Origin of the sequence: Neptunomonas japonica DSM 18939 (genome assembly GCF_000422765.1) — a bacterium.
GTDB classification, from domain to species: domain Bacteria; phylum Pseudomonadota; class Gammaproteobacteria; order Pseudomonadales; family Balneatricaceae; genus Neptunomonas; species Neptunomonas japonica.
Genome location: NZ_KE383916.1, coordinates 146,624 through 246,299 on the forward strand (window position 1 = coordinate 146,624; position 99,676 = coordinate 246,299).

Consider the following 99,676-nt stretch of genomic DNA (forward strand, 5'->3'; position numbering starts at 1 on the left):
CAGAGCCAGAGCCAGAGCCAGAGCCAGAGCCAGAGCCAGAGCCAGAGCCAGAGCCAGAGCCAGAGCCAGAGCTTAATTGCGTTTTGGTCAATGTTTGTGGTCTTAAACTGGCAATACCTTTTGAAGGAATAGAGGGCGCGTTGACATTGAGTACCGTAACACTGCAGTTGAGTAATCAATACGACTGGGTTCTTGGCAGTTTTGAGCGTTCTTCATTTTCTACCGTGATTGTCGATACCGGGCAATGGTTATTGGAAGATAGATATGATGCAGCTCTATCACGTTATGCTGAGCTTATTGTGTTGGATGGTAAGAATTGGGCTTTGACGTGTGATGAGCTTGTAAAGTCTGTACGTATACCGCACAGTCGTATTAATATGAACAGTAATAAACAAGGTCGCCCTTGGATGCTTGGTACTTATATGGAAGAGCGTTGTGCCGTTGTAGATGTGGCGGCATTAGTGGCGCAGTTTGAGAAAGCAAGCTGACATTGCGATATTAAGTATGCAGTAGGATAGTGTATTGACAGAATCAAGTGTGTGGTTAGTCTCTTTTCTGAGTGTCATGGTTATTATTTTTGCAGGAATAAGTATTTATACTTTTTACAGGCAAAAACAACATGAACGCCAATATAAGGCTTTAGTGACTGTCTTACGTAATGAAATCCGCTCCATTACTGGAAGTTCCATTGGCATGGGAAAACGTTTGGTTGATATAGAGCAAAAGCTTAATATTACGGTAGAAAAGCAACTAGAGCTTGAGAATAGAGACCCTGGTGAGTTGGCTTATAATCAGGCTGCTCGCCTCATGGAAATGGGCGCTGATGTTGATGATCTTGTCAAAGATTGCGGTATCGGCCGCCCGGAAGCAGAATTGATGGCTTTATTACATAAAGAGCTGCATACGCATCAAGGGATTGAGCACGAAAATTAGTTTTTATTTTTAAGCTTATATGCAAAAGCAATGACTTCTGCGATAGCCTTATAGAGCGCTTCTGGTATTTCCTCTCCAATTTCTAGACGTATTAATACTTCTAATAATTCAGGGCTTTGGTGAACATGAATTTCGTGTTCATTTGCCAAGGCTAAAATTTGTTGAGCTATCTCACCTTTCCCTTTAGCGACAATAGTGGGTGCTGTAGCAGTACCACGGTTATATTTTAGCGCAATCGCTGATGCGTTTTTATCTTCATCCTTCATGTTTTAATATCTATTAATTGTTTCTGAATGGGTGCTTTTTGAGGTTGAGGTTTTCCTTGCTTACAGATTAGAGTGGGGACATTAAGGCCTAGCGTACTGAGTTGTTCTCTAAAGTCATTCAATTGACTTTTTATTGACGTTACTGTGTCGTGGTGTGAGCAAGTAAAAGCGGCTGTTAATTCGCTCTGTTCCTGATTAAGGCTGAGTTCTGCATCAATACTTCTGGATGTATCTAAATCAAAGTGTAACCGGACTTTCCAGATTGTTTCCAGTTCTTGGCGGCTGTTTTGCTGGCTCCTATGGCTTATGCGTAACTCAACGTTGTCTAGTGTTTCTTGGTTACGGATAGGAAGGTCTAATTGAAAGAAGCGTTCATTTGATTCTATTCTCTCTTGCCGGCTTTGGAGGCTCGTTAATTGATTAGTCGTTACACGCGCGAGTATTTTGTCGACAGTTGATTGGATAAGCTGTTTTTGTGAGTCAGGTAGTTGCTCTGCGAGTGCCTGAAGCTTTCCTAAAAACTGCTTCATATCTTTTGGAGATGATTGGTTGTTGGCTAGCTTGTTCTCGGTAAAAAGCCCTCCATAGTTAATGTTTTGTTTAATAGTTTGCTGAGCTTCTGCAGTACCGGGGCGTACGCCAAACAGCTGCATTAATGACTGCACCACTTTGTCAATTTGCCCTGCAGCGGCTGAGTTGCTGGCTACAGAGCTGTTTAAAAGCTGTTGTATGCCTGCCCCTAAAGAGATTTGTTGTGGGAGTTGCTCGCGTAAGCTGTTTTGTAGTGATGTTGCTTGTTGAGGCGTTAGTTGTGATGTTGCGGTTCCTGCTTTATCTATCGGAATAGGTTGAGTCCAGCTAATGCTAATTTGGTCCGTATGATTTCGTGATACTTGTATTTGCTGTAATGGAGGTAAGTTGGCAGTGGTTTGTAATGTTACTGTTGCCCCTTTTACGTTGAGTGTCAGTATATTGACAGCTTGTTCTGTCGAGTATTTAGTGGGTGTTGTATTTGGGAGTGCAGGGGGGGGGGATTGTGTGTTTGTCTGCTGAGTTGTAGGTTGCGTATGTTGTGCGGCTGTTTGTGGATTGGTTTGGGCAGAGACATTTTTTCCTTGTATAGGTATAACTTGAACTTGTGCTGCAGGGGCCGCCGTCGTAGCTGCTTTTACTGGTTCTGTTGTGAGTTGCGATGTCTGTGGCGTTGAAGGTTGAGGTGTTGCTGGCTGCGTAGGTTTTGCTTGAGTTGAAACAGCTGGTAGTGGTGTGTTTGCCATTGTAGTAGACGTCGATATGGTCGTAGCTGGTGTTGTCGCTTGAGGAGGTGCTGGTTGTTGCCGCGAAGGTGTTGGGTTTGTTTGAGGTGCTGCTGTCTGTGAAGAGGTTATAGGTAGCCCTTGTGTTTGTGATGTGACCTGGGCATTAATTGTTTGTCCGCGTGGGATGGTGTTAGCGAGTGTCGTTACATCTTTTTCTGAGCGAATAACAGGTATGACCGGTGTCTGGTAAGTTCTGGTAGTCGAGGCTTTATCTGCTAAGGGCAAAGAAGGAGTAGTGGCTACAGGTTTGTCAGCAGTGGTCGTTGTAGCCAGCTTAATAGCTAATTGGCCATCATTAGTACGAGAAATAAGCACCTTGCTACCCGCCGTTATAGGCTGTTGTGCTTTTAGCTCCATTAATACGCTGTTGCTTTCAAGTTTTAGTCTGAACACATTGGGGCTTAATTGATCTTGAGATACTTGCCGCACTGTTGCCTGTAAACTTCCGCCGGCAGGGATGAGCTTTTCAGCACTGCCAGTGCGTGTGTTCCCTGATGAATCCAGCAAGGAAAGCGATTGAGGGGTGATGGTATTCATGAATAAACACTTTTTACAATAAATCTGATCAAGAGCAATGCCCCAGCTGAGTCTAATTTGTATATAATGCCCTGCTTATACATCGGCCAGTAACCTATTTAGTGTAGCGCTATAGTTTTTAAAGCGCAGTTTTTGAGGAAAAGGTGTTGTTAGAACCGCTGTTAAATGTTGTTGATCTGTATTGCGAACGAGATGAACGGGTTCTGTTTGAGGGGCTTTCTTTTGGTCTGGCAGCCGGGGAACTTGTTCAGATTGAAGGTGCTAACGGCAGTGGGAAAACTACTCTCTTAAGAATTCTAAGTGGTTTGTCTGGTGACTATGAGGGTGAAGTTTTTTGGTGTGGTGAATCTGTTGCAAAAGTGAGAGATGACTTTTTCTCTTCCTTGTTATATTTCGGTCACCAGCCAGGCGTGAAAGGTATGCTAACGCCAGTTGAAAACTTGCAATGGTATAGTGCTATACATCCGGCTTTGTTGGCTGAGAAAATTTTCCCTGCATTAGAGATAGTGGGCCTTAAAGGTTACGAAGATGTGCCTTGCCACTCATTGTCTGCTGGACAGAATCGACGTGTTAGCTTAGCACGACTGTATATGAATACTGCCAAGTTATGGATTCTAGATGAGCCTTTTACTGCAATCGATAAAAGTGGAGTTGCAGCTAAAGAGCGTTTGTTAGCTGACCATGTTGCTTCGGGAGGAAGTGTTATTTTAACAACTCATCACGATTTGGCCTCCTGTGGGTCGGTAACAAAGATTAATCTTGACCAATTGATGGGAACTTGATGGCTGAATTGTGTACTAACTCTGCGGAAATATCGTTGGGGAAATTATTTTCTGCCGTGTTGAGAAGAGACTTGTTGCTGTCTTTTCGGCGTAAAAGTGATTTGGTTAACCCGTTGATCTTCTTTGTGATGGTTGCGACTTTGTTTCCTTTAGGTGTTAGTCCTGAGCCGAATTTCTTGGCCGACGTAGCACCTGGAGTGGTGTGGGTGGCTGCCCTTTTAGCAACACTGTTGTCTTTAGATGGTATATTCCGCTCGGATTATGAAGACGGCACTTTAGAACAAGTGATTTTAAGCCCTCAGCCGCTTATGGTGGTTTGTTTAGCAAAGGTAATGGCGCACTGGATGACAACAGGTTTACCACTGGCGTTGATGTCTCCTTTGCTTGGAGTCATGTTGTTTTTGCCTGTCAGTGCCATGTTTGGCATGGTGGTGAGCTTGTTGATTGGCACCTTGGTACTGAGTCTTATTGGCGCGATTGGCGCAGGCTTAACGGTAGGTTTAAAACGCGGTGGTGTGTTGATCTCTTTACTGGTCTTGCCACTGTATATACCCGTACTGATTTTTGGTTCTGGCGCAGTACAAGCTGCTGTTGCAGGGTTGCCTTTAGAAGGGTATTTTGCATTGCTTGGAGCCATGTTGGCTTTAGGCATGGTGTTGGCGCCATTTGCAATTAGTGCATCTGTACGCATTTCAGTTAGTGGTTAAGAGGTAAATGAAATATGGCAGGAAGTAGTTGGTTGCCACGCTGGTTTTATCAATTGGCATCACCTCGGTGGTGTTACGATATTACGGGCAAGTTACTGCCGAGTTTTTTTATAGCAGCTATTTTATTATTAATAGTTGGGGTCGTTTGGGCATTGGCATTTGCGCCGCCGGATTATCAGCAAGGTAATAGCTTTCGCATCATGTATCTGCACGTACCTTCCGCTATTCTTGCGCAGTCATGTTATATGCTGATGGCTATAGCTGGTGTTGTGGGGCTTATTTGGAAGATTAAGGTTGCAGATATGGTGGCATATGCATGCGCACCTATTGGTGCTTCTATTGCTGTCATGGCACTTGCCACTGGTGCTATTTGGGGCAAGCCTACATGGGGTTCATGGTGGGTGTGGGATGCTCGTTTGACGTCTATGCTGATTTTACTTTTCCTCTATATGGGGGTGATGGCGTTGTATGCAGCCATGGATAATGAATCCATGGCGGCAAAAGCCGCTTCTGTTTTATCTTTAGTGGGGCTGGTCAATATTCCTATCATTAAGTATTCCGTGGAGTGGTGGAATACTTTGCATCAGCCCGCGACATTTACGTTAACTGAAAAGCCCGCGATGCCTATTGAGATGTGGTTGCCTCTGTTAGTGATGGTGGTTGGTTTTTATTGCTTTTTTTCTGTGTCTTTAATGCTCAGGTTGCGAAATGAAATTATTCGTCGTGAGCGTCGCTCCGGCTGGGTTCGTGAGTTAGTAGCTTCTAAGTGAGGTCGTAGTGCAGTTCGAAACGATGTCTGAATTTATTACAATGGATGGCCATGGACTTTATGTATGGCTGTCATACGGGATTGGATTGTCGATAATTATCGGCAATCTAGTCTTACCATTATTTAAACGTAAAGAGCTAATAAAAAGTCTGGCTCGACGCCTGCGAAGGGAGAACAATACTCAATGAATCCTAAACGGAAAAAGAGGCTTACCCTCGTTATCTTTCTTGTGGTTGGTGTCAGTATGGCGGTAGGTTTAGCGTTATATGCGTTAAATCAAAATATAAACCTATTTTATTCGCCGCTGCAGATTGTTAATGGAGAAGCACCTCAAGATACACGTATTCGTGCAGGTGGAATGGTTGTTGAAGGCAGTGTAGTGAGAGATCAGAAAAGTTTACATGTGAAGTTTGAAATGACTGATTATGCTAAGACGGTACCGGTTGAATTCACAGGCATTCTTCCTGATTTATTTCGCGAAGGGCAGGGTATTGTTGCGCAAGGGTCATTAGACTCGCAGGGTGTTTTTCAGGCTGTAGAAGTGCTGGCTAAACATGATGAAAACTATATGCCACCTGAAGTGGCTGATGCATTGGAAAAGTCCGGAAAAATGCCGGTACCTCCTAAAGAGGCGTTTAATAAATGATTCCTGAGCTTGGGCAATACTCTCTCATATTGGCATTAAGTCTTTCTGTCCTATTATCAGTAGTGCCACTTGTTGGCGCTTACACTTCTAATAGTCTGTGGATGGGCTTTGCCCGGCCTTTATCAAAGGCACTGTTTTTATTTTTACTGATTAGCATGATGTGCCTTGGTTATGCTTTTTTGACTGATGATTTCTCAGTAGCTTATGTTGCGGGTAACTCCAATTCTGCTTTGCCTGTGTATTACAAGTTTAGTGCTATCTGGGGAGGGCATGAGGGATCTTTACTGCTGTGGGTCTTTATTCTAAGTGCTTGGACCTACGCTGTTGCAGTTAAAAGCTCAGAATTACCTTTGGATATTGTTGCTCGCGTATTGTCAGTCATGGGAATGATTAGCGTTGGCTTTACATCGTTTACCTTGATGACCTCTAGCCCCTTTACTCGCTTGCTGACCAATACTCCGCTTGAAGGAGGAGACCTTAATCCTTTATTGCAGGATATCGGTCTGATTATTCATCCCCCCATGCTTTACATGGGCTATGTGGGTTTCTCTGTGGCTTTTGCTTTTGCTATTGCTGCTCTTATGAGTGGTCGCTTGGATGCAGCATGGGCACGTTGGTCTCGTCCATGGACAAATGTTGCATGGGCATTTCTGACTTTTGGTATTGTGCTAGGTAGCTGGTGGGCTTATTACGAACTTGGTTGGGGCGGCTGGTGGTTTTGGGATCCGGTTGAGAATGCATCCTTTATGCCGTGGCTGGTCGGTACAGCATTGGTTCACAGCTTAGCAGCTACTGAAAAACGTGGTGTGTTTAAGAGCTGGACAGTCCTGCTTGCCATTTTTGCCTTCTCGCTAAGTTTATTAGGTACCTTTTTAGTACGTTCTGGGGTGTTAACATCTGTACATGCATTTGCTTCTGATCCTGAGCGTGGATTTTTTGTATTAGTCCTACTTAGTATAACGGTGGGTGGCTCATTTCTTCTGTATGCGATTAAAGCTGCACATGTCAAAAGCGAATCGTCTTTCGAATTAGTTTCTCGAGAAAGCTTCTTGCTGATTAACAATATTATGTTGGTTATTGTTTGCATGATGGTTTTACTGGGTACTTTATATCCGTTGATTATCGATGCGATGTCTTTGGGTAAAATATCAGTGGGGCCTCCTTACTTTAATGCGCTATTTGTACCATTAGTTGCTGTGATGGTGGTTTTCATGGGTATTGGATCTATTGCTCGTTGGAAAAAGACAGAACCAAATTACTTATTAAAACAGCTTGGTATTCCAGCAGTTGCTGCCATATCGTTAGGGTGCGCTTTTCCGCTGATATACGCAGGTACATTTGAGCTTAAAACGGCATTGGGTATGGTGTTAGCTTTTTGGGTTGTCATCGCAGTCGTGCGTGACCTGTTCAATAAAATCAGAAATAAACGTACTGTTTCAGCAGGCTTTAAAGGTTTGTCTCGTAGTTATATTGCTATGGTATTGGCGCATGCTGGCGTGGCTGTGTCTATTGTCGGTGTGGCGCTAGTCTCTGTTTATAATGAAGAGCGTGACCTTCGGATGGCACCTGGTGATACTTTAGTCTTCGAAAATTTCACTTTTGTCTTCGAAGGCTCGAAAAGCGTTGAAGGTCCGAATTACACCTCAGATATGGGTGTTCTGACTGTGCTAAAAAATGATCAGCAGCATTCTGTTATGTACCCTGAGAAACGTCTTTATACCGCTCGTGGTAATGTGATGACAGAGGCTGATATCGACCCTGGTTTGTTTGGTGATCTCTATGTTGCTATGGGTGAACCTTTAGAAGGTGATGCTTGGGCGATTCGTGTTCAATATAAGCCTTTTGTACGTTGGATTTGGTTAGGTGGTTTGATGATGGCGTTGGGTGGAGTATTAGCGGCAAGTGATCCGCGTTATCGAAAGCAACTAGCTCGTAAACCGACTAAAAATAAGTCGCTTTCCCCTGAAAGCGTAGCAGCATAAGGAACATGAATATGCGTCGTTTAGTCCTTTTTGTTCCATTGTTGATTTTTTTTGTGATGGGTGGATTGTTTTGGAAGGGTTTGCAGCTTGACCCTACTGAGCTTCCATCAGCACTTTTGGATAAACCGGTACCTGTTTTTAGTTTGCCTTCATTGCTGGACAATGACCGTGTGCTCACGCAAAAAGACTTACAGGGTAAACCTGCATTACTTAATGTCTGGGCAACGTGGTGTCCTACATGCAAACAAGAACATGCTCAGTTAAATAAAATAGCACGTGAAGAGGGTGTTGTTATTTACGGTATTAACTACAAGGATGATCGCGGAGCAGCAAAGGAATGGTTGCGTCGTTATAGAGATCCTTATGTATTGAATATATATGATGAGCAAGGAACATTAGGTTTAGATCTGGGTGTTTATGGTGCACCTGAGACTTATGTTTTAGATGCCCAAGGGATTATTCGTTATAAGCATGTGGGTGCAGTAACAGAGAAAGTATGGTTGAAGCTGCGTACTGTAATGCAACAGGTTTCTACAGAGTCTCAGGGGTAGTGATGAGATTAGTTATAGTAGTTTTTACATTGCTGTTCTCAATGGTCGCTAATGCGACTATTGATACGTATGAATTTAAAGATGATGCAACACGCGAACGCTTCCAGCAATTGACCAATGAGTTACGCTGTCCTAAATGTCAGAATCAAAATTTGGCCGGGTCTAACTCTCCTATCGCTTCTGATTTACGTCGAGAAATATATCGGATGGTGGAGGACGGTCAAAATGATGAGCAAATTGTTGATTTTATGGTCGCTCGTTATGGTGAGTTTGTGCTCTATCGACCTCGAGTGACAGGCAATACATGGGTTTTGTGGTATGGACCTTTTGTCTTGCTTGCGATCGGTGCTGTTGTGCTCTTAATACTCACCCGTAAACGCAAAAAAACAGCTGTTATAGATGAAACGCTGAACGAAAAAGACAAAGCACGCTTGGCGACACTGCTGGATAAAGGAAAGTCTAAATGATTCAATTATGGCTAGGTATTGCACTACTCACATTGGTAGCGCTTTCGTTTATTTTTATTCCTTTTATTAAAGCAAAGAAGTCACAACAGAGGGTGGCTGAAGTAGGTCGTAAGCATCAAAATATCGATATATTTCAGGAGCGTTTATCTGAATTAGATGCGGAGCGTGCAACGGGTAATTTGCAAGACCAAGAGTATGATGCTTTAAAATTAGAGCTTGAAAAAAACCTGTTAGAAGATGCCAGTGAAGAAGATTCAACTGTTGTTGATAATCCGATTGGCACAAAGCAATTAATAACCGTTACGCTGATGGCGTTGCTTGTACCTGTAATTGCTTTTGGACTGTACTTTGAATATGGAAGTGCTCGACAGTTGCAGGTGGCTATGGAGCACCCTAAACAGTTTGATTTTGAGAATGGTAAGCAGCCAACAGTTGATGAAGCGATTCAGATGTTGGTGAGTGAACTAAAGGAAAATCCAGAGAATGCTGAAGGATGGTACATCTTAGCGACAACGTATATGAATTTGGGTAAGTTTGAGGAAGGCGTCTCAAGTTTTAAGCGTGTTCTTGACATATTACCCAATGATGCGCCTCAGTATGTTGGTGTGATGGGGCAATATGCTCAAGGGCTGTATTTTGCTAAGGGAGGCAAAATGGATCAGGAAGTTAGGCAGCAGATTCAGCGCACGCTTGACCGAGAACCGTTAGAAGTAACCTCTTTAGGTTTGTTAGGAATCGATGCTTTTGAACAGTCTCGATTAGAAGATGCTATCGCATACTGGCGAAAGGCATTGGCTAATGCAGAGCCAGGGGCTGCAGAGTCTTTAAAAACAGGTATTCAAAGAGCGCTGGAGCAGCTAGCTAAAGAAGGCAAGGCTGTACCTGATATTCCAGAGCTAACCAGTGCTTCAATTCAGCTGAAAGTAGCTATAGATCCACAGTTAAGTGGTGAATTATCAGCAGAGCAGGTTGTTTTTGTATTTGCAAAGCCTGTTGGAGGGCGCATGCCGGTAGCAGCAGTGCGCTTAACGGTAGGCGAATTACCAAAAATGATAACGCTTGATGATAGTTTAGCCATGACGCCGCAAGCAAAGCTGTCGCTGCATCCGAATGTTGAGATAGCAGCACGAATTTCCATGACGGGTCAGCCTGAGGCTGTAGCAGGCGATTTGCAGTCAGCAAATGTTCTGGTTTCTGTTAAAGAGCTATCTGAGCCGGTAAACCTTCTTATTGATCAGATTGTTCAGTAAGGCTGTTCGGTTTATAGTAAGCGTATGATTGAGTTAATGTTTTCTGAGGCAAGTGTTTAAACATGGATATCGGCTTAAAAGAGTGGTTAATAATTGGGGGGCTTCTGCTTATTGGCCTAATTATTTTCGATGGCTGGCGCCGGATGAAAGGACAACGTAACACTTTGAAGATTGATATCGATAGAGGCTTTACTGACTCTGACGATACTGATGTAGCCGAGGGTGCTCATAACCCAGAGTTGCCCAATGGTGGTGCTAGGGCATTGCAAGATGATTATCATGATCAGTCTTACGTTCATGATGGAAAAGCGTTAAACACATCGGAGCGAATTGATCCTGGGTTTGATCATTTGAATGATCGTGTTGAGCTTAAAGCCGAGCCCCAAACAGAAAGCACTTATAAAAAAGCGAATCCTGAGACGGCTTATCAGCAGCCAGAAGGTAATCATTCAAATGCTGTGGCTTCAAATCCGCAGCCTGAGTTTGACTATAACGAATCGCCTAGACAGCTAGCTGAACAGCGTTACTCTCAGTCAGAAGAGTTGCCGGTAGAGCTAGACCCTTTGTTTGATGATATTCCTGAAATATTATCTCCTGTTAGGCAGCAAGTGGCTGAGCAGCGAGATACGACACCAACAGAGCAAAGTAAAAGCGACAATGAGCAGCCGTCCCCTGAAAAGTCAGAATATCTAGATCTTGAACAGCCTATTACAGTATTGATGCGTCAGGCCTCTGAGAAACAGGCTGAAGATGAAGCTCAACAGTCGCAAGAAGAGATGTTCTTCTATCCTGATGAACAGGTACCCAGTAGCGATAAGAATAATAATGGTTCAGAAGCGAACCCGAAACTTAGCCCTGAATTTGATAGTGAATATCAAGAAACTGAACGTGCTCATCATTATGAAGAGCCTAAGGTTTTACATAATAATGGTGCATCGGCGCCTGCGTCAGATCAGCAAGAACTCTCCTCTTCTTTGCATAATGCTAATGCAGACACCATTAATGAACCAGTTATTAGCTCAGAGCTTGATAGTGAATCGATTACAGAACCCACGGCTGGAGATTCTGAACTTAAGCCTGAACAAGACTCTCTGTTTGAAAGTGATCATTTAGAAAGTGCTAGGAGTGAGCGTAAAGCTCTTGAGCAAGCTCCTGAACCTGAAGAGGTGTTAGTCATAACGGTGGTTGGAAAACAGCAGCCTTTAGATGGACAAACACTGCTTCAAGTCGTACTGGCGTGTGGCATGCGCTTTGGTGATATGAGCTTATTTCATCGATTCGAAGAAGGCGTCGACAAGGGCCCTGTGCAGTTTAGTATGGCGAATGCGGTTAACCCAGGAACATTCGATTTAGAGCATATGTCTGAGATGACGACGCCGGGCGTGAGTTTCTTTATGTCGATGAGTGAACCTGAAGATGCTAAGAATGCTTTTGAATGTATGTTGGCAACAGCAGAAACGGTTTCAAAGCATTTAGGTGGTGATCTGCTAGATGAAAACCGTTCAGTGATGCGTCCACAAACCAAAGCGCATTATCGTGAGCGTATTCGCGAATTCGAAATGCATAAGCTTCACCGACGTAACCTTTCTTAAGATATTCTTAATTTAATCTGTTGGTCTTTTGATGGTTCCTGAGTATAAATATACCCAGAACCTCAAAAGGCTTTAGTGCGCTTGTTAATATAATAGAATTTTAAAATACTTTATGTCTGATGAAAAAACATTGTTTCAGGGTGATGCTGCTATGGCCGATATACTAATAGAAATTAAGCAGCTTCGCGCTGAGATTGATCAGCATAATTACCGGTACCATGTACAAGACGAACCTAGTATTCCCGATGCTGAGTACGATCGACTATTTAAGCAATTACAGGGGTTAGAGCAGACTTATCCTGAGCTTATATCTGGTGACTCTCCTACTCAGCGAGTGGGTAGTGCGCCTATCAGCGGTTTTGAAGAAGTTCAGCATGAAATGTCGATGTTATCACTTGATAATGCTTTCTCTGAAGAAGATCTGCGTGACTTTGATCGTCGTGTGCGTGAGCGCTTAGATGGTTTGTTAGAGGTTCCTTATGCCTGTGAGCCTAAACTAGATGGTATCGCTGTTAGTTTGATCTATGAAAAGGGTGAGCTGATCAGAGGCGCGACGCGTGGCGATGGCTCAACCGGTGAGAATATCACACACAATGTTAGAACGATTCCTTCTATTCCGTTAAGGCTTATGGGTGAAGGTATCCCCGAGCGCCTTGAGGTGCGTGGCGAAATTTATATGCCTAAAGCGGGTTTTAATGCGTTGAATAAGCGCGCGTTGGCTAAAGGCGAGAAAGCATTTGTTAATCCTCGAAATGCGGCAGCAGGAAGCTTACGTCAATTGGACGCACGTATTACAGCTACGCGCCCATTAGAAATGTGCTGCTATGGTATTGGCGTCTTTTCTGGCGGTGTAATGCCAGATACTCATGTGGCTTCTATGCAGCAGTTGAACCGTTGGGGTTTCAAGATAAGTCGCTACCTAGAGTTGGTCGAGGGTGCAGAAGGTTGTTTTGAGTACTATCAACGCATGGCTGAGTTGAGAAATAGCCTTCCTTATGAGATAGATGGTTTGGTATTTAAGGTAGATCAATACCAGTTACAAAAACATCTTGGGTTTGTATCAAGGTACCCGCGTTGGGCTATTGCGCATAAGTTTCCTGCACAAGAAGAGATGACTCAAGTTGAGAGTGTTGAGTTTCAAGTAGGACGTACAGGTGCCATCACACCAGTTGCTCGCTTAAAACCAGTTTTTGTTGGTGGTGTTACGGTCAGTAATGCAACGCTACATAATATGGATGAAATTGAACGCTTGGACTTGCATGTTAAGGACTGGGTTGTGATCCATCGTGCAGGTGAAGTGATTCCCAAAGTTGTAAGAGTGGTTGCTGATAAGCGCCCAGCTGATGCGAAAGAGGTTTGTTTTCCGCAGAGTTGCCCTGTTTGTGGTTCAGATATAGAAAAAATTGAAGGTGAAGCGGTTGCGCGTTGTAGTGGTGGCTTGAGTTGCTCTGCGCAACGTAAAGAGGCTTTACGCCATTATGCGTCTCGCAAGGCCATGAATATTGATGGGCTTGGCGAGAAGCTGATTGATGCGCTAGTAGATAAAGACTTATTAAAATCTATTGCAGATATCTATCTATTAAAGCATGCCGATATAGCAGGCCTAGAGAGGATGGGGTCTAAATCAGCAGATAATTTGCTGGTTGCTATCGAAAAGTCTAAATCAACAACATTAGCTCGTTTTATCTATTCGTTAGGTATTCGTGAGGTGGGAGAAGCGACCGCACGAAATTTAACCAGCATTTATGGTGATCTTGATGCTGTAGTTGCCGCTAATGAAGAGCAATTATTGGCTGTGCCTGATGTGGGTGAGATTGTAGCACACCATATCAGAACGTTTTTCCAGCAAACGCACAATCTTGACGTTGTTGCTGTCTTGAGAGAAGCGGGCGTTCATTGGCCTATGCAAGAATCAATACAGCTTGAAAATCAGCCTTTACTTAATAAAGTGTATGTTTTGACAGGTACGCTTGAACTAATGAGTAGAGATGACGCTAAAGCAAAGTTACAGCAGCTAGGCGCTAAAGTGTCTGGAAGTGTTTCGAAAAAAACTGACTGTGTAGTGGCGGGCCCAGGAGCGGGCAGTAAGCTGGCTAAAGCTGAATCTTTAGATGTATTAGTGTTAGACGAAGAAGCGTTTGTGGCGTTATTAGCGTCTTATGGAGTGGTTGCGTCATGATAGTGCCAATAGAGTCTATTTCTACTGAAGCTTTAGAGGGTTTGATAGAAGAGTTTGTTACACGTGATGGTACAGACTATGGCTACGACGAGACGCCCCTTATTTCGCGTGTAGAACAAGTTAAGAAGAAATTGCAGAATAAAGAAATCGTAGTTTTGTTTAATGAAGCTACAGATGAGGTGAACTTGGTGTTGAGTGAGCGTTTGAAAGGCTAAACATTGGAGCATCTGCATTTATTTTTAGAGTAAAGCCATCACCCTGGTTTCTGCTAGCTGCTTAATAATTCACGCCCAGCTCTCAATATGCGAGCCACTGATTAATAAACGTAAAAGGTCTGAACGACACACTATACCGAGGAGTTGGTTGTTCTCATTAAACACTGGCATCGCATTAATTTCATATTCTATGAAGCTAGATGAGATAACAGAGATGTCAGTTTCTGGTGATGCCGCAATTAATTGTTGAGTATAAAAGTTGGCAATGCTTACGGGTGAGTCTTTACCGTGTTCTATTATATCGATATACGAAATGATACCAACAGGATCATCGTCAGCATCAGTCACCATTAAATGACTGACATGTAACTCCTGCATTCTTGCCCATGCTGTTTTGAAGGTTACTTCACGAGCAATAGTATGAACAGGGTAGCTCATTACCTGAGCGGCCTTAAGTTTAGTGGCTTGCGGCTTCTTTTTTTCTGGATTGAGTGCACTGTAAGTATTTGCTGACTGCTCTTGTGGTTTTTTTGCAGATTCTTTGTCTAGGAACTGAGTGAAATTTTCACCATCGGCATGTACTTTTTTTTCTATACCAGCACTGTCGTGAAGGCCCTTGGAGGGCGCAGTGCTTTCAACGCCACGGGTAGGGAAAAGTGATTTTACCGGCGTTTCGATTCGGTTGCCGTGATCAATTACTATTAACGACATAGGTTATTTTCCATAGGTTACTACCCTGTTTATGTTAGCTCATTGTTTGAGTATCGGCTGGTATTGCAGCTCCTTGATAGTAGGCATCTATTTCTTTCCTTTAATGAGTGACTTGATAATAAAACGTGCCGGGTGCAGCGCTTGGCTTATTTCTCGTGGAATAGGAAGCGGTTCAGAGCATATGCTTGAAGCTAGATACTCTGCCATTAGCGGTGCGGTAATTAGCCCTTTTGAGCCGTGGCCTACATTCAAGTAAAGGCCTTTATGCAGCTCAGGAGGAGTGTTCTTAAACCTCCAGTTTTTATCGTCTCCTAATTTAGCGTATTGTTCAATATAAGCTGAAGCGACCGGTGCTGGGCCTGCAATAGGTAAATAATCAGGTGTTGAGCATCGGTAACCGACTCTTCCGCTCCAGTGATTTGGATTAGGAAGCTGGCTAGCAAAAGAGCTGGCTGAATTGGATATCATGGTTAAATTACTTTTATGGTCGGCCTCTCTTATTTGTGGAGACTGGTCGTGTAGGTCAAATGTTGCCCCGAAGGTGTATAGGTTGTTTAAAGGAGGGGATATATAACCTTCACCGCAGATAACCGTTTTCAACTTATCTTGATTGTCGTCAGTTTCGCTAATCGATACTTGCCCGCGGATCTTTTTAATAGGTAGGTGATTGAGTTGTTCAAACTCTTTTGCATGAACCGCTGATGCCATAATGACAATATCGGCAGTATGCTCTTGGTTGTTATGATCGAGCACTATCCAGCGTTGATCCGCTGTTTGTGTGAGTGATATGATCGATGTGGAAAGTGTTAACTTTATGTCAGGATGCTCAGTTAGTTTTTCGCAAAAAGCTTTGGGTTGTACCCATCCGGCTCTTGGGAAAAACAATGCTTGGTGTGCTATAGGTGTGCCGGCAATTTGCGAAGCCTCAGTGGCTGATTTAAGAGAAACTACATCGCTAGAGTAATCTCCACTGCTTGCGATAGCGTTTTGCTTAAGCGCTTCTTTTTCTGACGTGGCGAGTTGTAATACTCCGCATTGTGATGCTATTCGATTATCTAAGCATTGATAAGTGCTTAGCAGTCTTAGAGTATACTCTAAGCCACACAAGTGAAGCTCTCCGCCCAATGTTGGCTTGGTTGGTAGTTTTGCATAAAGCGCTCCTTGACGGTTGCCGGACGCTTCTTGGCAAATATCATCATGGCGATCGATTAACTGGACTTTGATGCCTCTTCGGGCGAGTGCTTCTGCCGTAGTGCAGCCTGCAAGTCCTGCTCCTATAATAATAGCGCTACTTGGTTTCTTAATTTTAGGGAGAGTAAACCAAGGAAGCTTTGTAGGCGCTGTCGCTGTTTTGGGTTTAGCGATTGTTCCTATTAGCATGTCTCTTTTTTTTCCAAATCCCGGTTTTTTCTTAATTTCAAAGCCTTCTTCAATCAGTCCTTTTCTAACAAAACTAGCGGCAGCATACGTGGCTAATGTTCCCTTGTTTTTTGTAAGCCTAGCTACATGAGAAAAGAGTTCTTGGCTCCACATGGCAGGGTTTTTGGCCGGAGAAAAACCGTCGAGATACCAAGCGTCAATCGCTGAGTCGATGCGCTGTAAGCTAGCAGCGGCATCGCCAATACAAAGGGTTAAATAAAAACGGCCTTTATCGAAGGTGAAGCGATGCATACCCTGAATATAAGGAGGATATTGCTCTAGTAATTGCTTCGTATAGTGTTGGAATTGAGGTTGTTGTGCGAGTGCTTTTTTTAAGTCATCGTATGAAAGAGGGTGCAGTTCGGTCGAGATGAAATGTGAGCCATGTAGATGTGATGTCGATAGTTGGTTTAATGTGTCGAGGGTGCAAAGTAAATTTGAGCCCGTTCCAAAACCAGTTTCAGCTATGGTTAGCCCGCTAGCTAGCTCATCTTTGCAGCGTTCTGTTAATTTATTACCATCAATAAATACGTAGCGACTCTCAGCAATACCATCTGCAAGGCTGCAATAATAATCACCGAATGATTCCGAAAGTGGTGCTCCTTCGGACCAGACAAGCCGGGCATGGTGTTGCTTCATGGACGTCTACTCGTTATTTAAAATTGTATTGTAAGGTAAGAAAGAGTGGGGATCGAATATCCTGACATATGAGTGCGAAAATGTGGGGTATTAAGGTGAATATTACCTGACTAGCAGGGAATAATTACCAATAAGTTATCATTGTTTTGTAGTGGGTGCCGCAGCATAGTACAGGCCTATTTGCTGTGCTAAACTTGCCAGCTGGCTTATAAATTAAAAGAAGATTTTTGGCCTTGTGTGGACTAATCTTTAAGGCTGTATAGCTAGTTTGTTTCTTCTTTTGAATATTTTATCTCAAAGAAAGAGTGGTTTGAAAAACAATCGCATCTTGGGTGAATATTAATTAACTGAATTTAATGACATTTGGCTCCTTTTCGAGCTTTTTATTGAAAGGCATTTCGATGAACTTTACTACTCATGATACTCGTATAGCAATTCTTGGTTTAGGTTATGTTGGACTTCCGCTGGCTGCCGAGTTTGGTAAGCATTTGTCAACGTTGGGTTTTGATATTAATAAAGCTCGATTAGAAGAGTTGCAAGGCGGTTTTGATAGTACCTTAGAAGTCAGCAATGAAGAGCTTGAACAAGCATCACTGTTAACATATAGCGCTGAAATTGATGCGCTCAAAAGTTGTAATGTGTTCATTGTGACAGTACCGACTCCAATTAATGAACATAAACAACCTGATCTTACGCCATTATTAAAAGCGAGTGCGGTGATTGGGAAGGCGTTGAAGCAAGGCGATGTTGTCATTTATGAGTCCACTGTGTATCCGGGAGCTACAGAAGAGGAATGTGTGCCTGTTCTAGAGCGTGAGTCCGGCCTTGTGTTTAATAAGGACTTTTACTGTGGATATAGCCCTGAGCGAATTAACCCAGGCGATAAAGAGCACCGTGTTACCAGCATCCTGAAGGTTACTTCTGGCTCAACCCCCGCCGTTGCTGATTTTGTTGACAACCTTTACCGTTCGATCATCACAGCGGGTACTTATAAAGCAAGCTCTATCAAAGTGGCTGAGGCAGCTAAGGTTATTGAAAATACGCAACGTGATGTCAATATTGGTTTGATCAACGAACTAGCAGTAATTTTTAATAAGCTAGATATCGACACTGAAGAGGTCCTTAAAGCAGCTGGGACTAAGTGGAACTTCTTGCCATTTCGTCCGGGTTTGGTAGGCGGTCATTGCATAGGTGTAGATCCCTACTATCTTACTCATAAAGCTCAATCTGTTGGCTATCACCCAGAGATAATTCTGGCAGGACGTCGTTTGAACGATGGTATGGGAGCTTATGTTGTCAGTCAGTTAGTTAAATCTATGTTGAAGAAGAGAATTCAAGTAGATGGTGCTCGTGTACTGGTGTTAGGTCTTACTTTTAAAGAAGACTGTCCTGACCTTAGAAACACGAAAGTGGTTGATATCGTGGGTGAACTTTCCGATTACGGTATTAATGTAGATTGTTATGATCCATGGATTAACGCTGCTGATGCAGAGCATGAATACAATATTACTCCAGTATCAGTACCTGATCAGGGTGCTTATGATGCAGTAATTATTGCAGTAGCTCATAAGCAGTTTAAAGAGATGGGTGCAGAAGGTATTCGTGCATTTGGTAAGCCTGAACATGTACTTTATGATCTTAAATATATTTTACCAGCTGATGCTGCCGATCTTCGTCTTTAAGGAAATAAAATGACTCGTTACGAACAGATTAAAACAGAACTGTTGGCAAGCCCTAAAACGTGGTTAGTAACAGGCGTAGCTGGCTTTATTGGCTCAAATTTATTAGAAACATTGCTGAAATTGAATCAGCGCGTAGTTGGCTTGGATAATTTTGCAACGGGGTTTCAGCATAACCTAGACGAGGTTGAAGCTCAGGTGAGCACTGAGCAATGGTTGGATTTTCAGTTTATCGAAGGTGATATTCGCCAACTGAGAGACTGCCATACTGCCTGTGTGGGTGTGGATTATGTACTTCATCAAGCTGCATTGGGTTCTGTGCCTCGTTCAATTGATGACCCTATCGCGACTAATGAAACGAATATTAGTGGTTTTTTAAATATGCTGGTAGCAGCGCGCGATGCAAAAGTTACAAGCTTTACTTATGCAGCAAGTAGCTCTACTTATGGTGATCATCCTGCCTTACCTAAAGTAGAAGAGAACATAGGTAACCCATTATCTCCATATGCCGTAACAAAATATGTTAATGAGTTGTATGCAGATGTTTTTTCGCGTACTTATGGTTTTAATACAATAGGTCTGCGTTATTTTAATGTTTTTGGTAAACGCCAGAACCCAAATGGTGCTTATGCTGCAGTTATACCTAAATGGGCTGACTCCATGATTAGCGGTGAAGAAATCTTCATTAATGGCGATGGTGAAACGAGTAGGGATTTTTGTTATATCGAAAATGCAGTGCAAGCAAACTTGTTGGCTTCAATGGCTGATGAGAATGTTAAGAATGAAGTGTATAATGTTGCTGTTGGTGATAGAACAACACTTAATGAGTTGTTCGATGAGCTGAAAAATGCACTCGAAAAGAACAATGTTGTCTATCAAGTAGATCGAATTTATCGTGACTTCAGAGTTGGTGATGTAAAGCATTCTCAAGCTGATATAAGCAAGGCGGCAGAAAAGATTGGCTACTCTCCTAAATACCGTATATCAGAAGGGATTGAAACAGCGATGCCTTGGTATATAGCTAATAGATAAATACGATCATTTTTTGTTGAATTATTAGGGTGTTTAGTAAATAAACACCCTTTTATTTTTTGAAAGTTAGTCCCATAAGGTAGGGTCTATTGAATCGTATTTTATCAAGCAAGGTTTCTTTACTACTATCACCACTTGTTTTTAGTGCTGGAGTTGCTGCTGCTCGTTTGTCACCGATTTTAATTGGTATTGCCCTTACTGCTTTTTTGGGTCAGGGCTTATCTGATTTTGTTTCTTTTCTTTTAATATGTAATATTTTAATTTCTTTTTCTTCGCAGGGTGCTCAGTCTTTAATAATTAGTTCTGAAGATAAAGAAAATACTACAGAGTACAGCGGTTTTTCGTTTTTTGTTTTGGTTGTTCTTTATTTGTTATTTGTTATTATGGATTTCCTTTATTTTAATTTGTATTCTTTTTTTGAAAGTATTTTAGTGCTGTGTTACTCATCAGGCTATCTTGGTATTAATTTATACTGTGCAGTTCTTAATAGAAATAAAGAAAATGTTAAAGCTGGTCTTTGCTGGCTGTTTACTGCGGGGGTTGTTTTTTTTGCTTCATTCTTGGTTGTTATTTTCTCTGAGTCTTATTTTGTTTTTTTAACTACATACTCAATGTTATGGTTTTTTTGGTGTCTCTATGTATTAAAAGACGTCGTTGAAATAAAAGTTTACAAAATATTGTCTGTATTGAAAATGAATAAAAAGAGTTTTGGAATGCTGTCAATGTTCGGTTGTATTCCAATGCTGGGGATGTACCTATTAAAGGTGGATTACGATAGTGGTGCTTCGGAATCTCAGATGCTAGGTTTTGCAGTAGGTTTTCAGATGTTCTCAATGTCTTTGTTTTTACCAGGGATTCTAGGTGCTTTGGTTGTGCCACGTTTAGTTGAAGTATTATCGAAGTCAAAAGAAGTAGGTTTTCGCTGGAAAAGCTTACCCTTGCTTTTTTATGTATTGTTAAGTAGTACTCTTGCTGTTCTTGGTAGTGTTTTTTCATTCGATATTTTTTCTTTATATGTAGATGTCCCATTAATTGAACAAGTTGATTTGTTGAGATCATTTTTATGGGTGGCGGTGTTAGGCGCTGTTAATGCTTATTTTATACAAATAGTAATGGCTAAAAGGCAATATGAAAGTTTGTTTATGTCATCTATTTTGTGGTTGCTGGTTATTGTATTTGTTGCATCCGTGTATGCACCTGCTCCAATATATTTATCGTTAGGGAGTGCATATGTTGCATCAACATTTTATCTGCTTATTACCAGCAGGAGAGTAGTATGAAAAAAGTGTATTTCTTGGCTAATGCCTATAGCCCTCATGTAAGGCAATGGCTTTATAAAAATAAAGAAATTAATGTTGATGTTGATGTTCTTACTATAGATGTTGATGGGCCGGTTAAGCCGGAGGCTAACATTAGTTATATAGGGCTCCCAATTTTAAGAAAGTTCAAGTTATTACAATATATCTATGCAGGACTTTATTTGCGCTGTAGTAGGAAGTATATTGGCTTGTTACATGCACATAACACGTCCGGATACGGGTTGACTGCATATTTGTCAGGGCGAGATTACTACCTCACAACCTATGGCAGTGAAATCTATTCTTGCGATCATAAGAGCGCTCTCTATTATAGAGTTATTAAGATGATACTTGATAAAGCATTAAGAGTGTCATCTACAACGCAAAAAATGAAATCTTATCTTATTGAGACGCTAGATATTTTTCCAAACAAAATATTTAATTTTTCACTAGGTGTTAATGAAACCTTTTCAAATTCAACTATTACTGAAAAAAAGCAATTCATCATATTTTCTAATAGGCGTATCGGAGAGTTATATAATACTGATCTTATAATTGATGGGTTTTATGAGTTTGTTAAGAAAGTTCCCGGCGCTAATGCCAAACTTATATTGTTGGAAGGTGATCTCGATCCTAAATATGCTGAAATTATTTACAATAAAGTAGATAGTTATGGATTGGGAGATAGTATTGAGTTTGTTAAAGGCTTTGTTGCTGAAAGTGAACTAGTAGAGTGTTTTAATAGATCCATCTGCTCTATATCTATACCAAAATCTGATCAGTTATCTTCATCGATTTTAGAGTCTATATCCGCAGGTGTCTTGCCAATAGTAAGTCAGCTATCAGCATACGATATTTTGATTTCTTCAGGTGTTGTCTCTGTTGTTGAAAATTCAGTAGTTGATAATTTTGAAGATATTTATTTCAAATTTATTAATAATGAGTTAGATGACTTTAGAGAAAAATTAATGAATTTTTCTAATAATTTAGATCAAGATGTTAAGGGTGATTTGAAAAAATTCTATTCTGAAAATTAAATTATTGATTTCTTGCTTGTACGTGATTGGTAGATTAATTTTTTATCTAAATTGTAATTTTGATAGAATATAACCAATAATATATGGCTGATAGGTTTATAAATGAAACAGGTTTTGCAAGATATGATAAAAGGCGGATCTACTATTGTTGAGTCTCCTACGCCTCAAGCTACTCAAGGCAACCTAGTTATAAATACAACGACTACCTTGATTTCAGCTGGAACTGAGCGAATGTTGGTTGGTTTTGGTAAAGCCAGTTTAGTTGAAAAAGCGAGACAGCAGCCTGATAAAGTCAAAATGGTACTTGAGAAGGTACAAACAGATGGTCTGATGACAACAATAGATGCAGTAAAGTCTAAATTAGCGCAGCCTTTGCCTCTTGGATACTGCAATGTAGGCGTTATTGCTGATCTAGGAAAGAATACTGATGGGTTTAAAGTGGGTGATCGTGTTGTTTCTAATGGCCCGCATTCTGATGTCGTTCGCGTAGGCAAAAACCTTTGCGCAAAGATACCAGATAACGTAACTGATGATGAGGCCGTTTTTACTGTTGTGGCAAGTATTGGGCTTCAGGGCTTGCGACTGGCTGAGCCAACTATAGGTGAGTGTTTTGTTGTAACTGGTGTTGGTTTAATTGGGTTACTGACTGTGCAGTTGTTGAGGGCGCAGGGATGTCGTGTTCTTGCTATTGACTTTGATGATTCAAAGTTAGACCTTGCTCGTGAATTTGGTGCAGAAGTTTGTAATCCTAGCAAAGGTGAAGATCCAATTGCCGCCGGTATGGCCTTTAGTCGTGGTGTAGGTGTTGATGCTGTAATTATTACCGCTTCTACAAAATCGAATGATCCTATTGTTCAAGCAGCACGAATGAGCCGCAAGCGTGGCCGAATAGTGTTAGTTGGTGTGATTGGTTTAGAGTTAAATAGAGCAGACTTTTATGAAAAGGAGCTTAGTTTTCAAGTCTCCTGTTCATATGGACCGGGTCGGTATGATCCTAGCTACGAAGAGGCGGGGCATGACTACCCATTAGCGTTTGTACGCTGGACTGAACAACGTAATTTTGAAGCTATACTAGATATGATGGAAAGTGGGGCTCTTAATGTTAAGGAGCTGATTAGTCATCGATTTAAATTTGAAGATTCTGCTGAAGCTTATGATTTGTTAGTAGCCGATGGCACTGCTTTGGGTATTTTGTTGCAATACACGAGTAGTTTGTCTTCACGGCATGTAACCACCGTTAATCTAACCCCCACTGCTGTATATAAAAAAGAAGGACCTATTGTAGGCTTTGTTGGTGCCGGTAATTATGCATCAAGAGTGTTGATTCCTGCTTTTAAAGCAGCAGGTGCTGAAATGCACAGTATTGCCACATCTGGAGGAGTTAATGGCGTAATACATGGTAGTAAAGCAGGCTTCTCAGAAGCGACCACTGATACTTCATCTATGATAAGCAATAGAAACATTAATACTATAGCTATTGCGACGCGGCATAGCAGCCATGCTAGTTTTGTTGTTGATGCATTGAAAGAAAATAAAAATGTGTTTGTCGAAAAGCCGTTAGCTATAACTCATGAAGAATTGAATCATGTTAAAGAAATATATAACCAAAAGCTGTTAGAAGACAAAGCACCAAGACTAATGGTTGGATTTAATCGTAGATTTTCACCTCAAATACAAAAAATGAAAGCGTTACTCGAGCCGATAAAAGAACCTAAAAGTTTTATTATGACAATGAATGCTGGCCTCATACCTTCAGAACATTGGACTCAGAATAGTTTGATAGGAGGAGGGCGAATTATTGGTGAGGCATGTCATTTCGTTGATTTAATGCGTTTTTTGGCAGGCTCCAAAATTATATCGGTTCAAGCTCGGCGAATGGGGCAGGTTGAAGGTATTGATATAGTAGAGGATAAAGCAGCTATTATATTGGGCTTTGCAGATGGTTCTTTTGGAACTATTCATTATTTGGCCAATGGTTCGGCAAGCTTTCCTAAAGAGCGTATTGAAGTTTTTGCCGCAGGTGGAACTCTACAACTAGATAATTTTAGGAAGCTAAAGGGTTATGGGTGGGAAGGCTTTAAAAAAATGAACTTGTGGAAGCAAGATAAAGGACAGAATGCGTGTGCTGCTGCTTTTTTAGATAGTATTAAAGCAGGCAGTGAAGCCCCAATTGATGCTAATGAGCTGTTTGAAGTAGCCAGGGTAACAATTGATATTGCTGAAAAATTACGTGCGCAATAGTGCTTATTACTAAAGTAAAAACAGCACTTTCTTTAGGTATTATGAACTTTTTACGTTTTTTTGCGTATAAAATTGGAATATCAACTGGGTTGAACCCAGTAAGAAAAATTAGTGCCCGAACGGAGTCGGGTAGTTTTTTTCTTCCATATAAAGGTCAACTACAAAACCTGAAAGTGAATGATCAATGGCTTGGGGCACATACTTTTTTTGGGGAAAAAAATAGCGCACTCAGTATCCCTAATTGGCAACTGAACTGTTTGACTCATAGCTCTGTATGCTATGAGGGTACGCCCTGGTTTCTTATTTCGGATTTTGATAAAAACATAGGTGACATCAAAGGGATATGGGAAGCATCTCGCTTTGACTGGGTTCTGTGTTATGCCCAAAGTGCTGCTAACGGTAATGAAAATGATTTAAACAGTTTGAATCTCTGGTTGAATGATTGGCTATCTGAAAACCCTCCTTACTTAGGGATTAACTGGAAGTGCGGTCAAGAAGCATCGATACGCGTTATGCATTTAGCAATGGCGGCTAAAGTATTAGGGCAATCACAAAGAAGCAGCACTGTACTCGTCTCATTTATTAAAGCGCATCTCAAACGTATATCACCAACTATTATGTACGCGATCGCTCAAGATAATAACCATGGCACTTCAGAAGCCGCCGCGTTATTTATTGGTGGGAGCTGGTTGTCTATTCATGGTGATGTTGATGGCCTCAAGTGGGAAAAACAAGGTCGCAAGTGGCTTGAAAATAGGGCAGAACGACTCATTGATAGTGATGGTAGCTTTAGTCAGTATTCAATGACTTATCATCGCGTAATGTTAGATACATTCTGTATGGCGGAAGTTTGGCGCAAAGAGCTAGCCTTACCAGCGTTCAGTCCACATTTATACTCTAAGTTAAAAGTTGCCACTTTGTGGCTTTTCCAGATGACCCAGAGAGTATCAGGAGATGCTCCAAACTTAGGAGCAAACGACGGCGCTCGGTTGTTACCCCTAACGGCTACTGACTACCGTGATTTTAGGCCTTGTGTTCAACTTTCTTCATGTGTTTTTTTGGGTAAGGCCGCTTACCTTGAAGCCGGTGATTGGGATTTGCCTTTGCAATGGCTGGGTTACTCCAAACCAAGTATAGAGATAGAAGAAGCTACCTCAGTAGACTTAGAAGGTGGCGGCTATGCTTTGTTGAGAAGAAGGAATGCTTTTGCTGTACTTAACTATCCGCACTTTAAATTTAGGCCTAGTCAGTGTGATGCATTACATGTTGATTTTTGGTACTACGGCGAGAATATTCTTCGAGATGGCGGGACTTACAGCTATAACGCAGGTCAAAAATTTATCGATTACTACGGTGGTGTTGAGAGTCATAATACAGTGCAGTTTGATTCCCATCAGCAGATGCCTCGTTTAAGCCGTTTCTTATTGGGTGATTGGCTTAAAACGGAAGCAAAATCAGGATTGGTTGAGAATAAAGAGTGTAGTATGTTTTCAGCATCATACCAGGACGGGTTTGGTTGTGCTCATACACGATACCTCTCCCTGAACGAAAATGATTTTAAAGTGATTGATGCTGTAAGCGGCTTTAAGAGGAGTGCTATTTTACGTTGGCGCTTACAGCCAGAAGAGTGGGAGCTAATAGGTAATACCCTTGTAAGCCCTAAATTTCGTATTCAAATTAGTGCGGATGTCTCTATTACACGATTGGAATTAGTACACGGATTTGAATCTAAGTATTACTATCAGGAATCTGAATTACCTGTTTTGGAAGTTGAAATAGAACAGGCTGGCCATATCACAACGGAAATATTTTTCTAATTATGCGTATTCTTTATTTTCATCAGCATTTTTCCACACCAGAAGGTTCTGTTGGAATTCGTTCCTATGAAATGGCGCGCCGGCTTATTTCTCATGACCATCAAGTTACTATGGTCTGTGGTAGTTACGGCGGAGGCCAAACCGGCTTAGAAGGCCCTTTCATATCGGGTAAGCGTATAGGGACGGTGGATGGGATAGATATCATCGAATTTGATTTAGCTTACTCTAATTCCGATGGCTTAACCGCTCGTGCTACTACCTTTTTGAAATTTGCTCTAAAAAGCATCGCTGTATCTTTAACGCATAACTATGATGTATTGTTTGCTACATCGACTCCTCTCACTGCTGGAATACCGGGGATTTTTGCTCGTTGGTTGCGTAGAAAACCTTTTGTATTTGAGGTGCGCGATCTTTGGCCCGAATTGCCAAGAGAAATGGGTGTCATTACTAACCCTATAGTTTTATCAGCTATGTCTATTTTAGAATGGCTCTCTTATCGGTCTGCTTATCGCTTAATTGGCTTGTCTCCTGGAATTGTGGAGGGTATTCAAAAAAGAGGTGTTAAGGATGAGAACGTTGTATTAATTCCTAATGGCTGTGACTTATCCATTTTTTCTGGAAACATTAAACCATGGCTACCTGAGGAGGTTGAGAAAACCGACTTAATGGCTGTTTTTGCGGGTACTCATGGTGTGGCTAATGGTTTAGACGCTGCACTTGATGCTGCTGTGGAGCTAAAAAAACGTGGCCGTCAAGATATTAAGATAGTTTTAATAGGGCAAGGAAAGTTAAAGTCCAAGTTACAACAGCGAGCAGATATCGAGCTACTTGATAATGTGCTTTTCTACCCCCCAGTAAATAAGAAAAAGCTTTCTGAGTTGATGGCAGCAGCCGATATAGGCCTACAGTTACTGGCAAATGTACCCGCATTTTATTTTGGTACATCACCCAACAAGTTTTTTGACTATATATCGGCAGGTTTACCTGTATTGAATAATTACCCTGGTTGGCTAGCTGATATGATTGTTGATAATGGCATTGGCTATTCAGTTCCACCAGAAAGTGCATCTGCTTTTGCTGATGCACTTGAGCATGCTGCAGATAATCGTGCTTTATTACCTACGATGGGGCTAAAGGCTCAGGTCTTGGCAAAAAAAGATTTTGATCGTCAGGCTTTAGCTGACCAATGGGTTGCTTGGGTTGAAGGAGCTAAGAGGTGAAAAGGTGCTTCGATTTTTGTATAGGTTTACTTGTTTTGCTCGCATTGTTACCTGTATTTTTTTTCGTATCGATACTGATTTATTACAAATTAGGGTCGCCTATTATCTTTATCCAAGAACGGCCTGGTTTACGAAAAAAAGTTTTCAAAATGATGAAGTTTAGAACGATGCTCAATAGCCTTGATCAGAACGGGGTTATATTACCCGATGAGCAGCGCATGACTACGTTTGGTAGTTTTTTACGCTCATCAAGCCTTGATGAACTGCCTGGGCTGATAAATGTGTTGAAAGGTGATATGAGCTTGGTCGGACCACGACCTCTACTAGTAGAATATTTACCTCTTTATACAAAGGATCAAGCTCGCCGGCATGATGTCAGACCTGGTATTACTGGTTGGGCGCAAGTTAATGGTCGTAATGCTATTAGTTGGGAGGATAAGTTTGCTTTAGATATTTTTTATGTGGATAACCGTTCTATTTGGTTTGATGTGAAAATTTTATTTATGACGGTTAAAAAAGTAGTTTATCGCGACGGAATTAGTGCTGCTGGTGAAGTTACCATGTCTAAGTTTACTGGTAAAAAGCCATGAGTCGCTTAGCTGTGCTTGGTGCTAGCGGTCATGGAAAAGTGATTGCAGATATTGCAGGGCAAACGGGTTGGAAAGTTATTGATTTTTTCGACGATGCTTGGCCAAGCCTAAGGCGCAATAGCCATTGGGAAGTTGTTGGTAATACCTCTCAGCTTATCTCCGTTTTAGATCAATACGACGGTGTGTTCGTAGCCATTGGTAATAATAGTATTCGACTGATTAAACTCATCGAGTTAGAGCAAGCAAATGCTCAAATTGTTTCGATTGTTCACCCTGCTGCTATTGTGAGTGTATACAGTCATATTGGTAAAGGCTCTGTCATTATGCCTGGAGCAATTATTAATGTAGATGTTTCTGTTGGAGATGGTTGTATTATAAATACGGGTGCTACTGTAGATCATGATTGTATGCTGGGTCGCGGTGTTCACTTAAGCCCAGGTGTACATTTATCAGGAAATGTTACGGTTTCTGATAATACTTGGATTGGGGTTGGTGCGTGTGTACGTCAATTAACATCTATCGGGACTAATGCCATTGTGGGTGCTGGTGCTGTTGTTGTTAGAGATGTTGATAGCGATAAAACTGTAGTAGGCAATCCTGCAAGAATTTTGAATCGGAAATAGAATATGCTAAATACCCCTTTTTCTCCTTGGCCGAGCTTTACTGAAGAAGAAGCTCAGGCAGCTCAACGCGTATTGCTTTCCAATAAAGTTAACTATTGGACTGGGCAGGAGGGGAGGTTTTTTGAAGAAGAGTTTGCCGATTTTTCTGAATGTTCTCATGCAATAGCAGTGGCTAATGGTACGCTTGCATTAGATTTAGCTTTAAAGGGGGTTGGCCTTTCTGCGGGTGATGAGGTCATTGTTACAAGTCGAACTTTTATTGCTTCAGCCTCTTCAATCGTAACAGCAGGCTGTGTGCCAATATTTGCTGATGTGGATAGCGACAGTCAAAATATTACGGGCGCTTCTATCGAGGCGGTTATAACACCGAAAACACGCGCTATCGTTTGTGTTCACTTGGCTGGCTGGCCATGTGATATGGGCCCGATAATGACGTTGGCTGCTAAATATAATCTCAAAGTTATTGAGGATTGCGCGCAGGCTCACGGCGCGAAATATAAAGGGCGTTCAGTTGGTTCTATTGGTGATATTGGTTGCTGGTCATTTTGCCAAGATAAAATAATGACTACGGGCGGAGAAGGGGGCATGGTGACAACAAATGACCGTGACCTTTGGTTATCGATGTGGGCTTATAAGGATCATGGAAAGTCTTGGCAAGCTGTTTATGAAAAACAGCATGAGCCGGGCTTTCGTTGGCTACATGACAGTTTTGGGACTAACTGGCGCTTAACTGAAATGCAGTCTGTTATAGGAAGAATACAGCTTAAGCGGATGCCTGTTTGGTTAGCCAGTAGAACAAATAATGCTCATGCGATACTTGATAGTGCACATGAGTGTTCTGCATTACGAGTACCCCAAATAGAAGAGGGATGCGTACATGCATGGTATAAATGTTATGTGTTTATTCGGCCTGAACTATTAAAAGAAGGTTGGAGTCGCGATCGAATAATTGAAAAAATTATAGCTCAAGGTGTCCCTTGCTTTTCTGGTTCTTGCTCTGAAGTATATTTAGAAGAGGCATTTGATGGTACCGATTGGCGCCCTGAACCTCGTTTACCAGTAGCACAACAGCTAGGAGAAACAAGTTTAATGTTTTTGGTTCATCCTACATTGACGAAAGTTGAAATTGATAAAACATGTACTGTTTTACAACAAATAATGTCTGAGGCAACAGCCTGATATGCTGTCATCGATTCTGTACCTCTCTCGTAACCTGAAGCGTTTACTGTTTGTATTGTTTGATATCTTCGCATTAGTAGTGTGTTGCTGGTTAAGCTTTGTATTACGTTATGAAGATTGGACTGCTAATGGATTCGTGCATTGGCCGTCTTATTTTATTGCACCGTTAGTGGCAATTCCCATTTTTGTCCGTATGGGGCTTTATCGGGCTGTCATCCGTTATATTGGTTACAAGGCACTTTGGACGGCAGTTAAAGCTATTACTATTGCGATATTGGTGTGGGCTGTATGTACTCATTTTCTTGGCTTACAACTCATTGTGCCTAGATCAGTAATCCTCATTTTTTGGTTTATTTCTATTGTTGTAATTGGTGGCTCTAGAATAGCGGCTAGGTGGGTAATTTTGCATCAATTCCCTGGAGGAGAACAGAAAGCTAAATCGCAATCGGAACGAGTGATTATTTATGGTGCAGGTGCGGCAGGACGACAGATGGCAACTGCCTTGTATCATTCAAAAGAGTTTTCCGCCGTGGCTTTTGCTGATGATGATGAACATCTGAAAGGCGGCGATATCCATGGCATTCGAGTCTATTTGCCGAGCGATATTGATGATGTAATTGAAAAATTTGATGTTAATGCTATTTTGCTTGCACTGCCTTCTGCTTCAAGGCTGCGTAGAAGAGAAATAGTAGATTCACTTGTTAGTTTTAACCTGCGTGTGCTTACTTTACCTGGCCTTTCGGATATAGCGGGTGGGAAAATCAGTGTTAATGATGTTCAAGAAGTCGATATTGCTGACCTATTAGGAAGGGACGAAGTGAAGCCAGATCAAGCCTTGTTAGATGCTTGTATCACTAATCAGAGCGTAATGGTTACTGGAGCGGGAGGGTCAATCGGTTCTGAGTTATGTCGGCAGATTTTACAACAAAAACCATCTTGTTTAGTGCTTTTCGAACTGTCTGAGTTTGCTTTATATAGTATTGAACATGAGTTGCGTACTTTGGCTGGTGACTCCATTAAGCTTGTCCCTATTCTGGGTAGTGTCTTAGATAAAACTTACTTAGAAAGGGTTCTTAAGCAGTTCCAAGTAGCAACGGTATACCATGCAGCAGCTTATAAACATGTTCCACTAGTCGAGAGTAATATTTTAGCGGGTGTACGTAATAACCTCTTTGGTACCTACTTTACTGCAGAGGCTGCCATAAATTGCAGTGTTAAAAATTTCGTTTTGATCTCTACCGATAAAGCGGTTCGACCCGCTAATGTAATGGGTGCCAGTAAACGTTTTGCTGAGTTGGTGCTTCAAGCTTTAAGTGAAAGAGAAGAGGGTAATTCACCTATTCGTTTTGCCATGGTGCGTTTTGGTAATGTGCTGGGTTCTTCTGGTTCAGTGATACCGCTTTTTAAGAGACAGATTCAAAGTGGTGGACCTGTTACCGTAACGCATCCAGAAATAACTCGCTATTTTATGACAATTCCTGAAGCAGCCTCTTTAGTTATACAAGCTGGATTTATGGGAGCTTCGGGTGATGTGTTTGTTCTGGATATGGGTGAACCGGTAAAGATTAGGAACTTAGCAAAGCAGATGATAAACCTAACAGGTTTATCGGTAAGAGATGATAGTACTCCTGATGGCGATATAGAAATTGTGTATAGCGGCTTACGAGATGGTGAAAAGCTATATGAAGAGTTGTTGATCGGCGATGATGTACAGGAAACTGATCATCCAATGATTATGCGAGCAGAGGAGGTTATGCTGACTTGGAATACATTGAAACCAGTATTAGACAGTATGCTGGAATCGCTTGATGAGTACGAATATGAAAAGATTAGGCAGCTGTTGTTAGATACGGTTAATGGTTATGCCCCTCAACATGAAATTAGAGACTTAATGTTTTTAAAAGGTCGAGAGAATAAGCCAGCACTTCATCACAATTAAAAGACTTTGCATGCCTGCATGCAAAGTCTTTTCGCCATATCAAATTAGTTGTTAGCAAATAACGGACTCTCTTTAATTGTTTGTGCTAGTCGCTGGGTTGCTTCATTTATTCGGGTTGCGGTAAACATTGTCACCTCAGTTTCCGGCAGAGGTGGTAGCTCTGCTTCTATTGCCACTAGATCCTCCTCCAGCGTATGGCGTGGAATAATTCCAATGCCTATACCGGCGCGCACTGCTGCTAAAACACCTGCACGACTTTGGCTAGTAAAGGCAATTCTATAAGGCCTTGATGATTGCTCAAGTGCCTTTCTGGCATAATTTCTGTGATAGCAACCCTCATCAAAGACAGCCAGTGGCAAGATAGTCTGCTGATGGACATTGTGGTCCTTAGCGCGGACCCAAACTAGATCGTCGCGACGCAAGCGTATGCCGCCGCCAGAGTTTACGGGCATCTCTACTAGTGCAATATCAATTTCCCCCTGTTCCAGCATATCCGTCAGGTAGTTTGGCCTATGGTCGCAAAAAACCTCTAGCTGAGCTTCTGGATAACTGAGAATAAAGGCTTTAAGAAGTGGCGTTAGCGTTCGGCTTGCATACTGATCATGAGTGCCTAAGCGAACTTGTCCTGCTATATCAATATTCTGAAATGAACCGACAATCTGGTCATGGAGGTTAAGCAGTTGTTGGGCATGAGATTTTAGCTGTATGCCTGTGGCAGTCAGCCTCACTCCGTGTTGCCCTCTCTCCATGAGCGGGTTGGTAACTAGCTCTTCTAGCCGGTTGAGCTGCATGCTGATTGTTGAGGGTGCCTTGTGCAACCGGTTTGCGGCTGTTGTTAGATTCAGTGTTTCAGCAACGACCATAAAAGTACGTAACAGGCTAATGGGTAGGTCTCTCATATTCTCAAACCAGAATTCATAAATATTGAATGTGACTATCAATATTTATCGATTTACCGAATAAAGGCAAGCGCTTAGGATGGCTCGAACCGGTTTTAGACGGGTATTTATAATTTCTGAGTAGTGATTCAATAGTTACGGAGAGTATTTGATGCGCATGATTACCACTTTTGGAATGAACCAGATCATCAGTCATGGTTTTGGTGTGTTTCTGTTCGCTGCGTTGGTACCCATGATGCGAGAGTCTTTAGATATAAGTCATTGGCATTTGGCAGCGATTGGCGCGTTGACTCAATTATCTTATTTAGGTGGGGCTATGCTGTTGGGGTTAATAGGGCATCGTATAGATTCTGGTCGATTAGTGCTGATGAGTGGTTCTGTAACTAGTTCGCTGTTGCTCGTTATGGCTGTGTTAGATGATCCGATAGGTATTTTATTGGTGCTGACTTGTATGGCGGCCAGTGCTGCGATCAGTTGGGGAGCTATTGTTGAGTTAATTACCCGTTTTGCACGTCCAGCACTTTGCTCTACTTGTTTATCCAGTGCTTCGAGCGGTACTGCTTGGGGCTACGGTTTGAACGGTTTATTTATTTTGCTGGTGGTACCATTTTTGGGATGGCGTAGTGGCTGGTTGCTAGCGGGGATGTTGGGAGTTGTTAGTATTATTCTAACTTTCCTGTTGCTGAAAAGTCTTAAAGCACGTGCTGTTACACATTCGCAAGGTAAAGCTGCTGCTTTATCTTCTCGTGAGTTGTTTCGTGTCATCGTACAGGAGCGAGTAGCATTCTTTGCTTGCCTAATCTGCTTCATGGTCGGCTTTGCTACGATGCCGTTTTCTACTTGGCTAAATGTCTATTTGGCGGAATTGATGCTCCCTCCTGCTCTGGGGGGCTATACATGGACGGTGGCTGGGATTACTGGTATGGCTGCAGGTTTTCTCTCAGGCAAGCTTGCTGATAGCAAAGGGCATGGAGTTGCGCTATTTGTTGTTTTTACGGGGTTTGCTATGGGGGTTTTAGGATTTGCTTACAATCCAGCCTATTTTGCGGTCTTTGCCGGCTTTGGTTACGGTCTTATGTATTTCCCTATGTGGGGAATTATCGCTGGTTGGGTTAATCAGCATTACTCATCTACGGCAACAATGCAGATAAACGGTATTGGTATGGTTGCTTTTGGCTTAGGTGGTACGTTAGGGAACCTGATAGCTGGGCTAGTGCAGGAATTAAGCGGTAGCTTACAGGGAGTTTATTGGGTAATTACAATTGATGCTTTGCTCTTAGTGTTGTTAGCTATATATATTTGCCGGAGTGAACGGCAAGTAGAAAAACACTATGTGAATAGCTTACTTTGGTAAAGGACTTGTGGGAGTTAGAAATATTCTGAAATAACAAAGAGTTGTAGGTGTAGCGGCATCAGGGAGCAATTCTTTAAAGATAGTGAAGACAATTAAACCCTAAGGTGCTGAATAATATAGGTGATTTTTAGCTAGCGAATAGAAGTCGAGTGGAGGTAGTAACTTGTTGCTTTTATAAGTAAAAATGGTGGGCCTTGCAGGACTTGAACCTGCGACCGTTCGATTATGAGTCGAGCGCTCTAACCAACTGAGCTAAAGGCCCATTTTTACTTTTGTGGGTAACTCATGGGTAATGATTCTAACCAATTGAGTTGTAGGCCCTAAAAGAGACGCCAATAATACAGATTCTGTATCATTGGCGCAATAGCTTGATATGCAAAGAGAAAACTATTCGTCCAAGAAGCTGCGCAAGTGGTCTGAGCGGCTAGGGTGGCGTAGTTTTCTCAACGCTTTTGCTTCAATCTGACGGATACGTTCGCGTGTAACATCAAACTGCTTACCCACTTCTTCAAGTGTATGATCAGTGTTCATGTCGATACCAAAGCGCATTCTAAGTACTTTAGCTTCGCGAGCAGTTAGGCCAGCCAGTACTTCGCGTGTTGATTCTCGTAGGCCTTCGCCAGTTGCTGAATCAACAGGTGATGTATGGTTGCCATCTTCGATAAAGTCTCCAAGGCTAGAGTCCTCATCATCACCGATGGGTGTTTCCATCGAGATAGGTTCTTTAGCAATTTTAAGAACTTTTCTGATTTTATCTTCTGGCATCTCCATGCGTTCAGCTAATTCTTCAGGTAATGGTTCGCGCCCCATTTCCTGTAGCATTTGGCGAGAGATGCGGTTCAGTTTATTGATCGTTTCGATCATATGAACTGGAATACGAATAGTACGTGCTTGGTCGGCGATGGAGCGGGTGATAGCCTGTCGAATCCACCAAGTAGCATAAGTAGAGAACTTATAACCACGACGGTATTCGAATTTATCAACGGCTTTCATCAAACCGATGTTACCTTCCTGAATAAGATCGAGGAACTGTAAACCGCGGTTGGTGTATTTTTTTGCAATAGATATAACCAGACGTAAGTTGGCTTCAACCATCTCTTTTTTAGCACGTCGAGCGTGAGCTTCGCCGATAGAGAGGCGGCGGTTGACATCTTTTATATCTGACAAAGAGATCTGTGCTTCATCTTCGAGCTGGATCAGCTTGCGCTGAGCACGCTGAAGATCGGGTAGATTGATCTTCATTGCTCTTGAATAGTCTGCACCTGATGCAATCATCTTTTCAAGCCAAGCGGTATCTGTTTCGTTGCCTGGGAACTCTTTGATAAAGAAAATTCTTGGCATTTTGCAGCGTTGGACACAGATACGCATGATGGTGCGTTCTTGCTGTCGAGTACGTGCGATGAAATCTCTTACGCGTACAACGAGTGTTTCATAAAAGCGTGGTGATAGTTTTATCGGCGCAAAAGAAACAGCAAGCTCATCCATCGCAGTACTAAATGCTTTGCTATCCCGGCCATGTTGTTCAACGGCCCCGTAGACGGCAAGCAAATTTTCTTTAATGAGAGTGAAACGAACACGTGCTTCTTCAGGATCTGGACCGCGATCGCCTTCTTCTTCATCGTCGTCATCATCGCTTTCGTCTTCTTCTGTTTCAGCATCGTCACCAAGCTCTTCCTGTAGAGCGGCGGCTTCAGCAGCTTGCGCTGCGATGACGCTATCAGGGTCGATGTAACCGCTGAATATGTCACTGAGACGACCTTCTTCTTGAAGTACCGAATTATAAGCTTCAAGGATGATCTCTACAGAACCTGGGAAAAAGGCTAAAGCAGACATGACTTCTCGAATGCCTTCTTCTATACGCTTAGCGATGACGATTTCGCCTTCGCGCGTCAGAAGTTCAACAGTACCCATTTCGCGCATATACATGCGGACAGGGTCAGTTGTGCGTCCAGCGTCAGATTCAACTAAGGCAGCAACCGCTTCTTCGTCAGTATCTACTGAAGAATCGCCTTCTTTCATCAATAGCGTTTCGGCGTCAGGGGCTACTTCAGACACAGGTATCCCCATGTCGTTGATCATGCGGATTATATCTTCAACCTGATCGGGATCGGCGATATCCTCAGGCAGGTGATCATTCACCTCAGTATATGTGAGATAGCCTTGTTCTTTACCGCGAGCTATCAGTTCTTTGAGACGAGATTGCTGCTGAGAGATGCCAGTCATAGATGTCCTACGATGATGCGATTTTGAACTACAAAAAATGTGAGCGCGACATTATAACGTTGAGCTCTTGTCAAAGCCAGCTTAAACCTATGATACGTGCTTAACAGGTTTAACCTTAGTCTATTTTTAGAATGTTGGGGTGAAATTAGAAAAAACAACCGCTTATTTTATAGATGTTAATGATCTTAAGCGTTCTTTCTCATTAGGCGTGAGTGAGGATAAGGGTTTTTTCTGTAGTTCTTCGAGTTCGCAGTCTTGTTGTCTTGATAGTAGTCTCGTCCATGCTTCGTTAAAAAGAAGGTTAGGGTCGCCATTTAAAACAGGATCTAGATGAGATATTTCACTGAGCTGTAGTAGGTGATTGTTCAGCGTTGAGTCGTCACGCCAGTCTATAAGTAGGGGCCCTAGTGATGTTGTGTTGGTTTTTTTAAGGTAATCGATTAATAGGCAAAGTAAGTCAATATGAGGTTCGTTTAAATCTGCAAGCTGCTTTGAATCATGCACTTTAGTAGCCAGTTTTGGGTAGTGTAATAGTAGCGAAATAATATGGCTGCATAGGCTGGCTGTGTCTAGTTTGGGGCTTGTAAATGAGCGTTTTTTCGTTGGTGAAAAAGGAGGCGTTTGTGTGCTTTTAGAGGTTACTGCACTAGGCTCTGGTGTGCTTTGTGTTAAATTGATGGTGCTATTAATTTGTTCAAGACTCAGGCCTGTTACTTTGCAAATGCGGTCGAGCATCATTTGTTGCAGTAGGCTTGTTTGCATTTTATGAATGAGCGGCAGTGCTTTGTTGCTAAATCTCGCTTGCCCATCCATGGTTGTCATGTCTGTGTCTTCTGCCAAAGAGCGAAAGAAAAACTCTGAAAGAGGTAGCGCTTCGTCGAGATGCTTTTCAAACCCTTCTTTCGATTCGCTACGGACCAATGTGTCTGGATCTTCACCTTCAGGAAGAAATAGAAAGCGAGCTTCTTGACCGTCTTTAATGACAGGGAGTGTTGTTTCAAGGGCGCGTTCAGCCGCTTTTCTACCTGCGTTGTCGCCATCAAAGCAAAATATGATTTCAGGTACAGTTTTGAATAAGCGTTCAAGATGCTGAGTTGTTGTGGCTGTGCCGAGAGTAGCAACGGCGTATGTTATGCCAAATTGCGAAAGACTAATAACATCCATATACCCTTCAACAATAATGATGCGCTCTAACTTTTGAGAAAGCTTACGTGCTTCGTAAAGGCCATAAAGCTCGCGACTTTTGTGAAAAGTATCAGTCTCAGGGGAGTTTAAGTATTTGGGTTTGTCGTCGCCAAGTACTCGTCCACCGAAGGCGATCACGCGGCCGCGCATATCGCGAATAGGAAAGATGATTCTTTCCCTGAAGCGGTCGTAAAGACTATCTTTTTCTTCATGCCTAATGAGCATGCCGCTTTTCTCAAGCAGTTCTAAATTGGTGGGAGTGCTACCAATTTTTTTAAGAAGATTGTCCCAGCCAGGAGGGGCATAGCCAACACCAAACATTTTCGCAATCTGACCCGTTAATCCTCTGGATTTGAGGTAGGTAACGGCTTGGTCGCGATGAGTGTTTGATTTAAGTTGTTCTTGGTAAAAAATGGCAGCTTCATCAAGAATGTTGTATTGCGCTTTATATTCGTTGCGCTGTTGCTCTTGGTGTTCGTCTCTAGGTACGTCAACGCCGACAAGTTTGGCAACTTCTTCTACAGCTTGTGGGAATTCAAGGCGTTCATATTCCATAAGGAATCCGATAGCATTACCGCCTGCGCCACAACCAAAGCAGTAATAAAATTGCTTATCAGGGCTTACTGAAAAAGAGGGGGACTTTTCTTGGTGAAACGGGCAGAGTCCGGAGTAGTTTTTACCGGATTTTTTAAGTTTTACACGGCCGTCTATCAGGTCAACAATGTTGACGCGAGCAAGAAGGTCATCAATAAAGTTTTGCGGTATACGTCCGGCCATCTTCTACTCAATCATGGGGATTGAAGAGAATCTTAACGTGCTAGACGCTCTTTTACGAGTTTCGAAACCATACCCATGTCGGCACGGCCTTGTACTTTTGGCTTTAACTCAGCCATTAGTTTGCCCATATCTTGAGCTCCGCTCGCACCAGTGGCAGCGATAGCTTCGTCTAGGGCGGTGCTTATTTCTTCATCAGTTAGCGATTGCGGCAAGTAGGTTTTAATCACCTCCAGTTCTTGTCGCTCGATATCCGCCAGGTCAGTGCGGTTCGCCTTGTCATATTGTGAGATTGAATCACGTCGCTGTTTAGACATTTTGTCCAATACGGCAATAATTCTTGCATCGTCCAACTCAATACGCTCATCGACTTCGATGCGTTTGATTTCTGCCAAAATTAAGCGAATGGTACCCAGCAGTGCTTTTTCTTTTGCACGCATTGCTGCTTTCATTGCTTCAGTAATCTGTTTCTTGAGTACTGGCATTATGGCCTGGCCTGTGTTGGATAATGGTTAAATCTCGAAAAGATGCTGCGTCTTAGTACATGCGTACGCGACGTGAAATATCACGGGATACTTTCTTAGCATGACGCTTAACAGCTGCTGCTGCTTTACGCTTACGAACAGATGTTGGTTTTTCGTAGAATTCACGCTTACGTACTTCAGCTAGAACACCAGCTTTTTCGCAAGAACGTTTGAAACGACGAAGTGCAACGTCAAATGGCTCGTTATCTTTTACTTTTACTGCAGGCATGTTTATTTAACCTAAATCTATTGATATAAACCCACTCAAGAGGATGTTCTCAAATGAGGCGCTAAATTTTAAGGCCAAGCGTATTAATTGTCAAAGTGATATTCGTGTAATTGTGCGATAGATAAGTGATAATGCAGTTGTTCTTAGGTATTTAATTGAGTGATAAGTAAAGATGATAGTGTTGGGAATTGAAACCTCTTGTGATGAGACGGGTGTGGCTCTTTATGATCATGAGAAAGGCTTGCTGGCAGATACTCTCTATAGCCAAGTAGCGATGCATTCTGAGTACGGTGGTGTTGTACCTGAGTTGGCGTCGCGAGACCATATTCGCAAACTATTACCATTGGTAACTGAAACACTAAAGTTGGCAAATTTAAAAGCAGCTGATATAGGCGCTGTTGCCTATACGGCAGGTCCTGGATTAGTTGGTGCGTTGATGGTAGGAGCGGCTACCGGTCGATCCATGGCGATGGGGTGGGGAGTGCCGGCTATTGGTGTGCACCATATGGAAGGGCATCTACTTGCCCCTATGCTGGAAGATAACCCGCCGACCTTCCCATTTGTCGCGCTTTTAGTCAGTGGGGGGCATACACAGCTCGTTAAAGTTGAAGGCATTGGTCAGTACCAGTTGCTTGGTGAGTCGTTAGATGATGCCGCCGGTGAAGCTTTTGATAAAGCGGCTAAAATGCTGGGTTTAGATTATCCGGGTGGACCATTAATTGCTAAGCTTGCTCAAAAAGGAGATCGTACTCGGTTGCGCTTTCCTCGCCCAATGACAGATAGGCCAGGGTTGGATTTTAGCTTTTCCGGTTTAAAAACATTTACGATGAACACCATTCGTGATCATAAAGTTGATGGGCTGTTATCTGATGTGGATAAAGCTGATATCGCAGCTGCATTTGAAGAAGCCACTGTGGATACTTTAGCTATTAAGTGCCGCCGCGCTTTGCAGCAGACAGGATTGAAGCAGCTTATTATTGCTGGTGGTGTCAGTGCTAATCAACGCTTGCGCGACGGCCTGGAAAAAATGGTTAAAAAGGAAAAGTCCCAACTCTTTTATGCGCGACAGGAGTTTTGTACCGATAACGGCGCTATGATTGCCTACGCTGGTTGCCAGCGTTTGCTTGCAGGGCAATCTAGTGACTTGATGATTGAAGCTAAGCCACGTTGGGCAATGGATCTTTTGGAATCGTGTCGTTAGTTTAATACGAATTGAATATTTGATAAATCAGGTGGTAGTTGCGTGGATATTGTTTATATCAGGTCCTTACAGGTGGAAACGGTCATTGGTATTTATGACTGGGAGAGGGAAATTCGCCAAGCTGTCGTATTGGATTTGGAGATGGGTACTGATATTCGGCAAGCAGCACTCACTGAAGATATTGAAAGTACACTAAATTATAAAAGTGTTTGTGATCGTTTGATCGAGTTTATAAGCAGCAGTGAATTTCTGTTGGTTGAGACGATGGCAGAAGAAATTGCGGCACTTGTAATGCAAGAGTTTAACGTACCTTGGATTAAACTCAGTTTAGGTAAACCAACGGCTATTCCTGAAGCAGCCAGTGTCGGTGTTATCATCGAAAGAGGAGCGCCTCTTTGATTTCTCGTGTGTATTTAAGTATTGGCAGCAATATTGAGCGCTATCACCATGTGGCGGCGGGTTTGGATAAACTGGAGATGCTTTTCTCTCCGTTAATTATCTCTTCTGTTTATGAAAGTGAAGCAGTAGGTTTTAACGGGAATCCATTTTTAAACTTGGTAGTTGGCTTAGATACCGAGTTGAGCGTGGGTGCTCTATTACACGTGCTTAAAGGCATTGAAGATGATAATGGGCGTGTGCGTGGTGGGCCTAAGTTTGCTCCTCGTACATTGGATGTAGATATTTTAACCTTCGGCACTCAAATAGGTGTTGTTGATAAGGTTCAGTTGCCCCGAGATGAAATTCTCACCAATGCATTTGTTTTGTGGCCTTTATCTGAAGTCGCGCCGCTAGAGCTTCACCCGGTTGTTAATAAGTCTTATCAGGCTCTCTGGAGTGAGTATGATAAAAAGCAACAGAAGTTATGGGCTATTGATTTTCAATGGAAAGAGCAGTTGATTTCAGTTGTGAATCAGTCCTGACACATTTCTAATTGCAGGCGCTTTAACTCACTTCCTAGAGCAGCTCCTTTATAGCCTTTCTTGATCAGTTCTTGAGGATTAATACCTTTTAACTTAGTCAGGAGGGCTTCCAGCTTTTCAGTTTCTAATTTCTCTTGATATAGCGCTAGGCTTAGTAACTGGCATGCCTCTAATATTGGACTAATACGCTCAGGGCGGCGAAGTAAATCAAGTGCTTGAATGAGAGAGAGTTTCTGTTCTGCGTTTGATACTTTCCATTGATGCAGAGCTATGATGGCTTTACGTACATGGGCTGCTAAATCCCTATAATGGTTCGGTGTTTTTAGTTGTTGGCAAAAGTTGCGTAACTCACTTTCTGGATCGGTTTCATTCATAAAACACAGTGAAGACAATGACGCAAAGCGGACCGCTTTGCTTGTGCTCTTGGAAAATGATTTTTGCAAAGAAGCGGCTTCTTGTGAGCCAATGAGCAGAGCGAAGCGTGGAAAGAGAGTATTGAGTGCGTGGGTATCATGGAGTACTTGGAAAAAAATGAGCGGGGATGTTTCGCCAAGAGCGCGCTCCATTTCTTGCCAGACTCGTTCCCGAGTTAAGTGCTCTAATTCGTCACTGGCTGATATATCTTGCATTAACCCTAATGTTTCAGAGGCGAGAGTAAAGCCCAGGTGAGCATAGCGTGCTGCGAAGCGAGCAACTCGCAAAACACGAAGAGGGTCTTCGCTAAAGGCCGGAGATACATGGCGTAAAATTTTGGAGGTTAAATCTTTTTGGCCACCGTACGGGTCAAATATCTGTCCATCATCCGACTGCGCCATGGCATTAATGGTTAGGTCGCGGCGCGAAAGATCTTCTTCTAAAGTTACATCGGGGCTAGCGTGATATTGAAACCCGCTATAGCCTTTACCGCTCTTGCGTTCGGTGCGGGCCAGGGCGTACTCTTCGCCGCTTGTTGGGTGGATAAAAACAGGAAAGTCACTGCCGACAGGCTTGTATTTGTGCTCTATCATCTCTTGAGGGGTGGCGCCGACAACAACCCAGTCTTTATCATAAACTGGGTAGTTAAGAAGCTTGTCTCTAACGGCGCCGCCTACAAGGTATATTTTCATAGTGAGCCTGTTATGCTTCTATTTTATCAGGATGGGATGCGGACCAAGCTTCAAATCCTCCATCAAGGCTGCTAACTTGCTCAAAGCCTTGTTTCGCTAAGTAATCTGCTGCTGATTGGCTGCTAATGCCGTGATAGCAACAAACAATCAATGGTGTTTCAAACTCAGCAGCCATCATAAATTCATGCAGGTTGTCATTAGATAGGTTAAAAGCGCCAGGAATATGACCTTGTTGGAAGCTTTGTGCATCTCTAATGTCAGCAATAACAGCGCCTTTATCTAGCCATTCAATGGCTTGTGCAGAACTAATACAAATATACTGACTCATGATAATTATCCGGTTCTAAAAAGTGTTTTTTTGTAAGCTGGGTGTTTCAAAGTAAGCTAAGTCATCTAATCGAAATGCCGTTAGCTTTTCGCCCCAAATGCAGCCTGTATCCAATGCATAAGTATTAGCCGTACCGGTTTTTCCTTGTAATGCCGCCCAGTGCCCAAAAACAATAGGCTGCTTGGCCGTTTTTCTATTATCGTGCTTGTACCATGGAAGGAAGCCATTCGGTTGGGTTTCCAAGCCGCCCTTTGACGCAAACTCAAGTTCATTTTGCGAAGTGCAAAAGCGCATACGTGTGAAGTAATTAGTGATCAGGCGAAGACGATCCCAACCGCCGAGTTGATTGCTCCATACTTTGGGGCTGTTGCCGTACATGTGCTCAAAAAACATTGTTGCTTGGGGCGACTTCAGAATGCTTTCTACTTCATTGGCTAGTTGTTGTGCTTTTGAAATAGACCAGCGAGGCGGAATACCCGCATGTACCATTGTAAAGTTAAGGCTTGTATCTGAATGTAATAATGGTTGTTGCTGTAACCAGTGCATTAGCTCGTTGCGGTCTGGAGCATTCAGAACTGCGTCAAGCGTATCACTCTTTTTTTTCTTTATCGCACCGTTATGAATAGCAAGTAGGTGAAGGTCATGATTGCCAAGAACGCTAACGGCTTGGCTGCCTAGATGTTTAATGAAACGTAACGTTTCTAATGATTTAGGGCCTCTGTTTACTAGGTCACCACATATCCAAAGCGTGTCATTCTTATTGAAGCTGATGACTTCTAAAAGGTTTTGTAGTTCATCGAAACAGCCTTGAATATCACCGATAGCATAAGTCGCCATGCATTACCTTTTATTAATCCAGAGACCTTCAGTGTAGGGCGTTTGGCTGTGCTAGTGTGAATGCTGGGATGGGAGCATTGAAACGCTCTCCCTCAGACGTTTCCATCGTGTAGTGGCCAAACATACTGCCAACCCGCGTGGCTAAAACAGTGCCGCTAGTATATTGATAGCTACCGTTAGGTTGGATTAGTGGCTGTTCTCCTACAACACCTTCGCCTTCAATTTCTTGTACATGCTCATTGCCGTCAGTAACAACCCAGCGGCGGCTTAGTAGCTGCACTGCTTGGCTGTATTCATTGGTAATGGTTATATTGTAAGAGAACACAAAGCGATGTGATTCTGGATCCGATTGCTGAGGAAGAAAGCGGGTCTCAATATCTATCTTTATTTGTGTGCTGGGGTCAAGTTGATCCATATAAGCTCTGTTATCTCTATTGTGGCGTCAAAAAATCAGCAATGGTAATAAAGTCCTTTAACGATAAACGTTCTGGACGTAGCGAAGGATCGATATTAAGTGATTCTAGTTGCTCTGTGCTGATGATCTCTTTTACGTTATTACGCAGTGTTTTACGACGGTGAGCGAAAGAGGTTTTGACAATCTGTTTTAGTAAAACAGGGTCTTTTGCTACAAAAGGAAGCGTCTTATGAGGGGTTAGTCGCACAATAGCAGAGTCTACTTTAGGGACCGGGTTAAACGCTTCTGGTGGAACAATAAATAAAGGTTCAACATCGCAATAATACTGCGCCATAATGCCTAGACGCCCGTAATTATTTTCACCTGTTTTTGCGGCTAGTCGGTCAACAACTTCCTTTTGTAACATGAAGTGCATATCTAAAATGTCGCCAGAGTGGCTTAATAAATGAAAGATTAGCTGTGTAGAAATATTGTAAGGTAAGTTGCCAACAATTCTTAGCGGGCGGCCATCCTCGCATAAGCTTTTGAAATCAAACTTCATTGCGTCAGCTTCGAAAATTTGGAATTTATCTTCGTATCTAAAAAACTTAGTGCGCAAGATAGGTGGCAAGTCTCTATCTAGTTCAATAGCATCGAGTGCTCCAGCTTCTGCTAGGATTTCTTCTGTTAAAGCACCAAGACCCGGACCAATTTCAACCATGTGGTCGCTAGGGTGGGGGGCTATTGATCGAATGATTTGCCTAATAATCCCTTGATCTTGTAGAAAGTTTTGACCAAAGCGTTTTCGGGCTTTATGCATAGCGGGTTGTTTATTGCTCATGAAGACTCTTTGACTTGTTGCGTGACATCTCGCCCGCATAATGAATAGCTAGCGTTAAGCTGCCAGTATCTGCTTTACCTGTTCCTGCAAGATCTAAGGCTGTTCCATGATCAACAGAGGTTCTTATAATAGGCATGCCAAGTGTAATGTTGACGGCATTGCCAAAACCTTTGTATTTCAGTACGGGTAGGCCTTGATCGTGATACATAGCCAGCACAGTATCGCATTGGTCTAAATATTTAGATGTGAATAGTGTGTCGGCCGGTAGAGGTCCTTGTAGCTGGTAACCTTTACTACGTAATTCTTCGAGAACAGGTTCAATGGTATCGATCTCTTCTCTTCCCATGTGGCCGTTTTCACCAGCATGCGGGTTGAGGCCTGATACGATTATTCTGGGGTTTTCAATACCAAATGTGTGCACCAGATCGTGCTGTAATACTTCAATTATATCGCGCAGTAAGGGCTGCGTCACAGCTGTTGCAACTTGGCTAAGAGGGATGTGAGTGGTGACCAAAGCAACTCTCAATCCTTCTGTTGCAAGCATCATGACTACTTTTTTGGTATCAGTAAGCTCTTCTAAGAACTCAGTATGACCTGAAAAAGCGATGCCCGCATCGTTAATGATTCCTTTATGGACAGGTGCTGTCACCATGGCATCGAATTGGCCATTCATGCAGCCGTTCACAGCAAGTGTTAATGTTTCAAGAACATATGTGGCGTTTTCGCTGTCTAGCTCACCCGGCGTAGCGGTTCTGCTTAATTCAACAGGCAATAATTTAATTGTTCTTGCTTGCGTTGGTGATGGGTCATCTTCTGCATTAAACTTTTCGATTACGATGGGTAAATCTAATTGGCGAGCGCGAGCATAGAGTAGTTCGGGATCGCAAATAGCAATCAGTTCATCAGAATGCGAGTTCTGTGCTATCTGAATGATTAGATCTGGGCCAATACCTGCCGGTTCCCCGGCAGTAATAGCGAGTCGTTTGCAGAGTGTCATTATTGTTTAATCTCAACATAAGCTGCTGAACGCATTTCGCGAATCCAGTTACCTAGCTCTTCCGTAAATTTGCGTTTACTAATGGTTGCTTTGGCTTGAGATTCTAATAATTTCTCGCCCATATCTTGAGTGCGTCGATCTTGGACCTCAAGAATATGCCAGCCAAAACGAGATTCAAAAGGAGCGCTAACTTCATCGATAGAGGTGCGAGCCATCACTTGCTCAAACTCAGGTACCATTTGCCCAGGGGTCGCCCAATTAAGGTCTCCACCTTCTGAGCCACTGGCAGGGTCATCGCTCAGTTCTTTAGCTAAAACAGAGAAAGATTCACCGTCTTGAATACGAGTGTAGAGTCGCTGAATTAGTTTTTGTGTTTGTGCCGGTGTGCGGATTTCACTAGGTTTTAATAAAATGTGACGAACTTTGGTTTGGTTCACAAGCTGAACCTTGCCTCCGCGTTTATCTCTGAGTTGAGTGATGTAAAAGCCACTAGGCGCCTTGACCGGAGCACTTATATCACCAGGCTTCATGTCGGTAACAACAGCCGCTAGTTTTTCAGGTAGCTCTGTACTTTTTCTCCAGCCTAAGTCGCCACCATTGAGTGCGTTAGGAGCACTAGAGGCGGCGATAGCCATTTCTGCAAAATCGGCATTGCCCATCAATGTTTGATGGATTGAGTTGGCTTTTGCCTCAGCTGCTTGGATTTGCTCTGCAGATGCCTGCTCTGGGATGCCGATTAAAATGATGCTGAGCAGTAACTCTGTTTGATTGGCAGTGGCTGCATCAGATTTTAGGAAGTTCTTTATTTCTAGATCTGAGACGCGGATGCGGCGGCTAACATTGCTTTGTTGAACTTGTGCGATGAGCATTTCTCGACGAATCTGCTCACGTGCTGCAGTATAGTCCTGGCCTTCAGCAAGTAGTGCCTCTCTAAATTGAACCAGTGTCATGCCATTACGACTGGCAATATTGTTGATAGCATCATTAAGCTGTCGATCGGTAATTTTGATGCCTTGCTTTTTTGCCAGTTGCAGCATGAGGTTGTCAAGCACTAGGCGGTCAAGTACTTGTGGTCCTAGTATGTTGTCAGGAGGGATTCGCTGATTTCTTGCTGTTAATTGATCACGTATAATCTGAATTCGTTGTGTGAATTCAGACTCTAGAACAATGTCATCATTGACGATTGCAACAACGCTATCCAATTTGACAGGGGTTGCGTGTAAGTGGCTGGTCAGTATTATAGAGGCCAGTGTTACAAGGCTGAAATTACATATTTTCATAAAGTTAGAATTGATCATTTGTCTCTTCGCGTTGTTCAAAACCAGTTATTTTTTCGATGAAATCGGAGTCGCCGCTGCTGCCAAAACTCCCCAATCCTTTAAGGACGAACTGTAAATATAAAGCAGTGTCTTTTTCATCATTATCTTTTAACCATTGCCGTGTAATCACCCTTGTTTTCCAGCAACAGCTTTCATACTCCAAGCCGAAAGCGATATCTATACTATCACTTGTCATCCAATCATATTGCCAAACACCTAGGGTTGACCAGTTTTTACTGATAGGCCATAAAAAAGAGGCAGTGCTTTGTTCTCGAACATCTTCAGAAAAACGGTAGCTGAGGCTGATGAGTCGATCAACATCTTCTTGATACCTAGCTGCCAAGTTGTTTTCTGTATTGCGGATGTCTTCATGATTGAAGTTGGCATTAAATGTAACATTCATACGCTGGTTAGGCCGCCAGTTTACGCTGGTAGCAATATCTGAATATTTTGAAGTGCTGTCAGTTGGCGTTGTGCTGTCGAGCGATACTATACGGTCTTCGAAATAAATGGCTTGCCCAATACTGGCGCTTACTGCTTCGCGACCTTTCTGGTCTAAGAGTCGAGAGGTTAGACCAAGAGACAGTTGCTTTGTATCGCCGATACGGTCGTAACCACTGAAGCGGTTATTTCTAAAAAGTGAAGCATAGTCAAACCGGTATGTTGTGGTATCAAAATCAGGAATGGCGGACTGGTCGTGTTCTGGTACATATAAAGCGAAAAGACGGGGCTCTAATGTTTGCTGATAGCTATTGTTAAATAATTTGAAATCCCGCTCAAAAAATAGGCCTGAATCGATGCTTAGAATAGGAACACTAAGAGACGGTGAGTCGTTTAACCCATTCACTTGGTTGTTAAGAGAGTATTGAGAAAACCAAAGTTTTACCCCGGGTTTAATAAATCCGCTTGCATTGCGAAAAACAGCAGTGAGTTCTGGCTCTATGTGTAAGCGGGTGCCAGTAACTCGGTCACTTCCTGTTAATCCTGTTAAGTCTCTATCAAACTGTGTGAGCTGTCCGAGGTAGCTAGCTGTTAACCATTTTTGATCAAGAGTGGGTGTTCCAGATACTTGTATCTGTGGAAGGCGGCGATATGGACTAATGTTATCATCAATAGTTTGGTAGCTTTGCAATAACAGCTCTGTTTGCCATTGGTTTCCAGAGTAAGTGAGTGCGCCGCTGCGATTTAAATGCACTTCTTCTGAAACACTTAGCTTGGTACCTAAGTCGTCAAAATAGTCATTGTCACTAACGTGGAGATAATTTATATCACTTCTCCAGTTTTCGGCAGGAGTGCCTGTATGGCGTATACCTAGTAACCATCTGTTCTTATTGCTTAAGTTGTCGTCTGCTAAATAGGAGGTGTTGAGAATATTTTTTGAATAAGTATTTATATACCTGAATTCATTTTCTAGCAGTAGTCCGCGCTTTTCAAAGAAGCGAGGAGTAAGTGTGTCGTCCATATTTTCTGCTATGTTGAAATAGTAAGGAGTGTCAATATTTAGACCTTCGGATTCCGTATAGCGAATTGATGGATATAAAAAACCGGATTGTCGTCTGTCATCGATAGGAAATCGAAAATAAGGTACATATAACACGGGCACGCCAGACAAGCGTAAAGTTGCGCTCTCTGCCCAGCCAAAGCCTTTTTCTTGGTCAATTTTTATTTTTTTAGCAGAAACCTCCCAAGTGTCAGATGTCGGTGGGCATTGCGTGTAAGTGCCTTCTTTAATGCTGATGGTTTTGTCTTCATTGCGGGATATTTGTGCGACTGAACCGCGAATGCTGTTTTTGTATAATACGTACTGAGCATCGTCTAATGTTGTTATTTTAGTTGATGTGTTGGATTGAGCGCTCTTGCCCGTAAATAATAATCCTGGCTCTCTGTATGTGGCTCCACCAGTTAGGTTGATGAGCCCTGTTTCCCTATTGATAGTTGCCGAGTTGCTAAAGAGGCTTCGAGAACCTTGAACAATCTTTACGCTACCAGAGAGTGCGGTGCCTTGGCCTAGTTCAGTGTGAGCCTCTAATGCGTTAGCAATAATAGGTTTGAGGTTGAAGGGGACTCCATCATCCTCAGGTAATGCTGGTTCAATATAGCGACCGCTACAATGGCTAGGCGCATCTTCGGTATTTAAGTAAGGGTACCAACCCAGATGAGCGTACGATGTATCTGGTTGTAAAGGTCTCTTTGGGGCTTTGGTGTGATTTTCTTGAGAGTTTGTTGGCGTATTGCTTTCTTTTGCCTCGGTTTGAGGTTTCGGCTGGGCTGCTGTTAAGGCGACAGGTATTGTTTGAATCGGCACAGCTCTTTTAGTGTCAGTCTTTGGATACGATGTTGCTGGCTTACTTTTTGTGGTCGCTAATTGGTTGGGGTAAGTCGCTGGAGTGTTTGTCTTTTTCGGAATGAAAGTTTGTAGTGTTTTGTTGGGTGATGCTTGTTTGGCTTCCTGGGTAAGGGTGCTTGAACAATCCCAACTGCCATTTACTTGGTTGCAGTTCCAGTTGTCTTGATTTGCTAGCGTGGGCTGGTGCTGTGCTAACAGCGCCGTTGTTATAGCAATACTGAGCTTGTGCGAAGTGTGTTTAAAAAAAGACATTCCAGAAATTCCATTAACGGATAAACGGCCAGTATATTTAGCGATAGACTCTTTATTCATTTGTGTAACTGGCAAAGTCTGGAATAATAAACATTCAAACGATGATGTACCAGAGGAATCAGCACAATGGGCCAACGGTTATCTGCTTTATTAGAGTGGATTGAAGAATTAAGGGCTTCTTTCGAAGTGGATATCGATGACGGTTGGGAGTTGCAGCCTGTTTCAGGTGATGCGAGCTTTAGGCGGTATTTTCGAGTTAGCTCTAATGGTAATTCGTGGATTGCTGTCGATGCGCCACCTGAGCATGAGAATAGCAAAGCTTTTGTAGAGATTGCTGATGCCTGGCGCAAACAGGGTGTTCATGTTCCTAAAGTTATTAGTGTTGATTTGATGCAAGGGTTCATGCTGCTTAGTGATTTTGGTGATCGTTTATATTTACCTGCCTTAGTTGATGGAGGCGCTGAGAAGTTGTATCGATGCGCTATTGATGAATTATTCAAGATTCAGCAATGTGAAAAGGGCTCACTTCCTCATTATGATAAGGCTATGTTGCAGCGAGAAATGTCTCTGTTTTGCGAGTGGTTTTTAGAGGGCTTGCTTGAAGTTGACTTGACTCCTTTGGATAGAGGTGGTCTCCGGTCGTCATTTGAATCTTTAGAGCGAAGTGCTTTGGAGCAGCCGCTTGTTTGTGTGCATCGTGATTTCCACTCGCGTAACTTGATGATTACATCTGTAGACGCTCCGGGGGTAATTGATTTTCAAGATGCTGTTAAAGGTCCAATAACTTATGATCTTGTATCGTTGTTTCGTGATTGCTATATAAGTTGGCCCGATGATGATGTCTATAAGTGGGTTGAGCAGTTCCGTCTAGGACTTATTTCAAAAGGGTTGTTGTCTGATGATGTTTCTACAGCTTCTTTTGAGCGCTGGTTTGATTTGATGGGAATGCAGAGGCATTTAAAGGCTATAGGGATTTTTGCGCGTTTAAGTATTCGTGATGATAAACATGGTTATTTGCAAGATATACCGAGAACTCTAAAATATATAGTGGGTGTTTGTGGCAAGTATTCAGAGCTAAATTCTTTTAAAGAATTGATCGACTTGAAAATAGCGCCTGCTATGCGCAGTGAACGCCGCTTTGATGACGCACCTCTATGAAGGCAATGATATTGGCGGCGGGTCTTGGAACTAGATTGCGTCCTTTGACTCTAGAAACTCCTAAGCCTTTGGTGTTGGTTAATGGTAAGGCGTTAATTGAATATCATATAGAGAACCTCTCAAGGGCTGGCTTTAAAGATATTGTAATTAATCATGCTTGGTTGGGTGAGAAAATAGAAACTGCATTAGGTGATGGTACTCGATGGGGAGTAAATATTTCTTATTCTGCTGAGGGGGAGCCGCTAGAAACGGGAGGAGGGGTTTTGAAGGTGTTAGATCGTCTGTCAGATGATGGTGAAGCATTTGTTGTTATCAATGGGGATATCTTGTCTGATTTTGATTTTTCTTTGTTGCAGCAATTAACACCTGATGTTGCTCACTTGATATTAGTGGATAACCCAGAGCACAATTCAGAAGGAGACTTTTCATGTATGCCAGATGGCTCGCTTAGTATGCAAGGTGATAAGCAGACTTTTTCAGGCATAAGTGTATTAACACCTAGGCTCTTTGTTGGTTGTGGTGAGGGTGCTTTTTCTTTGGGGCCATTGTTAAAATCCGCAATAGCTAAAGGAAATGTTAGTGGGTCGGTTTATCATGGTGCTTGGATTGATGTTGGTACGCATGAGCGTTTAGAGCAAGCTGAAAATCATATGAAAGAGAGCAGATGAAATGGCATTTGACCCGCAGTCAGTAGGACAAAACTTTGGCGCATCAATTTTAAAATATCGTAACGGAATAATAATCGGCGCTGTAGTGGGGTTGTTAAGTGGAGGCTTTTGGGGACTTGTTTTTGGTGGTGTTGTTGGTGGTGTGTTAAGTAAGTCTATTGTTAAAGCGTTAACTGGGGGCGCTTCTCCTCAAACGGCATTCTTTAGAGCAACATTTGCTGTAATGGGGAAAGTGGCTAAGGCCGATGGCCGTGTTACAGAGGAAGAAATACAGTTTGCGCGTGACGTCATGGCGCGAATGAACTTGCCTGAAGAGCGCCGGCGTGAGGCTATGGAGTACTTTTCCGAAGGGAAGGATGCTGCATTTGATATTGCGGATGTGTTAAAGCCGTTGTCTCGTGTTATTCAATCACAGGCTTCTGTGAAAATCATGTTTGTTGAAATTCAGCTACAAGTTGCGATGGCTGATGGGCAAATGGAACCCTCTGAGCTGGCTGTGGTGCAAGAGGTTTGTACGCTTTTACGTATGTCTGGTGCAGAAATGGCTGCTCTTATGTCTAGAATGCAGGCCCAACAAGCTTTTCAGCAGCAAAGCTATCAGCAGCATCAGCATTTTCAGCAAGCGTCTGAGCAGGGTTTATTAAAAGAAGCTTATGGTGTGCTAGGTGTTAAAGACAGTGATTCTGAAGCTGATATTAAAAAGGCTTATCGTCGATTAATGAGTCAGCATCACCCTGATAAGTTAGTGGCAAAAGGTTTGCCGCCGGAAATGATGCAGCTTGCCAAAGAAAAGACTCAGGAGATTCAGGCTGCATATGATCGTGTTAAAACGGCGCGCAAAAACTGATTCTAAATAGGGTTCTGTTTTGGAGCGCGAGTGGCGCCTGGTTGTTGGTTGATACTAGGGGCTGGTTTTGGATGGGTGTTAATGATTTGTTCTTCAGCTTTGATAATGTAGGTTGTTAGAAGGCCGCGAGTATAGCGAAGCAGCCATTCCTGTCCTGATAGCTGGTTGGCTATTTGTGGAAGGCGGCTTTGGTGGTAATTGTTTAAATTGCTTTTGCGTGCTGTTTCGATTCGTAATCTAGAGGCTTTTTTGTAGAGTTTTGTTGTGTGTCCTGGGGCAGCACTATAAATGTCTAAACTGATGGTTTTTAGTTCAGGTATTAAGTCCAGAAGTGTTGGGGCGCTAACGTCTTGAGATTGTTGTGCGTTAATAATGAGTAATTTTATATCAGTTTGATCTTGTAGATTGGTTGCAAGTGCTGTTGCCCAGGTTGCTCCTGTACCGACGCCAATTATCACAAAGCGCTTAATTCCTTTTTGTTGTAAGGCTTGGATGGCTGCTGTACCGCGCTGCATAATAAGTTTATGGTTTTCAGGAGTGGGGCTGGTTTTAGACGTTGTTTCTTGGTTGTCTGGTGTTTTGCCTTCTGAAGAAGGTGTTTGTGGGCTTGCTTCGTTAATTTCTGGCTTATCCCTTATGATTTTTAGTGATGGTAGTGTTCTTATTGGGTTTGCGTTAATAATTGTTTGTGGGAGAGAGAGGGCGAGGGTTGACCATCCATAGTTACTTAAGCCTATTCTAAGTGGGTTGGTAATAATTGGCCAGTTTGGGTGTGTTCTATCATCGGGGAATATAATAGCGCCACCATGTATTGGGGCCGTACTGCTTTCTTTATAAAAAGTATCAAACTCATTTTCACCAGAGCCTAGTTGAATGATTTCGGAGTCTGCATCTTGTTGTGTCTGAGACAGGTCGTCTAGGAGTGACGCTAGAGGGTTTGGCTCGCTTCTCAGGGTTGTGCTTATTTGTTTTTGCTGTGTTGTACTTGAATCGTTGGTTGTTTCTTTTGATAGTACTGGTTTGGGGTCTTCTTGTGCCCATGATAGTTGGCTGTAGCTAATAACTAACCATAAGGTCGAAATAAAAATATAATAAATTTTGTATGTTTTTGTTTTCATATGCTGATTATCGGGAAAAATAACTATCCTGCAAGTCTGGCGCTGTTTATATGATGCTGCTTGGGTACAATGGTGCTTCTTAAATACTGTGATGGAAAGTGAATATTATGTCCGATTTTAAAATAGCCCCTTCAATCTTATCTGCAGACTTTGCTCGTTTGGGTGAAGAAGTTGAGAATGTTTTGAAAGCTGGTGCTGATATCGTTCATTTTGATGTGATGGATAACCATTACGTTCCAAACTTAACGATTGGTCCTATGGTATGCAAAGCTTTAAGAAATCACGGTATAACAGCGCCTATCGATGTGCACTTGATGGTCAAGCCGGTTGATCGAATGATTGCTGATTTTATTGCTGCAGGGGCTACTTACATAACATTTCATCCAGAGGCGTCTGAGCATATTGATCGATCTTTGCAGATGATTCGTGATGGTGGGTGTAAGTCGGGACTGGTGTTTAACCCAGCGACTCCTTTGCATTATCTGGATTATGTGATGGATAAAGTGGATATGATTTTGCTGATGTCGGTTAACCCAGGTTTTGGTGGGCAGTCCTTTATTCCAGGCACGCTGGATAAGCTTAGAGATGTTCGGAAATTAATTGATGAAAGCGGTCAAAATATTCGTCTAGAAGTGGACGGAGGGGTTGGCGTAGCTAATATCGCAGAAATAGCGGCAGCGGGCGCTGATACCTTTGTGGCAGGTTCTGCTATTTTTAATACTGATAATTACGCAGAAACCATCGCTGCAATGCGTGCAGAGCTGGTTAAAGCTGGTGGTCTTAATTGCTAGTAAAGAGTCTATTTGGTGGAGAGCTTCCTCGGCTGGTGATGTTTGACTTGGATGGGACGCTAGTTGATAGCGTTCCGGATCTGACATCGGCCATTAATAGTGCGTTAAGCAGCCTTGGTCTTTCCACTGTAGAAGAGGCTCAAGTGCGCTTGTGGGTTGGTAATGGAGCTCAGAAACTTGTTGAGCGGGCGTTAAGGTATGTTGTGCCAGAATGGTCTGATACTACGTACGATCAAGCTTTTTTGCGTTTTATGACTAGCTACGAAGGTTGTCTTGCTGAGAAAAGCTGCTTGTATTCAGGTGTTCGAGAAGCATTAAGCGGTTTTAAAGAGCTAGGTGTGCCAATGGTTATAGTGACTAATAAGCCTGTCGCTTTCGTTGGGCCGTTATTGGCCGGCTTAGGAATTGATGCATTTTTTTCTTTAGTACTGGGTGGTGATTCACTTAGTGCGAAAAAACCGGACCCGCTGCCTTTGAATGCAGTCTTAAGTGAATACAAAATTCGCCCAGAGCAGGCATTGATGGTTGGAGATTCTGTGAGTGATTTTTTGGCGGCAGAGTCTGCGGGGTGTCCTGTTGTTTTGGTTTCGTATGGCTATAACCATGGAAAGGATGTTGTTGAAATAGGTGCTGACAGAGTTGTTTCGAATTTGATTGAGCTTTTTGAATGAGTTTGTTTTAAAATTTATCTACAGGCCATGTTTTAAAGGGTATAATTTGTTTTTTTTGTTTTAAATTAAAAAAATAAAAGAAGGTGAGAGGTGAGTTCTTGAGAATTTAGTGGGGTTAAATGATTTAATCCACTGATGTTATTCGTAATGTTAGGAGATTATGCTAAATTTAGTTGTATTAAAGCGCGTAGGTTAATGATTGCGTTTCTAATTTAGATGTGAGGAGAGCTGTAGATGCTTATTTTTCCAGGGAAAATATCAAAAAATTTTTTGGTGTTGATTGCGGCGTCATTCGTAGGAATGATGTCAGGTTGTGCTAGTAATAACTCATACCCCCCCGTTTCTGAAGAATCGCGATATGAGCAGCCCGACTATAACTATGTTATTGGTGCGGGAGATGAGGTTCAAATTTTTGTTTGGGGTAATACTGAACTTTCGACAACTGTTCCTGTTCGTCCGGACGGTAAGATTACAACTCGTTTAGTTGAAGACTTAGAAGCAAGCGGTAAGACATCGACTGAGCTTGCTAGGGAGATTGAAACTATATATTCAGAGTATATTAAGAACCCTGTCGTTACTGTCATCGTCGATGACTTTATCTCCATACCTACTCAGCAAATTAGAGTTGTTGGGGAAGGTGCTAAGCCTCTTAAAATTCCTTATAGCAAGCATATGACGCTTCTTGATCTTATGATTGAGGTTGGTGGGTTAACTGAATTTGCCGATGGTGATAAGGCTGTCTTGGTTAGAAGCTTTGAAGGTGAGCAGAGCACTTATGGTTTAAGGCTTGATAGCCTTCTGAAGGATGGAGATATAACCGCTAACTTGGCATTGAAGCCGGGCGATATAGTGATTATCCCTGAAGCGTGGTTCTAGTTTTAATAATTACTTGGCGTGCTATAACTTATGCGTGACATTTTAAATCAGCTTTCTGAATATATTTGGGGTGTCTGGCGTTTTCGCTGGATTGGACTTCTTGTTATCTGGCTTGTGGCTATCAGTGGGTGGGTGTTTGTTTCACTCACCCCCGAAAAGTATTTGGCCACGGCAAGAGTAAATGTAGATACAAATACCATACTTAGGCCTTTACTTCGAGGCTTGGCTATTCAGCCTGATGTTGATCAGCGTATAGCGCTTATGAGTCGGACACTGTTGAGTCGTCCGAATCTTGAAAAGCTTATGCGTATGGCTGATATGGACCTATATATAAGAAATGAATCTGACAAGGATAAATTACTCGATGAAATTTTGGGTTCAATAACGCTTGCTGGCGATAGGCGAAATGCATCCTTGTATTCGATTTCTTTTAAGCATGAAAACCGTGATACGGCGAAAAAAGTAGTTCAGTCGTTGATTACTGTTTTTGTTGAGAGTGCCTTAGGTGATAAGCGTAAGGATAGCACTGGAGCGCAAGAATTCTTGGATCGCCAAATTGCTGATTATGAACAGCGCCTTGTCGATGCGGAGAAGCGCTTAGCAGACTTTAAACAGCGTAATGTTGGAATACTCCCTGGAGAGACGGGTGGTTATTACAAGCGCTTAGAGGGTGAAACGAATAAGTTGGAAATAGCTCAGTTGCAGCTTCGGGAGTTGGGGACACGTCGTGGTGAACTGAAGCGTCAGATTGAAGGTGAAGAGCCTGTTTTCTTATCAAGTCAAATTGAAAACTCGCCTGAAATTAGAGCTTTAGAAGGCCGTATTTTGGCATTAGAAGGCTCTCTAGATGGGCTGTTGTTGAAATATACAAAGAAACATCCTGATGTTCAGCAGACAAACGATATGATTGCTGTTTTGAAATCGCAAAAGAGATCTGAAGAAGCAAAGGTTAAGGCGTCGCTGCCTGATCAGTTTTCAGGCTTGCTAGACAGTCCTGTTTATCAGCAAATGCGAAGTATGTTGGCCGAGACGGAAGCTTCTGAAGCTGAGCTTACAACACGTGTTGAGGAATATCAGAAACGAGTGAAAGAGCTTGCTCAAAAGGTTGATAATATTCCGTTAATCGAAGGAGAGCTCCAACAGCTAGACCGCGATTACGATGTTATTTCAAAACAACATAAAACTTTATTGAGTCGAAGAGAGTCTGCATTGATCTCGGAAAATGTTGGTCAACAAGCAAATGACGTTAAATTTCGTGTGATTGACCCTCCGTTTGTTCCGCAGCGTCCTAATGAGCCTAACAAAACATTAATGAATGCAGCAGTGTTAGTGTTAGCGCTCGGTGGTGGCTTGGGTATGGCTTTGTTGATATCTCTATTTCGTCCAGTTATTAGTAATCGAGCTACGTTGGCTCAGGTTACTGGTCTCCCAGTGTTAGGGACAGTGAGGATGCTTGACTCTCCTGTGTTGAAGAGGAAGGCGCTCAGGAATAACCTTGCTTTCTTTTCTCTGGTTGCCTGTTTGTTTGTAGTTTATATAGGTATTTCTGTATTTCATGGGATGGATTTTCTTGTGGCTGGAGTTGATGGTTATCTAAGGATGGTATTTGTATGAGTATTATAGAAAGAGCTATACAAAAGCTAGATCCGAAGGCAAGCGTTGAAACACGTAATACTCCTCTAAAGGAGACGTCGGTAGCTGCAACTGTAGAAAAGAAATTAGCTCCAAATGAAGAACAGAAACAGTATAAGGGCGTCGCAGATGCAAAGGTTACTCCAGCCTTAGCTGATAGCATTATTCACATACCTTTGGCGCGTTTAAGTGCACTGGGAATGGTGACCCCTAATGCGCCAAGGACCCCTATTGCAGAAGAGTATCGTGCGATTAAGCGCCCGCTTCTTCTTAATATTGAAGGAGAAGGGGCTGCTCAAGTGGAGCATGCTAACCTAGTGATGGTGGCTAGTGCTCTTTCTGGGGAAGGAAAAACGTTCTCTGCTATTAACTTAGCAATGAGTATCGCAATGGAGCAGGATAAGTCGGTTCTTTTCGTTGATGCTGATGTCTCTAAAGCGGCTGCAGGTGAGTTGCTGGGTGTTCCTGATGAGGCGCCTGGTTTGATTGATCTTTTGGAAAATAAGGGTATTAAGTTTAAAGACGTGGTTCTGAAATCTAATATTCCTAATTTGCGCATCTTACCCGCGGGTAATTTGCACCAGCGCTCAACAGAGTTGTTAGCTAGTGAGAATATGCGTTCATTGATGCTCGAAATATCACGACGCTACTCTGATCGAGTCATTGTATTTGATTCTCCTCCGTTATTATTAACAACAGAAGCGCGTGTTCTATCCAACTTCATGGGACAAATCGCTTTTATTGTGGCTGCTGAACAAACCTCTCAAGAGGCGGTTGTTGAGGCTTTGCAACATCTTAGCAGCGATAGCATTGTTGGTATGGTGCTAAATAAGTCTCAGCGTCAAACCGCTGGAGGTTATGGGTACGGTTATGGGTATGGCTATGGTGGAAGGCAAGGTGAAAACCAAACTGTTGCGGTGAAATAAAGGATTGTTGAATAATGTCTCGCAAACTGAATAACGTATTGGCGCTCGGTGCGCTGCTTGGTGGAGCTGTTTCGGTTAGCGTTAGTGCTGCTGACTGGACATCAACAAAATCAGTAACCTTAAGTGAAATTTATACCGATAATGCTGATCTTTCGCATGATCAGCAGCGAAGTGAGCTGATAACCACCATAACGCCCAATCTTTCTCTCCAGGGAAAAGGTGGGCGAGCTAACCTTACGTTAAATGCTTCTTTGGAAGTTAATAATAGTAGCGGTGCTTCGAGTTCATTTAATCCGCGTTTAGGTGCAGATGGGGATGTCGAAATATTAGAAGACTTTTTGTTTGTGGATGCATCGGCAAATATTACACAAAATACTGTTGATGCTTTTCGCCCCAGTGGTACGGATCGACTGAGTGATACCGACAACACCACTAATACATATAATTACCAAATAAGCCCGCATTTTACGCAACGCTACAAAGGGGTTGCTGAGCTTACAGGTCGTTACACACATAACTACCAGTTAAACAGTGATAATGATGTTGGTGATAGTAGTAGTCAGGCTTTTGTCTTAAGTCTAAACAATGGAACTGATTTTAAACAGCTAACATGGGGTGGATCCCTTAACTATAAAGATTCAGGTGGTGACTCAAGTAGTGAGTTGTTATCAACGGATGCGAATTTAGGTTATAAATTTAATCGTTCTTGGCAAGTTCGTGGGTCTGCCGGGTTTGAGTGGAACGAATTTGATACTCAGAGAAGTGATAACGACGGGGTTCGTTGGGATATGTCTGCTATCTGGACGCCGAGTAGCCGTACTTCTTTGAATATAGGTTATGGCGATCGATTTTTTGGTAGTACGCCCACTTTAGATTTTACTCATCGTAGCCGCAGGAGCCTTTTTTCTGCAAGCTATTCTCGAGAACTTACAGACTCGGCATCGCTGTTGAGTGAGCAGAGTGCTTTTAATACTACTAACGCTGCTGGGCAAGCAATTGATCCGATTACTGGAGATCCGTTACCCCTTACCAATTCGACATTTAATATTGCTGATGGTGTTTTTGTTAATGAGAAATTTCAATTGTCTTATACATTAACAGGCAAACGTAGTTCGTTGACGGTTGGTGCTAGTCATTCTATTCAGAAGTTTGAAAGTGGCCGTACTGATGAAACGTTGGAGAAGTATAGTGCTTCAGCAAGTCGGCGCCTGTCGAGTGTTTTGGATATGGATTTAGGTTATGTTTTGAGTCGGCAGCAGCGTGACGGTGATGAAGACGCGATTACATCTGAATATAGTGCTGGAGTGGCCCGTAAGCTAGGGAAGGATAGTCGCTTGAAATTAACCTATCGTTTTATTGATAGGGAATCAGACGACCTTACTAATGATTACCAAGAAAACCGTCTGCAGTTATCTTTTACTACAAGTTTATAGCACCTCGAAATAAATGTGATGAGTTTGCTTGTCGTGCATTCATTGTGAAGCGGCTTGAATAAGCCGCTTTTGTTGTACCAGTTAAGTTAAAAGTTAACCCTAAGGCTAATGTTATGAGTGAAGTAAATGTCTGAAACGGTTGGGTCAATTGTAAATGCGATGACAGTTGATGTAGAAGATTATTTTCAAGTATCAGCTTTTGAAAAAAATATTTCACGTGATGACTGGGCTAGTCATGCTAGCAGAGTAGAAGAAAACACAGATCGAATTTTGACCTTGTTTGCTTCGCACAATGTTAAAGCGACTTTTTTTACGTTGGGTTGGTTAGCAGAGCGCTATCCTGCAATGATTCACCGCATTGTCGAGCAAGGCCATGAGCTAGCAAGCCATGGGTGGGATCACCAGCGTGCTACAAGCCAAACTAAGAGCGAGTTTCGTCAAGATATAAACCGTGCCAAGTCTATGTTGGAAGATGTTTCTGGGCATGTGATAAAGGGCTATAGAGCGCCGAGTTACTCCATATGTGAAAAAAACCTTTGGGCATTAGATATTCTTGCTGATGAAGGGCATTTATACAGCTCTAGTATTGTTCCAATAAAGCATGACCACTACGGTATGCCTGATGCATCACGGTTTGCTTTTGAAGCAGCGCAAGGTCGGTTGCTTGAAATCCCTGTCACTACCGTTCCAGTTTTTAACAGAAATATTAATTGCGGTGGCGGGGGATGGTTTCGCTTGTTTCCATATATGTTTACACGCTGGGCACTGAAGCAAGTTAATCAAGATGAAAATATGCCTTGTAACTTTTATTTTCATCCATGGGAAATTGATCCTTATCAGCCTAAAATTGATGGGCTCTCCTTTAAAACAAAATTCAGACATTATCTTAATTTAAACAAGATGCATGGCCGATTGGAGGACCTGTTACAGGACTTTCGTTGGGGTCGTATGGATGAAATTTTTTTGGATCATACTAAGCTTCGCTAATTGATAAGTATGATCTTTATAAATTCTTAAATTATATATGCGGAATGTCTAAACGCTTTCCGCAAAAAAGTAACGGAGTACCTATGAGTCTCGAGGTCTTGGCATTACAAAGCAAAGACATTGCAAAATGGGATGCATATGTTGAAAAAAGTGATCAGTCGACCTTTTTTCATCGGGCTGGCTGGAAAGAGGTCCTTGAAAAAGCATTTGGGCATAACACACACTTTCTATTTGCAGAAAGAGATGGCGTTGTCGAGGGAATTTTACCTCTAGCCCATGTTAAAAGTATGTTGTTTGGTAATAATTTAGTATCACTGCCTTTTTGTGTTTACGGGGGATTGGTTGCTGATAGCGACGAAGTAGCTAGTCGTTTAGTTGATGCAGCATCGAGTCTTGCAGATGATTTAAAAGTAGATGCACTAGAGTTACGAAATACGAGCCCTTCGGGACAAGATTGGCCGAGTAAAGCGCTTTACTATACGTTTCGCAAAGAGATTACAGGGGATAACGAAGCGAATATGCTGAGTATTCCTAGAAAGCGTCGAGCTATGATCCGTCAAGGTATTAAGGCGGGGTTATCAAGTGAGGCTGATGGTGGTTGGGAACGTGTTTATAATACTTATGCTGAAAGTGTTCGAAATCTAGGGACCCCTGTGTTTTCAGCAAAATACTTTCGTGTTCTTCGAGAGGTTTTTAAAGAGGACTGCAGAGTACTCATGATTACTCATGACGGCGAAGATGTTGCCGGCTTAATGAGCTTTTATTTTAAAGATCAAGTTTTACCTTATTATGCAGGCAGCTACGACTCAGCTAAGACTCATAAAGCGCATGACTTTATGTATTGGGAGTTAATGCGGCGTGCAAGTGACGAGGGTGTAAGGCTATTTGATTTTGGGCGGAGCAAAGAAGGAACGGGCCCTTTTCTATTTAAAAAAGGATGGGGCTTTGAGCCGGAGCTGTTGCACTATGAGTATTACCTTGTAAAGGCGACTTCTATTCCAGAAGTAAATCCGAATAACCCTAAGTATAAATTGTTCATTGATGCATGGAAAAAACTGCCTGTACCGATAGCAAATAAGCTCGGTCCTTTATTGTCAAGGAGCTTAGGTTAATGAAACCTGCGCTATTACTTTTATGTCACCGAATTCCGTATCCACCTAATAAAGGGGATAAAATTCGTGCATTTCATCTATTAAAGTTTTTAGCCAGTCACTATAGAGTCTACTTGGGTGCTTTTGTTGATGACCCAATGGATTGGCAATACGTCAAAGATGTCGAAGCTATTTGTGAAGACTGCAAATTTTTAGAATTAAATCCATTACGCGCAAAGCTTAAGTGCATGAAAGGTTTCATTACAGGTGAGGCGCTATCAGTGCCCTATTACCAAAGTAATGAATTGCAGAAATGGGTACGTTCTGTAGTCGCTGATCATGATATTACAAAGGCTATGGCAGTATCCTCAGTAATGGCGCAGTTTTTGAATGATCCCAAACTGAATTTAGATAAGAAAATAATTGATATTGTCGATATAGATTCAGATAAATGGTTACAGTACTCCAGTATGAAGTCCTGGCCTTTGAGTTGGGTGTATCGCAGAGAAGCTAAGACTTTATTGCAGTATGAAAAAGCTGCAGTGGAAAACTTTGATGCTAGCTTATTCGTATCGTCTCCTGAAGCCGAAATGTTTAAGAAAAAAATGCCAAGTGATGCTCATAAAGTTGGTTATTACAATAATGGTGTAGATAGCGAATACTTCTCTCCGTCTGATGATTACCCCCTTCCATATGAGCAAGATTCACTTCCAATCGTTTTTACAGGGGCGATGGATTATTGGCCCAATATTGATGCTGTTTGTTGGTTTGTAAGCGATGTGTTACCAGAAATCAGAAAGATAGATGCAAAATTTTGTTTTTATATAGTTGGCAGTAAGCCCAGTGACAAGGTTGTGCAGTTAGGGGCATTAGAAGGCGTTGTCGTTACGGGGCGCGTAGAAGATATTAGGCCTTATATTCATCATGCGTATGTCTGTATAGCCCCCATGAGAATAGCACGAGGTGTACAAAATAAAGTATTAGAAGCGATGTCTATGCAAAGGCCTGTTATCGTCAGTGATATGGGGCTTGAAGGAATTAATGCTCAGCATGGTATCGACGTACTGATTGCAAATACGGCAAAAGAGTATGTAAGTGTTACCAGCGCATTACTTGATAATAGTTACAATGATATTGGTATAGCTGCAAGGCGCACGGTTAAAAAAGATTTTAATTGGAGCGAGAGTCTCCCTATAGTAAGAGAGCTGCTAAATAAGGTTCAGCAGGAGAAGCACGTATGACAAGTGCCGCAAACGAGAATATGGCTATATCAACGCGCATGTCATGGCGTTACTTTTTTCCTATAGTCGTTGTTTACCTTCTATTACTAACGGTCTTTTTTTATGACACTGTTGAGTCAATGGTATCAATCTGGAGCCGCTCAGAAACATTTACACATGCTTTTTTAATACTTCCAATTTCTATTTGGTTGGTTTGGGAAAAGAGAGCTAACCTGAAAGTTATGTCTCCCGAACCTTCTTGGCAAGGTATGACAGTGCTCTTTGCTGTAGGTTTTCTCTGGCTTTTTGGCTACTTAGTTGATGCACTTGTAGTACAGCAGCTTGCGTGGGTTGCTGCATTTGTTGCAGGTGTGTGGGCGATACTTGGAAACAGAACGACATGGGTAATAGCGTTTCCGTTAGCATTTTTAATATTCATGGTTCCTTTCGGCGAAGATTTGGTTCCAGGGATGATGGAGTTTACAGCGGATTTTACGATCGGGTTGATACGATTGACAGGTATTCCGGTTTATAGAGAAGGGCTGTTTTTTACATTGCCTTCAGGAAACTGGTCGGTAGTTGAGGCTTGTAGTGGTATCAGGTATTTGATTGCTTCAGTTACTTTGGGGTGCTTGTATTCTTATTTGACCTATACCAGTGCTAAAAAGCGCTTTATATTCATTATTGTTTCGATTGTCGTTCCTATTATAGCTAATGGCCTTAGGGCATATATTATTGTCATGCTTGGGCATGTTAGTGATATGACTATTGCGACAGGCGTTGATCATTTAGTTTATGGTTGGGTATTTTTCGGTATTGTCATCTTTATAATGATTACCATTGGCGCTAGGTTTAGAGATGAGGTTGATAGCACTGTGCATATTGAACCCTCAATCTTTGCAAGTACTAAGCAATATGGTTTCCGTAAGGCTTTGCCGTTAGCTGTTCTCACTATTTGTCTAATTGGGGTATGGCCCGCTTTAGCATACGTGATAGATCAAAGTGAAGATTCTTCAGGCCAGTCTACAGAGATGCTACCTCTTGCTGGGGTTACTAATTGGAGTTCATCAGATCAAGCCGCCTGGGCTTGGCAGCCTTCAAACCGAGGGATAGAAAAGGTTGAACAGTTTTTTGAAAAAGACGGTTATAAAGTAGCTGTCTACTTACAGTATTTATTTCAGAAGCGAGATAACGTTGAGCTAATTAATTCGCAGAATACATTGCTTGACCCCGAGCAAAGTGAATGGCGAATTGTCGGAAATGATAGAAGACAGCTGATTCTTGCAGCTAGAACAATTGAAGTGAAAGAAACCTTGTTGAAAAGTGGAGATAAACAGCTATTGATTTGGTCATGGTACCGAATTGGTGAGCGTTACACTTCTAATAAGTATGTAGCGAAACTTCTTGAAGGATTCAATAGATTAACATTTGGTCGCCAAGATGAAGGCGAAATCATTGTAGCCATGGAATTTGATGAGAATACAGATTCTGCGGATCAAGTGGATGTACTGCAAAGCTTTGTAAAAGACTTGTTACCCAATGTAGAAAAATCTGTAGATAGCAAAGTGGCAAGCTCACAATGAGAACTAAAAATAAGCCGCCGCTAATCGTGCATATTATTTATGCTTTGGGGACCGGTGGATTAGAAAACGGTTTAGTTAACATTATTAATCGTATGCCACCTGAACGGTATAATCATGTCATTATTTGCTTAACGCATGCTACTGATTTCGCGAAACGGATAACGGCTCCAGATGTTAAAGTAATCGAACTGCATAAACGTGAAGGTCATGATTTAGGTGTTTATTGGCGACTGCAGAAACTATTATGGCAGCTTAAACCAGATCTAGTACATACTCGAAACCTTGCCGCTTTAGAGATGCACGCCCTAACTCTTTTGTTACCTGGCGTTAAGCGTGTCCATGGTGAGCATGGTAGAGATATCTATGATTTACATGGGCAGAATAAAAAATATAACCGTTTAAGAAAGGTTATGAGTTATGTGGTTCACCGCTATATAGCGGTCAGTCAAGATTTAGAAAATTGGCTTTTAACGACAGTAAACATTCCTCGTGAGAAAGTTGAGCAGTTATACAATGGTGTTGATTTAACACGCTTCAATCACCTCGACGATTCAGCGAAACAAAATGTGTTGCCACCTGAGTTTGCAAAAAACCATTTGATTATCGGTACTGTGGGGCGGGTTGCGGCTGTTAAAGATCAGCTCACGCTTTTAAAAGCGTTCGATATTCTTGTAAAAAGTGGCTCAGAACTATCGGATAAACTGAGATTAGTAATTGTCGGAGACGGTCCACTTTTCACTGCATTGAAAGAGCAGGTTCATGACTTAGGTTTAGACGAAAAAGTTTGGTTGGCAGGGGATAGAAAGGATATACCGGCCCTACTTAGGTCGATGGATGTGTTTGTATTACCGTCTTTAGGTGAAGGTATATCTAATACAGTATTAGAAGCGATGGCGACTGGCTTGCCCGTTGTAGCGACGCGGGTGGGCGGTAACCCAGAGCTTGTAGACGATCAGAATACAGGTGTATTAGTACCTGTAGGCAATAGTGAAGAGCTGGCGCGAGTTTTATTAGATATCGTCAACGACAAAGACAAATTATCCGCAATGGGTGCTGCTGGCTTAGCGAAAGTACAGAAGCAGTTTCATTGGGATATAACCGTAGCCAATTACTTAGCAGTTTATGATGAGTTGTTGAAGTAAATCAGCAGCAAGTCATTTAGAGCAAGAATAGAAAAGGATATTAGAAATCGATGTGTGGAATCGTTGGCGTTTTCGATTTAGCAGGTAAAAGAGAGTTCTCGCGTGAGCTTATTTCACGGATGAATGAAACCCAATTCCATCGCGGCCCGGATGAAGGCGGAATCCATATCGAGCCTGGAGTAGGTTTTGGGCATCGACGTTTATCTATTATTGACCTGTCTAGCGGCCAGCAACCTTTGTTTAACGAAGATGGTTCTGTAGTCGTTACGTACAACGGTGAAATCTATAATTTTCCTGAGCTTTCTGAAGAGTTAAAAGCTTGTGGGCATCAGTTCAAGACGCATTGCGATACTGAAGTGATTGTTCATGCTTGGGAAGAGTGGGGCGAAGCGTGTGTTGAGCGTTTTAGAGGGATGTTTGCATTTGCTATCTGGGATAGAAATCAGCAAACACTATTCTTGGCCCGAGATCGTTTGGGAATAAAGCCTTTATTTTATACAGCGTTGCCTGACGGCTCATTAGCTTTTAGTTCAGAGTTAAAGGCTCTCAAGACTCTTGATAACTTGCCTAGAGAAATAGACCCTACTTCTATAGAAGACTATTTTACGTTTGGTTATGTGCCTGAACCTAAAACAATTTTTAAAGACGTCTACAAACTTCGTCCTGGTTATACGCTGCTAATTAAGCATGGTTCGAGTGTTATTGAACCTAAGGAGTACTGGGATATACCTTTCACGCCCGTCGATTATGACTCTGAGGAAAGCTTAAAAGCAGAACTTATTGAACGCATGAGGAATGCGGTTGATGTGCGAATGGTTGCAGAAGTTCCATTAGGTGCTTTCTTATCTGGTGGCGTAGATTCTAGCGCAATTGTTGCCATGATGGCGCAGTTACAAGAAAAGCCAGTACACACTTGTGCTATAGGCTTTGATGTAAAGCAGTTTAACGAAACCGAGTTTGCCAAGCAGGTAGCTGATCAATATAAAACAGACCACTTTGAAGGGCTTGTTGGAAGTGATGATTTTGACCTGCTAGATACATTGGCTGACCTATATGATGAACCTTATGCGGATAGTTCGGCTATACCAACTTACCGTGTATGCCAACTTGCGAAAAAGCAGGTTACTGTCGCTTTATCTGGCGATGGTGGTGATGAAAACTTTGCCGGTTACCGTCGTTATCGCTGGCACATGAATGAAGAAAAACTAAGAGCTGCTATACCGTTGAGTGTCAGAAAGCCAATATTTGGCATGTTAGGTAAGCTTTACCCTAAAGCTGATTGGGCACCGCGAGTATTTAGAGCAAAAACGACGTTCCAAGGCTTGGCAAGAAGCTCGGTAGAAGCGTATTTGCATACTGTTTCGTTGTTATCAGAAGAGCAACGCGATCAGTTGTTTAGCGATAAGTTAAAAACCGCTCTAAAAGGCTATAAGTCGATAGAAGTCTTTAATGAGTATGTGGCTAAAGCACCTACACAGGATCCTTTGTCACTCATTCAATATCTAGATATGAAAACCTACCTCGTAGGCGACATTCTTACTAAGGTGGATCGAGCAAGTATGGCGCATGCCCTTGAGGTTCGAGTGCCACTATTAGATCATAAATTTATTGAGTGGGTCTCAGGCTTACCATCAAACCTCAAGTTAAAAGGGCAAGAAGGGAAGTACGCACTTAAAAAATCACTGGAGCCATACTTGCCTAATGATGTGCTGTATCGTGCCAAAATGGGGTTTGGAGTACCTCTTGCTAAGTGGTTCAGAGGGCCATTAAAAGAGAAGGTAAATGAAAGTTTGCTAGGCGATACCATACGCCAGAGTGGTCTTTTTAATATGGAGTTTATCGAACAAGTGATTAAACAGCATCAAAGTGGAGCACGAGACTACAGTGTGATTATTTGGACTTTGCTAATGTTTAACGCATTTCTTGAACGTGAACTCGATATTACGGCTTGATACAGATATAAGGGAAAGATAATACGTGAAAATTTTACACATTCTAGACCATTCTATTCCGCTGCACAGTGGTTATACGTTTCGCACTCGCTCAATTTTAAAGCAGCAGCGTGTCTTGGGGTGGGAAACAGTACATGTTACGTCTGGTAAGCACACGCTAGACTCTGCGCCTGTAGAAAGTGTAGAAGAGTTTTTATTTTATAGAACGCCTGCTAAGTCATCTGTTCTTGATAAGCTGCCATTACTTAATCAGTTATCAATTATTGATCAGCTAACAAAAAGAGTCTGTGAAGTAATTGAAGAAACGAAACCGGATATCCTGCATGCCCATTCTCCTGCGCTAACAGGTGTTGCTGCATTAAAAGCAGGGAAAAAGTACGGTATACCGGTAGTCTATGAGTGCCGAGGCTTTTGGGAAGATGCAGCCGTTGATCACGGCACTTGTAAAGAAGATGGTGTACGGTACAAGCTGACTAGAGCGCTAGAAACCTACGTATTTAAAAATGCTGATGCAGTGACAACGATATGTGAAGGCTTACGTAAAGATATTGTCGCCAGAGGTATTGGTAACGAAAAAATAACAGTGATTCCTAATGCTGTTGATATTGATAAATTTAGTGTGATAACCCACAGTGACCAGGCTTTAACAGAAAAGCTGCAGTTGCAGGGGAAAAAAGTTTTAGGGTTTATCGGCTCATTTTATGCTTATGAAGGACTGCTTCTTTTACTTGACTCTTTACCTGAGATGATAAGCAAAAATCCGGATATTCGTTTGTTGCTGGTAGGTGGTGGCCCACAAAATGACTTAATAGAAAGTAAAATTAAGTCATTAAATTTACAACAGTACGTAGTGACTACTGGACGTGTTCCGCACACAGAAGTGCAGTCTTACTATAGCTTGGTTGATATATTTATATATCCTCGCTTGGCAATGCGCTTAACGGAATTAGTAACACCGCTGAAGCCACTTGAAGCGATGGCTCAAGGGAAGCTAGTGGTTGCATCAGATGTCGGTGGCCATAAAGAATTGATTGATGATGGTAAAACGGGGCGTTTGTTTAAAGCAGGTGATAAAAAAGATCTTGCACGGGTTGTGCTTGAAGTGTTGGATCAGACTGATGATTGGGATTCCTTAAAACAGCAAGGACGAAAATATGTAGAAGAGCAACGGAATTGGCCTGTGAGTGTGGGTCAGTATGAACATGTGTACCCTAAAATTTGTAAAAACAGATAATGGTTAATTTACTCGTAGTGACGACACTATTCCCTAATAGTGTTCAGCACCGTCATGGTATTTTTGTAGAAACAAGATTGAAAAAAATTATGGAGACAGGGCAAGCTAATGCAGTTGTTGTTGCGCCTGTTCCTTGGTTTCCTATTAAAAGTAAATACTTCAGTCAATATTCACAGTATGTAGACATACCATCAAAAGAGCATAGAAATGGTGTAGACATATATCACCCGCGTTATTTGGTAATCCCCAAAGTTGGAATGCTGCTTACGCCATTTTTTTTAGCATTGGCTATTTTTCTTACTATCTTTAAGGTAAGAAAGCAGGGCTACGAATTTGATTTAATCGATGCTCATTATTTTTATCCCGATGGTGTTGCCGTTGCGATCGCTTCATATTTTTTGAAGTTGCCATTTGTTATTTCAGCTAGGGGATCAGACATAAACCTGATACCTAATTACTCATTACCAAGAAAAATGATTTTATGGGCCGCATCAAAAGCTCAAGCGTCTATTACAGTCTCTTCGGCACTAAAAGATAAAATGGTTACTTTGGGCGCTGAAGAAGAAAAAATACATGTTTTAAGAAATGGTGTTGATGATGTTTTGTTTTCGCCAAAAAATTATCAACAAATGCGCCACAATTATTCATTACAAAGAGCAACACTACTCAGTGTTGGGAATCTAACTGAGCTGAAAGGCCACGACCTAGTTATCAAAAGCTTATTAGCGCTCCCAGACTGTGAGCTTATCATTGTTGGTGGTGGGGAGTTGGATAAGCCGCTTAAAGAACTTGCTTACTCATTGGGTTTATCAGAGCGGGTTCGTTTTATGGGTACGCTAAAGCAGCCTGCGTTAGTTGAGTTGTACAGCGCTGCTGATTTGCTCGTACTGGCTTCTAGTCGTGAAGGTTGGGCTAACGTACTGTTAGAGGCAATGGCTTGTGGGGCTCCTGTTGCAGCAACAAATGTTGGCGGGACTCCTGAGCTGGTTAAATCTCCTGAAGCAGGAGTGTTAGTCAAAGAGCGCAACTCTTCCGGTTTGGTTAAGGCGATTAGTAAGGCTCTATCACTGAATATAGATAGAAACTTAACACGTGAATATGCAAAAAAATTCTCGTGGGATCAAACGGTAGAAAATCAAATTAACTTATACACAAAAATAGTGGACTCGCATGCGTGACCTTCTCATAACACTGATTGTATTTGGGAGTATTCCATTTATTTTGCGCAGACCCTATATCGGGATTCTTATGTGGTCATGGCTAAGCTATATGAACCCGCATAGGTTAGCTTATGGTTTTGCCTACGACATGCCATTTGCGCAGGTGATTGCCATCACCATCTTTATGGCATTTATATTTAATAAAGATAGGCAAAGCATACCTTTAAGCGGGACTGTCGTTGTTTGGGTTTTATTCTTGATATGGGCGTCTTTAACAACCTACTTTGCAATATATCCTGAGTTTGCAGCTGAACAATATATACGAATAATTAAGATACAAATATTTACTTTCTTAACCATGGCGCTGATTACTAACCAAGATAGAATTAATAAGCTGATTTGGGTTATTGCTCTTTCAATCGGTTTTTATAGTATTAAAGGTGGGTTATTCACGATAATGACTGGTGGTTCATTCCGTGTGTGGGGGCCCGCAGGCTCATTTATAGAAGATAATAATGAGTTAGCATTAGCTTGTTTAATGGTTATACCTCTTATGTATTATTTGATGGTTCAGTTGAATAATCGTTGGTTTAAGTATGCAATGGGTGGGGCTATTTTCCTGAGCTTGGCGTCTGTTATTGGTTCGCAATCCCGCGGAGCTCTCATTGCGATTGGGGCTGTATTAGGCTTTTATTGGCTTAAAACCAAAAGTAAATTTGTTTCAGCATTTGCTATTCTTTTTATTGTTGCCGCCGGCTGGAACTTCATGCCGGAGAGTTGGCATGAGAGGATGGATACAATAGGGAACTACGAAGAAGACGCATCAGCCATGGGGCGTATTAATGCTTGGATTTACAGCATTAATATAGCAAATGATCGACTGTTAGGGGGAGGGTTCAGCTCTTGGTCAACGAATACATATGCAGTTTATTCTCCTGATGCTGAGCTGGTAGTTGTTGCGCATAGTATCTATTTTAATGTGTTGGCAGATCATGGATGGGTCGGGCTTATCCTGTTTCTTTTAGTGTTGATGTTCACTTGGAATAATTTATCACGAGTTATTAAGCGTACTCGCGGTGATCCTGGCATGTCACAACAAAATCTCTTAGCAAGAATGTTGCAAATAAGCTTTATTGCCTATCTAACCGGTGGCGCATTTTTAAGTCTCTCGTATTTTGATTTGCCGTGGCATTTAGTTGCTATAACATTATTGATTAGCTCACAAATCAATTTGAAGAATGAGGCGCTACCAAAAACCAAATTTAAGAACTCTATGGTTTAGTTTTTCAATGGCTCTAGATATAACTCTCAGGTATTAAAGAAGATGAAACAGTGCATTTTAAAGGCCGCCAGCGTTACGTTGCCTTTAGTACTTAGAACAAAAGGTAAACAGCATTTATCAATACTGATTTATCACCGTGTGTTGCCTAAGTACGACTTTATGCGACCTTCAGAGCCAACAATAAAAGAATTTGATTGGCATATGTCGTTAGTTTCACGTTGCTTTACTCCACTCTCATTAGCCCGAGCTTTAGAGTTAATGGATAGAGGCGAGTTACCTGAAAATGCTATATGTGTCACTTTTGATGATGGTTATGCTGACAATGAAAGCTGTGCTCTACCCATCCTTAAAAAATGGAATATTCCAGCGACTGTATTTGTGGCTACGGGCTTTATAAATGGCGGTCGTATGTGGAATGACACGGTAGTGGAAACTATCAAGTGTGCTGGAGAGTATATTGATTTACGAAAAGTAGGCCTAGATGAATACACATTTAATGACTCCCAATCCAAAAGAATAGTCGCTCAAAAAATACTCACAAAAATTAAGCATAGAGAAGTTGAGCATAGAGCTGAGGCCGTTGATTTTATAGAATCTCTTGCAGAACAATTACTACCTAATGACCTTATGGCGACTGATCAGCAAATTTTAAATTTAGAAGCTGCGGGCGTTGAAATAGGTGGCCATACAGTTAATCATCCTATATTGGCAAAGCTTAATGATAGACACGCTCAGCAAGAAATTGTCGATGGGAAAAAACATCTCGAAACTATTATTGGCAAGAAATTAAGATATTTTGCTTATCCTAATGGGAAGTTGGGGGATGATTATTTGGAAAGTCAGGTCAGGATTGTAAAAGAGGCAGGGTTTGAAGCGGCTGTTTCGACTACGTGGGGTGTTTCCGCGCGCAATAGTGATCGCTTTCAGCTTGCGCGCTTTACACCCTGGGATAAAAGATCGGGTAAATTTTTACTAAGATTGCTTCTAAATCAGAAGAGTGTCAAATTGTAGTATGGATTACCACTTACCGGCTTTTTCCAATTTCCTCTTTAAGCCTTGTAAGGGGAATTTTTTCTTATATGCTTTCATTGCATATAGTTTTGCTTCTTCATAGCGCTCCATTTCTGTGTATAAAAGCCCTAAGTTATAATAAATGGCTGACTTGTCAGGAAGTATCTGATTCTCAGCTTTTTTATACTGGGTTAGGCTTTCGTCAAATTTGCCAATTTTATGAAGGAAAATTCCATAGAGCATATAAGTGGTTGCATCGCTAGATGAGAAACCTACTGCTCTTTGTAAGTAACACTCTACGGGACTCAGTTTTTTACTTTTGTAATTTTTTTCGCCGTAAAGTGTTCTCAAGGTGATCACTGTATTGAGAGCACGGTGATGATTTGGGAAAGCTCGAAGCGTGTAATCAATATCACCGTAAAGGTTGTATTTGACCTTGGCACCTTCCTGTAGCTTTTCCACCTTGTAGTTAAAGTGTGAGCCTTCTACTAGGATGAGTGCTTCTGCCTCAGCAGTTCTATCTCTTTGTGTATAGTCGTAAGGACCAAAAGCTTGTCTTTCGCCATAGCATGGAGCTCCCTCGAAGGTATAACCAACCCATGGAGCTGCAGGTCTAGCCTCTGCAGTAAAGGATGCGAGTAAACATGATATTAATAAGGGGGTTTTAGCGCTTAGTTTAGATTTTAAAAATAACATTGTTGTATGCTCCTACTTACATGCAGTGTTATCATAAACTTAAAGTAATCTTCAGGCAAATCAGTGCTTTTAGTAGTAAGAATATTACAGTGAGTTTATAGTGAAATTTATTGAAAAAACTAAAGAAATTATTAGCTGGTATGTTTATAAGATCATTTTGAAACTTATTTCATCTAGGAAAAAGAATGATTCTTCTGTTTCGAGCTTAACTAAGCTCGATGATTATTTTCGTAATGATACTGAAAGATTCGCATGGTTTTTTTGTTCTACTATAGGTGAGCTTAATGCTTGTTCACCATTTATTAATACGAAGTATGAATCAGAAAGAATAGTTATTATTACTGATCGTATATTTTATAAGCCATCTTTTTTGGCTAAATACCCAAAAGCAATAGTTTTGGATATTAATAATTCAGATGGTGAAATACATGAATATATAAAAAAATTTACACCTGATTATTTTTATATGTGTGAAATACCTTGTTCGCCAAATGATGCTCCATGTCGTTTTCCCTACGAGATACTAAAAGCTATTAAGGCTGCAGCATCGGGTATGTTTATAATTAACGGATGGTTGTATCAGTATGATCCATCGTGCATGCAGGATAAGATAGAACGACTGCTTTTTGATAAATCATATATTCGTATGTTTGATGGTATTACTGTACAAACTGTAGCCATTAAAGAACTTCTAATTAATAAAGGGGCAGATAGTAATAAAGTTGAAGTTACAGGGAATATGAAGTTTGATGCACCTGGTGATGATTTTTTAACTACACATGATGTAGTTAGTGTAGATTTAATATGTAAGCTAAAACAGTGTAAAAATGTAATCGTTGCAGGCTGTTTAATTAATGAAAATGAATACGAAAAAGTAATTAAGGCGTTTAGCGAGGTTCTGGAAGAAGTCCCTGAAGCTATGTTTGTTTTAGCTCCACGGCATCCGGAGAAAAAAGAGCAATTAGGTGCAATTGTTAGCTTGTTAGAGAAATACAAAATTAGCTATAACTTTAAGAGCTGGCTAAGTAATGCTTCGAGCTTTAATGGCAAAGTTTTAATTCTTGATACGCTGGGTGAATTAAGAAGTTTTTATTCGGCTGGGCGAGTATGCTACGTAGGAAGGGATCATAATGTTTTAGAGCCATTGTTTTTAGACAAGGAAGTGATTGTTCCCGATAATTGGCACACTAAATATCCTAGTTACCCTGTGTTTGAAACTGTGCTACGTAACGGGCTTATAACACTTCATACTGAAAATGAGTTGGGGCGTGAGTTTTTATTAAAACTTCAAGATAATTCGTTAAATAAAAAAGATTATAAAAACTCTCTTGAGGGACTCTCTGGTGCAACACAAAGAAATGAAGAGTTTATAAAAAAAATCAGAACTATGAATGGTTTATAACTTGTGAATAAGCTTAAGAAATCACTAATTTTATCTTTTATGCAAAAATATAGTGAGCTTTTAATTGGTTTTGCTGCCAGTGTTATTTTAGCTCGTTTATTAATGCCTGAGGAAGTTGGTCTTTACTCAATTGTAGCGACAATTATTGTTGTAGCTCATATGGTTCGAGATTTTGGAGTCTCTTCTTATATTATTCAAGAAGATGAACTTGATGATCAAAAATTAATGGCTGCCTTTTTTGTGACTTGTTTTTGGTCATATTCTATAGCGCTAATACTATATGTTAATTCAGTTGATATTGCTGGTTTTTTTGAACGTGAAGAGATAGTCTCTATACTAAATTTAGTAATTATTAACTTTCTGATAATTCCTTTCGGGTCTGTATCATTAAGTTTATTACGTAAAGAAATGAATTTTTTAGCTTTACTCAAAGTTAATGTCGGCTCTGCTCTTTTTGGTGCGGTTGTTTCGGTAAGCATGGCTTATAATAGCTTTAGCTACATGAGCCTTGTGTGGGGCAGTATAGCTACAACAGCAATGACTGTTTTATTAAGCAGCTTCTATAGGCGAAGGGTTGAGCTAGTTACTCCTAGTGTAGAGAAAATAAAAATAGTATTTAAATTTGGGTCCAAATCCTCGTACATACATATTTTGTTTATGATGGTCTCACAACTGCCTGAAATACTTATAGGAAAGTTTTTTGGTATGACGAATGTAGGCTTGTATAGCCGAGCTAATGGCCTTGTAAAGCTTTTCCATATGGGAGTGATGCAGGGAATTATTCCTGTCTTATTACCTCATTTAGTGAATAGAATGAAGGTTTCAGGAGATATAAAACCTGAGTACTTAAAAAGCATTGGCTATATTTGTACCTTCTCTTGGCCTTTCTTTATTTTTCTAGCACTTATGAGTGAAAACATAATAGAAATTCTATATGGTGCTAGGTGGACACCAGCGGCTCCTATGGTGACTTGGCTAGCAATTTCTGCCGCTATAGTAAGTATATACTCTGTAAACCCTCATGTTTTCGTAGCTAGCAAAAATATTGATCTAGACGTGAAAAATCAATCTATCTCTCAAACCTTTTCTTTGTTGGTTATGATCACAGCATCTTTTTATGGGTTAGAGATGCTGCTGTTTAGTATTGTAATTAGTCGACTATTTACAATGATAGTATCAGTATATTTTTTATCTAGGGCTATAAATGTTGGATATACAGAGGTTTGTAATGCTTTGTTTAAGCCGCTGTCTGTATCACTGATATGTTTTATTGCTCTTTATACGCTCTCCATCTCTAATATGATTCTGGAGAGCAGTCTATTTATCGGTACGCTTATATGCGGTGTAGTATTTGTAGTTACTTGGATTTTATCCTTATACTTAGTGAAGTCGGATATGTTAGATTTGATCGCCAAAAAATAGTTATTTTATTAAGGCAACACAACTATCAAACATGTCGTTTATTTTTTTAACAGCATCTTTTTTATACTCTCTAATGCTATTTAATTCATCTGGTGTGAAAGAGTAATCAGCAGCATTAATATTTTCGCTAAATATTTTAGCTTGTACTAGTCGATTCGTTAGCCCTAAGTCATGTAATATTCCCTCTACCTTATGTGAATTTCCACTTATGGCAACGAATGGTGTTTCAGTTACCAATGTGAAACATAGGGAATGAAATCTTGATGTCAAGAGAAGTTCTTTGCTAGCAAGCTTTTCAAGGTACCCCTTTATAGTTGGGTTTATATAGGAGTTTCTTATTTCTAAATACTTGGCCTCGCTTATACCATCAACGTGAGTGCTTTTTCTCTTTTTAGTAATAAAAAACTTTACATGCCTTAAAGTTTCTTTAAATGAAAGCTCCCCTTCTAGCCTGTTACTTCTTAACACAGGAAGGAATTCCCAACCATACTTATAAGAAGATTTTATATTATTAATGCTTTCATGAATAACAGGGCTATCTGTTATTCCAATTCCTTGTCTAATTGATAACTTATTCTCTATGAAACTTTCCGATAAAAGCATTGTTAAGTCCGGAGCAAAACCTGAATCTACACCTATGGACTTCATGACTTCTAGGCTTGATGACTCCCTGACAAATATTAGGTCAAAATTATTTAACATTGAGTCAAAGCTTTCAGGGTTATCTTGGTATGTTGCATTAATTAATACACAAGGGACTTTATTGGATTTTGAATATTGCGCTATATCAAGTAACCATTTTGCTTTTTCTCGCCCGTGATGAATGGTACCTTCACCATTTACAATGACTAAATCCACATTGTTAGCTAGCGACAGAAGTTTTTTATCGTCTCTGAAATTGACGCCTACAGGGCACGCATGGACTATTTTTACGCCTCTTTTTAAGAAGCTGTTTTTTATTCCCTTTACAACTGCTTCACAACCATGGTGAAAATCATATGTAGTATCATTAATGAGTATTGCTGTTTTCATTTTATTCTCACGGCGAGCAGTTTATTGAAGTTTTCTTATATGAGTTGCGTATCTTTCTCATAACGGGCTTTTCTATATGTTTTGTGATTAAATTCGCTATATATAAAGAAGCGATCAATGCTAAGAACACGCTAGTCGTGCTGTGTAAACCATTTTCATTAAGTGTGTAAATTATTTTAAAGCCAATCATTTGATGCACTAAATAAAGTGTATATGAGATACTTCCAAGCCATATAAGAGGTTTCTGTTTTATGAAGCTCAATTTATCATTTATAGCAAGTGCAAACAATATGAAGAATGAAGTACTAAATGCACTGCTGATAACATCGCCTGTAATTAGCTCTGCAGCTAGACATGATAATAGTATTGTTAATTTGTATAAAGAAAATCCTTCCTGTTTCCATTTATAAAAATATATTCCAGCAATAAATAAATGAGTAAACTGTAATACAAAAAATGTTTGTATGCGCCACGGAACGTCAATGTTAGCTTCTAATAAAAAGTAAGTAGTTATCATGGCACTAAGCCATAGTGGCGCTATGAAGTTCATGCTTTTTAGTCTAGAAGTTAAGAACAAAAATAACATAACGAAATAGAAATTAAGCTCCCATGCTAAACTCCAGTAAACACCATCTACAGCAGGAACATAGAAAAATGCTTGGAGCATCGTTAAGTTTACTATGAGCTGTGAAAAAGTCAGGCTTTGATTAGGTAGGGGAGAGAGGTAACCTAATGTAAATGTGAGTAATACAGCAGCCCAGTAAGCTGGATAGAGTCTTGAGAGGCGGGAAACACTAAAGTCTTTCCATGAGTGGCACTTTTCTAATGTCATGAATATTACAAATCCAGAGATTATAAAGAAGAACTGTACGCCTAAGTGCCCCCATGGGGCTGAGAATGCCGTGGGAGTTGTATGTTGGTAGACTTGGTCATATCTTGTTGTATAGTGAAATAGGACTACACTCAACGCCGCTAGGCCTCTAAATACATCTAATTCTTCAAATCTATTATTTTTTGTCATTTTGAGATTACTTGGGAAAGTATGGATTTTAATGTTGAGTAGCCACTTTCATTTAAGTGGACTCCATCGCCTGAGTGGTATTGTTTCTTCAGTTGTCGATTTGAATTCATGAGGCGCTGATAGTTTTCTATAAACGTGCAATTTTCTTTTTTTTCACAAATAGCTTTATATTCTTTATTAGTAGTCGCTATTGTTCTGTTTATTTTTTTTGTCTTAGATTCATCAACAGGTAAAATGGCTAAGAGAAACACAGGTACGCTTGAATCAATTAAGTTTAAAATACGCTCAACATTCTTCACTGTATTTATTAACCCCTGCTGAATATCATTAACGCCAATTTCGATGATTATTTTATCAGCTTCTTTTATTGATTCCATACTAGCGACTCTAGATAGAAGGTTTTTGGATGTATCACCTCCCAGCCCAAAGTTGACGGATTTATTTGAAATGTCAGAAACAGACATTCCCTGAGTTATGCTGTCGCCTAAAAATATCACCGATCCTGAAGTTGTATTTTTGTCTACACGTTTTAAATGTGCTTGCATCTCAACTTGGAATGGCGTTAAAACCGGGTGTTCTTTACCTGTTGATATTTTAGAGCTCAATAATTGAGCAATACTGGCTTTAGGGAGCAGGATAAGAATAATTATGGTTGTGATAATTGAATATAGTGTTAACAGTTTCTTGTGATTGGCCATGATTAATTATGTATTAGTCTTTATCAGTATCAATTGCTCGGTTACGAATCATAGTTGAAATGTTATGATTTGCTATTGATCGATAGTTTACATGTTACTGTTACTTAAGAGTGATCTATTTCATGCGATTTTTTTTTTATTTTGTATGCTTTCTCATAGCTTACGGTTCCCTTTTTCCTTTCGAATTCTCAATAAACATTGATGATGCTGTTTTTTTAGCATTCATTAATTCGTGGAATGACCAAACCAGTCTAGGTGATGTGTTAGGTAACATTATTCTTTTTATACCTTATGGTTTTCTTGGCTTGGTAGCATTTGCAAAAAGCAAAGTCAGTGTGACGTTAATTGCTAGCCTTTCTGCGCTAGGTATTCTTCTAGCGTTGGCATGCCAAGTTGCGCAGTTGTATTTACCCAGCCGTTCACCTGCTTTAGTTGATGTGTATTGGAACATCCTTGGTTTAGTGATAGGTGTAGCTTTTGCGTATTCTTATAAAGTACGTATTTTTATTAAGAGTGTTGAGTTATATTCGTTTTCATTTCCTTTTGTTTTGTTAGGGTTATGGGGGGCTTCAAGGTTAGTTCCTTTTGTTCCTAGCATTGATCTACAGTCGTATAAAAATGCACTTAAGCCGCTGCTGGTTGATCCAGAATTTGATTTTTATCAGTTTGTTTTTCTATTGGCGGCTTGGTTGGCTGCGGCTCACTTGTTTTTTTACTTATGTAAATCAAGAGTGAAGTTTTTACAATTGATTGTCGCTGTTGTCACTGTTTCCTTGCTCGAAATTATCATTGTCAAGAACGATTTGTCTGTGACGGATGTAGCGTCATGGATATGTGCTTTATTTTTGTGGCCGTTACTTCCTAAAAGCCTCTCTCAAAGATCGCTTTGCTTGGTTTTCGCATTGTTGATTGGTGTTGTGTCAGGGAGTCTGTTTCCTTTTGAGTGGCAAGTAAATAATGCTGGTTTTGAATGGGTCCCATTTTCCGGGTTTTTGAGCGGCTCTATGTTAACAAGTGCGGGCGTCTTTGCTCAAAAACTCTTCGTTATAGGGTCTATTTTCTTTTTGCTTTGTGAATCTGGCTGGCTTTCTCTTAAAGTTATCGTTGCTATTTTTTCCATTTTCCTTGGTGTTGAAGTTCTGCAGAGTTGGCTTGTTGGGCATTTAGCAGAAGTTACTGATCCATTATTAGTATTATTCGGTGGTTTGCTGTTTCGTAGGATTTTTCATAGCTCTCTTCAAGTACCTACAACTCCTAAAGCACAAAGTATTATTACGCCGGTTCTAAAGCCTATAGAAACGCCTTGTCTATCAAGCTCAAGTGACTTTAAGCAGCGTTGCTTTGTTGCTCTTGCAGGTAGTGTCGTTGTTGCATCTATTATGCTTATATTTTATTTTTTAGTTCGCTTACCCGGTGTTCCCTACAACATTCGTGAACTGTTCAGGTTTGAGGCTTCTGGGTTTGATCTGTTTTTTGTAAGTTTAGCCTTGCTGTGGTTTGGGGTAGGGGCTGCATGGATGGGGAAAGTAATTGCAAAGAGCAGTCGGCCCATTATGGTTGCGCCAGTTGCGGCTACGGTGGTCGCAATTATATTGTATTTCTTATTCTTTTTTGGTGTCACAACTGAAAGTATTAGTGATGTTGCGGGTTCCTCTGTCTGGGTTCATCGCGTAGGAACTAGAGGAATTTTTGGACCTTTAGGAATCAGTTTTGTTGAACACTTTGGTTCGGATAATTTACGTCTGTTTACTGAGCCGGTTGAGCCCATTGTAAGGTTTGGTGCACTATTCGGGCCTGTTTTTATTCTGTTTGGTGTCTTTTTTGCTACATTGTTTAAGACTCGATGGCTTCCTTTACCCTGGAGGAAAAAAGGTGTTTTACGGTACTTCCTTATCTATTGCTTATATATGTTGCCATGGTTTCTTGTATGTAAGGTTATAGCATTTGATTTATCCTCAACTGACAATCTTAACGAGTTAATAGCGCGTGATGCTTCGTGGGGACTAGGAGGTGGAGGTTATCTTTATTTGTTGGTCTTTATCGTTGTTTTTTCGGCAGTGCTGCTTTCAACATCGCTTATTCGAGTTCGTTTTTTAACCATATCAGTTGCATGCCTATCCGTGCTTGTTTTAATCCCTGTTGGCTGGTTCTTATTGAACAAAGGTTTAGTGGAAAATGTAGGGAAATACGGGTTGAACTACTCTGGTGTGGATTTTTTGTTGGGGCCCGATCGGAAAAATTTGGTTTCATCAGATTCATTATTCTTAAGATGGATTGTGGTGCAGTTAAGTGGCGTTATCGTTTTAGCTACTGGCGCTCATTTATACCTACGCTGGGTTGGAGTGTCTATCTTGAGTAGGCATGAAACTGTTTTATCGAAAAGCGCTGTCAATACGTTTCAAGATATTGAAGTGAACTTGAGCACTTCACAGTTAGATTTTTTAAATGAACTAGCGTCGGTAAAAAAGCAAACGATATCATTTATCGTAAGGTCTATTATAGATAACGCGATGAGTGAAGAGCAGGGCAGTTCAGATGAATTTTTCGAAAGCTTAGAAAAAAGCATTTCAGAATATTCTCGTATGAAAACATCTGTTATTCGTGTAGAGCCAAATCAAATAAAGTGGGTCGCTGTAATGGCCTCTAAAGGCAATGTGAGTGATTCAAGAGTGATTCGCAAAACAGTTGAGCAGTTTATGACGAGTTGCTCATCAGGGTCTTATTAGTGTCTCACTTTCACTGTCAGTAGTTAATCTATATAGGCGTTTATGATTAAGTTTCGTACTGTTTTAAGAATACTTGTTTGCTATTTGCTCTTTATGAGCTCAACTATGGCAGCTGAACCCTCATCTACATTGCCTTTTGGCAACGTAAGTGCACTACAGGCTTTAGGATTACTTCCTGTGTTTGATAATACTGGCCGAAAAATATCTGCAGACACTGATATTAAATGGTCTGGTGAAGGTGGGGAGCGAGGTGAAATTGGACTTTTGCCAGAGGATCATGCCGCATTTGTAGCTGGTAATACTGATCTTTTGCCCGGTATTTTGCAGGCTGCTGATCAAGCACCTCCAACGGCTTTTAGTTTTGGGCATGCTCCTAACTTATATTGGTTACCTTATCTGATGACGGGAGATAAAAAGTACCTGGGTTACATGGAAAGTTACTACCGTAAATTTTGTGAAAAAATGAGTAAGCCGTATGATAACTGGGTGGGCTGGCAACAGTCTGGTCGCTATCTGGCTTGGACTTTGCGGCAGCTAGTACAATTGGCTTATTTAGAAAAAATGGGACTGACAAAAAATACGTATTATTTAACGGCTTTGAGTAATGCAAAAAAATATTATTTGAATAATGTAATAGGGGCTTCTAAGGATAAGCCTTATTACGATGTGTGGAGGGTTTTAGCTTTTAACTCTGTTACTTATAAATCCTTCGGTTGGACAGGGTGGATGGAGAGTATGGTAGGTCAAGTTATCAATTATACAGTACATCTGGGGTTTGATGATTGGCTCCCTATAGCACAGTGGCAATTCGAGCATTTAAACCGACGCGTGAATTTATGGTCTGTTAAAGCGGTGGATAATGATCATATATTTTTTTATGACCGCGCAAAGAAAGGAGAAATTACGGACTATAAAAGTGCAAAGTTGTGGGCTACCACACACGGCTGGGAAGATGTAACGGAGTATTCCGTTAACATAATGAACAAACCCACTTATAAAAAATGGGACAAAGATACTTTGTTTACTGCTGATGCTAAAGTTGATGGTAGGTTTTTTACTTACCGTAATCGAGCTCAGTATGCTTACGCTTGGGCTGCACTGGCCGCTCAAAACGATATTGAAGGTGCCGCTGAAATTGCTAATCTGCTACGCGAAAAAATTGATGAGCGTGGCGACCGTTGGGATTACAAAAATTATCAGTCGGGTTATCCATTTAGTATTAAAAAGTCAGAAAATTTTACACCTCAAGTGTGGAACCCAATTAGAGACGATAAAGGAAAAGTAATAAAGTCTTCTTGGAGCGCCCTGCCAATTAGTTCGAGAGATAATCCGCATCTCTTAAGAATTTCAAATTTGGATCCTGTTGGTGAAATCACTGCCTTATTAGAGAGTAATGGTTTTAACACTTCTAAAATGTATGGTTATTCTCATGTAAAGGGTACTTTTACTGCTTGGGTAGGGCAGGCATTCGATAATTACTCCAAGGTTGTTTATTACCCTTGGGGAGGGGGACATGCTGATTCTTCAATTAATGGAATCTGGAAGTTGGACCTCAATAAGTTGAAATTCGAGGTTGAGTCAATGCCATCCGACCCTGATTTACAAGGCTCTGAGTGGTCTGATAAGTATAAAAAGCTAGGAGGTAATGGCTCATTCACTACGTATATGGATGGTGCTAGTGTGATTTCTTATGTTCTCCCTGATGGACGGCCTCCATCTCAGCATACGTATGGCGGTGTAGCGAAGGTGGGGGATGTGTTGTTCACTACTAGAAATCGCAAATATGCTTACAACGTGAAGACGAAAGAATATAGCGTTGAAGGCTGGAAAAAAAATGGATCCAAGTTTAAGACAAGTATCCAAAATGCGGTGTTTCCATATAAAGGTAAAGTGTTTGGTATTTTAAAAGCGGACCTCCAGTATTCAGGATGGAATAAGCTTGAATCGGCTGAAAGCACAAATATTTTAGACATTGATGCTCCACCTAGAGGGATCAATTTTGTAGGGCAGCATCTGATATTTCAGATGAATGAATCAAAAATTATGGTGATGAACTATCATAAGAAAAGCGGTAAAAACGTTTACTCCATATTTGATATGAAAACTGAGAGCTGGGGTGATCTAGTAGAAACGTACGGTTTACCAGCGCATAGCTATACGCAAGAAATGCAGGCAGGGGTCTACATCCGTTCTTGGGGAAGTAAAGGTTCAGTTTTACGTGAGTTCAGTTATGGCTCGTTAAGAGGGCAATGGTATTTGTTGGATTTGGCAACCAGCCAGTACACGCCATTCTCGTTTACTGGCTATGAGGTGCAAGCAGGTACTTTTGTTGGCAATAAAGCATTTATAGCTGATATTGGTGGCATTAAAGCGCTTTTCTACCTTGCGGTTAATAGCAAAGTATCTGAAGTATACGTAATGAGAATTCAGTAATTCAGCGTTACTTGTTATTTAACTTCTAAGTTATAACGCTCGCCTAAGTATTCTAAAGTGGCTATTAGGCCATACTGTTTTGCAGAATTTATCAAATCAATATTGAATAGGTTTCTCATAATCGGGAAATCTTCATCAATGACGCGTGATAAATACGGCTGAGATAGTGGTGTATCTAGTGCTTCTTTGTGTCTGTTTTTTAATCTAAATGAGAGTTTTCGAGTAAACGGTGGACGTTGAGTGCTTAAAAAAGTTTTTAATCGATATTTTAGAGGTCTAACACCGTTTAAGGAGAAGCCATAGTCACTAGGATAGTTAGCCAGACGAGAGTTTACCTGGGATATCATGCGGCCTTGTAGGTAGCCTAAGTCTTTATAATTTAAAGGTATTTTTGATGTGTTTGAAATGGCTGCGGGTTCAAGAAACGGGAAGAGCATCTTACCAAAGCGTTGGTTTAATTGAGCGTCACGACCTGTCCAAAAGCGTCCTCTAAAGTGAGGATACAACTGCTCTATTTGGTAGCGTTCTAAATGTTCATTGCTGCTGTTAATGGCGTTTTTCATACACGCGGCCATTTCTTCTCGATACTCTGCTTCTTTAAATTTTGAGCTAAAGGCGTTTTGGTTATATTGAGAATAAAATGTAGAAACAACATCTTGAGCTCTCATCTTCTTATCGGGAATGTAAAAGAAGTTTCTATAGATTTCACCTAAAGATCCATTTAAAGGGATTTGCTCGTTTACATGGCGTTTGAGCCGGTCGTTGCGGTCGGTACCAAAATCAAAGATCCCATATTCAACTTTCCAACCATCAAAAGCATAAAAATTTGCTTGAGTTATTTCATTGTAGCTATCAAGTTCAATGGTCGGTGCTGTACTTTTGTTTATGCATTCTAATTCAAGGCTTTCGGCCTTCGCGACGGTTTGTGCAATAACAACATCTTCATCATTGTCGTTGCCGTACACGAAAAGTTTTGGCTTAACTCCGTGTTGCATCAGCATTGCCAATGATAAACGCGAGTCAAACCCCCCAGAGAATGAAAGTTTTATGTTATCCCCATATGCGTTAGCAATAGGCTCAAATGCGCTATCAAGCTGCTTACAGTGGTAGCTAGCTACTTGATCTAGTGTCATATTGGCAGCACAGTTATCATTATCTAAAACCGGGCTTTTAAGCTGAAGATTCTGTGTTTTTTGACCTGTAATTTTTAGGATGGAGTTTGCTGGTAAAGTGCTAATACCTTTGAGAAGTGATTTGTTCCCAAAAACGGCACCATTGATAACGTATTCATAGCAAGCCTGTGTGTCGAAAAACTTAGGCTCTGTTATATCGCACATGGATACAAATGAGTTTGAGTATACCGAGCACTGAGCATCGACGTATATTTGGTTACAACCTAGGCCGTCTGATATGAGGTAAGTGCAGCCGGCTTTTCTCAGTATGACAACATATGTTCCTGTCATTTCTTGCCATGTGAAAGTTTCGGTATTGAAATTATTTAGGAGGCTATTTAGCCCCAACAGTGATTTACTGCCTTGATAGGAAAAAGTGCCTAGCGACACAATAAAGTCTCCGTTTTCAACTTCTTTCAATACCGGAGTGTTACCTGATAGATCGTTAAATAAGATCAGGTTCTTACTGCCCAAATCGATTGTGAGGTATTTCGAAAAGCCGTTTTCAGCCATTCTTTTTATATGGCGATCAACGTTATTTTGAAATTTCTCTTTGTCGCATAAAACAAAAAAACTCATTGAGTTCTCCAATCAATACAGGCAGTCAGTAGTACGGGTGTTTTTATGGCTTTAATTTTTTTAGCAAAGTGGCCGCTTTTGAATACGCACTGATGTGGTACATGGTACGAATTTCATCACTCCATTTGGTGTGCCATTCCATAACTTTCCCATAGAACTCAATACGCTCCACTAGCTTATTGTCGAAAATATACTCAAAAGCATCTTGTTTAAGTAATAAAGCTGGCGAGGATATTTTGATACTTTCGTCATAAGTTGTTTTTAATATGATAATTGAACCATTACCCGTGATACATAAATCAGTGGCTACTAAGTCATCGTTATACCAAAATTGAAAAACTATAGCGTTACCTTTTTCAGCAAAGTTGCTAAGCATATCGGTGTAAAAGCGCCCTTGATCGTTATCAGCGCTAATAGCGGTATTTAATTCAGATTTCCAGCCTGCGCCTTCAAGCTTACCGTATGCTTGAATCGCCGATGACATTTCGCTAGGAGAAGTCAGCTGAACAAGGCGAGTGGTAACTTCTTCTCTTTCCAGACGGTTTCTCTGCTTACGAAGGTTTTGTCTTAAATTTTTTCCGCGTTTAGCCCAGTACTCCTCAAAGCTTTCTTTTATAGTCACTCTGGCCGTTTCGATATAAGGCATAGTGCTAAATTGGCTACTTTGTTCAGGCATAACCAGTAACTCTGGATCTTGCTGGGTGATACTTAGGGCCAAAGAAGTAAATGAGAGTTTCTTACGCAGAGACTGAGCTAAGCTTTGTGTTGAAACTTCAGCTTTTTGCATCCAGCACCCTATTGGCGCTTGAGATGGTTGGAATGTGCTCCAAAAGCCTATACGGGACTCCACAACAATAGCCATGGCCTGTATTGAGTTACCTTCTTGGTATATAGCGAGTTTTTCAGTTCCTGCGCCAAAGTGCTTAAGCAGTGGAACTACAAAATTACTGTCCAATAGCGGTGTAGATGTTGTCTCGCTATTCAGTTGATCCCATTGGTTTGTATGCTTATTAAAATCACTTATAGAGTAAAGGCTCCAGCCTATCGCTTGCATTGTCTCGTCCACTTCGTTATTTGATTGCGTGTATGATTTTTTCAATCATCCAATCGAGTTCTTTTGATGTTAATTCTTGATGGCAAGGGAATTGAAAAACATGAGAGGAAAGCGTCATGCTATTTGGGCAAAGTTCTTGATTTATTTGCTCATCAAGAAACTCACCAAACCTCCAAATAGGTACTCCTTGGCGCTTGAGGGTATCAAATGCTTCTGGACTATTGACAAATAGTGGGAAAACAAGAGGTACACACTCTTTGTCCAAGGCGTCAAATAGTGGGTGGGCATTTTCAAGACCTTCAAGAGCAGTGTAGAGCTTTTCGTAGTTGGCTCTGCGCTTAGAGGTGATTCGCTTGTAATCACTTTTTTTGATGGTCATCAACGAGGGAGTTGAAGTGTTTTTATGAATCCAATTTTGATCAAGACCGTAGCCCCCTTCTGAAGATGAAGGGCTAATAGCTGTGCTAACACTGCTTTTTCGTAGACGTTTGATAGAATTCCACGTCAATTCTTTTACTTTCAAGATGGCTTTTAAAAGCTTACCGAGAAAGCCGAAACGACCGTAATTGATTGCTCTCTCGACAATGTTAAAAAATGATTTTAATTGTAAAGATGCGGGTTGAGATTCAAGGTTTATAGTGTTTAGAGAGTGCTTTGATGACGCTAATACACCACCGTCAAAGCAGGGGAAGAACTTCATGCTGCTGGCGATCGAATAATCCCCTACAGTACCTACCGGCACTCCATTTTTTGAGCCGAAAAAGGCATGAGCGCAGTCTTCTATTAAAATAATGTTGTTCTCATCACAAAGCTTTTTTACGTTACACAGGTTTTGTATACGTCCGAAGTAGTGAGTGACGATAATAGCTTTAGTAGATGACGTGATTTTCCCTATTATATCGTCATCGTTAATTGATGTATCTGCATTAATTTGATAAAAAACAGGTGTGGCTACACGCCATAATACCGGAGATATCATTGACTCACAGTGGTATGCAGGAATTAAAACTTCGTCTTTTTCTGTGATTCCTGCATGCTCTAGTGCAAGCGCTATTCCAGCTCGTCCGCTAGTTACATGTATCTGCTCAGAGTTTGATAGTATTGATTTAACATCTCTGGATGTGTGCGACAGCTTGATCGATTTTTCAGACAAGACTGGTGCTAAAGGGATCGCCGGTGAAGGGTAGGAAATCCGGTTGTTTTGCTGCATGTTCATCCCTTGCCCTTACTCTCTAGCCATAACTCAAGCACCATAAGAATCCAGATTAGCTCGCCATAGTAAGCTGCGTGTCCATCGCGATGTAGTTTTATCAAATGATCTAAAAACTCTACTTTAAAATAGGAACGATTTTTTAGTTTCAACAAGCTTTCATAGGCTAGGTCCTGCAAAGGTTTGTGCGTTTGCATCCAAACCCCGAATGGAAGACCAAATCCTTGTTTTTTCTTGGTAATCGTTTCATTTGGAAGCCAGTTTGTCATGGCTTCTTTATAGAAGTAACGTAGTTTTTGTCCTTTTAACTTCCAGTCATCGGGTATTTCGCAGGCTAGCTCGAGCATCGCATCATCAAGCATAGGGTAAGCAACTTCGACACCTGCGAGTGCGCACATGTGGCTAACTTTCCTTAAGTCGTTGTCTGCGAGAGTGAACTGCCAATCGAGAAAGAGCATTCTGCTCAATGATGTTGCATTCTCAGGAGCATTATAGACTGATTCTAATAATTCTAGAGGGTAAGTAGTCGAAATTTGATTTACAAAGTCATCATTGAATATTTCTGACGGTGCGTGCTGGTTAAGAAAGTTATAAGTCTGCATACGACCAGGCAGAGGTACGTTTGCCTGATTGACATAACTATTCACTTTGCTGACTAATGGCAATTTTTTTGGAAATGCTTTCAATAAAGGTTCTATCGCATTACAGCGTAAGCCTTTAGGGATGCTGTTATAGACTTCAAATACTTTTTGTTTCGCATAACGTTCATTGCCAGCAAAAAGTTCATCACCACCATCACCACCTAACAGTAATTGCACACCATCTTTGGCTGCTTCTTTTGCACAAAAATAGGCAGGAAGAGCAGAGGAGTTGCCAAAGGGCTCGTCATAACTAGCAACGATCTTGGGTAGGGCATCCACAATATCTTCGGGCGTAACATAATACTCATGTAGTTTAACGCCAAAATGTTTTGCTGTGATGCGAGCAAAAGCCATTTCATCATAGCCTTTAGCAGAAAATCCGATGGAGTAAGCATGTGCTTGGTTGTCGCTGAGTTCAGAGAGCATTCCTGTAACAGTCGAGCTATCTAAACCACCACTCAGAAATGCAGCTACAGATTTGTTTTGTGGGATTGAGCGTTTCACTGAATCTTTTAATGTAATGCGCAGCTCTTCGCACTTATCTTCAAAGCTTGATGATTGGGTCTTTTTAAACGTCGGTAGCCAGTATCTATCTTGGCTTATAGCGCCATCTTTCCAGCAGATAGAGTGGCCGGCTAGCAGCTTACTCATACCTTCATAAATAGGCGTTGGACTGGGAACCATATGAAAGTACACATAGTTATACAGGCCTTGATCTCTTAGCCGAGTGCTTACAGAATCATGTGCGAGTACGGTGCCCGCAGTACTTCCAAATATGATGTGTTTATCGCACTGGGTATAATACAACGGAATACTGGCTAGGCGATCAACACCGCAAAACAGCGTTTGATTGTTATTATCAATAATGACGAAGGCGAAAGATCCTTGGATTCGCTTGGCACATCCATGGCCTTCTGATTCATATAAATTAAGTAGAGTAGCAGCATGGCTCTGTTGTTCTGCTAATGCTGTTAAGTCTTTTGTAGGCCACCAGGGTGTACCAATGACAGTAACGCTAATGTTATTTGCTTCGTAAACCTCAGCAGTAGAGGCTAGGTAATTTTTCGAAGCGCTATCGCTTGCTGTCGATGTAATTGTTAGCGGACTATTCAGTGCTTGTTTCATGTTTATGGCATTTGTGGTGCCATTAGCGTCAGCGCCTGAAATATCTAACCAACCATAAAATGCAGGCGCTAGCAGTGGCGTAGAAGAATTATTACTTTCATGGTTATGTAAGGTATTTACTACATTCCCTGTCATTATATGTCCTAGTGTCTGCTGATGTTAAGATTTCATGGTTTATGATTTGCATGTATGGCGTTCAGTTTATCGTGCTTTTTTAATAATGTCGTTATTGTTTTCTTGATCGGTTTGTTATTTTACTGCTGAACAATTTTGCTGATTAATCATGAGATGCTAACATTACAATCGTGAGTTTTACCTTAATGGCGTGTCAATAGTAGGAGTTTTGTGTGATTACATTGGATGAAGTGAAGCAGCTTATTGGAGATGCTTTGCAGCTTGGCTCTAGAGTTGATGATTATGATGAATCTACCCCTTTGTTAGGTAGTATTCCTGAGTTTGACTCAATGGCTGTAGTGATGGTCATAACCGCCATTGAAGAGAACTATGGCGTAGCGGTTGAAGATGACGAGATTAGTGCTGAAGTGTTTGAAACGATTGGAACACTCTTTAGCTTCGTTAATGACAAAGTTTCTGCGTAATTAATATAGTAAAAACTCTATGACTCCCCAGTTTGTGAATGGCCCTTCGGGGCGACTGTTTATCGCACAGCACTTTGCTAGCGCCGTTGTTGCATCAGAATGGATTATTTATTTACCTGCATTTGCAGAAGAGATGAATAAGTCAAGAAGCATGGTGCGAGCCCAAGCTGCTGCTTTTGTTAAAGCAGGTGCTACAGTTATTGTGCCTGATTTATTTGGGACGGGTGATAGCGAAGGTGATTTCGGTGATGCGAATTGGGATGTGTGGAAACAGGATATTCGTTATCTGGTTTTGAGTGCTCGGCAACAAGGTGCTAAAAAGATTACCTTATGGGGGTTGAGAGCGGGTGCCTTAATGGCTTTAGACCTAATGGATGAAGGTTTAGAGGAAGTATCACAATTGATACTGTGGCAGCCCGTCCATAGCGGTGAGCAGATGTTGACGCAGTTTTTAAGGCTGCGTATGGCTGCTGGAATGATGACAGGTGAGCAAGAAACGGTCGCGCAGTTGAGAGAGCGGCTAAGTGCGGGAGAGAAACTTGAAGTAGCCGGGTATGATGTGGCTCCCTCAATGTTGTCTCTGCTGGACCAGGTTTTATTGAAGAGTATGACGTTTAAGCAACCGCTGAAAATTAATTGGTTGGAAATAGTTGCCTCCCAAGGGCGAGGTTTATTACCCGTGTCACAAAAATTGATCGCTTTGTGGCAATCTCAAGATGTTGAGGTTTATTCAAAAGCGGTTGTTGGTGAGCCTTTTTGGACAACTCAAGAGATAACGCTGGCACCTGATCTTATTGATGAAACAACGCAGTTGATTGCGCCTTCATTAACATCGGGCATCTCTTGTGCAGAATTACCTGCATCTCGATTGCCTGATTCTGATGCCGTTGTTCATGAAAGTGAGCGTCAGGAGGAGGCGACAGAGCAAGAACTAAGCTCTGAGCAGCCTTTTGTATTTTCTTGCGAAGGTGAAGAGTTAGTTGCGGTACTGCATTTGCCTAAGAGCCCTGAGAAAGCTGAGAAGCTTGGTGTGTTAGTCATCGTTGGAGGACCTCAATATCGTGTTGGTAGTCACCGTCAATTTTTACATCTTGCGCGGCACTTAGCTAAGGAAAATATTCCTGTCATGCGTTTTGACTATCGTGGGATGGGGGACGCTTCCGGCGACTTGTTAGGGTTTGAGAATGTTCACGTTGATATTCAACACGCCATAGATAACTTTATGCACAAAGTACCAGGGCTTGATGGTGTTGTGTTATGGGGGCTGTGTGATGCGGCATCGGCGGCGTGCTTTTATGCACCGAGTGATAAGCGAGTTGCAGGGTTAGTGATTTTGAACCCTTGGGTGCGAAGCGAAGCCGGAGAGGCTAAAGCATTTTTGAAGCATTATTATTTGCAGCGTTTATTTTCTCGTCAACTTTGGTCAAAAGTCATTAAAGGTGATTTCAAGATATCAGCATCCTTGGCTTCTTTAGTGTCTATGCTTAAGCGCTCTAGTAGCTCTGAAGATACTAGCGTTGTGCAAAGTGAAATAACGTGTACGGTTGAGCCTCTTAAACAGTCTTCCACAAACTTACCAGAAAAAATGCAGTCTTCACTTAAAGCCTATCAAGGTCCTGTTCAATATATCATGAGCGGTAATGACCTCACTGCTGCTGAATTTGATGATGCGGTTAAAGGGTCAAGAAGTTTTACACGATTACTTAAACAAAAAAGAATGCAACGCGAAGACTTAAAAAGTGCTGATCATACTTTTTCTAAACGTGAATGGAGAAATAAAGTAGCAGCATGGACAGTGAACTGGATTCGTACGCTCTAAATAAGGTTCTTTTAATCGCCTTTCATTATCCGCCGGTTAATGTCAGCAGCGGGATTCAAAGAACACTCGCTTTTTCGCGTTACCTGCCAGAAAACGGTTGGCAGCCAATGGTGCTTTCCGCTCACCCTAGAGCTTATCCTTCAGTTAGTGATCATCAGCTAGAGGATATTCCGCAAGGTATGCTTGTTAAGCGAGCTTTTGCGCTAGACTCTGCTCGGCACTTTTCTTTTAAAGGGCGCTATCTTGATGTTTTGGCTTTACCTGATAGGTGGGTAAGTTGGTTGCTAGGTGGTGTTATGTCGGGCTTGAAACTCGTTCGATCTCAAAAACCTGCTGTTATTTGGTCAACTTACCCTATAGCTACGGCGCATTTAATAGGTCTAGTTATGCAGCGCTTAACAGGGCTGCCTTGGGTGGCTGATTTTCGAGACGCTATGCTAGATGATGTATACCCAGCTTCAGGGGCTAGAAGGCGGTGCCACGCTTGGCTTGAAAGGAAAGTAGTAGAGGCTTGTTCTGCAGCTGTTTTTACTACGCCGGGCGCGGTTGAGCTATATAGGCAGCGTTACCCTCATATTTCTGATAGTAAGTGGCATCTGATACCTAATGGCTTTAACGAAGAAATATTCGAAGAGGTTGAAGTTGAGTCTAAGAATAATTTAGAAACAAGTAGGCAGAAGCCTTTTCTATTGCTTCATAGTGGAGTGTTGTACCCTTCTGAGCGCGATCCTCAGCCTTTTTTTGATGCTGTCTCTGAGTTGAAAAATGAAGGCAAGATATCTGCTCAATGTTTTAGCGTGGTTTTGCGAGCCACTGGGCATGATGAGCTTTACCAGCCTGTCTTAGATAGGCTGAATATTAATGATGTGATTACGTTAGCTGATGGAATTTCTTATCGAGAGGCGTTGTCTGAAATGCTAAGCGCAGATGGTCTATTGGTTTTTCAGGCGTCGAACTGCAATCACCAAATTCCAGCTAAAATATATGAATACTTTCGTGCTCAACGACCTATATTGGCATTGACTGATAGCCAGGGGGATACTGCAAAAGTGTTGCTTGAAGCGGGCCAAGGTTCAATTGTTGCTTTAGATAATAAGGATGCAATTAAGGCAGGGCTTGAAGGTTTTCTTCAGAAAGTTAGGGCTGGGGAAGAAATAGGGGTAACAAAGGAGGCTGCGCACAAATATTCAAGAAGAGCTTTTTCATCAGAACTGGGGAAAGTACTTGATAAGGTTGGTCGTGTGAATAAAGAGTAAACCCATGTTTGTATGGGCTTACTCATTGCGTATTTTTTAGTTGGTTATACCAAAATTTCCGCAGGGTGTGGATGACTTAAAAAGTCCCTTGGGCTAGCGCTGAGGCCGTAAGCGCCAGATTGGTAAACGGCTATCAAGTCACCTATGCATACCTCAGGTAATACTGTTTTATCAGCAATAATATCTAACGGTGTGCATAAAGGGCCCACAATATTAACTTTTTCAGTTGTTTGGCTTGTTACGCGATTCGCGATGCAAACAGGGTAGTTTTTGCGAATAATTTGCCCAAAGTTTCCAGAAGCGGATAAGTGGTGATGTAATCCGCCGTTGGTGATTGCGTATTTTTCTCCGCGCGATTCTTTGCATTCAACTACTTCACTAACATAAAGCCCAGCCTCACCTACAAAGTATCGGCCTAGCTCCATGACGATTTCAGCTTCAGGTAGGCGCTCTTGTGCTTCTTTTATCAAGGGCTTCAGGTTTTCCGCAATTTCACCTAGGGGTAGCGTTGCTTCGCCGGGGAAGTAAGGGATTCCTAAGCCGCCGCCAATGTTCAACCAAGTGATGGGTTGTGGGGCAAACTCTGCTAATCGGTAAGCTAAAGCAAACGTTTTTGTTTGCGCTTCAATAATGGCTTCAGGGCGAAGGTTTTGAGAACCGCTAAAGATATGAAAGCCTTTGAAATTAAGGTTGAGTTGTCCGCAACGCTGTAGCATATCAGGCACGCGTTCTGCATCAACGCCAAAAGGCTTTGGTCCGCCACCCATTTTCATGCCAGACGTTTTTAATTCAAAATCTGGATTAACACGAATAGATACATTTGGAAGAACAGAAATAGCATCGCCTATTTGAGCGATACGCTCCATCTCTCCCTCAGACTCCATGTTGATGATAATACCCGCCGCGACAGCTGATTTTAGCTCGGCATCTGTTTTCCCTGGGCCTGCAAAGCTTATGGTTAGCGGATCAATGCCTGTGTTTAACGCTACTTGCATTTCTGCTACTGAAGCAACATCAATACCATCAGTCAATTGAGAGAGGTGTTGGACCACGGCGGGCATAGGGTTTGCTTTCATGGCGTAATGTAAGTGCAGGCCTTCTGGCAATGATTCGCGTAAGATTTCAACTTTTCTTGTCATGATGTTGCGATCATAAACGTAAAAAGGAGTCTTCCCTGTGCGTATAGCGAGGCGCTCTATAGATATTCCGCCGGCGTGAAGGTGGTTGTCAATCACCGGAAACCAGTCCATGTTGGCATGCTTAGGTGCTTCTTTCATTAAGATGCAGACTCCTGGAAAATGTCTTTATATTCGGTAGCAAGTGTCTTTCGATCAATCTTGCCATTTTGGTTTCGCGGTAAGGTATCTATAAATATGATTTTTTTAGGCAGCATGAAGTTAGGTAGTTCTTTTTGACAATACTGCAAGAGAGATCGCTCATTGCAGTCCGGGCCGGCAATCGCTAATAGTAGGATAGCTTGTCCTAATTGTGGATGTGCTACTCCTAAAGCGACTACCTCTTTTATGAGGCTAGAGCTATAAAGTACCTCTTCGACCTCTGTTGGGCTTACTCTGTAGCCAGATGTTTTTATCATTTCATCTTTTCGGCTAATGAAATATAAAAAGCCTTCCTCATCTTTTTTAACTTGATCACCAGACCATACAGCAATCTCTGTTAATGGTATTTCAGGGTGTTTGTTGGGGATTGCTTTAAAGCGCTCAGCCGTTTTTGCTGGATCATTCCAGTACCCCATAGATACAAGAGAGCCTCTATGCACCAGCTCGCCAGGTTCACCAGGAGCGCATTCAGTACCGTCTTCTCGAAGCACTAATATTTCTGCATTAGGAATGGCCTTGCCCATGGATTCCGGTCGAATAGCAACTTGCTCTGGTGGTAGGTACGTTGATCTAAACGCTTCGGTTAAGCCATACATTAAATAAACAGCTGTAGCAGGAAGATACTTGACTAGCTTGTGGGTGGTCGCAACTGGCATTGCGCCACCCGTATTGGTTATGTAGCGCAGTGATTTTTTAGTTTCTTCTGGCCACTCAAGTTCCGCCAGCTGGTTCCATAAAGGGGGTACCGCTGCTAGACCGGTTATTTGGAAACGAGCTGTTGCTTTAATAACATCCCTAGGAAGTAGGTAATCCATTAAAACAACGGAGGCACCAACTGAAAAAGCTGTTGTTAATTGGCTAAGGCCGTAATCAAAACTAAAAGGCAGAACAGCTAATAAGCAGTCTTGTGCTGAGTTTTCTAAATAACTGGCAACGCTATGCGCACCTGTAAGCATGTTCTTGTGTGATAAAACGACGCCTTTAGGGTTTCCTGTACTGCCGGAAGTATAAAGAATGGCAGCCATATCGGTATCTATAAGTCGAATGCTGGTGTTAGTTTCAGCTTCAGCACAAGGAGTGTGCCAGCGAATAATCGTTATTTGAGGTAAGAGGTCTTCAGGGATTTCCCCTTTGTCCACTAATATAATAGAGCGAAGATCGTGACAATCAATGAGTGTGTCCTTAAGCAGTTTGAGGCGGTCAGATGATGTAACCAGCGTTCGAACATTGCAGTCTTTGAGAATATAAGAAACTTGTTGGGGCTTTAATAGTGGATTAACGGGTACAAATACGCCACCTGCCTGCGCCGTGCCAAAAATAGTAAATACAGTTTCAGGTATCTTGGGAAGGTATACAGCAACCCTTTCACCTGGCAGGGTGTTTAAACTGAGAAGTTTTTGGCAAGCGTGGTCTGTTTGAAATTTCAAATCAGAATAGGTAAAGACCTCATTTTTATGAAGCAGAGCATTGGCAGCTGGAGTGATATCAGCTTGCTTCTGAATGAGGTCGTATAGCAATTCTGGCATGTTGCATCCTTATAAGCGGAAACGGTATGAATAATTCCTTGATAATCTCTATTATAGCTTTTTACATTCGGCTGTATATGTTGGCTCTACAGGTTGTATACTGATTTTTAAGAATAATATCAAAGGAAGGGTTATGTTCAGTAAAAAATTTTTAATGTGCTTCATTTTCCTATGTTTAGGTGTATGGAGCCTTAATTTGCGTGCGGCGTTGCCTGACACGATCGATAAAATTCGAGGGAGTATAGTTGCGGTAGGAAGTATTTATCCTAGTAAACGTGTTTCAGGCAACAAGCCAAAAGCAGTCTACAGTGGCACAGGTTTTGTTGTGGGGAATGGGCGCCAGGTTGTGACAAATTATCATGTCATTACTGCGCGTGAATTAGATGTAGGGAAGAATGAGAAATTCGCTATTTTTAGTGGCCGTGGAAAAGCAGCAAAAGCACGTGCTGCAAGGGTTGTTCGTACGGATCCAGAGCATGATCTTGCATTATTAGAGTTTGAAGGGCCTGCATTGCCTGTAATGAAGCTTGCGGGTACTAAGTGGTTACGTGAGGGTAGTGAAGTCGCGTTTACTGGGTTTCCTATTGGTATGGTTTTGGGTATGTACCCAATCACTCATAAAGGAATTATTGCCTCGGTTACGCCTATTGTTATACCTGCTCAGTCATCTAAGCAGCTAACTTCTGCTCAGATAAAAAGGTTGAGAAACCCGCTTCAGGTCTATCAATTAGATGCTATTGCTTATCCCGGCAATAGTGGCAGCCCTGTGTATGAGGTAAGCAGTGGGCGTGTTGTAGGTGTAGTCAACAGTGTGTTTGTTAAAGGGACAAAAGAGTCAGTATTGGAGCGCCCTTCAGGCATCAGTTACGCAATACCCGTAAAATTTGTACATCAACTGTTAAAAAGTCTCTGATTTAGTATTGTCTTTGAGAGGTCGCTTTGCTTTCTGAACTGTATCGTAAGTTTTTTGGGGAGCCATCTGCGCCTGTATCGGTGTTGGTGGTATGCATGGAAAATATATGTCGTTCACCGATATTGGAGGGGGTTTTAAAGAAAGCGTTGGCTGAGCAGGGGCTTTCTGGATTGGTAAGAGTTGATTCTGCGGGCACGTATGCCTCTCAGCCAGGAAGTAAACCTGATGTAAGAGCTGTGAAGGTTGCTAGGGAAAAGGGTGTTGATATTAGTCGAATACGCTCGAGGAGAGTAAAAGTAGAAGATTATGATAAATATGATTACATCATTGCTGTAGATGATAGCGTTTTGCAGTTTTTAAATGAGGACTCATCTGGAGGTGGGCGTTGCCAGATAAGATCGCTGGTGTCTTTTATGGAGGAGCCCACATCAGATCAAGTTCCTGATCCGTATTATGGGAATGCAGCTAGTTTTCAGTTTGTATATGATCTTATTGAAAAAGCGTCGGAAGAAATTGCATTATTTATTTCAAACGATTGTTTTAAAAAATAAACATCTATTCTGTTTCTTTTCGTTATTTGATATAAAAGCTTAAAGAAGGATGAATATTATGTAGTATAAAATTTTTATTTTTATCTTTAGTATATGCGGTCTCAAAAAGGAGACACTATAACTGTTTGTTTTTAAGTGATTTATTGTTATTTGCTTATATGTTGTCTGCTTTTTTAGACGGCGTTTTTAGTTTTTTTTACTTATATAATCATTTCAAATAATCTTTCCCTGTGAAATCATAGGGTTTTTAGTAAACGGTCAAATGGTATGTCTCTTGCATGATTGCCTAGTGTCAGTATTTTCTGCACAAAAGAATGTTAAGGTGATGGGGCTTGAATATGAACGTGTTACATTTTAGTAAAAATTTATTTATCTATGCCTATGAGTGTATTGTTTCGTTACCTTTTGGTGCTTATGGGCAGGGTGGCTCGATAACGACTTTAAAGAATAATTAAAAATGTCTATTCAACCGTCTAAAATATCGCTTCTTCATAAATCTGAGATTTCTCAGCCTCCTGTTCGTTATAAGCTGGCTACTACGCAAGACGAGCTCATGCAGGCATTTGAGTTAGTGTGGCAAAGATATACTAAGGTAGGTTTGCATCCGCTGGATAGTATCGGAAAGCGGGTTACCAAGTACCACCTTTTGCCTAAGACAAAAGTGTTTATCGCTTCGTCATTCGAGCTGTGCGATAAGAATGGAAAACCTGAATATAAAGACAAAGTTATTGGGACGCTCACCGTGGTCCACGACAGCAGTTTTGGTTTGCCGGCTGAAGAGCTGTGTAAAAAAGATATAGTCGAGCTGCGCCGAAATGGTGAGGAAGTAGCAGAAATCACCAGTTTTGTTTGTAATCAAGACGGGCAAGATAAGCGTGTTTTTTTGAAGCTGTTTCGTTTGGCTTATGAGTATTGCTCTAAAAGTAATGTGTCAGGAGTTATTGCTTCGCTTACCCAAAGACATATAGGTTTTTATCGTAGGTTTTTAGGTTTCCAGGCTCTCGGTCAGCTTTCTGGCTATAAATTTGGGAATGGTGCGGTGGTTCAGGCACATTTTGCTCATTTGAAAAATGGTCGTGATTTACTTGAGAGGCGCACAGCGGCGCTATTCGAAGAAGATGAGTGGAGAGATTTTTGGGGTAATGAGGCTGAAGAAATGTTGACGGAATCTTTGAAGATAAAACCTCTAGAGAGTGTGCAGTTAAGGTCGATCATTACAAGTTGTTCAAGTCTTCAATCACAAATTGATGCACAAACAGCAAGCGCATTAAATATTGAATATAGTAAATATGGTGTTGAGTTAGGCTTGGTTCCAATGAGCTAGGGTTTGGGGTTATTTGTTGGTAGGTATGCTTAGTTTGGTTGTGCTGGCTTTTAGCTGCTTTCAAGAAGGCTGGATTTAGTTCTTTTTTGATGAAGTTTAGTTCACCAGCTTAGTTATTGTAGGCCATATCTTATGATATGGCTTTTTTGTTTTCGTCTGTGTAATTTATTTTGATTAAGGTGTGAGTGTCAGTTTTTTTTACATTGCTGTTCGTTGGTAATTTATTTTTTTTCATAAGTAATTGATAATTATTGCTTTATTAAAGTTGGCCCGTTGCGTGCATTAATTGCGGCAAGCAAAGGGCAGGTTGAACGGCTCCCACATAATATTTAAGGAACTATGCAATGATGAAGTCAGCTAAGAAAATGTTTTACCCTGCAGCACTGGCAGCAGGTGTATTGTTAAGCTCAAGTGCAATGGCATTTGAAGACTTTCAGGTAACTGAGGGGTCAGTTCCTGGCGCAGCAGTAAATACTTTTACTGCTGATCGTATTGTTGGTGGTTATCAGGAAATCGTTACTTTTGGTGCGGGCACGTTTGATGTATCTATTCTTTGGACTGCTGGGCAGTTCTTTAACGATGGTGTAAATGTTGCAAGCCAGGTAGGCGGTTTTGGTGCTGGTTCTTATGACATGTACGGTTTGTTCCAAGCAAGCGGTACATTTGTTTCTGATGGTTCAGGTGGTTCACTTTTCAGCTTTAACAGCGGTGGAACATTAGATCTGTTGATCGATGCAGATAAAGATAATGCGTACACAGCACCGTTAACGGGTGACTTGGCGTGGACTGCTACAGGTAATACTGCAGATGATATCTTGCTTGCTACAGGTGAAGTATTAAGCGGTGCAGGTGTTTTAGATCCTACGCTTAGCACATGTGGCCCAGGCGTAAACTGTGGTAGCTTTGGTACTAACACAGATTTCAATCTTACAGCTGCAGGTAAAGATTTCTTTACTGCTCCTATTCCTTTCTACAATGTATCTTTCCAATCAGGGCAGTTTGATCAGTT

87 protein-coding genes and 1 tRNA gene are annotated in these 99,676 nt (G+C 41.5%); 59 read left to right on the forward strand and 29 right to left on the reverse strand.

The annotated features are described in order from the left end of the window. Positions 1-488 (forward strand): chemotaxis protein CheW (locus G511_RS0119895; RefSeq protein ID WP_211224943.1); only part of this gene is annotated, 488 nt, incomplete at its 5' end. Between the two features lie 34 nt (positions 489-522). Beyond that, on the forward strand, positions 523-933 hold the full coding sequence (locus G511_RS0119900; protein ID WP_028471209.1) for a DUF2802 domain-containing protein: 411 nt from the start codon (positions 523-525) through the stop codon (positions 931-933). Here the strand turns inward: G511_RS0119900 and G511_RS0119905 are convergent. Both G511_RS0119905 and fliK read right to left on the reverse strand, forming a co-directional pair. Next, on the reverse strand, positions 930-1,199 hold the full coding sequence (locus G511_RS0119905; protein ID WP_028471210.1) for an EscU/YscU/HrcU family type III secretion system export apparatus switch protein: 270 nt from the start codon (positions 1,197-1,199) through the stop codon (positions 930-932). The genes G511_RS0119900 and G511_RS0119905 overlap by 4 nt on opposite strands. Next, positions 1,196-3,055, reverse strand: a complete 1,860-nt coding sequence (gene fliK, locus G511_RS0119910) for a flagellar hook-length control protein FliK (protein ID WP_028471211.1) — start codon at positions 3,053-3,055, stop codon at positions 1,196-1,198. Before fliK ends, G511_RS0119905 begins: the two co-directional genes overlap by 4 nt. Before the next feature lie 143 nt (positions 3,056-3,198). On the opposite strand from fliK, the gene ccmA reads away from it, so the two are divergent. From ccmA to G511_RS0119965, 12 genes are all read left to right on the forward strand, one after another. After that, positions 3,199-3,837 (forward strand): cytochrome c biogenesis heme-transporting ATPase CcmA, encoded by a 639-nt coding sequence (gene ccmA, locus G511_RS0119915; RefSeq protein WP_342664813.1) that lies wholly within the window; start codon positions 3,199-3,201, stop codon positions 3,835-3,837. Beyond that, entirely contained in the window at positions 3,837-4,544 is a 708-nt protein-coding gene (gene ccmB / locus G511_RS0119920) for a heme exporter protein CcmB (protein ID WP_051222274.1), read from the forward strand. The genes ccmA and ccmB overlap by 1 nt, the downstream gene beginning before the upstream one ends. A gap of 14 nt (positions 4,545-4,558) precedes the next feature. Further along, entirely contained in the window at positions 4,559-5,314 is a 756-nt protein-coding gene (locus G511_RS0119925) for a heme ABC transporter permease (protein WP_028471214.1), read from the forward strand. A 40-nt stretch (positions 5,315-5,354) separates the two neighbouring features. Continuing rightward, a complete protein-coding gene (gene ccmD / locus G511_RS24275) occupies positions 5,355-5,501 on the forward strand; it encodes a heme exporter protein CcmD (protein WP_245574203.1) in 147 nt (48 codons plus the stop codon). Continuing rightward, complete coding sequence (ccmE, locus tag G511_RS0119930; protein WP_028471215.1) at positions 5,498-5,959, forward strand: cytochrome c maturation protein CcmE; 462 nt, start codon at positions 5,498-5,500, stop codon at positions 5,957-5,959. Before ccmD ends, ccmE begins: the two co-directional genes overlap by 4 nt. Continuing rightward, entirely contained in the window at positions 5,956-7,941 is a 1,986-nt protein-coding gene (locus G511_RS0119935) for a heme lyase CcmF/NrfE family subunit (RefSeq protein ID WP_028471216.1), read from the forward strand. The genes ccmE and G511_RS0119935 overlap by 4 nt, the downstream gene beginning before the upstream one ends. Positions 7,942-7,952: 11 nt before the next feature. Further along, positions 7,953-8,492 (forward strand): DsbE family thiol:disulfide interchange protein, encoded by a 540-nt coding sequence (locus G511_RS0119940; RefSeq protein ID WP_028471217.1) that lies wholly within the window; start codon positions 7,953-7,955, stop codon positions 8,490-8,492. A gap of 2 nt (positions 8,493-8,494) precedes the next feature. Then, entirely contained in the window at positions 8,495-8,959 is a 465-nt protein-coding gene (locus tag G511_RS0119945; RefSeq protein ID WP_028471218.1) for a cytochrome c-type biogenesis protein, read from the forward strand. Beyond that, positions 8,956-10,209, forward strand: a complete 1,254-nt coding sequence (ccmI, locus tag G511_RS0119950; protein ID WP_028471219.1) for a c-type cytochrome biogenesis protein CcmI — start codon at positions 8,956-8,958, stop codon at positions 10,207-10,209. The genes G511_RS0119945 and ccmI overlap by 4 nt, the downstream gene beginning before the upstream one ends. A gap of 62 nt (positions 10,210-10,271) precedes the next feature. Next, complete coding sequence (gene zipA, locus G511_RS24045) at positions 10,272-11,801, forward strand: cell division protein ZipA (RefSeq protein ID WP_051222276.1); 1,530 nt, start codon at positions 10,272-10,274, stop codon at positions 11,799-11,801. Between the two features lie 112 nt (positions 11,802-11,913). Continuing rightward, positions 11,914-13,980, forward strand: a complete 2,067-nt coding sequence (ligA, locus tag G511_RS0119960; RefSeq protein WP_245574194.1) for an NAD-dependent DNA ligase LigA — start codon at positions 11,914-11,916, stop codon at positions 13,978-13,980. Next, the gene (locus G511_RS0119965; protein ID WP_028471221.1) at positions 13,977-14,195 is read left to right on the forward strand and encodes a YheU family protein; all 219 of its coding nucleotides are present in this window, start codon (positions 13,977-13,979) and stop codon (positions 14,193-14,195) included. Before ligA ends, G511_RS0119965 begins: the two co-directional genes overlap by 4 nt. A gap of 69 nt (positions 14,196-14,264) precedes the next feature. Here the strand turns inward: G511_RS0119965 and G511_RS0119970 are convergent, their stop codons facing one another. Continuing rightward, positions 14,265-14,906: a CBS domain-containing protein gene (locus G511_RS0119970; protein WP_028471222.1), complete on the reverse strand. Its 642-nt coding sequence runs from the start codon at positions 14,904-14,906 to the stop codon at positions 14,265-14,267. A gap of 87 nt (positions 14,907-14,993) precedes the next feature. After that, positions 14,994-16,964: a bifunctional tRNA (5-methylaminomethyl-2-thiouridine)(34)-methyltransferase MnmC2/FAD-dependent 5-carboxymethylaminomethyl-2-thiouridine(34) oxidoreductase MnmC1 gene (mnmC, locus tag G511_RS0119975; RefSeq protein ID WP_028471223.1), complete on the reverse strand. Its 1,971-nt coding sequence runs from the start codon at positions 16,962-16,964 to the stop codon at positions 14,994-14,996. A 401-nt stretch (positions 16,965-17,365) separates the two neighbouring features. Here mnmC and tviB point away from each other — a divergent pair, with 401 nt between their 5' ends. The 11 genes from tviB (at position 17,366) to G511_RS0120030 (ending at position 31,619) form a co-directional block, all read left to right on the forward strand. Next, entirely contained in the window at positions 17,366-18,646 is a 1,281-nt protein-coding gene (gene tviB / locus G511_RS0119980; protein ID WP_028471224.1) for a Vi polysaccharide biosynthesis UDP-N-acetylglucosamine C-6 dehydrogenase TviB, read from the forward strand. A 9-nt stretch (positions 18,647-18,655) separates the two neighbouring features. After that, on the forward strand, positions 18,656-19,675 hold the full coding sequence (locus tag G511_RS0119985) for an NAD-dependent epimerase/dehydratase family protein (protein ID WP_028471225.1): 1,020 nt from the start codon (positions 18,656-18,658) through the stop codon (positions 19,673-19,675). 89 nt (positions 19,676-19,764) lie between these two features. Beyond that, a complete protein-coding gene (locus tag G511_RS0119990; RefSeq protein ID WP_028471226.1) occupies positions 19,765-20,955 on the forward strand; it encodes a hypothetical protein in 1,191 nt (396 codons plus the stop codon). Continuing rightward, entirely contained in the window at positions 20,952-22,010 is a 1,059-nt protein-coding gene (locus G511_RS0119995; protein WP_028471227.1) for a glycosyltransferase, read from the forward strand. The genes G511_RS0119990 and G511_RS0119995 overlap by 4 nt, the downstream gene beginning before the upstream one ends. 102 nt (positions 22,011-22,112) lie before the next feature. Then, positions 22,113-24,251: a bi-domain-containing oxidoreductase gene (locus tag G511_RS0120000; protein ID WP_028471228.1), complete on the forward strand. Its 2,139-nt coding sequence runs from the start codon at positions 22,113-22,115 to the stop codon at positions 24,249-24,251. Further along, positions 24,251-26,068, forward strand: a complete 1,818-nt coding sequence (locus tag G511_RS0120005; RefSeq protein WP_211224944.1) for a heparinase II/III family protein — start codon at positions 24,251-24,253, stop codon at positions 26,066-26,068. Before G511_RS0120000 ends, G511_RS0120005 begins: the two co-directional genes overlap by 1 nt. A gap of 2 nt (positions 26,069-26,070) precedes the next feature. Continuing rightward, a complete protein-coding gene (locus tag G511_RS0120010; RefSeq protein WP_028471230.1) occupies positions 26,071-27,288 on the forward strand; it encodes a glycosyltransferase family 4 protein in 1,218 nt (405 codons plus the stop codon). Beyond that, positions 27,285-27,878 (forward strand): sugar transferase, encoded by a 594-nt coding sequence (locus G511_RS0120015; protein ID WP_028471231.1) that lies wholly within the window; start codon positions 27,285-27,287, stop codon positions 27,876-27,878. Before G511_RS0120010 ends, G511_RS0120015 begins: the two co-directional genes overlap by 4 nt. Beyond that, positions 27,875-28,501, forward strand: coding sequence for an acetyltransferase (locus G511_RS0120020; protein ID WP_028471232.1), 627 nt, complete (start codon positions 27,875-27,877; stop codon positions 28,499-28,501). The genes G511_RS0120015 and G511_RS0120020 overlap by 4 nt, the downstream gene beginning before the upstream one ends. Positions 28,502-28,504: 3 nt before the next feature. Further along, complete coding sequence (locus tag G511_RS0120025) at positions 28,505-29,680, forward strand: DegT/DnrJ/EryC1/StrS family aminotransferase (protein ID WP_028471233.1); 1,176 nt, start codon at positions 28,505-28,507, stop codon at positions 29,678-29,680. 1 nt (position 29,681) lies between these two features. Further along, positions 29,682-31,619, forward strand: a complete 1,938-nt coding sequence (locus tag G511_RS0120030; RefSeq protein WP_028471234.1) for a polysaccharide biosynthesis protein — start codon at positions 29,682-29,684, stop codon at positions 31,617-31,619. A 44-nt stretch (positions 31,620-31,663) separates the two neighbouring features. Here G511_RS0120030 and G511_RS0120035 read toward each other — a convergent pair whose 3' ends face one another. Continuing rightward, positions 31,664-32,518, reverse strand: a complete 855-nt coding sequence (locus G511_RS0120035) for a LysR substrate-binding domain-containing protein (protein ID WP_028471235.1) — start codon at positions 32,516-32,518, stop codon at positions 31,664-31,666. A 151-nt stretch (positions 32,519-32,669) separates the two neighbouring features. Here G511_RS0120035 and G511_RS0120040 point away from each other — a divergent pair, with 151 nt between their 5' ends. After that, entirely contained in the window at positions 32,670-33,872 is a 1,203-nt protein-coding gene (locus tag G511_RS0120040) for an MFS transporter (RefSeq protein ID WP_028471236.1), read from the forward strand. 185 nt (positions 33,873-34,057) lie between these two features. Here G511_RS0120040 and G511_RS0120045 read toward each other — a convergent pair. The 5 genes from G511_RS0120045 to rpsU form a co-directional block, all read right to left on the reverse strand. Next, positions 34,058-34,134 (reverse strand) — tRNA-Ile (locus G511_RS0120045). Positions 34,135-34,259: 125 nt separating this feature from the next. Continuing rightward, positions 34,260-36,095: an RNA polymerase sigma factor RpoD gene (gene rpoD, locus G511_RS0120050; protein WP_028471237.1), complete on the reverse strand. Its 1,836-nt coding sequence runs from the start codon at positions 36,093-36,095 to the stop codon at positions 34,260-34,262. Between the two features lie 162 nt (positions 36,096-36,257). Next, the gene (gene dnaG / locus G511_RS0120055; RefSeq protein ID WP_028471238.1) at positions 36,258-38,057 is read right to left on the reverse strand and encodes a DNA primase; all 1,800 of its coding nucleotides are present in this window, start codon (positions 38,055-38,057) and stop codon (positions 36,258-36,260) included. A gap of 32 nt (positions 38,058-38,089) precedes the next feature. Then, positions 38,090-38,539 carry a GatB/YqeY domain-containing protein gene (locus G511_RS0120060; RefSeq protein WP_028471239.1) on the reverse strand — a complete coding sequence of 150 codons (450 nt, stop codon included), beginning with the start codon at positions 38,537-38,539 and terminating at the stop codon, positions 38,090-38,092. Positions 38,540-38,591: 52 nt separating this feature from the next. Then, positions 38,592-38,807 (reverse strand): 30S ribosomal protein S21, encoded by a 216-nt coding sequence (rpsU, locus tag G511_RS0120065; protein WP_028471240.1) that lies wholly within the window; start codon positions 38,805-38,807, stop codon positions 38,592-38,594. A gap of 172 nt (positions 38,808-38,979) precedes the next feature. On the opposite strand from rpsU, the gene tsaD reads away from it, so the two are divergent. From tsaD to folK, 3 genes are read left to right on the forward strand one after another with little or no spacing between them, the layout of a single operon-like run. After that, positions 38,980-40,008, forward strand: coding sequence for a tRNA (adenosine(37)-N6)-threonylcarbamoyltransferase complex transferase subunit TsaD (gene tsaD / locus G511_RS0120070; RefSeq protein WP_028471241.1), 1,029 nt, complete (start codon positions 38,980-38,982; stop codon positions 40,006-40,008). Positions 40,009-40,050: 42 nt separating this feature from the next. Then, positions 40,051-40,407, forward strand: coding sequence for a dihydroneopterin aldolase (gene folB / locus G511_RS0120075; RefSeq protein WP_028471242.1), 357 nt, complete (start codon positions 40,051-40,053; stop codon positions 40,405-40,407). Beyond that, positions 40,404-40,928, forward strand: a complete 525-nt coding sequence (folK, locus tag G511_RS0120080; RefSeq protein ID WP_342664814.1) for a 2-amino-4-hydroxy-6-hydroxymethyldihydropteridine diphosphokinase — start codon at positions 40,404-40,406, stop codon at positions 40,926-40,928. The genes folB and folK overlap by 4 nt, the downstream gene beginning before the upstream one ends. Here the strand turns inward: folK and G511_RS0120085 are convergent. The 8 genes from G511_RS0120085 to G511_RS0120120 are packed head-to-tail and all read right to left on the reverse strand — an operon-like array spanning position 40,919 to position 49,409. Next, on the reverse strand, positions 40,919-42,034 hold the full coding sequence (locus G511_RS0120085) for a tRNA nucleotidyltransferase/poly(A) polymerase-related protein (RefSeq protein WP_028471244.1): 1,116 nt from the start codon (positions 42,032-42,034) through the stop codon (positions 40,919-40,921). The genes folK and G511_RS0120085 overlap by 10 nt on opposite strands. 10 nt (positions 42,035-42,044) lie before the next feature. Next, complete coding sequence (gene glpE, locus G511_RS0120090) at positions 42,045-42,362, reverse strand: thiosulfate sulfurtransferase GlpE (protein WP_028471245.1); 318 nt, start codon at positions 42,360-42,362, stop codon at positions 42,045-42,047. A 15-nt stretch (positions 42,363-42,377) separates the two neighbouring features. Continuing rightward, positions 42,378-43,199, reverse strand: a complete 822-nt coding sequence (locus tag G511_RS0120095; protein WP_028471246.1) for a symmetrical bis(5'-nucleosyl)-tetraphosphatase — start codon at positions 43,197-43,199, stop codon at positions 42,378-42,380. 28 nt (positions 43,200-43,227) lie between these two features. Continuing rightward, a complete protein-coding gene (gene apaG, locus G511_RS0120100; RefSeq protein ID WP_028471247.1) occupies positions 43,228-43,614 on the reverse strand; it encodes a Co2+/Mg2+ efflux protein ApaG in 387 nt (128 codons plus the stop codon). A 16-nt stretch (positions 43,615-43,630) separates the two neighbouring features. Beyond that, complete coding sequence (rsmA, locus tag G511_RS0120105) at positions 43,631-44,434, reverse strand: 16S rRNA (adenine(1518)-N(6)/adenine(1519)-N(6))-dimethyltransferase RsmA (protein WP_028471248.1); 804 nt, start codon at positions 44,432-44,434, stop codon at positions 43,631-43,633. Continuing rightward, positions 44,424-45,431, reverse strand: a complete 1,008-nt coding sequence (gene pdxA, locus G511_RS0120110; RefSeq protein ID WP_028471249.1) for a 4-hydroxythreonine-4-phosphate dehydrogenase PdxA — start codon at positions 45,429-45,431, stop codon at positions 44,424-44,426. Before pdxA ends, rsmA begins: the two co-directional genes overlap by 11 nt. Beyond that, a complete protein-coding gene (locus tag G511_RS0120115; RefSeq protein ID WP_245574198.1) occupies positions 45,431-46,729 on the reverse strand; it encodes a peptidylprolyl isomerase in 1,299 nt (432 codons plus the stop codon). The genes pdxA and G511_RS0120115 overlap by 1 nt, the downstream gene beginning before the upstream one ends. Next, positions 46,716-49,409: an LPS-assembly protein LptD gene (locus G511_RS0120120; RefSeq protein ID WP_084629175.1), complete on the reverse strand. Its 2,694-nt coding sequence runs from the start codon at positions 49,407-49,409 to the stop codon at positions 46,716-46,718. The genes G511_RS0120115 and G511_RS0120120 overlap by 14 nt, the downstream gene beginning before the upstream one ends. A gap of 66 nt (positions 49,410-49,475) precedes the next feature. Here G511_RS0120120 and G511_RS23510 point away from each other — a divergent pair, with 66 nt between their 5' ends. The 3 genes from G511_RS23510 to djlA are packed head-to-tail and all read left to right on the forward strand — an operon-like array spanning position 49,476 to position 52,022. Further along, on the forward strand, positions 49,476-50,507 hold the full coding sequence (locus tag G511_RS23510) for an aminoglycoside phosphotransferase family protein (protein WP_036552546.1): 1,032 nt from the start codon (positions 49,476-49,478) through the stop codon (positions 50,505-50,507). After that, complete coding sequence (gene murU / locus G511_RS0120130; RefSeq protein ID WP_028471252.1) at positions 50,504-51,175, forward strand: N-acetylmuramate alpha-1-phosphate uridylyltransferase MurU; 672 nt, start codon at positions 50,504-50,506, stop codon at positions 51,173-51,175. The genes G511_RS23510 and murU overlap by 4 nt, the downstream gene beginning before the upstream one ends. Before the next feature lies 1 nt (position 51,176). Next, positions 51,177-52,022, forward strand: a complete 846-nt coding sequence (gene djlA, locus G511_RS0120135; protein ID WP_028471253.1) for a co-chaperone DjlA — start codon at positions 51,177-51,179, stop codon at positions 52,020-52,022. A gap of 2 nt (positions 52,023-52,024) precedes the next feature. Here djlA and G511_RS0120140 read toward each other — a convergent pair whose 3' ends face one another. After that, on the reverse strand, positions 52,025-53,140 hold the full coding sequence (locus tag G511_RS0120140; RefSeq protein ID WP_028471254.1) for a DUF3530 family protein: 1,116 nt from the start codon (positions 53,138-53,140) through the stop codon (positions 52,025-52,027). Positions 53,141-53,247: 107 nt separating this feature from the next. Here G511_RS0120140 and rpe point away from each other — a divergent pair, with 107 nt between their 5' ends. The 16 genes from rpe to G511_RS0120220 all read left to right on the forward strand — a co-directional run bounded on the left by rpe (position 53,248) and on the right by G511_RS0120220 (position 72,131). Then, the gene (gene rpe / locus G511_RS0120145; protein WP_028471255.1) at positions 53,248-53,931 is read left to right on the forward strand and encodes a ribulose-phosphate 3-epimerase; all 684 of its coding nucleotides are present in this window, start codon (positions 53,248-53,250) and stop codon (positions 53,929-53,931) included. Continuing rightward, positions 53,925-54,602, forward strand: coding sequence for a phosphoglycolate phosphatase (locus G511_RS0120150; protein WP_245574201.1), 678 nt, complete (start codon positions 53,925-53,927; stop codon positions 54,600-54,602). Before rpe ends, G511_RS0120150 begins: the two co-directional genes overlap by 7 nt. A gap of 234 nt (positions 54,603-54,836) precedes the next feature. Further along, positions 54,837-55,478, forward strand: coding sequence for an XrtA/PEP-CTERM system exopolysaccharide export protein (locus tag G511_RS0120155; protein WP_036552549.1), 642 nt, complete (start codon positions 54,837-54,839; stop codon positions 55,476-55,478). A 30-nt stretch (positions 55,479-55,508) separates the two neighbouring features. Then, a complete protein-coding gene (locus G511_RS0120160; protein ID WP_028471258.1) occupies positions 55,509-57,092 on the forward strand; it encodes an XrtA system polysaccharide chain length determinant in 1,584 nt (527 codons plus the stop codon). Continuing rightward, a complete protein-coding gene (locus G511_RS0120165) occupies positions 57,089-58,036 on the forward strand; it encodes an XrtA-associated tyrosine autokinase (RefSeq protein WP_028471259.1) in 948 nt (315 codons plus the stop codon). Before G511_RS0120160 ends, G511_RS0120165 begins: the two co-directional genes overlap by 4 nt. Before the next feature lie 14 nt (positions 58,037-58,050). Next, positions 58,051-59,469 (forward strand): TIGR03016 family PEP-CTERM system-associated outer membrane protein, encoded by a 1,419-nt coding sequence (locus tag G511_RS0120170; protein WP_028471260.1) that lies wholly within the window; start codon positions 58,051-58,053, stop codon positions 59,467-59,469. A 126-nt stretch (positions 59,470-59,595) separates the two neighbouring features. After that, positions 59,596-60,456: an XrtA system polysaccharide deacetylase gene (locus G511_RS0120175; protein ID WP_028471261.1), complete on the forward strand. Its 861-nt coding sequence runs from the start codon at positions 59,596-59,598 to the stop codon at positions 60,454-60,456. A gap of 83 nt (positions 60,457-60,539) precedes the next feature. Next, positions 60,540-61,568 carry a FemAB family XrtA/PEP-CTERM system-associated protein gene (locus G511_RS0120180; RefSeq protein WP_036552551.1) on the forward strand — a complete coding sequence of 343 codons (1,029 nt, stop codon included), beginning with the start codon at positions 60,540-60,542 and terminating at the stop codon, positions 61,566-61,568. Beyond that, the gene (locus tag G511_RS0120185; RefSeq protein WP_028471263.1) at positions 61,568-62,788 is read left to right on the forward strand and encodes a TIGR03087 family PEP-CTERM/XrtA system glycosyltransferase; all 1,221 of its coding nucleotides are present in this window, start codon (positions 61,568-61,570) and stop codon (positions 62,786-62,788) included. The genes G511_RS0120180 and G511_RS0120185 overlap by 1 nt, the downstream gene beginning before the upstream one ends. After that, complete coding sequence (gene xrtA, locus G511_RS0120190; protein ID WP_084629177.1) at positions 62,785-64,350, forward strand: exosortase A; 1,566 nt, start codon at positions 62,785-62,787, stop codon at positions 64,348-64,350. Before G511_RS0120185 ends, xrtA begins: the two co-directional genes overlap by 4 nt. Next, positions 64,347-65,492, forward strand: a complete 1,146-nt coding sequence (locus tag G511_RS0120195) for a TIGR03088 family PEP-CTERM/XrtA system glycosyltransferase (RefSeq protein ID WP_028471265.1) — start codon at positions 64,347-64,349, stop codon at positions 65,490-65,492. The genes xrtA and G511_RS0120195 overlap by 4 nt, the downstream gene beginning before the upstream one ends. A gap of 50 nt (positions 65,493-65,542) precedes the next feature. Then, positions 65,543-67,444, forward strand: a complete 1,902-nt coding sequence (locus tag G511_RS0120200) for an XrtA/PEP-CTERM system amidotransferase (protein WP_028471266.1) — start codon at positions 65,543-65,545, stop codon at positions 67,442-67,444. Positions 67,445-67,469: 25 nt separating this feature from the next. Further along, on the forward strand, positions 67,470-68,678 hold the full coding sequence (locus tag G511_RS0120205) for a TIGR04063 family PEP-CTERM/XrtA system glycosyltransferase (RefSeq protein WP_028471267.1): 1,209 nt from the start codon (positions 67,470-67,472) through the stop codon (positions 68,676-68,678). Next, complete coding sequence (locus tag G511_RS0120210) at positions 68,678-69,856, forward strand: glycosyltransferase family 4 protein (protein WP_036552552.1); 1,179 nt, start codon at positions 68,678-68,680, stop codon at positions 69,854-69,856. The genes G511_RS0120205 and G511_RS0120210 overlap by 1 nt, the downstream gene beginning before the upstream one ends. Continuing rightward, positions 69,849-71,120, forward strand: a complete 1,272-nt coding sequence (locus G511_RS23515; protein WP_036552553.1) for a putative O-glycosylation ligase, exosortase A system-associated — start codon at positions 69,849-69,851, stop codon at positions 71,118-71,120. Before G511_RS0120210 ends, G511_RS23515 begins: the two co-directional genes overlap by 8 nt. A 42-nt stretch (positions 71,121-71,162) precedes the next feature. Beyond that, on the forward strand, positions 71,163-72,131 hold the full coding sequence (locus G511_RS0120220) for a polysaccharide deacetylase family protein (protein ID WP_051222278.1): 969 nt from the start codon (positions 71,163-71,165) through the stop codon (positions 72,129-72,131). A 6-nt stretch (positions 72,132-72,137) separates the two neighbouring features. Here G511_RS0120220 and G511_RS23520 read toward each other — a convergent pair whose 3' ends face one another. After that, positions 72,138-72,827 (reverse strand): tetratricopeptide repeat protein, encoded by a 690-nt coding sequence (locus tag G511_RS23520; RefSeq protein ID WP_051222280.1) that lies wholly within the window; start codon positions 72,825-72,827, stop codon positions 72,138-72,140. 100 nt (positions 72,828-72,927) lie between these two features. Here G511_RS23520 and G511_RS23525 point away from each other — a divergent pair, with 100 nt between their 5' ends. Further along, positions 72,928-74,229, forward strand: coding sequence for a 3-deoxy-D-manno-octulosonic acid transferase (locus G511_RS23525; RefSeq protein WP_051222281.1), 1,302 nt, complete (start codon positions 72,928-72,930; stop codon positions 74,227-74,229). A 3-nt stretch (positions 74,230-74,232) separates the two neighbouring features. Continuing rightward, the gene (locus G511_RS0120235) at positions 74,233-75,651 is read left to right on the forward strand and encodes an oligosaccharide flippase family protein (RefSeq protein ID WP_028471270.1); all 1,419 of its coding nucleotides are present in this window, start codon (positions 74,233-74,235) and stop codon (positions 75,649-75,651) included. On the opposite strand, the gene G511_RS0120240 is transcribed toward G511_RS0120235, so the two are convergent. From G511_RS0120240 to G511_RS0120250, 3 genes are read right to left on the reverse strand one after another with little or no spacing between them, the layout of a single operon-like run. Next, positions 75,652-76,683, reverse strand: coding sequence for a polysaccharide pyruvyl transferase family protein (locus tag G511_RS0120240; RefSeq protein ID WP_028471271.1), 1,032 nt, complete (start codon positions 76,681-76,683; stop codon positions 75,652-75,654). A 7-nt stretch (positions 76,684-76,690) separates the two neighbouring features. Beyond that, the gene (locus G511_RS0120245) at positions 76,691-77,704 is read right to left on the reverse strand and encodes an acyltransferase family protein (protein ID WP_028471272.1); all 1,014 of its coding nucleotides are present in this window, start codon (positions 77,702-77,704) and stop codon (positions 76,691-76,693) included. Next, on the reverse strand, positions 77,701-78,402 hold the full coding sequence (locus tag G511_RS0120250; RefSeq protein WP_028471273.1) for an SGNH/GDSL hydrolase family protein: 702 nt from the start codon (positions 78,400-78,402) through the stop codon (positions 77,701-77,703). Before G511_RS0120250 ends, G511_RS0120245 begins: the two co-directional genes overlap by 4 nt. A gap of 122 nt (positions 78,403-78,524) precedes the next feature. Here G511_RS0120250 and G511_RS0120255 point away from each other — a divergent pair, with 122 nt between their 5' ends. Together G511_RS0120255 and G511_RS0120260 are read left to right on the forward strand one after the other, a co-directional pair. Beyond that, a complete protein-coding gene (locus tag G511_RS0120255; RefSeq protein WP_028471274.1) occupies positions 78,525-81,128 on the forward strand; it encodes a VanZ family protein in 2,604 nt (867 codons plus the stop codon). Between the two features lie 177 nt (positions 81,129-81,305). Then, on the forward strand, positions 81,306-83,561 hold the full coding sequence (locus G511_RS0120260) for a hypothetical protein (protein ID WP_156905263.1): 2,256 nt from the start codon (positions 81,306-81,308) through the stop codon (positions 83,559-83,561). Between the two features lie 14 nt (positions 83,562-83,575). Here the strand turns inward: G511_RS0120260 and G511_RS0120265 are convergent, their stop codons facing one another. Genes G511_RS0120265 through asnB form a run of 4 tightly spaced genes read right to left on the reverse strand, consistent with a single transcriptional unit; the run spans position 83,576 to position 89,477 of the window. Further along, on the reverse strand, positions 83,576-85,312 hold the full coding sequence (locus G511_RS0120265) for a hypothetical protein (RefSeq protein ID WP_028471276.1): 1,737 nt from the start codon (positions 85,310-85,312) through the stop codon (positions 83,576-83,578). A 43-nt stretch (positions 85,313-85,355) separates the two neighbouring features. Next, entirely contained in the window at positions 85,356-86,411 is a 1,056-nt protein-coding gene (locus tag G511_RS23530) for a GNAT family N-acetyltransferase (protein WP_156905264.1), read from the reverse strand. Beyond that, a complete protein-coding gene (locus tag G511_RS0120275; protein ID WP_028471277.1) occupies positions 86,383-87,576 on the reverse strand; it encodes an aminotransferase class I/II-fold pyridoxal phosphate-dependent enzyme in 1,194 nt (397 codons plus the stop codon). Before G511_RS0120275 ends, G511_RS23530 begins: the two co-directional genes overlap by 29 nt. Positions 87,577-87,578: 2 nt before the next feature. Continuing rightward, positions 87,579-89,477, reverse strand: a complete 1,899-nt coding sequence (gene asnB, locus G511_RS23535) for an asparagine synthase (glutamine-hydrolyzing) (protein WP_156905265.1) — start codon at positions 89,475-89,477, stop codon at positions 87,579-87,581. Positions 89,478-89,689: 212 nt separating this feature from the next. Here asnB and G511_RS0120285 point away from each other — a divergent pair, with 212 nt between their 5' ends. The 3 genes from G511_RS0120285 to G511_RS0120295 are packed head-to-tail and all read left to right on the forward strand — an operon-like array spanning position 89,690 to position 93,016. Beyond that, positions 89,690-89,941 carry a phosphopantetheine-binding protein gene (locus tag G511_RS0120285; RefSeq protein ID WP_028471278.1) on the forward strand — a complete coding sequence of 84 codons (252 nt, stop codon included), beginning with the start codon at positions 89,690-89,692 and terminating at the stop codon, positions 89,939-89,941. Between the two features lie 19 nt (positions 89,942-89,960). Then, positions 89,961-91,760: a hydrolase 1, exosortase A system-associated gene (locus G511_RS24050; protein WP_051222286.1), complete on the forward strand. Its 1,800-nt coding sequence runs from the start codon at positions 89,961-89,963 to the stop codon at positions 91,758-91,760. Beyond that, positions 91,730-93,016 (forward strand): glycosyltransferase, encoded by a 1,287-nt coding sequence (locus G511_RS0120295; RefSeq protein WP_028471279.1) that lies wholly within the window; start codon positions 91,730-91,732, stop codon positions 93,014-93,016. Before G511_RS24050 ends, G511_RS0120295 begins: the two co-directional genes overlap by 31 nt. A 44-nt stretch (positions 93,017-93,060) precedes the next feature. Here G511_RS0120295 and G511_RS0120300 read toward each other — a convergent pair whose 3' ends face one another. Both G511_RS0120300 and G511_RS0120305 read right to left on the reverse strand, forming a co-directional pair. Further along, positions 93,061-94,293 (reverse strand): pyridoxal-dependent decarboxylase, exosortase A system-associated, encoded by a 1,233-nt coding sequence (locus G511_RS0120300; protein ID WP_028471280.1) that lies wholly within the window; start codon positions 94,291-94,293, stop codon positions 93,061-93,063. Beyond that, positions 94,293-95,879: an acyl-CoA ligase (AMP-forming), exosortase A system-associated gene (locus tag G511_RS0120305; protein ID WP_028471281.1), complete on the reverse strand. Its 1,587-nt coding sequence runs from the start codon at positions 95,877-95,879 to the stop codon at positions 94,293-94,295. The genes G511_RS0120300 and G511_RS0120305 overlap by 1 nt, the downstream gene beginning before the upstream one ends. Positions 95,880-96,012: 133 nt before the next feature. Between G511_RS0120305 and G511_RS0120310 the strand changes: the two genes are divergently transcribed. The 4 genes from G511_RS0120310 to pepA form a co-directional block, all read left to right on the forward strand. Continuing rightward, entirely contained in the window at positions 96,013-96,792 is a 780-nt protein-coding gene (locus tag G511_RS0120310; protein ID WP_028471282.1) for a S1 family peptidase, read from the forward strand. A gap of 86 nt (positions 96,793-96,878) precedes the next feature. Then, a complete protein-coding gene (locus G511_RS23545) occupies positions 96,879-97,343 on the forward strand; it encodes a low molecular weight protein-tyrosine-phosphatase (RefSeq protein ID WP_281170434.1) in 465 nt (154 codons plus the stop codon). 553 nt (positions 97,344-97,896) lie between these two features. Beyond that, the gene (locus G511_RS0120320) at positions 97,897-98,667 is read left to right on the forward strand and encodes an N-acyl amino acid synthase FeeM domain-containing protein (RefSeq protein ID WP_156905266.1); all 771 of its coding nucleotides are present in this window, start codon (positions 97,897-97,899) and stop codon (positions 98,665-98,667) included. A 344-nt stretch (positions 98,668-99,011) separates the two neighbouring features. Further along, positions 99,012-99,676: flocculation-associated PEP-CTERM protein PepA (pepA, locus tag G511_RS0120325; protein ID WP_028471284.1), on the forward strand; the 665-nt coding region annotated here is incomplete at its 3' end.

Coding starts and splice junctions, on each gene's coding strand:
- G511_RS0119970 (WP_028471222.1), bottom strand. CDS start 14,906: ATGTCGTTAATAGTAATTGATCACGGCAACCGAATCGAAACGCCGGTA.
- xrtA (WP_084629177.1), top strand. CDS start 62,785: ATGACAAGTGCCGCAAACGAGAATATGGCTATATCAACGCGCATGTCA.
- G511_RS0120310 (WP_028471282.1), top strand. CDS start 96,013: ATGTTCAGTAAAAAATTTTTAATGTGCTTCATTTTCCTATGTTTAGGT.
- G511_RS0120035 (WP_028471235.1), bottom strand. CDS start 32,518: ATGAGAGACCTACCCATTAGCCTGTTACGTACTTTTATGGTCGTTGCT.
- ccmI (WP_028471219.1), top strand. CDS start 8,956: ATGATTCAATTATGGCTAGGTATTGCACTACTCACATTGGTAGCGCTT.
- G511_RS0120140 (WP_028471254.1), bottom strand. CDS start 53,140: ATGAAAACAAAAACATACAAAATTTATTATATTTTTATTTCGACCTTA.
- G511_RS0120195 (WP_028471265.1), top strand. CDS start 64,347: ATGAGAACTAAAAATAAGCCGCCGCTAATCGTGCATATTATTTATGCT.
- G511_RS0120175 (WP_028471261.1), top strand. CDS start 59,596: ATGTCTGAAACGGTTGGGTCAATTGTAAATGCGATGACAGTTGATGTA.
- G511_RS0120040 (WP_028471236.1), top strand. CDS start 32,670: ATGCGCATGATTACCACTTTTGGAATGAACCAGATCATCAGTCATGGT.
- murU (WP_028471252.1), top strand. CDS start 50,504: ATGAAGGCAATGATATTGGCGGCGGGTCTTGGAACTAGATTGCGTCCT.
- G511_RS0120250 (WP_028471273.1), bottom strand. CDS start 78,402: ATGGCCAATCACAAGAAACTGTTAACACTATATTCAATTATCACAACC.
- G511_RS0119905 (WP_028471210.1), bottom strand. CDS start 1,199: ATGAAGGATGAAGATAAAAACGCATCAGCGATTGCGCTAAAATATAAC.
- pdxA (WP_028471249.1), bottom strand. CDS start 45,431: ATGACACTCTGCAAACGACTCGCTATTACTGCCGGGGAACCGGCAGGT.
- G511_RS0120025 (WP_028471233.1), top strand. CDS start 28,505: ATGCTAAATACCCCTTTTTCTCCTTGGCCGAGCTTTACTGAAGAAGAA.
- G511_RS0120060 (WP_028471239.1), bottom strand. CDS start 38,539: ATGCCAGTACTCAAGAAACAGATTACTGAAGCAATGAAAGCAGCAATG.
- G511_RS0120170 (WP_028471260.1), top strand. CDS start 58,051: ATGTCTCGCAAACTGAATAACGTATTGGCGCTCGGTGCGCTGCTTGGT.
- rpoD (WP_028471237.1), bottom strand. CDS start 36,095: ATGACTGGCATCTCTCAGCAGCAATCTCGTCTCAAAGAACTGATAGCT.
- glpE (WP_028471245.1), bottom strand. CDS start 42,362: ATGAGTCAGTATATTTGTATTAGTTCTGCACAAGCCATTGAATGGCTA.
- G511_RS0120295 (WP_028471279.1), top strand. CDS start 91,730: ATGGACAGTGAACTGGATTCGTACGCTCTAAATAAGGTTCTTTTAATC.
- rpe (WP_028471255.1), top strand. CDS start 53,248: ATGTCCGATTTTAAAATAGCCCCTTCAATCTTATCTGCAGACTTTGCT.
- G511_RS23515 (WP_036552553.1), top strand. CDS start 69,849: ATGCGTGACCTTCTCATAACACTGATTGTATTTGGGAGTATTCCATTT.
- G511_RS0120085 (WP_028471244.1), bottom strand. CDS start 42,034: ATGAAAATATACCTTGTAGGCGGCGCCGTTAGAGACAAGCTTCTTAAC.
- G511_RS23510 (WP_036552546.1), top strand. CDS start 49,476: ATGGGCCAACGGTTATCTGCTTTATTAGAGTGGATTGAAGAATTAAGG.
- tviB (WP_028471224.1), top strand. CDS start 17,366: ATGAACTTTACTACTCATGATACTCGTATAGCAATTCTTGGTTTAGGT.
- G511_RS0119995 (WP_028471227.1), top strand. CDS start 20,952: ATGAAAAAAGTGTATTTCTTGGCTAATGCCTATAGCCCTCATGTAAGG.
- apaG (WP_028471247.1), bottom strand. CDS start 43,614: ATGGATCAACTTGACCCCAGCACACAAATAAAGATAGATATTGAGACC.
- G511_RS0119940 (WP_028471217.1), top strand. CDS start 7,953: ATGCGTCGTTTAGTCCTTTTTGTTCCATTGTTGATTTTTTTTGTGATG.
- G511_RS0120000 (WP_028471228.1), top strand. CDS start 22,113: ATGAAACAGGTTTTGCAAGATATGATAAAAGGCGGATCTACTATTGTT.
- G511_RS0120180 (WP_036552551.1), top strand. CDS start 60,540: ATGAGTCTCGAGGTCTTGGCATTACAAAGCAAAGACATTGCAAAATGG.
- mnmC (WP_028471223.1), bottom strand. CDS start 16,964: ATGAAGCAACACCATGCCCGGCTTGTCTGGTCCGAAGGAGCACCACTT.
- G511_RS0120120 (WP_084629175.1), bottom strand. CDS start 49,409: ATGAATAAAGAGTCTATCGCTAAATATACTGGCCGTTTATCCGTTAAT.
- ccmD (WP_245574203.1), top strand. CDS start 5,355: ATGGATGGCCATGGACTTTATGTATGGCTGTCATACGGGATTGGATTG.
- djlA (WP_028471253.1), top strand. CDS start 51,177: ATGGCATTTGACCCGCAGTCAGTAGGACAAAACTTTGGCGCATCAATT.
- tsaD (WP_028471241.1), top strand. CDS start 38,980: ATGATAGTGTTGGGAATTGAAACCTCTTGTGATGAGACGGGTGTGGCT.
- G511_RS0120240 (WP_028471271.1), bottom strand. CDS start 76,683: ATGAAAACAGCAATACTCATTAATGATACTACATATGATTTTCACCAT.
- G511_RS0120245 (WP_028471272.1), bottom strand. CDS start 77,704: ATGACAAAAAATAATAGATTTGAAGAATTAGATGTATTTAGAGGCCTA.
- G511_RS0120200 (WP_028471266.1), top strand. CDS start 65,543: ATGTGTGGAATCGTTGGCGTTTTCGATTTAGCAGGTAAAAGAGAGTTC.
- G511_RS0120095 (WP_028471246.1), bottom strand. CDS start 43,199: ATGGCGACTTATGCTATCGGTGATATTCAAGGCTGTTTCGATGAACTA.
- G511_RS0119985 (WP_028471225.1), top strand. CDS start 18,656: ATGACTCGTTACGAACAGATTAAAACAGAACTGTTGGCAAGCCCTAAA.
- G511_RS0120165 (WP_028471259.1), top strand. CDS start 57,089: ATGAGTATTATAGAAAGAGCTATACAAAAGCTAGATCCGAAGGCAAGC.
- G511_RS0120155 (WP_036552549.1), top strand. CDS start 54,837: ATGCTTATTTTTCCAGGGAAAATATCAAAAAATTTTTTGGTGTTGATT.
- G511_RS23520 (WP_051222280.1), bottom strand. CDS start 72,827: ATGTTATTTTTAAAATCTAAACTAAGCGCTAAAACCCCCTTATTAATA.
- asnB (WP_156905265.1), bottom strand. CDS start 89,477: ATGACAGGGAATGTAGTAAATACCTTACATAACCATGAAAGTAATAAT.
- G511_RS0119925 (WP_028471214.1), top strand. CDS start 4,559: ATGGCAGGAAGTAGTTGGTTGCCACGCTGGTTTTATCAATTGGCATCA.
- G511_RS0119945 (WP_028471218.1), top strand. CDS start 8,495: ATGAGATTAGTTATAGTAGTTTTTACATTGCTGTTCTCAATGGTCGCT.
- G511_RS0119965 (WP_028471221.1), top strand. CDS start 13,977: ATGATAGTGCCAATAGAGTCTATTTCTACTGAAGCTTTAGAGGGTTTG.
- G511_RS0120305 (WP_028471281.1), bottom strand. CDS start 95,879: ATGCCAGAATTGCTATACGACCTCATTCAGAAGCAAGCTGATATCACT.
- G511_RS24050 (WP_051222286.1), top strand. CDS start 89,961: ATGACTCCCCAGTTTGTGAATGGCCCTTCGGGGCGACTGTTTATCGCA.
- G511_RS0120275 (WP_028471277.1), bottom strand. CDS start 87,576: ATGCAGCAAAACAACCGGATTTCCTACCCTTCACCGGCGATCCCTTTA.
- rpsU (WP_028471240.1), bottom strand. CDS start 38,807: ATGCCTGCAGTAAAAGTAAAAGATAACGAGCCATTTGACGTTGCACTT.
- G511_RS0120255 (WP_028471274.1), top strand. CDS start 78,525: ATGCGATTTTTTTTTTATTTTGTATGCTTTCTCATAGCTTACGGTTCC.
- fliK (WP_028471211.1), bottom strand. CDS start 3,055: ATGAATACCATCACCCCTCAATCGCTTTCCTTGCTGGATTCATCAGGG.
- rsmA (WP_028471248.1), bottom strand. CDS start 44,434: ATGAGCAATAAACAACCCGCTATGCATAAAGCCCGAAAACGCTTTGGT.
- zipA (WP_051222276.1), top strand. CDS start 10,272: ATGGATATCGGCTTAAAAGAGTGGTTAATAATTGGGGGGCTTCTGCTT.
- G511_RS0120210 (WP_036552552.1), top strand. CDS start 68,678: ATGGTTAATTTACTCGTAGTGACGACACTATTCCCTAATAGTGTTCAG.
- ccmB (WP_051222274.1), top strand. CDS start 3,837: ATGGCTGAATTGTGTACTAACTCTGCGGAAATATCGTTGGGGAAATTA.
- G511_RS0120020 (WP_028471232.1), top strand. CDS start 27,875: ATGAGTCGCTTAGCTGTGCTTGGTGCTAGCGGTCATGGAAAAGTGATT.
- ligA (WP_245574194.1), top strand. CDS start 11,914: ATGTCTGATGAAAAAACATTGTTTCAGGGTGATGCTGCTATGGCCGAT.
- G511_RS0119935 (WP_028471216.1), top strand. CDS start 5,956: ATGATTCCTGAGCTTGGGCAATACTCTCTCATATTGGCATTAAGTCTT.
- G511_RS0120185 (WP_028471263.1), top strand. CDS start 61,568: ATGAAACCTGCGCTATTACTTTTATGTCACCGAATTCCGTATCCACCT.
- G511_RS0120115 (WP_245574198.1), bottom strand. CDS start 46,729: ATGATCAATTCTAACTTTATGAAAATATGTAATTTCAGCCTTGTAACA.
- ccmE (WP_028471215.1), top strand. CDS start 5,498: ATGAATCCTAAACGGAAAAAGAGGCTTACCCTCGTTATCTTTCTTGTG.
- G511_RS0120300 (WP_028471280.1), bottom strand. CDS start 94,293: ATGAAAGAAGCACCTAAGCATGCCAACATGGACTGGTTTCCGGTGATT.
- G511_RS0120265 (WP_028471276.1), bottom strand. CDS start 85,312: ATGAGTTTTTTTGTTTTATGCGACAAAGAGAAATTTCAAAATAACGTT.
- G511_RS0120220 (WP_051222278.1), top strand. CDS start 71,163: ATGAAACAGTGCATTTTAAAGGCCGCCAGCGTTACGTTGCCTTTAGTA.
- G511_RS0120010 (WP_028471230.1), top strand. CDS start 26,071: ATGCGTATTCTTTATTTTCATCAGCATTTTTCCACACCAGAAGGTTCT.
- dnaG (WP_028471238.1), bottom strand. CDS start 38,057: ATGGCCGGACGTATACCGCAAAACTTTATTGATGACCTTCTTGCTCGC.
- G511_RS0120030 (WP_028471234.1), top strand. CDS start 29,682: ATGCTGTCATCGATTCTGTACCTCTCTCGTAACCTGAAGCGTTTACTG.
- G511_RS0120160 (WP_028471258.1), top strand. CDS start 55,509: ATGCGTGACATTTTAAATCAGCTTTCTGAATATATTTGGGGTGTCTGG.
- G511_RS0120320 (WP_156905266.1), top strand. CDS start 97,897: ATGCAGGCATTTGAGTTAGTGTGGCAAAGATATACTAAGGTAGGTTTG.